Source organism: Marinospirillum alkalitolerans (assembly GCF_045055655.1).
Classification (GTDB): domain Bacteria; phylum Pseudomonadota; class Gammaproteobacteria; order Pseudomonadales; family Halomonadaceae; genus Marinospirillum; species Marinospirillum alkalitolerans.
In genome coordinates, this window is the sequence record NZ_JBANFI010000001.1 from 57,672 (window position 1) to 173,014 (window position 115,343).

Genomic DNA, 115,343 nt, shown 5'->3' on the forward strand with positions numbered 1-115,343 from the left:
GGATAAGAGACCATTGGCCAGAAAAAATAACCCTGGCTGCTGCTCAAGAGGCTGAGCCAATACCCAGCTAATAAAGGGTGTGAACAGGTTTTGGCTATGAATCACCGCCACAATGGTAAAAAAGACCACCAAAAGCGCGGTAAAGGGCAGGGCTTCTTCAAAAGCCTTACCGATCTGGTGCTCTTCATTAATGCCGTTTAGACTGGTGAGCAGGATAATCACCGCAAGGCCGATCAGGCCAACTTCGGCCCAGTGTAAGGCCAAAGCCACCACCAAAAAGACCGCCACTCCAGCCTGAATGCTGAGTTGAATGCGCTCACGCTGGGTGCGCTGTTCGCTTTGATCACGATCAAAATCTTCTAGGATGCTGCGCACGCGTTGCGGTAGGCGTCCGGCATAACCAAAAAAGCGGCCCAGCGGCCTGATCTTCTCCAGCGCCAAGCAAGTGAGCAACCCTGCTGCCAGTACCGGCAAGGTGACGGGTGCCATATGGAGGAAAAAGCCGACAAAATCCCATTCCGCTTCTTTGGCAATCAGCAGATTCTGAGGTTCACCGACCATCGTACACACACCGCCGAGGGCCGTACCTATGGCCGCATGCATCAGTAATGAGCGTAAAAAGCCACGAAACTGGATCAGATCCTCACGCTGGGATTCCTGAACATCGACATCATTGCCATGATCATGGCTGTATTGGTGGTAGGTCTTTCCAGAAGCCACACGGTGATAAACAGAGTAAAAGCCGACAGCAGTCGAGATGATCACTGCCGTGACGGTCAGGGCATCAAGAAAAGCAGACAGCAGCGCGGCGGCAGCGCAGAAAATCAGTGCCAGCAGTGATTTAGAGCGCACCCCAACCAGAATTTTGGTGAAGGCAAAAAGAAGCAGCTGCTTCATAAAATAGATGCCCGCCACCATAAACATCAGCAGCAGAATCACTTCTAGATTGTGGCGGACTTCATAGAGCACCATGTCGGGCGTGGTCATGCCCAGAAAAACGGCCTGAAGCGCGAGTAGGCCGCCGGGAAGCAGCGGGTAGCACTTGAGTGCCATCGCCAGCGTAAAGATAAATTGCGCCAGCAAAACCCATCCTGCAAAAGCTGTCCACGGGCCGGGCAGCCAATGCATGATGGGGTTGATCACCAGAAACAGGAGGATCAGGGATTTGTACCAGGATGGGGCGTTGCCGAGAAAGTTCTTGAGCAAAGCTTGAGGAAGCGCTGCCATAGGAGATCTCCTTGATAAAGAGAAGTGGAAAGAAAAAACGAACGTCAGCGGACATGCATGGCATAAGCAAGGTTTCCTTGGGTGTGTCTGCATTGAGGGCTGGCAGAAAAAAGCGGCCTTAGCGTGCGACAATTTGCTGCATTGCACAAGCCTGCTTAAGTCGGGTGGGCCATCCTTTGGACTTGCCTGCTTGAGGTGTGTATAATTCTGCGTTTTCGATCTTCTTATTGGCTGCTGAAAAGGAAGCGCTCCGGTGTAACTCCCCCCTCTTTTTTGATACTGCTTTTTAGCCATCTTGCGATCTTCAGACAGGCTAAAACCTGCGGTCATCTCCGTGTTTGCTTTCGTGTTCGCTTGAGTGCGTTCACGCTTCTGATGTTGTTCGTCATTTGCTGATGTGGATTTTTTTGGGCTGCTCATCGCCCAGGTAATCAGGCTTTCATCGCGGGTTGTTCACGTCTTTCGTTTAACCTGCTGGCGGCCCTCTCTTGGGCTGTAAAGGGTGTGAGCGGCAAATGTGTCTATTGCAATAAAAATGCTCAGAGAGAAATCATGATCCAAACGATCAAAGAAAACTGGTTCTCGAATGTCCGTGGTGATGTTTTGGCCGGTTTAGTGGTGGCCTTGGCCTTGGTGCCAGAGGCGATTGCCTTTTCGATTATTGCGGGTGTTGATCCCAAGGTCGGGCTCTACGCTTCTTTTTGTATTGCCGTGGTGATTGCCTTTACCGGCGGTCGTCCAGGTATGATCTCTGCCGCGACAGGTGCCATGGCGCTGTTGATGGTGACCTTGGTGAAAGAGCATGGCTTGGAATATTTGCTCGCGGCCACGGTGTTGACGGGCGTGCTGCAAATTATTGCGGGATACATCAAGCTTGGTAATTTGATGCGCTTTGTTTCACGCTCGGTGGTGACGGGCTTTGTGAATGCCCTAGCCATTTTGATTTTTATGGCTCAGCTGCCTGAACTAACCAATGTGACCTGGCATGTCTACGCCATGACTCTGGCGGGTTTGGGCATTATCTATCTCTTTCCCTATGTGCCCCTGTTGGGTCGCCTTTTGCCTTCTCCTCTGGTGTGTATTGTGTCGTTGACAGCCGTTGCGCTGATTTGGGGCATCGATATTCGTACCGTGGGGGATATGGGCGAGTTGCCGGATACACTGCCTATTTTTCTCTGGCCGGATGTTCCGCTGAATTTAGAAACGCTGCGGATTATTTTTCCCTATTCAGTGATGCTGATGCTTGTTGGTCTGCTGGAATCGATGATGACCGCGACGATTGTGGACGAGCTGACGGACACCCAAAGCGATAAAAATCGTGAGTGCAAAGGCCAGGGTGTGGCCAATATGGTATCAGGTGTTTTTGGCGGCATGGCGGGCTGCGCGATGATTGGTCAATCGATTATTAATGTGAAATCAGGTGGCCGCACGCGCCTGTCTACCTTAGTGGCCGGGGTCTTTTTATTGATTCTGGTGGTCTTTTTAGCCGATTGGCTGACTGCGATTCCGATGGCGGCGCTGGTGGCGGTGATGATTATGGTCTCGATCGGGACCTTTAACTGGGACTCTGTCTTGAATTTGAAAAAGCACCCGCTCTCCACCAGTATCGTGATGCTGTCCACCGTTGTGGTGGTGATTGCCACACACAATCTGGCTTATGGTGTGTTTGCCGGTGTCTCCTTGGCGGCGCTCTTTTTTGCCAATAAGTTGGGTCATTACCTGCGCGTGATCAAAACTCAAAATGAAGAAGGTGTGCGAGTCTATCAGGTGCAAGGTCAGGTTTTCTTCGCTTCTTCGACGCAGTTTATGGCCGCCTTTGACTATAAAGAAGTGGCTGAAAAGATCATTATTGATCTGACTGAAGCGCATTTTTGGGATATTACTGCTGTTGAATCGCTCGACCGAGTGATCATCAAGCTGCGCCGTGAAGGGGCCGATGTTGAATTGATTGGCTTGAACCAAGCCAGTGCAACGCTTGTTGATCGCTTTGGTGTGCATGATGATCCCAAAGGCGTTGAAAAGCTGATGGGAGGACACTAGTCATGGCTCAGGATGTAGAGATGAATAAAATTATCGCCTGTATAGATCACTCCGCTGCGGCTGCCGCCGTTTGTGATGCGGGTGCCTGGGTCAGTCGCAGAACCCGGCGCCCCCTCGTTTTACTGCATGTTTTAGATCAGCGTCTTTATCCCGCCAAAACCGATCTGAGTGGCAATATTGGCTTAGGTAGCCGCACCCAGCTGCTTGAGGAGTTGGCCGATTTAGATCGCCAGCGTAGCAAATTGGCGCTTGAGCAAGGTCAGCAGGATTTAGCCACCGCGCGTGAGCGTGTTGCCGAACAGGGTGTCGCCGACCCTGAATTGCTCCAGCGTCATGGTCACTTTGTTGAGGCCTTGCAGGATTTACAAGATGACACGCGTGTGCTGGTGCTTGGACGCCAAGGTGAAGAGCATCAAGGCGCAGCGCAGGAGATAGGTGGCAACCTTGAACGCGTGATTCGCACTTTGGCCTGCCGTATTCTGATCACGCCACCTGATTTTAAAGCGCCGCAAAAGGTGCTCTTCGCCTATGATGCCAGCCCAACGGCGAAGAAGGTCTTGTCGATTATTGCACGCAGCCCGCTTTTCAAAGGCATCCCGATTCATCTGCTGATGATTGGTGAAGCTGGAGAGAAGAATCTAGGCCTGCTCCATGCCGCACGCCAAGAACTCATAGCGCAAGGTCATACCGAGGTCGACACTCAGCTGATGCAAGGCCCAGTGGAGAAGACCCTATTGGCCTATCAGCAGCAGCAACAGCTCGAGATGATCATCATGGGGGCCTATGGCCACTCGCGCATTCGTGAGTTCTTTGTGGGGAGCACCACCACCAACCTGTTGCGTTTGAGTCCGGTGCCGATTCTGCTGATGCGTTAGTCCCTACCTGATCTGATCTGCACTAAGGACACTGATCCGAGGTGTCCTCTTGCCCTCAAAAAAGTCGCCCTTGCTGGCGACTTTTGACCTTGAGTAGCGCCAACCGCGCTTTAGGCGGTGTGAAGCTTTCTTTGCCAGCCTAGTCAGGCTATCCTTGTGCAGTGCATTAAAATACGAAGAGAGCTATGCAGCCTACACCACGTCGTCATCAAGTTCCCAATATCCAAAGCCGCTCTGAAAGGCGTCAGCAGCAGTTCTGGCTGCGCCCCTGGCTGGAATGGTTGGCCCCGATTGTTAAACTGCTCGGTCTGCTGCTGTTATTGCTGGGTGCCTTTAAAATTCTGCCGATGCTGCTGCTGATTGTTGAAGGCCAGGAGCAGGATACGCATATTTTCCTACTCAGCACGCTGATCACGCTGGGTACAGGCGGATTGATGGTGGTACTGGGCTCGCTGGTGCCCTTGCGTTTGCGTGGGCGGCAGATTTTTCTACTGACCTCCTTAAGCTGGATTGTGCTGAGTGGCTTTGCCGCCTTGCCATTGATTCTCGGTTCCACGGCATTGAGCCTGAGTGATGCGATGTTTGAGGCCGTTTCTGGCTTGACGACGACAGGCGCGACAATACTTTCTGATCTCGATCAGATGTCGCATGGCATTCTGCTCTGGCGCGCGATTCTGCAATGGCTCGGAGGGATAGGCATTATCGTACTCGGCATGGCGATTCTGCCCTTCCTGCAAGTCGGGGGGATGCGCCTCTTCCAATCTGAGTCCTCTGACTGGTCTGAGAAGGCGGTTCCGCGTTCAGGTACGCTCGCCAAGGCAATCGGTAAGGTCTATGTTGGCCTCACTGGCTTATGCATTCTGAGCTACTGGCTGGCGGGAATGAGTGGCTTTGATGCGTTGGTGCACGGTTTAACCACCTCAGCAACGGGCGGCTTTGCCAACTATGATGCCTCAATGGGGCAGTTTGCAGATACCCCCGTGATTCTTTGGATTGGCATCCTTTTTATGTTTTTAGGCGCGCTGCCTTTTGTGCTCTATGTGTTGATGATTCAGGGCAGCCCGATGCCTATGCTGCGCGATAGCCAGGTGCAGGCTTTGGCTAAGATTCTGCTGAGCGCGATTCTGGTGATGACGCTCTATCTGATCACTCAGCATGAATGGGATTGGTTTGAAGCCCTGACGCATGCTGCTTTTAATATTGTTTCCGTGGTGACGACCACCGGCTATGCCTCAACAGACTATAACGCCTGGGGGCATTTTGCGGTGATCTTCTTTCTGTATCTGATGTTTATTGGCGGCTGCTCGGGATCAACCAGTGGTGGCTTTAAGGTGTTCCGTCATCAGCTGTCTTTAATGCTGATGCGCAACCAGATGATGACGCTGCTGCACCCGCGCGGTGTCTTCTCGCAGCGTTATAACGGTAAACCCGTACCCGATGATGTTATACGCTCAATGGTGGCCTTTGCCTTCTTCTTCTTTGCGACGATTGCCGCCTTAGCGCTGGCGCTTTCTTTTATGGGGCTGGATTTTATTACCAGTTTTACCGCTGCCGTGACGGCGGTAGCAAACGTGGGTCCGGGGCTTGGCGATACCGTTGGCCCTGCTGGTAACTTTTCCAGCCTGCCCGATGCAGGGAAGTGGCTGATGGCGCTGGGGATGATTCTCGGACGCTTGGAAATCGTTACCTTTATGATTCTTTTCACGCGCGCCTTCTGGCGTGCTTAGGCGCGAGAGCGAACAGGTTGCAGTATGAAGATTATTATTCTTGGCGCAGGACAGGTAGGCGGCACACTCGCAGAAAATCTCGCCAGTGAAGAAAATGACATCACGATGATCGATAGCGATGCCAACCGCTTGCGTGATTTACAAAATAAGCTCGATATCCGCATCGTCCAAGGCAAGGCCTCCTATCCAGCCGTCTTGCGTGAGGCAGGTTGTGAGGATGCCGATATGTTGATTGCCGTCACCAACTCAGATGAAGTCAACATGGTCGCCTGTCAGGTCGCGCATGCCCTGTTTAATACCCCCAGCAAGATTGCGCGTGTGCGCTCGGCGGCCTATCTCTCGCGCAAAGGCTTGTTTCGTACTGAACGGGGTTTTGATATCGATGTGCTGATCAGCCCTGAGCAGGTGGTGACCAACCATATTCGCCGCTTGATTGAATATCCCGGTGCACTGCAGGTACTCGATTTTGCCGGTGGTTTAGTACAGCTGGTTGCCGTCAAGGCCTACTATGGCGGCCCCTTGATCGGGCAAAAACTGGCCACGCTGCGAGAGCATATCCCTGATGTGCCCACGCGTGTCGCGGCGATCTATCGTCAAAATCAGGCGCTGATTCCCACTGGAGACACAGTGGTCCAGGTGGATGATGAGGTGTTTTTTATCGCCGCCCGCAAGGATATTCGTACCGTGATGAGCGAAATGCGCAAGGTGGATCATAGCTACCGACGCATCGTTATCGCCGGCGGGGGCAATATTGGTGAGCGTTTGGCAGAAAGCCTCGAAAATGAATATCAAGTCAAGTTGATCGAGTATCATCCGCAGCGTTGTACTGAACTGGCGGATAAACTCTCACGCACCGTTGTTTTGCATGGTACCGCGACGGATAAAAATCTGCTTCAAGAAGAATCGATCGAAGAAGCCGATATCTTCTGCGCCGTTACCAATGATGACGAGGTCAACATCATGTCGTCCATGCTCGCTAAGCGCATGGGGGCGGGCAAGGTGATGACGCTGATTAACAACGCGGCCTATGTTGATCTTGTGCAGGGTGGCGAGGTGGATATCGCCTTTTCTCCCCAGTTGGCCACCATCGGCAGCCTGCTAACCCATGTGCGTCGTGGGCAGGTCAAGAATGTTCACTCCTTGCGCCGTGGTGCGGCAGAAGCCATCGAAGCCGTGGCGCTGGGAGATAAGAGCAGCTCAAAAATTGTCGGCCGACCGATAGGCATTATCCAACTGCCTGAGGGCGTGACCATTGGTGCGCTGGTGCGTGAAAAAGAAGTGATGATGGCCAGTGATGATCTGGTAATTGAATCAGGTGATCAGGTGATCTTGTTCTTGGTTGATAAGCGCAAGATCCGTGAAGTTGAGCAGCTTTTTGCTGTGGGCGTCACGTTTATATAATGTCTTTTTTTAAAGGAAAAGATTTTTATAAAGATCAATCTAGTTCACACATTCAAGAATTTTCTTGGTCTTCAGGCTAAAGTAGAGTGAAAAAGTAGCCTTTCTTGTCTTTGTTGATATTCTAATAGGTGACCGCACTTGTTATGATGAATCGGCTCCGCTGTTAGTTAAACGGCGAGTACACTTTGGGGTCGCCATTGAGGATAAAAACATGAAAAAAAAATTTAAGAAAACTGCCTGGGCTTTAGCTGCAGCGGCTAGCCTTGCTCTTGTCTCTACACAAGCTGCGGCTCAAGAGCCAAATTGGCGTGCAGTACCGACTTACACGACCGTTGACCTTCGTGCTGGCTTTATGCCTGATCCTTGGACGATCAGTATTCAGGCGGGTGGTGCAATGCAAACGCCTTCGCGCTTAGGACATGATTGCCGAGGTTATATTCATGGTCAGGCCCCTGATGTTGACCTGAACTACACAGCTGGAAGCCTCAATCTTTATATTCATGTTGAGTCACGTGCGGATACCACCTTGGTGATTAATGCGCCTGATGGTCGCTGGTATTGTAATGACGACACCATCGGTCTGAATCCCATGGTGATGTTCAGTAACCCACGCAGTGGCAATTACAATATTTGGGTCGGCACTTATAGCAGTGGCAGTTTAGAGCCAGCAACACTACTGATTACCGAGCTGGATCCACGTCGCTAGCTATTAAAATAAAGCTATAAAGAAGCCTTGATTCTGTGAGAATTAAGGCTTTTTTATGGTTTTTTATCGGTTTTCTATTTTTTGAGCGAGTAAGATAAAGAAGTGAGTCGCATTGTTTCGTCGGCGTTATAATGCTTGCGTGATCTGTGCTTTTTATTGAGAGGATACTTTATGTCGAGTTTATGTTTGCGGCAGCCGATAGGCTGGTTGTGTTTAGGTGTTTTGGCCTGTATACCGAGCTTGCCGTTGCTAGCCGATGATGCTGAGGCCTGGTGGGACCAAGCGCCGACCTATCAAAGCGTTGAAGCTGGATTGATGCGCCAGACTGCGCGTGTTCAGGCTGGAGGAGGGACTCGCGCCAATCAGTTGGGTTTGCCTAGCAGTTGTCGTGGCTTTATTAATCAGAACGCACCGGATCTGCATTTTGTTTATCCTGATGGTGCACCCCAGTTGCCGGTTTATATTCATGCTGAATCCAGTGCGGATACCACTTTGGTGGTGCGTACCCCTAGTGGCCAGTGGCTGTGTGATGATGACACCATCGGACTTGATCCAGTCGTCAACCTGCGCCGTCCTGAGGTTGGGACTTATCAGGTTTGGGTGGGCACTTATTTGAGTCGTGGCATGAGCTTTGCCGATGTGCATTTTTCTCTCAATGACCCAACGCGTCCTGCACCCGGGCAGAGAGCCAGCAATGAGCCTGATTGGACGCAAGCGCCGCGCACATCAGAGATTCAGCTCAATGCTGGCTTTGTGCCTGACCCCTATACCCGCCAGTTGACTGTGGGTGGTTCGGATGAAGTCGATTGGGAGCTAGGTGAAGGCAGCTGCCGGGGCCATATTGATGCAACAGCGCCTGATGCTGTCATCAATTACCAAGCGTCTTCCAGTTGGAGCACCCTGTATATTCGCGCGGCTTCTACTGCTGATACCACCTTGGTTGTGCGGACTCCAGAAGGCCGCTGGCTATGTAACGATGATGCGATAGGTCTCGACCCTGTCGTTGATGTGAACCAGCCAGATTCAGGAGCCTATGCGGTGTGGATCGGTACTTATGCAGCCCATCGTGCAGGTACAGAGGCAAGTCTTGAGATTTCAGAGCTGAACCCTCGCAATCGCACAAGCTCAAGATCCACATCTGAGCCTTCTGCGCGTGATCATTTGCAGGGTCTAAATTGGGACGCAAACCCTCTGTACCAGCACCTGAGCTTGCAGGGAGGTTTTTTGCCTGATCCGCGTGAAATTGAAATTCGCGCTGGTGGTTCAACTGGGCTTTTTGGTGCAGGTCAGGGTTGCACGGGTTATGTAAATGCGGATACGCCAGACATCACTCTTGACTACCAGGCTGGCTCTTTGCCCTTGCACATTCATGCCAGTTCAGAGCGCGACACGACCTTGGTAGTGCGTGCACCCAATGGCGACTTCTTCTGTAATGATGATGCGATCGGTCTCGATCCTGTTGTTGATATTCGCACTCCAGAGACAGGGCGTTATGCCATCTGGGTTGGCACTTTTAGCCAAAGCGCAATGGGGACGCCTGCTCGGGTCGCGATTTCTGAGATGGATCCACGTCGTCGCCAACAGGCCGCAGCGGCAGAGGCCTTGAACTGGGAGTCGAGCGCAACAGCAGAGACACTCAGCTTGCGTGCGGGTTTTACCCCTGATCCACGCCTGATTGAGTTGAATGCTGGCGGTCAGCACCGTGTGAGCTCGAGCATGGGCTATGGTTGTGTGGGTAACGTCAATGCTTCTGCACCTGATGTGACACTGAACTACACAGCGGGGGCGTCAGCACTGCATTTTCGTGCTGATTCGCGTGCAGACACGACTCTCGTGATTCGTGCACCAGATGGGACCTGGCACTGCAATGATGATGCGATCGGTCTCGATCCTGTAGTCGACTTCCATCGTCCGCAAACAGGTGCCTATCATGTTTGGGTGGGTGTTTATAGCGGCCAGCAGCAGCCTGCGGTGCTTAAAATCAGTGAAATCAACCCACGCAGCTATTAAGTCACTCTTGATGCTTCGGTAAAGTTCCTGCTGTGCGCAATAGCTTGTGCAGCAGGATACCTAAGTCACTGAGGGAAAGCATCCTGAAAGAGCGATAAAAAAAGGCCTCCAGATGGGAGGCCTTTTTGACAGCTGCGTGCTCGCTTAATCCTGATAAACAGGGAAGCGTGCGCAGAGTGCGCTGACCTTGGCCTTCACTTCTTCCTGTACTTGCGTGTTGTTGATATCGTCAAGGATATCGCAGATCCAACCCGCCAGCTCACGACACTCTACTTCTTTAAAGCCGCGTGTGGTCACCGCAGGGGTGCCGATACGCAAGCCAGAAGTCACGAAAGGACTCTGTGGATCCTTAGGCACCGCATTTTTATTGACGGTGATATGCGCAGCGCCCAGAGCCGCATCGGCATCTTTACCTGTCAGGCCTTTGCTGATCAGGCTCAGTAAGAAGAGGTGATCTTCAGTGCCATTAGAGACCACATCATAGCCACGATCCATCATCACGGTTGCCATGGCTTGGGCATTTTTGACTACCTGCTTCTGGTAAGCCTTGAACTCAGGTGACATGGCTTCTTTAAAGCAGATGGCTTTAGCGGCAATCACATGCATCAAAGGGCCGCCCTGACCACCGGGGAAAACGGCAGAGTTAAGCTTCTTATAGATGTCTTCATCACCGCACGCAGAAAGAATCAAACCGCCACGTGGGCCGCGCAGTGTTTTGTGCGTGGTGGTGGTGACCACGTGTGCATAGGGCAGTGGGTTGGGGTAGACACCCGCAGCAACCAGACCCGCAACGTGGGCCATATCAACAAACAGATAAGCGCCCACTTGATCAGCAATCTGACGGAACTTGGCCCAGTCGATCAGTTTAGAGTAGGCAGAGAAGCCAGCAATAATCATTTTTGGCTGGTGTTCAATGGCTAAACGCTCGACTTCGGCGTAATCAATCTCGCCTGTTTCAGCATTGAGGCCATATTGTACGGCGTTATACAGCTTGCCTGAGAAGTTGGGCTTGGCACCGTGAGTCAAGTGGCCACCTTCAGCCAAGCTCATGCCCAGCACTGTATCACCAGGTTTCACCAGCGCTAAAAAGACGGCTGAGTTGGCTTGTGAGCCAGAGTGGGGCTGGACGTTGGCATAGGTTGCACCAAAGAGTTCGCAAGCGCGATCAATGGCCATCTGCTCAGCAATATCAACAAACTCGCAGCCACCATAGTAGCGCTTGCCTGGATAGCCTTCGGCATACTTGTTGGTCAACTGGCTGCCCTGGGCTTCCATCACCAGCGGGCTGGTGTAGTTTTCAGAAGCAATCAGCTCAATATGGTCTTCTTGGCGCTGAACTTCTTGCTGCATCGCAGTCCAGAGTTCGGCATCAAATTCAGCAATGGATAATTTACGGCTAAACATGGCATCCCCAGCAATTAGGCTAAACGTTCACTTCTTGAGACTTCACGCCCCAAGCAGGAGAGAGCATGAAGGCCGCAAGCATCAGGGGGCTATTCTAACCTGAACTGCGCACGGCTTCACATGAAAAAGCAGGGGGTTCAAGCTGAATAAGATTAATGTATACAGCCGTTCAACATCTGCTGGCCTCCTTCTGCCTGCCTCTGTGCCTGGTGGGCGGCTGGCTTTCTGGCCCCTGAAGTCCTATGATGCGCGCTGAATCAAGGCTGAATACAGCACGAGATAAAGAAGAGATCAGTGCCTGCTGACAGGCGCCTTCAAGATGAACCAGAGGAGTTGGCAAGATGGCCCAGTATGTTTATTCCATGCACCGTGTTGGCAAGACAGTGCCACCCAAGCGTGAAATTCTCAAAGACATTTCTTTATCTTTTTTTCCTGGGGCGAAAATTGGTGTTCTGGGCTTGAATGGCTCGGGTAAATCCACACTGCTGCGCATTATGGCGGGTGTGGATCAAGAATTTAATGGTGAAGCTCGGCCGATGCCAGGGATTCAAGTCGGCTATCTGCCGCAAGAGCCTGAGCTGGACCCCAGCAAAACGGTGCGCGAGATCGTTGAAGAGGCAGTTTCTGTTGTGAAGGAGGCCCAGGCGAAGCTTGAAGAAGTCTATGCCGCCTATGCTGATCCTGATGCCGATTTTGATGCGCTCGCCGCAGAGCAAGCGCGCCTAGAAAATATTATCCAGGCTGCCGATGCGCATAACCTTGAGCGCAAACTCGAGGTGGCCGCCGATGCTTTGCGCTTGCCTGAGTGGGATGCGAAGGTTGAGCAGCTTTCGGGTGGTGAAAAGCGTCGTGTGGCCTTGTGCCGTCTGCTGTTATCTGGCCCTGATATGCTGCTGCTGGATGAGCCGACTAACCACTTGGATGCAGAATCAGTGGCTTGGCTTGAGCGCTTTTTGCATGACTATCCTGGCACCGTTGTGGCGATTACCCACGACCGTTACTTCCTTGATAACGTCGCAGGCTGGATTCTGGAGCTGGATCGCGGCATGGGGATTCCGTTTGAGGGTAACTATTCCAAGTGGCTGGAAGCCAAGCAAAATCGTCTTGAAGCCGAAGCCAAGCAAGAATCAGCCCACCGTAAAGCTGTTCAGCAAGAGCTCGAATGGGTGCGTCAAGGCGCCAAGGGGCGTCAATCCAAATCCAAAGCGCGTTTACGTCAGTTTGAAGAGCTGTCCAGTCAGGAATTCCAACAGCGCAACGAAACCAATGAAATCTATATTCCACCTGGAGCCCGTCTGGGTGATAAGGTCATTGAATTTCACGGTGTCAGCAAGCGCTTTGGCGACAAACTGCTCTTTGATCAGCTGGATTTCCACATTCCTAAAGGCGCGATTGTTGGCATCGTGGGTGGTAATGGTGCGGGTAAATCGACCCTCTTTAAACTGGTGACAGGTCAAGAGCAGCCAGATAGTGGTGAAGTGGTGATCGGTGAAACCGTCCAGCTGGCAACAGTGGATCAATCGCGCGATGGTTTAGAAGACCATCTCAGTGTCTGGGAAGCCGTTTCAGGTGGTGCTGATATTCTCAAGGTGGGCTCGGTTGAGATGCCGTCACGCGCTTATGTAGGCCGCTTTAACTTTAAGGGTAATGATCAGCAGAAACGCGTTGGTGACCTGTCTGGTGGTGAGCGGGGTCGCTTGCATCTGGCGCTGACGCTCAAGCAGGGCGCAAACGTTTTGCTGTTAGATGAACCCTCGAACGATCTGGATGTTGAAACCCTGCGCGCGCTGGAAGAGGCACTGCTGGCCTTCCCTGGTTGTGCGTTGGTGATTTCGCACGATCGCTGGTTCTTGGATCGTATCGCGACTCATATTCTGGCTTATGAAGGCGACTCCAAGGTGGTCTTCTTTGAAGGCAACTATGCTGAATATGAAGAAGATCATAAAAAACGCTGTGGGAGCGATACGCCTAAGCGCATGAAGTACAAGCGGATTGATGCTTAACCGCTGATCATGCATCAACAGAATGAGCGCACAAGGAAGTGCGCGATCTGTGTGCAACGCGCAGCAAGTATGCAACAAGATGTTACCGAACAAAGCTAGCCTCAAGTGATGAAAATTACCGATAATTCATTTGCCTCTGGTATCACTGAACCGATTCTTGAGGTGAAATCGGCCCAGATGGAAGCTTGCTTCCCGATGAAAAGCCACTTCGATTGATGAGATAAAGGAACCCTGCTGAGGATGGCCGTTTTTCGTGTTTATCAGCATAAAACCAAAAAAAACTACCAGGCTGTTCCAGTCGGCTTTAGTGTGGCTGCCTTTTTTGCCAGTTTTTTATGGGCGGCCGCCAATAACCTCTGGGGCAAGGCTTTTTTACTGTTTTTTGGCTTTATGGTGATGATCGGTGCCGCTGCTGCGGGAGCCTTGCTCAACTTTCCGTTACTGGCTTTAAGTGGCTTGGCAGGGATCGCGCTGCTGCCCCTGTGGGCGGGTGTACAGGGTCAATCTTGGGTGTGCGCACGCTTAGAAGCCCAGAATTATCAACTGGTCAAACGGATTAACAGCCAAAGCGCGACGCAAGCGATTCAAGCTGCGAAGCGAAGCCATCAAGCCGCCGAAGAGAGGGACGCCCCAGCAGGTCATAAACCTGCGGCCACCTTTGGGCGAGATTTTCGTGATATACGCGATCGCTCCGCCGCCAATGCCAATCAGCCCCCCCCGAAGGATTTTAATGCCCGTCCTTGGCGTAAGGGCTAGGCAGTTCAGGCCTCCTTGCTAATGTATTCAGCACCTATTCATCGCACTGAAGTTGCTCGCTCCTCTTGAACTTCCTTTTTTTGGCCCCACTAAATGGCCTAACGCTGTTCTTATGCCGCCCTCTTTCTGCCTTTTGCTTTGATAGGACACCCTTATGCATTCTTCCCCCTATATTGTTGATATTACCCCCGAAAACTTCCAGCAGGTGATTCTGGAAGGTTCGATGCGCCAACCAGTGTTGATCGATTTTTGGGCTGACTGGTGTGCGCCTTGTAAAGCCTTGCTCCCTGTTCTGACCAAGTTGACCGAGGAATACAACGGCCAGCTGATTTTGGCAAAGATCAATATTGAGGAGCAGCCAGAGATCGCTGCGCAATTTCAGGTGCGTAGCGTCCCTACGGTGATTTTGGTCAACCAAGGGCAGTTTATTGATCAGTTCACGGGCGCTAAGCCAGAGAGCGAGATTCGGGCTTTTTTGAAGCAGCATATTCGTAATCCTGTTGAAGACTTTAAAGCACAGATCAAACAACTGCTCAGCGAAGGCCAACTTGATACCGCCCAAACTCTGCTGGAGCAAGCCACCGCGCAGCTACCAGAAGATATGGATCTGAAAATAGATTTAGCGCGGGTTTATTTACAGCAAAATCAAAGTGATGCAGCCCAAGCTCTGCTGATGGCTCTACCTGATGCAGATCAGCAGCGGCCTGAAGTGAAAGGGTTGATCGCGGGTTTAAAGTTTGCTGAGCAGGCACCGAGTGCCGAGCAGCTGGCGCTGTTGGCAGACCGAGAAGATAGCGAAGCCCTGTATCTGAAAGCCTTGGCGGCTGTGGTGCAGGCCGACTATGAGCAGGCCATTGACCAGTTGCTCCAACTCTTGCGGACAGATCGCAGCTATCAAGAAGGTGTCGCCCACAAAACGCTGCTGGAGGTCTTTGCACTATTAGGCGAGGCGCATCCGCTGGTGATACGGAGTCGACGCCAGCTTTATACGCTGATGTACTAGAGGCGCCCGCCAGTCATTGAAGTGACATAAATCAATTCAGCTGTTATGATCTCTTGATTTAAATCAACCTAATGCAAGAGAGATGACGATGGCTGAATACGATCCTAATTTCCAAGATAGCGCGAGCCCCCTATGGATTCCCGTCGGTTTGGTTGTTTTACTGGCGATGCCAACCCTCCCGATGGTCATTGGCTGGGCTAAGGTGCTGTTTTAACAAACAAGCACCGATTGATGACGCGAGCTGCTCCCGTTGAACCCACCTGACTGGTGGGTTTTTTTGTTTTTTCTGTCACTTTATGTGGCTATACTCCTTTATATTCGGTGTACCTGATGATGACATAACCTTGCTTTGCAGAGGCATCACTGGGTGCGCTCTTATCAAGAGGGGGCGGCATGAAGAGTTTTTCTCTGCGCAATAAATTGATTGTGGGTGCTGGTCTGGCCCTATCCTTGTCTTTACTGGCAGTCGTGTTGACCGGCTGGCTGTCGATGCAAAAAAGTGGCGACCAGGCGATCCACCATTCCGCGCAAGCGCTCAATGCTCGTGTTGAGCAAAACCTGATGGATGCAGCACATCTGATGGCCGCCGATATGGCGCAGCTGATGAATCGCAGCTTTGATTTACCCCGTGTGCTGAGTCGAGTGGCCTCCAGTACCGCGCTGGGCAATCCTGATGGTCGCCTCCCTCTTGAACGCGAAGCCTTGATGGACTTGGTTGGAGACGCTTTGGCCGTGAGTCCAAATATAGGCTCTTCGTATATGCACTTTGAGCCGAATGGCTATGATGCCAGCGACATTCTCTTTCTTGGTGGGGCTCTGCCTCACTCTTCTGATACGGGTGGGCTGGAGATCTATTGGGTTCGGGAAGGTGATGATCTGGCTTTCTATCGTACCGAAGACTCAGATTTTAAAATGGATACCAGCCTCAATGATCAGGGGATCAGGGAGTCTGAATGGTACCTCTGTAGCCGTGATCACCTACGTCCTTGTCTGATGGACCCCTATCTCTATGAGATCGAAGAAGGCTATGAAGTGCTGCTGACCTCTCTGGTTTATCCCATCATCACCTCTGGCAGTTTTCGTGGTGTGGCCGGAGTCGATTTGAACCTTCCTGATATTCAACAGCAACTTGTGGCCTTGCAGCAGGATTTTTATCAAGGCGCAGCTGAGATCCATCTGCTCAGTGATCGCGGTACGCTGGTGGCCAGCAGCCAGTTTGCTGAATCATTAGGGCAGCCTCTACAAGCCGTCAACTCAGAGTTGGCGCGCATTTTTTCCAGTGCAGAGGTGGGCGTGATTCAGCATCAAGCTGAGCATGTATTGGTGGTGATGCCAATTGAATTTGATACTGTTCCCAATGCATGGCAGGTGGTGATCCGCCTGCCCAGTCATCTAGCCTATCAAGCCACCAGTGAGCTGCAGAGCTTGTTAGCAGTGGGTCAGCAGCAAACAGCCACCACCATGTTACTGACTGGCGGCGGCTTATTGTTGATCAGTGTGCTGGTCGTGGCCTTTTGGTTAAAGACCACCTTTCAACCGATGCGTGATATGCAAAGACGTTTTGCTGATTTGGCCGGTGCGGAGGGAGATCTGACGCATCAATTGCAGGTGAATAACCATGCCGAGTTGATCGGCATGGCAGCCGGTTTCAACCAGTTTACCGCCAAGCTGCGCACAATGATTTTAGCCTTGAAGCAGGCCAGCCAAGAGCTGACCCAGCAAACAGAAGTCATGGCAGAAACCTCAGAACATGTCTCGGCGGCGACCAGCGATCAGCAGAGCGAAATGCAGGGTGTGGCCTCGGCGATGAATCAAATGTCGGCTACCGCGCATGAAGTGGCCCGATTGGCGGCGGAAACGGCAAAAGAAGCCGAAGACTCAAATACCGAGCTGCAGCAGGTGCGTGATGTGCTCAGTCATACGGTGACTGAGGTGAAGGAGGTCGGCGAGGATATGCAGAAAATCCAACAGTCGATCAGCGATGTTGCGCAAAGTAGCGATAATATCAGTGGTATCACGCAGGTCATTCAAGGCATAGCCGAACAAACCAACCTGCTGGCGCTGAATGCCGCGATTGAGGCCGCACGCGCAGGCGAGCAGGGACGAGGTTTTGCAGTGGTCGCGGATGAAGTGCGTACCTTGGCGGCCCGAACTCAAAGCTCCACTTCAGAGATTAATGCCCTGATCGAGACCTTACAGCAGCAGGTACATCATGCAGTGAAGGGGATACAAGCCAGCTCAGAGCGCACCTTAGGCTTGGTAGCGGGTGCTGATCAAGCCTGGCGGCAGATGGAGCAGCTGGCCACACGGATGGCGGGGATTAACGATAACGTGATTCAAGTGGCGGCAGCAGCAGAAGAGCAGAACCAAGTGAATGACGAGATGAACCGTAATATTAATGGAATTGAAAGTGCGACCGAGGTCCTGGCGGCATTGGGTGATGATGTCAAACTCGTCAGTAGTACCATGCATGAAGTGGTCGAGCACCTTTCGCAAGAACTGAACAAGCTCAAGGTCGATTAGAGACAAGCCCCATCCCCCGCTTTGCCTCACCCGCCACCTGCTGATCTGAAGCGGTGGCGGGGTGAGTCAGTGAGCAGTCAGTCGATTGCTCATCAGCTGCTTTCAGGCTTGTTGAGCAGGTGCTGCATCGCCTGGTGCTGAGTCAGAAACAGTTGACCACTGAGCTGAGGCAAGAGCGGGCTGAGTTTCAATCGATCCAGCACTGGCCCCTTGATCTCCGATAAATGCAGCTGAATGGATTGTTCGCCTAAAAGCTGATTCAGCTGTTCCAACATTTCTACGCCACTGGCATCGATATGGTTAATGCCAGAGCCCATCAGAATCACGTGTTCGACTTCGGGTCGCTTGCTGATTTCATTGAGCACCCGCTGTTCGACTTCCTGCGCATTGGCAAACATCAGGCTTTCATCAATTCGCAAAGACAGGATCTGCGGATGGAGTTCAACCTGATAGCGCTCTGTATTACGGTAATGCTCTGTTTCAGGAACTCGCCCCACAATGGCCACATGGGGCTTGGTGTTTTTAGCCAGCCAAGCGCCTAAAGAGGCCAGAATACCCGCCAATAACCCCCACTCCAGACCCAAGAGCAGCACGCCGGCAAAGGTGATCAGCCAAGACCAGGCATCGCTACGGCTATAACGCCAGAACTGCACAAAGGGCCGCCACTGCACGAGAGAAGAAACCGCGATCAAGATCACGGCAGAGAGTAGAGCTTGAGGCAGGTAATAAAGCCATCCTGTTAAAAAGAGCAGCGCCAAAGCCATGCCGATTCCGGTCAACAGGCTGGCAACAGGCGTCACGGCTCCTGCATCATAGTTGACCACACTGCGTGATAAGCCACCAGTCACCGGAAAGCTGGCACTAAAGCCAGCAGCCAGATTCGCCAAGCCCAGCCCCATCAGCTCACGATTGCTATTCACCTGCTGACGGCGTTTGGCAGCAAAGGTGCGTGCAATGGCAACAGATTCAGCAAAGCCGATCAGGCTGATCATCAGGGCCAAGGGCAGTAAGAGCAGCAGTTGTTGCGGATCGAGCTGACTAGGCAGAGCCAGATCAGGAAATCCCAGTGGCAGCGCACCGACAATCTGGATGCCTTGTTGATCGAGTTGCAAGCTTGCCACGAGCAGTGTGGAGCCAATCAGCAAGAGCATAGGCGCCATACGCGCGATCAGCTGGGCGCGATCAGCGGCCAGCCCCAGAGCCATGAGCTGCGGCGTCAGAAAACGTCGGCCCCAATAAAGCAGCAGCATACAGCCTACGCCTAGCAGCAGGGTTGGGCCATGCCATAAGCTGAGGCCCTGATACAAGCTGGCGAGCATCTGCGGCAGTGTGCCGCTGGTGAGCGGGATGCCGGTCACCCCCTTGAGCTGGCTAATCACAATAATCAGCGCAGAAGCACTGATAAAGCCACTCATCACTGGGTGGCTCAGAAAATTGGCGAGAAAGCCCATGCGCAGCAGGCTCATCAGCATCAGACAGACGCCGGACATCAGCGCCAAAATAATCGCAAGACTCAGGTATTCACTGGAGCCGGGTGCGGCCAAGGGGCTGAGCGCACTGAAGGTGAGCAAGGAGGTGATGGCTACGGGGCCAACAGCCAGCACACCGCTTGAGCCGACAAGCGCATAGACGATCGCCGGTAGAATACTGGCATAGAGCCCAGTTTGCAGTGGTAAACCGGCCAGCAAGGCATAGGCCAGACTTTGCGGAATCAACAGCAGGCTGACCAGCAGCGCAGCTGTGCTGTCCTGACGTAAAAGCGCCCAAGAATAGCGCCTGTGTTTGATCAGCCCCCAGAGCCCTTGTTGCATGGCATTGCCCTGAAGCGGGCGCAGCCATGCCTGTTCTGTTTCCTTCATCAAGGCGCTCAGGCCTGATTGTGCGTGAGGCGTTGGAAGAGATCTGGCAGATCAAAACCTGCCTCTTTGAGCTGAGCGACCAGCTCATGCCCAGGACGCTGTTGCTGCTGGCTTAAGGCCCATAGGGTGCCACAACGCGCTCCGGTGCGGCAAAAGGCCAGCACTGGCTTGGGTGCAGCGGCATAGAGACGACCAAACTCTGCGCCCTGCTCATCCGTGACCTGACCAGAAACCACGGGTTGATGTATCCAAGTGGCCCCTAATGCCTCAGCAGTTTCTTGCAGGGCTTGGGTCTCTGGTTGATCAGCTTCTTCTTGATCGGGGCGATTAAAAATAAAAGTCTGAAAGCCCTGCGCGACCAGCTGGCGTAGGTCTTCGGGTGTCAATTGTCCAGTGGTCGCGAGATCCGCTTCAATATGGCGTAAGGCAGGCATAAAAAACTCCTTTCAGGTTTGGCATAACATAAAAAGGCTCGGCACAAAAAATCGGTGCCCATCAGGTGAGGCAACCATCGGCGGGTGGTGCTGTTGACGCGCCAAGGAGATTCAGTGGCAGCTTTAAATAGCGCACACCATTGGCCTCGGCAGGGGGGAGTTGCCCAGCACGCATATTGACCTGAACCGAAGGCAGAATCAAACGTGGCATCTTCAGGGTCGCATCCTTCGTTTGGCGCTGTTGCACAAACTCGGCCTCACTGACACCCAGATGGACATGTACATTCTGCTGTTTCTGTTCTGCAACGCTGGTTTCATGGCAAAAATAATCACGGCCTGGTGCCTGATAGTCATGGCAGAGCATCAGCCGCGTTGCATCAGGCAGAGCAAAGATCTTGTGAATCGATTGATAAAGCTGGCGTGCATCACCACCAGGAAAGTCGCAGCGGGCGGTGCCATAATCCGGCATAAAGAGCGTATCGCCCACAAAAGCAGCATCCCCAATCAGATAGGTGACGCAAGCGGGGGTATGGCCGGGGGTATGCAGCACCTGAATGCTCAGCTCACCCAAGGGCAGGCAGTCACCCTCTTCAACCAGCCGATCAAACTGGCTGCCATCGCGGGCGAATTCTGGCTCGGCATGAAAAACATCCGCAAAAACCCTCTGCACCTCCGTGATCTTCGCACCAATCACGATCTGTCCACCCAGCTGCTGCTGTAAATAAGGCGCAGCAGAGAGGTGATCCGCGTGCACATGGGTTTCCAGAATCCATTCGAGTGTCAGTCCTTGCGCTGTGACGGCGGCAATCAGCTGGTCTGCGCTCTGCGTCTGTGTCCGCCCTGATGCAGGATCAAAATCCAGTACGGAATCAATAATCGCGCAGGCAGAAGAGGCAGGATCACGCACGAGATAGCTGTAAGTGAAGGTGTCCTGATCAAAAAACGGTTGGATAAGCGGGGCAAGAGGTGCAGGGGTTGACATAGAAGCTCCTGATGATCAGCGTGAGGATCCAGTCTAACTCAGGTGTGCAGCAAGATAAATAACCGGATCAAAGGTTCTTATAACTGAGTTGAATTCTATTTTTCTTGACAGGCTGCGACAAGCTGCCGCCTTGCGATAAGTCAATCTTTTGCGATGATGACGGCGACATGAGCCGTTGCATTTTTTCTCTTTTCTGATCTTGCCTGACATCAAGAAACGAAAGGAGGCGTGTTTCTATGTTGATACTGATTATTATTTTTAATTGTTGAGCTTCTTTTTGTGGAGTGAAGCCATGGATCTTGTCGAGTTATCTCGTTTTCAATTCGCCTTTACGGCGATGATTCACTTTCTTTTTGTCCCGCTGACCATCGGGCTGGTGTTTATCCTTGCGATTATGGAATCTGTCTATGTGATGACAGGCAAAACCATCTACAAGGATATGACCAAGTTCTGGGGGAAGTTGTTTGGGATTAACTTTGCGCTGGGTGTCACCACTGGCCTGGCGATGGAATTTCAATTTGGCACCAACTGGTCCTACTACTCCCACTATGTGGGCGATATTTTTGGCGCGCCATTGGCGATTGAAGCCTTGATGGCCTTCTTTCTGGAATCCACCTTGGTGGGTTTGTTCTTTTTTGGCTGGGATCGGATGAGTCGGGTGAAGCACCTGGCCGTGACCTGGTTGATGGCACTGGGAACCAACCTGTCAGCCTTATGGATTTTGATTGCCAATGGCTGGATGCAGTATCCCATCGGCTCTGAGTTTAATGTCGAGACGATGCGGATGGAGCTGGTGAACTTTGCCGAGGTGGTGTTCAGCCCCGTTGCGCAGGTGAAGTTTGTGCATACAGTTTCTGCGGGTTATGTCACGGCGGCGGTGTTTGTACTGGGGATTTCAAGCTGGTATCTGCTCAAGGGGCGGGATGTGGCTTTTGCACGGCGCAGCTTTGCCATTGCCTCGGTTTTTGGTCTGGCGAGCGTGTTGTCAGTGATTATTCTTGGCGATGAGTCTGGCTATGAGCTGGGTGATGTGCAGCGGGTGAAGCTGGCTGCCATCGAAGCCGAGTGGCATACCGAGCCAGCTCCAGCGGCGTTTACGGTGTTTGGCTTGCCGAATCAGCAAGAAGAAAGAACCGATCTGGCGATCAAGATTCCGGCTTTAATGGGTTTGATTGCCACACGCTCTCTTGATACTGAAGTCACCGGCATCGTTGATTTGAAAGCCGAGCACCGCGAGCGGATGCTCAATGGACGCGAGGCCGTGGCTTTAATGCAGGCGATGCGTGCCGGAGATCGTGACCCTGCCACCCTGGCCGCCTTCCGTGAAGTCGAACGTGATCTGGGTTATGGCTTGCTGCTCTCGGCCTTTGCTGAAGATGTGATGCACCCCACCGAGGCCGAGTTGCATGCCGCCGTGGAAGCCTCGATTCCGCAGGTGTGGCCACTTTTTTGGAGTTTCCGCATTATGGTGGCTGCTGGCTTTACCATGCTGCTGCTGTTTGTGCTGGCCGCTTGGCATAGTGTACGGCGCACCGAGCATAAACCGCGCTGGCTGCTCAAATTTGCTGTTTTTGCGATTCCGCTGCCTTGGATTGCCAGCGAGATGGGCTGGTTTGTTGCTGAATATGGGCGTCAGCCTTGGGCTATTGGGGAGATTCTGCCGACCCAGCTTGCCGTATCCCAGCTGACAGTGAATGAGGTGATGTTCACTCTGGCGGCGATCGTGGCCTTGTACAGTGTTTTTGTGGCGATTGAAATCTGGCTGATGTTCCGTTTTGCGCGTCTTGGGCCATCAAGCCTGCATACCGGGCGCTATCACTTTGAACGTCAAGATCAATTAACACAACAGCCTCAGGAGGCTTAATCATGGATTACGCAACGCTCAAGCTGATTTGGTGGTTGTTGATCGGTGTGCTGATGATTGGTTTTGTGATCGCCGATGGCTTTGATATGGGGGTCGCGGCACTGCTGAAGGTGATTGGTAAGAATAACGAGCAACGCCGTGTGATGATTAATGCGATTGCGCCCCACTGGGATGGCAACCAAGTTTGGTTGATCACGGCTGCAGGCGCGCTCTTTGCAGCCTGGCCAACCGTCTATGCTGCAGCTTTCAGCGGCTTTTATCTTGCGATGATGCTGACTTTATTTGCGCTTTTTCTGCGTCCGATCGGTTTTGAATACCGAGCCAAGATCGATACTGACCAGTGGCGTGCCCGTTGGGATTGGGCGCTGACAATCGGTTCGACAGTGCCACCGCTGATTATTGGTGTTGCTTTTGGCAATCTGCTGCTTGGCGTCCCCTTTCATTTTGATGATCTGCTGCGCCTGCACTATACCGGCAGTTTTTTACAGCTGCTGAATCCGTTTGCCTTGCTGGTCGGGCTGTTTACTTTGGTGATGTTTGTCAACCATGGTGCGACCTACTTGCAGATGAAAACAGAAGGTGAGCTTTTAGTGCGCAGTCGCCAAGTCAGCCGCTTTTTGGCGATGGTGGCGGCCACACTCTTTGTGCTGGCTGGTGTCTGGCTCTGGATTGCCGTGCCCGGTTATCAGGTGCTGGGTGGTCTGGACCCACAAGGTGCCAGTGTGTTGGTCCAAAAGACGGTCGGTCATTTGGAGCAGGGTTGGTTTGCGAACTATGCGCGTTGGCCCTTCTTATGGTTGTTGCCGGCTTTAGGGGTTGCTGGGTTTATTGGTTGCGCCTTTGCCAGCCGAGCCAAGCAGCACTGGATGGCTTTTGTGTCTTCCTCGGTGGCTATTGCCTCAGTGATTCTGACCTTTGGTGCCAGCCTCTTTCCGTTCATCATGCCCTCCAGCAGCCAACCTAACCATAGTTTGACACTCTGGGATGCGACGGCCAGTGAAACCACGCTGATGATTATGTTTGTCGTGGCCTGTCTGTTTGTCCCTATCGTGCTCAGCTATACCGCATGGAGCTATTACGTGATGCGTGGACGCTTGAATGAGCAGTATATCCGCGATAAGAGCCATTCACTTTACTAAGGCAGAGGAGACGCATCAATGTGGTATTTCGCTTGGATTTTAGGTGTCTTGCTGGCCTGTGCTTTTGGCATCATCAATGCGATGTGGTTAGAGCTCAATGGCTATGCCGGTGAAGAGCAACAAGAGATGACGGAGGATCAACAGCATGCATCAGGTGGCCATTCAGAACACTGATACGCCACGTCAGCAACTGAATCTGTTGCGCAAGATGCAAGCAGGGCGGCTGAATGCCGCCTTTTTGCTGGCTGTTGCGCAGCTGGTGGTCTTGATTCTGCAATATGGGCTGCTGGCTTGGTTGCTTGGTACGTGGTTAGAAATGGGGGTGACCCAAGGTTGGCAGGCAGGGCAGCGCGAGCTGTTGGTGCAGCTGATGCCTTGGTTAGCCCTGTGTTTACTCATGCGTCCTGCACTGCAATGGGGACGAGAGCGCTTGAGCCAAGAAGCCAGCTTGCGTGTGCGCAGCGCCTTGCGGCAGCAGCTCTTGGCTCACTTAGCGCATCCGGCCCAGCTGGGCCAACAGGCCAGCAGTGAAGGCTATTTGGCCAGTCAGTTGTTGGATCAGGTAGAGGCATTGGATGCGTATCTGCGCCGTTATGTGGTGCAGGCTCCCTTGGCGGTGATCACGCCGCTGCTGATCCTGCTGGTCATTGCGCCCATCAGTGGTCTCGCGGCTTTATTGCTGGCGCTGACGGCTCCGCTTGTTCCTCTTTTTATGGTGCTGCTGGGCAAGGCCGCGGCGGCCAGCAGCCGACGTCAGTTGCAATCCTTGGCCAGATTAAGTGGCCGTTTTGCTGATTTTATCCGTGGACTCACCAGCCTCCAGCATCTGGGGGCCACAGCGACAGCAGAGCAGATGATTGCGCGCTCTGCTGAAGGCTATCGGCAGAAAACCATGAGTGTGCTGAAGCTAGCTTTTCTTTCCACCGGCGTGTTGGAGTTTTTTGCGGCCCTCTCGATTGCACTGGTGGCGGTTTATCTGGGGTTGGGCCTGCTGGGTATTCTGCCCTGGGCCAAGGAGGTGATTCCCGTTCCCTATGCGCAAGCCTTGTGGATTCTGCTGCTGGCCCCTGAGTTTTATGGAGCCTTGCGGCAATTGGGCAGTGATTATCATGCCAAGGCAGATGCAGAGGCCGCCATGACTGAGCTGATGCCTTTGTTGCGCCCGACTCAGTGGCAGCACCCAGGTTGTCAGCCCTATCCTCCTCAGCCTTTACAAGCCAACCCCCCTGCGCTGAGCTGGCAGCAGCTGCGTGTGGTGACAGAAGCTGGGCGGACGCGCTTGGCCTGTCCCGGGCCTTGTCATATTGAATCAGGCCAGAGCCTGCTCGTGACCGGACCGAGTGGAGTGGGTAAATCAACACTCTTGGAAGTCTGGCTGGGGGCCTTGGCCTATCAGGGACAGCTGCGTGTTGAAGGTGAGGATTTTCTGCACTGGCGTTTGGATGATTGGTTGCGTCAGCTGGATTATCTGGCCCAGGCACCACGCTTTATGGCGGCCAGTCTAGCGGATAACCTGCGTCTGGCCTGCCCAGATGCAGAGGATAGTCAGCTTCTGGATGCACTGGAGCAGGTTGGCCTCGGAGCTTGGATGGCCGATCGTACTGATCCACTGGCCGTGCGTCTTGGAGAGGGTGGGCGTGGGCTTTCAGGAGGGCAGTTGAGTCGACTGGCTTTAGCCCAGCTGCTGCTGCGTGGACGCCCCCTCTGGTTACTGGATGAACCGACGGCTCATCTGGATCCGCAGAGTCGTCGTGAAATCCATCAGCTCTTGCATCAGCTCAGTCGCGGAAGAACGCTGCTGCTGGTCAGCCACCATACTGAAGGGCTGCACTGGGTGGATCATCTTCTCGATCTGGGTCAACAGGAGGAAGCCGATGCGTCAATCCATGCCATTACGCTTGCGTGATCTTCTCTCAAGTCGTCGCCGTGCTTGGCTTTTGGCCTTGTTGCTGGCGACCTTGACGCTGTGTGCAGTGGTCAGCCTACTGGCCACTTCTGGCTGGTTTATCAGTGCTACGGCCACCGCGGGTTTGATCAGCCTCGGTGCTTACTGGTTTGATTATTTTCGTCCGGCGGCTTTGATTCGTCTGGCAGCGATCACCCGTACTGCTGGGCGCTATGCGGAGCGGCTCACCAGCCACTATGCAACCCTAGGGCTGTTGAAAGATCTGCGTGTTGATTTCTTTCAGCGGCTTGCTCAGCGTCGGTCTGCTGCAGACCGGCTCAGTAGTCGTGCGCAGCATCGTCTGGTGGCCGATATTGATCAGCTGAACCAGTTTCCGCTGGGCTTTATCTTGCCGTGGATCAGCGTGAGTCTGCTGATGCTGTTGCTGCTCGCCTTCTATGCTTTATTGGATGCCCAGCTGCTGTATGCCAGCCTGCCCGGCCTGCTTCTGGCATGGTGGGTCTTGCCTTGGATCGATGGCCGTTTCAGCAGTCGCTTGGCACGTCAGCAGAGTGAACAGGGCGAAACAAGGCGTGCGGCCTTGATGCAGCGTCTGCATTTGCGTGTTGCTCTGGTGCTCTGGGGGCACTGGTCAGCCCAGCAGGCCAGTTGGCAGCAGCTGGATCAGCGCTATCAACAGGGGCAACAACAGCAATGGCGACGCACCAGCCGTTTGGTGCTATGGCAACACTGGGCGCTAGGGGCCACCCTCTTGGCGCAGCTATGGGTGGGCCTGTCGCTGCTGGAAACAGGAGCGCTGAGCCTACCTTGGTTAGTGGCCGCCTTGCTGGCTTTACTGGCTTTTTTTGAGTTGTTAGCCCCCTTGGCAGCCAGTGCATTGGCGCTGGGTTTGAGCCAAGCTGCGCGAGATCGCCTTAATCAACTGGTGGAGCAGCCTTTGTGGCCTGTCGCCAGATCACCCCTGCCGCAGCGCTTGCGCCTGCAAGGTGTGAGTGCACGCCATCCTGGCAGCCAGGTCGGGCCAGATCAGGTCGATCTGCTGCTCGAAGCCGGTCAAACACTGTTGATCACTGGCCCTTCTGGTCAGGGCAAAAGTACCTTGCTGGCCGTGCTCGCTGGCGATCTTGCGCCAAGTGCTGGGCAGTATTGGATCAATGATCAGCCGGCACGGCCTCTTGGTACGCATCTGGGTTATCTGCCCCAAGATTTTCATCTGTTTAATCTGACGCTGGCTGAAAACCTGCGCCTTGGATGTGCTGAGGCAACCGAGGCGGATCTATGGCGGGTGCTGGAAGTGGTGGATTTAAAAGCCTGGGCTGCCGCGCAGCCCCGTCAGCTCAACACCGCCTTGGGTGAGCAGGGATTGGCGGTTTCAGGTGGTCAGGCAAGGCGAATCGCTTTGGCGCGCTTGCTACTACGCCCGCGTGCTGTGTTGCTGCTGGATGAGCCCTTTGCAGGGCTGGATCAGGCCACTGCGCAACGCGTTTTCAAACGCCTGCGCCAAGCGCAACCCCAAGCCATGCTGGTGTTGGTGACCCATGATGTGTTGCCGCTCACGGTTGATCAGCATCTTCATATGGGAGCCGCCTAAAAAAAATTAAAAAAGTGTTTGCAAAGCTAAATGAGATTGATTATATTTAACACATGGTTCGAAAGAGCCTAACCCAAAGCAGAAGTAGGACACAGGTTCCCTTTTTCCGTTTTAGGTTCTCCTCATCATCAAGCGAGTCTTTTAGCCCCTGAATTTCAGGGGCTTTTTTTTGATTTTTTGCAGGCTGAAATAAAAACACCCCAGTCAGATCGCTGGGGTGGTGGGGGCTTCAATCAAAGAATACCTAAGGAACCTCTGATCAACGTTAAGAGCGCAGGTCAGACAAGGCGAAATTGATCGAAAAAGCGGAGTTTACACGGAGTAAATGAGCATTTTGAGGCCAATTTCAACGCAGTATCACCAAGCGCAATAGTTAATCAGAGGCTTCCTAACGCGGCCGATTTCTGAGATAGCAGATGGGATGAAAGACCAGCCAGCTATAAACGCCGATGGCCAGAGAGGCACCAATTAGATTCAGCCAATCGACCCAAGTGTTGACATAGGCAATCGAAGAATCGGTATGCCAAGGCACAAAGAACAGGGCCAGTAGAAAGAAGAGTGGAGGCAAAAAGCGCGAGCCCATACCGCCTGTTTTCTTAAAGCCATAGCCTTGCATGCGGGCCACAATTTGTGGCACCAGCAAAATCACGGCCAAAATCGCCAGCAGCCAGAGCCAGGGTAAAACGGAATACCAAACAACGGTGAGTGTACCGATCAGTGTCATGATGCTTCTCCTCAAATTCAGCCTTAAATCCGGCCTTCAAGCATGGCGTAGTAAGCGGGACGAAGCATGCGATCCTTCATCACCCAGGCAGTCCAGGATTCGGCCATTGGGTCAATAAAAGAGAAGGAGGGCATCATCGCCATATTATCAGCCCAGCCAAATTCAACTAGCATGGCTTTGCCGATACCGGTAATCAGCGGGCAGGAGGTATAGCCGTTATGGCGCGCTGGTAGCGGGCGACCTTGCAGATGCGCGACAAAGTTCTGTTCTAGCACCCCAGCTTGCATTTTCACACTGGCGGCTGTTTTATTCAGCGCCATGCCCATCACATCACCTATGCCCCAGACGTTTGGATAGCGCTCGTTTTGCAGTGTTTCACGATTCACTTCCATCCAATCCACAAAAGGACCTTCTTGGAAGCGAAGTGGGCTGTTGAGCAGCGCATCCGGTGCGGTCATCGGTGGCACAACGTGAAGAAAATCATAGTCACGGGTCACATCTGCTTGGTCACGCACGCTGAATGTGGCGCGCTTGGCATCGGCATCAATGGCCTTCAGGGTATAGAAATCATTGCGTGTGACCTGCTGCTCTTCAAAGCGCTGGCGCACAAAAGCGTGGACTTGGGGCTGACTAAACAGGCCACCGGAGGGCGTCATAAACTCGACGTTATAAGCCGCACGTCGCCCTGTCGCTTCAAGTCGTGATAGGGTGGTGAAGGTCATCTTCAGTGGCGCACCGGCGCATTTGATGGCTGTGGGTGCCAGCGTAAACAGCCCCGTGCCGCCACCTTGACGTATCCAGCGATCGATCTCGGTATTGGTTGCGGCGGCGGCTTCAATGCTGGCATAGACGCTGCCGATCCCCTTCCCTTGGCCGATCAGGTTCACATCCATACCTTGAATCCGCTCGTAACGCAGCTGTAAGCCAGAGGCGACGATCAGATAGTCATATTCCAGCGTTTGCCCATCATCAAGCCGAATGCGGTTGGTGTCTGGATCATACTCCGAGACCATGCCCTTCACCCAGTTGACTGAGCGCGGGAGCCAATCCGCTGTTTGGGTGATGGCTTTGCTGGCACTCCAGACGCCTGAGGCGACGAGCGTCCAACCTGGCTGATAATGGTGCCGCTCACGGCGATCAATGATGGTGATCTGGGCACCGTTCAACGCCCGAGTCAGGCGATTGGCCATGGCTGTACCGCCAGCGCCGGCACCCACGATGATGATACGTGCATTGGTATTCACTGCCTGAGCCGGTGTGCTCGCGGCCAAAGCCAAGGGACCGAGTACACCCGCACCGGCACCAAGCTTCAATAGATCACGCCGACTGACGTGTTCAAAGGGAAGGGTAGATTGAGACATGCGTCTGGCTCCTGCTGAAATATTTTTTTATAAGCAGAATTGAATCTAGTCCTTTTTTGGCCTCTTTGCCTTCCAACTTTAGTGTATATGCTGATTCTTTTTGGTTATGAGAGGGTTGGCTCATACAGAAAAAAGGTCTGAGCGCTTACCTCGGTTCCCGAGAAGAAACGCCTTTGATCAAATGGGCCAGCGCGCGTTGGGCAGCAACAAAGCCAAAAGTGCCGGTCACAAAGGTTGCAGAGCCAAAGCCACTGCTGCAATCAAGCTTGAGCGCCTCACCTGCGGCGGGCTTGTGGCAGGCCACCTCGCCATTAGCCTGTGGATAGACCAGCTGTTCTGTGGAGTAGACACACTCGATATCAAAACGCCTTTTGGGATTGCGGCTAAAGCCATAATCACGGCGCAGCAGGTTACGCACTTTGGCCAGCAGCGGATCTTGTGTGGTACGCGCCAGGTCTGCGGTGTCGATTAAACGTGGATCGACTTGCCCCCCTGCACCACCGACGACGACCAGTTTTTGTTTGTTTCGCCGACACCAGGCTATGAGTCCGGCTTTGACTGGTACGGTATCGGTGGCATCAATCACCACATCGAACTGGGCTTGGCCATCTGGTTTGAGCTGCATGGCCAGTTTATCGAGAGTGACAAACTCGCAACGCGCATGGGCTTGAATCTCAGGATTAATCGCGCGTAAGCGCTCTGCCATCACCTCTGCTTTCGGTTGGCCGATGGTGGTGTCTAAGGCGTGGAGCTGGCGATTGATATTGCTGGTGCAAAGATCATCTAAATCAAACAGCGTGATCTGCCCGATGCCTGATCTGGCCAGTGCTTCGGCCGCCCAGGCCCCGACGCCGCCGATCCCGATGACCGCCACATGGCTGTGAGTGAAGCGGGTTAAACCACTGAGACCATAGAGGCGGGCAATCCCGCCAAAGCGAAACAGCTGATCGGCAGAGAGAGGGGCAGGTGAAGTAGAGGTATCTGACATGGTGGTGTCCGGGCTGATCGCTGAACTGGAAAAAAGAGGTCGCTAGTTTACCTCAACGGGTCACGCTGTCGCATCCTCTTGCCCTGCTGGATGACTCACCCTAGAATAGCCGTACACTTTAGGGTGATAACCATGCGCTTCAGCCGAACACTGAATACCGGATTACTCTTGCTGGCCCTGGCCGTGATGATGCAGCGCATCGTGACGCCCTTTATGGTGCCGGTTTTGGTGGTGCATGAAAACGGCTATATCGAGATCTGTTCCTGGCATGGCGGGAGCGAGAGAATCCTGCTCGATGCTGATGGTCAGCCCATCTCCTCTGAACAACCCTTTTCCTATTGTCCTGAGTGTGCCTCGCCAAGCGGTCTGCTGCTGGCGATCACCCCCGAACTGACTGAACCCCTCTGGTTGGCCCTAAGCTCTGTGTTGTTGCCGAGCGCAGCACACCCGCCAATGGCCTATCTGGCCTTACCGCCGCCTTCACGCGCCCCACCCATCTGGTCCTGATCTGACGACTGTACTTCATTCCTTGTGTCCCGCTCATGTCCATGAGGTAGGGAGTGCAGTGCCAAGCTCATAGAAGGTGAGCAGGAGCCCAATCGCTCATGTCAGCTGCTCACTTTCTGCATTTTTATAAGACGGCGACCCCATCACCCTATTGAGGTGCGTTTGGCGCGGTCGTTTTGCAATCAGGATCAATACCATGCATTTTTCTTTGAGACATACCTTGGCGCGACCGAGTGGTTGGCGCTTGTCTTCTTTGAGTGTGGCGGTGGCTGCTGCGCTCTCTCCTGGGCTGGCGGTGGCCGACACCAGCACCGAATTGACGCCTTTGGTCATCAGTGGTCAATCCCTCTCTACCCAGACACTGGAAACCTGGCCGCGTACTGCGGATCGTCCTGCGGCTGATGCTGGGGATTGGTTGCGCCAGCAGCCCGGTGTCGATGCTAATCGCATGGGTGGGCATGGATTGGACCCAGTGATACGTGGCCTGGGCCAGAATCGGCTCAATATTCTGCTCGATGGTGCCTATGTTTTTGGTGGCTGTCCGAACCGAATGGACCCACCCACGGCCTATGCGCCGCTGCACTCCTATGATCTGGTCACACTGAGCAAAGGTGTCACCACGCTGCGCCATGGTCCGGGAGGATCAGGTGGCACGGTGGTTTTTGAGCGCACTCGACCCGAGCTGCATGCGTCCATCACCGGTGATCTCGGTGCTTACTACGCCAGCCAAGGCGATGCTTGGTCGAGCTTTGCACGGGTTGATCTGGGTGGCGAGCAGGGCTATCTGCGCGTATTCGGCGAATACAGCCAAGCCGACAACTATGAAGACGGCGCCGGACGCGAAATCTGGAGTGGCTATGAGACCACCCAAGGCGGCGTGATTTTGGGCTGGACGCCGAATCAACAGACCTGGCTGGAGTTCACCTATGAAGAAACCCGTGAACGCGATGTGAAGTTTGCTGGTGCGGGTATGGATTCCCCTGAAAGTGACAACCGCACTCTGGGTCTGCGCGGTGAATACCTCTGGTCACCGCTGTTGACCCTGTCTGGTAACCTGCACTACAGCCAGGTGGAGCATGTGATGGATAGCTTCTCCTTGCGACCTGCTTCCACTGGAAACCGTGTGCCCACGACTTCGGACACCCTCACCGGGCGTTTGATGGCCGAATATCAGCTTGGACCTAATCGGTTTACAGGCGGCGTGAATGTTATTCAGAATGAGCGGGATGCCACCTTTTATAACCCTGCTGGGGCGGCCATGTTTTTGATGTGGCCTGAAGTCACTCAGCGCACGAGCGGTGTGTTTGCCGAGGTGGAACACCTGATTGGCTCGAATAAACGTGCTTTTGCTGGTCTTCGTTTGGATTATGCTGAAGCCTCGGTCGATCGCGCTCATCGCCTGCCAGACAATGCCGGTCCAATGCCGCCTGCAATGCCGCCTGCAATGCCGCCTGCAATGCGCCAGCCGGCGCAGATTTATCAAAATGCTTACGGTATTACTGGCAATCTGGATCGTGAAGAATGGCTGACCGGTGCTTTTGTACGTTTTGAGCAGGATATCGGTGATTGGCAACGTGCTTTTATCAGCGTCAGCCGTAGTCAGCGGATGGGCGATGCCACCGAGATGTATCTAGCAAGACCCAACTGGATCGGCAATCCTGATTTGAACCCCGAAACCAGCCATCAATTGGATCTGGGCTGGCTAGGCCAAAGCCAAAGCTTCAACTATTCAGCGGTCGTTTTTGCCAACTGGGTCAGTGATTATATCTATCGTGATCAGGGGGCGATAGGCACCTATGACAACGCCAGCCACTACCGCAATATTCGTGCTGCGCTCTATGGCATCGAGCTAGAAGCGGCGCTGCGTTATGCCGAGCAGTGGGAAACCCGTGCTCAGCTCCATGCCATGCGGGGGGATAATCGCAGTGATGGTGGGGCGCTGGCGCAGATTTCGCCTTATTCAGGTCAGGTTTCTCAACACTGGATCAGTCCGCAATGGGAAGCCAGTGCCACGCTGCGTTTTGCCGCCAGTCAAGACAGGTTAAATCTGGCCGCCAGTGAGCAACCAACCGCAGGTTATGGGGTGGTGGATCTGAGCCTGTTGTGGCGTCCGGTCGCGCGTATTGAAGTGGCCACTGGGGTCAGCAATCTGTTGGATAAAAACTATGCCAACTTCATTAATCGCAATCGTGCCGCCAGTGATCCTTTGAATGTCGGAGAAGACGCCTATACAGAGACACTCACCGAGCCAGGCCGCAGCCTCTGGTTGAGCGGGCGTTATCGCTTCTGAAATAAGAGCGACCCCCTCATGTAGAGGGGGTCGTGATCAGTGCTGCCGGAGGTCAAGCCTCATCCTAGACCTTCAAGTAGCTCAAAATTCCCTTCGCGGCTTCGCGCCCTTCCCAGATGGCGGTCACCACCAGATCAGAACCGCGCACCATATCACCACCGGCAAAGACCTTCTCATTGCTGGTTTGGAAGGGGTGCTTGGCTTTCTCCGGTGCCTCCACCAAGCCCCACTGGTTGGTGTTGATCTGGTGCTGCTCAAACCAGTTGGCGGGGCTGGCTTGGAAGCCAAAAGCAACCAGCACTGCATCAGCAGGCAGAATTTCTTCTGAGCCAGGGACAATCTCAGGACGGCGGCGGCCCTTTTCATCTGGTTCACCCATTTGGGTGCGGACCACCTTTACGCCCTCGACCTTGCCTTCACCAACGATGGCGATGGGCTGGCGATTAAAGAGAAACTTCACCCCTTCTTCGCGCGCGTTTTCCACTTCTTTACGTGAGCCGGGCATGTTTTCTTCATCGCGTCGATAAGCGCAGGTTACGCTTTTGGCATTCTGGCGAATCGAGGTGCGGTTACAATCCATCGCGGTATCGCCACCACCGAGGACCACCACCTTCTTGCCTTCCATGCTGATATAGTCGGCTGGGTCCTTCTCAAACCCGAGGCAGCGATTGACGTTAGAAATCAAGAAATCCAGTGCCGGATAGACGCCAGGCAGCTGCTCGCCGGGAAAGCCACCCTGCATCGAGGTATAGGTGCCCATGCCCATAAACACCGCATCATAATCTTCCAGCAGCTGCGCCATAGTGACATCCTGACCTATCTCGGTATTCAGCCGGAATTCGATGCCCATGCCTTCGAAGATTTCACGACGGCGGCTCATCACTTGCTTCTCAAGCTTGAATTCAGGAATACCAAAGGTCAGCAGGCCGCCAATTTCAGGGTATTTATCAAAGACAACAGGTTTGACACCGTTGCGCACCAGTACATCGGCGCAGCCTAGGCCAGCTGGCCCGGCACCAATCACAGCGACTTTTTTATCTGTCCAGGTCACTTGGCTCATATCGGGCCGCCAGCCTTGAGCAAAGGCAGTTTCGGTGATGTACTTCTCGACTGAGCCTATCGTGACCGCACCAAAGCCATCATTCAGGGTACAGGCACCTTCACACAAACGATCCTGCGGGCAAACGCGGCCACAAACCTCTGGTAGCGTGTTGGTGCTATGGCACAGCTCTGCGGCTTCAAAAATATGACCGTCGGTGGCCAGTTGCAGCCAGTTCGGGATGTAGTTGTGAACAGGGCACTTCCACTCACAGTAGGGATTGCCGCAATCCAGGCAGCGATGCGCTTGCTGGCTGGCTTCTTTTGGCTCAAAAACATCATAGATCTCAATAAAGGCCTTTTTGCGCAGGCCAACAGGCTTTTTATTCGGATCTTTGCGTCCGACGTCCACAAATTGGAAGTCATTACTCAGGTTCGGATTGACTTGACGTGTCGCCATGATTTTTTCCTCAGCATCAATTCTTTATTCATCTGTCTCTTTTTTATTGCGCACTTTGACGTGTTGTTTTCAGCAGATCCGCCAGTTGTGCTGCCTTGGGCTTCACGAGCCAGAAGTGACGAATAAAGTCGGAAAACTCTTGCAGTATCTTGCGGCCCCAAGCGGACTGGGTGTGATCCACAAATTCCTGAATCAAGCTGCGAAGATGATTGCGGTAAGCCTCCATCTGCTCAGTATTGATACGGTGTAGATCGACCAGCTCATGGTTGTACTTATCCATAAAGCTGCGATCCAGATCCAGCACATAGGCAAAGCCGCCGGTCATCCCCGCACCAAAGTTATAGCCAGTATCGCCCAGCACACACACCAGACCCCCAGTCATATATTCGCAGCAGTGATCCCCAGCGCCTTCGACGATGGCAGTGGCCCCTGAGTTACGCACCGCAAAGCGCTCACCAGCGCGACCTGCAGCATAGAGATGACCACCAGTGGCACCATACAAGCAGGTGTTGCCCATAATCGAGGTTTTGTGGCTGGCAAAAGAACTGCCCTGAGGGGGAACCAGCACCAGCTTGCCGCCATTCATGCCTTTACCGACATAGTCGTTGGCATCGCCTTCAAGATAGAGATTGAGTCCCTTGGCATTCCAGACGCCAAAGCTTTGTCCAGCCACACCTTTCAGGTGCAGATTGATCGGCGCATCCTCTAATCCGGCATCACCATAGCGCTGCGCGATTTCACCAGAAATACGGGCACCGATTGAGCGATCGCAGTTGGTGATGGTGAAGCTAAAATCACCGCCGGTCTTTTGATCTAATGCCTGGCGCAGTTCTACCACCATCCGCTCGGCTAATTCAGCCTGATCAAAAGGCTGGTTGCGGTTAATCTGGCAGAACTGAGGGGCATCCGCTGGCACAGCATCGTTAAACAGCAGACGGTTTAGATCTAACTGGCCCTGACGTGAGGTGCTGCCGTCAATCACATCCAGCAGATCCACGCGCCCAATCAAATCAGTTAGCTTGGCCACACCCAGCTCAGCGAGGATTTCGCGCACTTCTTCAGCAATAAAACGGAAGTAGTTTTTGACCATCTCGACCGTGCCACGGAAATGTTGTTCGCGCAGTTGATCATCCTGCGTGGCCACACCGGTGGCGCAGTTGTTGAGGTGGCAAATACGCAGGTATTTACAACCCAGTGCCACCATCGGCGCGGTACCAAAACCAAAGCTCTCTGCACCTAAAATCGCGGCCTTGATCACATCCAAACCGGTTTTCAAACCACCATCGGTCTGCAGGCGGATTTTATCGCGCAGCTTGTTGATACGCAGGGCCTGCTGGACTTCAGCCAAGCCGATCTCCCAAGGAGAACCCGCATATTTGATCGAAGTCAGCGGCGAGGCGGCGGTGCCACCATCATAGCCAGAGACAGTAATCAAATCGGCATAAGCCTTGGCCACGCCGGTGGCGATGGTGCCGATACCTGGCTCTGAAACCAGCTTCACTGAAACCTGCGCCTTGGGGTTAACCTGTTTCAGATCGAAAATCAGCTGGGCTAGATCTTCAATCGAGTAGATATCATGATGCGGTGGTGGCGAGATCAGTGTGACACCCGGTACCGCATGACGTAGGCGCGCAATCAGGGCATTCACCTTGCCGCCGGGCAGCTGGCCGCCCTCACCAGGCTTGGCACCTTGTGCCACCTTGATTTGCAGCACTTCTGCATTCACCAGATAAGCCGGAGTGACACCAAAGCGCCCTGAGGCAATCTGCTTGATCTTGGAGGATTTGAGCGTGCCATAGCGCGCTGGGTCTTCGCCGCCTTCACCTGAGTTAGAACGCGCGCCCAGCTCATTCATCGCTTGGGCAAGGGCCTCGTGCGCTTCAGGAGAGAGGGCACCGAGGGACATGCCTGCCGAATCAAAGCGTGGCAGCAGTTCTTCAACACTTTCGACCTGATCCAAAGACAGCGGCTGGTCGGCCTTTTTCAGTTGGAGTAGATCGCGCAGGGTCGCGACGGGGCGCTCGTTAACCAGCTTGGCAAAACGCTTCCACGCACTATAGCTGCCTGTTTGCACTGCCTCTTGCATCGCCTTAACGACATCTGGGTTATAGGCATGGTATTCGCCGCCATGCACATACTTGAGCAGGCCGCCTTGAGAGATTGGCACTGAGGCGCGTTCCGCTTGTTCGGCTAGCAGCTCTTGATCCAGCTGCAAGTCAGCAAAGCTGGCGCCCTGAATACGGCTGGCCACGCCCTTGAAGCACAGCTCAACGATCTCATCATTCAGACCTATGGCCTCAAATAGCTGCGAGCCACGGTAAGAGGGCAGTGTCGAGATGCCCATTTTGGACAGAATTTTCAGCAACCCTTTTTGGATGCCCTTGCGATAGGCGCGCCGAGTCTCGCCGGGCTCACCTTGCAGTTCACCGCTGCGATGTAGATCAGCGATGACCTGATAGCTCAACCAAGGATGGATCGCTGTCGCACCAAAGCCAAACAGCACTGCCATATGATGAGAATCGCGCGCCCAGCCGGTATCAACAATAATATTGGCATCACAGCGCAGCCCTTTGGCCATCAAACGATGATGCACCGCACCCGTGGCCATCAGTGCATTGATGGGCAGCCAGCCAGATTGCAGCTGACGATCAGAGAGCACCAAAAGCACCTTGCCTGCACGCACAGCATCTTCTGCTTGTTGGCAGAGGTGTTCGATGGCCTGCTTTAACCCCATCTGCTGCGGATCAAATTCCAGCGCCAAAATCTGCTCTTCAAAGCCAGGGCGAGGATCTTCGACCAAGGACTGGAATTTACGCGGTGACAGTACCGGAGTGGTCAGAATGATCCGGTTGGCATGCTCAGGGCGTTCATCAAAGACATTCATCTCGCGCCCGATACAGGTTTCAAGCGACATCACGATCGCTTCACGCAGTGGATCAATCGGCGGGTTGGTCACCTGCGCAAACTTCTGGCGGAAGAAATCGGCGACATGGCGCACCTTCTGCGAGAGTACCGCCATCGGGGTATCATCGCCCATTGAACCTACGGCTTCCTGGCCGCTTTCTGCCAGCGGGCGCAACACCTGATTGCGCTCTTCAAGGCTGATGTTGAACAGCTTCATCTGGCGAGTCAGCTCTTTCTTCTCCAGCACCTCAAAGCGGGGGCCAGTTTCAGTGAGGGTAGACTCTAAATAGGTGGACTGTTCACGCAGCCACTGTTTGTAAGGCTGTGAGACCTTCAGCTGATCATCGACATCCTTGGTATGCAGAATATCGCCAGTTAAGGTATCAATCGCCAGAATTTGTCCTGGCCCGACACGGCTTTTATAAATCACGTCTTCGGGCTGGTAATCCCAAACGCCCACTTCAGAAGCCAGAGTGACATAGCCATTTTTGGTCATCACAAAACGTGCAGGACGCAGACCGTTACGATCCAGCATACACAAGGCATAACGACCATCGGTCATCACCAGTCCGGCAGGGCCATCCCAGGGTTCCATGTGCATCGAGTTAAATTCGTAGAAGGCGCGCAGATCACCATCCATGGTTTGGACATTCTGCCAAGCTGGTGGAATCATTTTGCGCACGGCACGAAAGAGGGGCATATCGCCGGTCAGCAGCACTTCAAGCATATTGTCCATGCTGGAAGAATCTGAGCCTTCAGTGTTGACGACCTTATCGAGGGTTTCGATATCAGGGAGCCATTCGTTTTTGAAGTTCTTTTTACGCGCATTGGCCCAGTTGCGGTTGGCCTCAATGGTATTGATCTCACCATTGTGGGCCAGATAGCGAAAGGGTTGGGCCAGATGCCATTTGGGATCGGTATTGGTGGAGAAGCGCTGGTGGAAAACACAGATCGCGGTTTCCATGCGCTCATCGGCCAGATCCAGGTAGAAATGAGGCAGATCGACCGGCATGGTGAGGCCCTTGTAGGAGAGCACCTTGCTAGATAAAGAAGCGACATAAAAAGCCTCATCGCTTTTCATCACCATTTCAGCGCGACGTCGTGCCATAAAAAGCTTTACGCCGAGTTCTTTTTCTTCCATGCCCTCTGGGGCATTGACGAAGATCTGCTCAAAGCGCGGCATGCAGGCCAGCGCGATTTCGCCACAGACAGCAGGATTGGTTGGCACCTCACGCCAGCCCAGCACTTCCAAGCCCTGAGCATAGAGCTGCTGCTCTAAAGCCTGCTTGCCTTTTTGGTAGGTGGCATTGTCCTGCGAGAGAAAGACCATACCGACGGCATAGCGCTCACTCAGTTCGGCATGAAACAGCTTTTTGGCCTCTGCGCGTAAAAACCCGTCCGGCTTTTTGATCAACAGGCCACAGCCATCCCCTGTTTTACCATCGGAGGCAATGCCCCCACGGTGCGTCATGCAGGTCAGGGATTCAATGGCTTTTTTGAGCAGGTCGTGACTGGCTTCGCCGTGGACTTGTGCCATCAGGCCAAAACCACAGTTGTCTTTAAATTCTCCAGGACGATACAAGCCTGGCTGTTTTGGTGCATCTAGCTGTTTTGGTGCAGAGGAGGCAGAGTGAGGCGTGAAGGAGTTCATAAGCGGGTCTCTCTTGTGCATCTAGTTATGCAAAATCGGCATTACCTATGCCGTTTTTATCTTTCTTGGGCTCATCTTACACGCGCAGGTGGACGAAAAACAAACAAAAAAATCAATGAAAAGTAAAAAAATACGCCTTTTGCAAACCATTAGGAATTGATCCAAGCAGATTGATTCTTTTTGGTTATCTTTTTGGTGGTTTTGAACCCAAATGGTGCGCTTGACATAAATGCACTTTTTTTGTGCAAGAAAGGCTGAGGTATGAGAGAGGCCAAAAGGAGAGGGCACGAAACAAAAAAGCCGCTGCAAGACAGCGGCTCAGAGAAGGGGATGGAGCTTAGCGACTACGCAGATCGTTTTGTATGCTGGCAAAGCTTCGCGCCCAAGGGCGTTGATTTCTGAGTGCCTCGGGCAGGTTAGGTATGGCCGCGACAGCAGCGTCTCGGTTGGCATAGTCACCATACACCACCACAAACCAGGGATTGCCCTGATAGCGGCCTTCAAAGTAGACCAAGCCAGATTGATTGGCCTGCTGAATAAACTGGCGCACACTGGCTTCTTCCAAGCTGCCCATCATTTGCAAGGCAAAGTGATTCGGATTGCGCTCCATGAGCCAGGCCTCACGCTTCAGTCCTTGGTTCTGAAAGCCTGCTGGCTGTTCAGCGGCGCTGGGGGCGGGGCGGGTTTCTGTCCTGGCCGCTGGGGCAGGTGGCGTTGCAGCTTGGGTGACCTCGGCAGGGGCAACTGGCTGCAGTGGTTCAGGTGGGCGGCTGGAGCTGGGTGGCGCATCATCTGGTGAATCCATTGGCGCACTTGCCGTTGCAGGCTCGGGTTCTGGCTCTGTGGTCGCAGGGGCTGGCGCAGCGTCAGTCAGATCCACCTGTGCAGGTTCGGCCAAGGCAGGCAGATCGAGATTGTTGATCTCTGCCCAGTTTTGTTGGCGCACTTCCTGTGAGCGGCTGATCAGGCTGGTATCGGGTGTCGGGGTCGAGAAAAGACGATCCTGATACAAGAAAACCAGGGTGAGTAACGCCAAGCCCCCGACAGCGGCCCCTATGGGTATCCAAGGCAGTGGTTTGGCTGGTTTTTTGGGTGTGCTTTTTTTCTGCGCCACTGCTTTTTTAGCGGGTGGCTTTTCGGCCGCTAAGGCGATGTCCTGCGTGGGAGCTGCTGGCTGGTTTTGTGTTGCCTTGAGTTCTTCAACGATGCCTGTATTTAAAAAGCCGGGCAGGCCACGGGCTTTTTTATAGACACGCATAAACTGCTGATCATCCAGCGGCAGATGGTCGATACCGACGCTATGGCAGCGGTGTTCGAGATAGCCACGGGCTTCGACTTCAGACAAGGCATGCAGCGGCAGATGATGGCCTGCGGCTTCAAAGCGGCTCGCGTTGGGTTCACTACTGAGGCGTTGAAATAAATCATGGCGACCAAACAGCGCAATATGCGGACGGCGTTGATCTGGCGTGGTATTGGCCAGATCGAGCAGGATGTCGAGTGCATCTTGTTCAAGCAGTTCAGCATCATCAATGACGATCAGGCAGCTGCCGCCTTCTTCATTCAGCTGGGCGCTAAAATCACGGATCGCATTGCAATAGTCTTCGGCTTCGGCGCGTGGCGGAATAACCAGATCCAATTGGTGGGTTAACTGAGTCAGTAGTGAGTTGGCCTGAGCGACCTGTTCGCCACGCAGACTGGTGGCCACCACGCCTGAATCGATTTGATTCAGCAGGCGCTGTTTAAGATGGCTCTTACCGCTGCCTTCAGGGCCGGTGAGGAGTAAAAAGAGATTGCTGTAGCGGCTTAGGTGCAGCAGCAGATCCAGGTGCTTACCATGTTGGCGGCCCGGATAAAAGACCGCAGAATCCTGTACATGGCTCAGCAGTTGCGAAAAATCTGTTGGGGTTGAATCACCACCCAGTGATGGTTCCCAAGATTGCATACGGGTGACTCCCTCAGTCGATATAGCCTCAGATCCAAATACACTATACGAGGCGGGGCGCTAGAGTGAATGCGCCTTGGATAAAGCTTGGCTTTTTTCTAATGCAGAAGCAAGACAAGCGTGGAGATGATCATGTGCTGTCAGAGTGACCAGTTCGGCTTGCCCTAAGCGGCGCAATAATACCAGTCTCAGCTCACCATCAATATTCTTTTTATCCACAGCCATCGCGCGCAAGAAGGCATCGACTGTCATGGATGGCGGCGGCAGGATTGGAAGTTGGGCTGCCTGAAGCAACGCCTTGGTTCGCTCAAGATCTGCACTACTGATCCAGCCCAAACGCTGCGATAAATCAGCAGCCAAGGCCATACCACAACCCACGGCCTCACCGTGTAACCACTCACCGTAGCCCATTTCGGTTTCGATCGCATGGCCAAAGGTATGGCCAAGATTGAGGAGTGCGCGCACGCCACCTTCGCGTTCATCCTGGGCAACTATCTGCGCCTTACAGCGACAGGAGCGTACGATGGCTTCGGCGAGCAGACGTTGATCGCCTTGCATCAGCTTGGGCAATTGCACTTCTAACCATTCCAGAAAGTCTAGATCGCCCAGCAGACCATATTTGATGACTTCTGCCATACCGGCGGCCAGTTCACGCGGGGGCAGTGTTTGCAAAGTCAGCGTGTCTGCCAAGACCAGTTTGGGTTGCCAGAAGGCACCCAGCATATTCTTGCCCAATGGGTGATTGACGCCCGTTTTGCCACCCACAGAGGAGTCCACCTGTGACAGCAGCGTGGTGGGCAGCTGGATAAAGTTGACGCCACGTTGATAGCAGGCTGCTGCAAAGCCAGTCATATCGCCAATCACACCACCGCCGAGTGCAATCAAGGTGGCGCGCCGATTAAAACCAGCTTCGAGCAGGCGGTCCCAGATCAATTCAAGATGACGCAGATCTTTATAGGCTTCACCATCAGGCAGAATGCATTCCTCGATCTTGAGTTCAGGCTTGGCCTGCTGTAAAGCCGTTCGCACTGTGTTGAGATACAAAGGAGCAATGGTTGTGTTGGTGACGATCAGCACTTGCTGGCCATGGATGTGGGGCAGCAGCAGATCCGCGCGCTGCAGCAGCTCAGCGCCGATGTGAATAGAATAGCTGCGCTCACCTAAATCAAGATGTAAGGAAAGCAGGTCTTGCAGGTTAGGCATGATCATGATCCTGAAATAACTTATTGGGCGCCGAGGGTTGTCAGATCCAGTTCGAGCAGGCGTTGTTTGATATCCATCATCACTTGCCGTGGCGGCCGCTGGTCAGTATCAATAATGAGGTGGGCCGTGGCTTGATACAAGGGTTCGCGTTCTTCGCGTAGCTGTGCCAGTTTCGCTTTAGGGTCGGCTGTTTGTAAAAGTGGGCGATGGCGATCTTTGCGTGTGCGTGCAAGTTGTTGCGTGAGTGTGGTGCGAAGGAAAATCACGACGCCGCGTTCACGCAGGTGCTGACGGTTCTCAGGGCGCAAAATAGCCCCGCCACCTGTTGCCAGGACGATGCCTTCTTGTTGAGTGAGCTCATCGATCATCTGCGCCTCGCGTTCACGAAAACCAGCCTCACCTTCGAGATCAAAAATCCACGGGATGCTGGCGCCACAGCGTTCTTCAATGACCAGATCAGAGTCGTAGAAAGGGCGTTTAAGGTCCGCAGCCAGTAATCGGCCTAGAGTGCTTTTGCCAGCACCCATTGGGCCGATCAGGAAGATACTTTGGGTTGTCAGCCTAGGCTGCACATCGGGCATGGGCCACCTCTGATTAACGATGAAGCCAGCTTGGTCAGGCTCAAGGCACAGAAGATGCTCTGGCCTTGATGCTGGGTTCCAATCGACCCTGCCAAATCAGCGTTGATCAGTCACACAACGCCCCACTAGTTTCTGGCAAGAGAAGAATTGACAAGTCTTGGAGTAATAAAGATCAGCAATTCTACGTTTTCCTGTCGCTGAATGGAATGGCGAAACAGCCAGCCAATGATAGGCAGGTCGCCAAGGAAGGGAGTTTGTGATTTTTGAGTCAGGTTTTGCGTGGTGTAGATCCCCCCGATCGCCAGTGTGCTGCCGTTTTCAATCAAGACCTGGGTTTCAACGGCATTGGTGTTGATGACTGGCCCAGCATCCGTCGTATCCTGAGCACGGCTGTCATTATTGACGCGCAGGTTGAGTGCGATGCGCCCATCACCGACATTTTGTGGGGTCACTTCAAGGCGTAGTTCAGCTTGACGGAAGTTGGTGGTGACATTGCCGTCGCCATCGGTGACCTGATAAGGGATTTCTTCACCTGAACGAATCACGGCCATATGACGATCTGAGGTCATCACGCGGGGTTGAGAGATGACTTCACTGCGGTTTTCTGTTTCCAATGCAGCCAGTTCAAGATCAAGAATAAAGTTATTGCTGACAAAGCCAAAGGTGGCACCGGTGGAGGGATTGTAAGATCCACTCGATCCACGGCGGCCTGTCAGACTGGTATCCAGTTCGAGTGCGCGTCCCAGAGACGGGTTGCCGGTAATCTCTTGTGAGCCGCTACCACCGCTGACCCGCCCTCCACTCCAGTTGATGCCGAGCTCATCGCTGGCCCCACTGCGCGCGACCACAATACGCGCTTCGATCATGATCTGTTCCACAGGCACATCAAGGCGCTCAACGATGGCTTGAATACGATCGAGCTGCTCCTGAGTATCGCGGATATAGAGTGTATTGGTGCGTTCATCAACTAGCAGCTGCCCACGATCACTCATAAAACGTGGATTGCGATTGCTGCTCACTGGCGCTGGGGCTTCTCCGGGACGATAGCCCAGCGCAGCGGCAAACTGCTGGTTGTCCACACTGGGTGCCGCTTCATCAAGCAAAAAGCGTCTTAAGCCTGCTGCATCGGCGTAGCGAATACGGATAAAGCGTTCTTCAAGTGGCGCGAGTCCCTCGGCAGCTCGCGCGGCTGCGCTTTCCTGCTCGGCCAGTTGTGCCAGCTCATTGGCTGGAGCCACATAGAGCACATTCCCTGTCTGGCGACTGGCGAGGTTTTGGGTGGTGAGAATTAAATCCAGTGCTTGATCGGATGGGATGTCTTCTAAACGCAGGCTGATACTACCGCTCACGGCAGGGCCAGCGATCAGATTTAATTCGAGTTCTTCGGCAATTAAGGTCAGCAGTTGGCGGACAGGAATCTCTTGGAATTGAAAGCTCATCCGCTCGCCTGTGTAACGAAAGCGACGTTGTGTGCTGGTTGCTTCAGCGTCAGTGATGCGTGATAAATCCAGTATCCATTGTTGATTGAGTTGAGAAATCACATGATGCATGGGCTCTTGCAAGGTCAGACTGACCCGCCCTGCCTCTTGTCCTTGTGACAGCGCAATCTGGGTGACCGGTGTGGCAAAGTCTCGCGCATCAAATTGATTCAGCAAGGCTGATTCAATCTGGGTGTGTGCAAACTCCACTTGAAGCTCACCCTGATCTGTCTGGCTGAGCTGTGCCTGGGGTGGTGTGCCAGCAAAAGTCAGCAGTAACCTTGCCTGGCCTGTGCCAGTACGTTGGAAATCCATACTGGTGATTTGGTGCTGGGCCAGCAGTTGGCTGCTCAGCAGAAAACAAACCAGCAAGCAGGTGCCTTGGGCAAACTGACGAAGACGAGGCGCTATCAAATACGGCATAAGGTATCCTACCGAGCAATATGAAGGTGATTTTCTCTTTCCTGCCACTGGCCCTGAGCGTTCATATAAAGCTCAGTCAGTGTCAGCCCTTGGGCGTCAATTCTGGTGATGCGTCCGTGATTGCGTCCCATATAATCGCCTCGACCCACTGAGTGCAGTTGTCGGTCTGGGGCCAGAATCAGTGCAGTGAGTTGTCCACGACGTTCGATAATGCCGCTTAAGCGCAGCTGCTCTAGCGTCCAGTTTTCCAGCACTTCGGGTTTTCGTTCCAGATCTGGCATTAAGCCAGATGCGGCTTGGGCCAGATTGAGGCTGACAGGCTCTCGGCTGGATTGAAAGGGGTCGCGGGCACTGGCTTGATGATAATGGCGCACTTCAATCTGGGGGATCTCAGGCAGTGGATCGATCCGGCCTTGAGGGCGCGCACGCATGGCATCAAGCTCAGCCTGCAAGGCTTCTATTTGTGGTGATGGGCCACAGGCAGCCAGGCTGAATAGACTCAGTAGCAATAAGAATCTGGGCAGTGTTAGGCGAGAAGACTGAATGATGTGCCTGTTCATGGCGTGCCTCCTTGGTCCTCTGGCGCATCATAGCGATAGGTTTTGGCTTGCAAAGAGAGGGTGAGCTTTGGAGCTTGTGCCGTTGCGGGCTGCAACTGGAAATCATGCAAGGTAATGACACGATTCAGCTGGCTGATGCCTTCAATAAAGGTCGCCAGCTGGTGATAACCACCTCGCACACGGATCTCAAAGGGCAGCTCGGCATAGAAGTCGCCGCGAGTCTCGGGGCGCAGCTCCAAGGCCAAGACCTCTAAGGACTGTTGATCAGCCTGGCGCTGAATATCTTCCAGTAGGCGTGGCACTTCACTGGCTGCTGGTAGCTGGTCAAGCAGATGATCGAGTCGTTCTTCGATTTCAGCCATCTGTGCACGATAGGCCGGAAGGTGGGCCGCCTGAAAGGCTTTTGACTGATAAGCCTGTAAAAGGCGGGCTTGTTCGGCCTGCATCTGCTCTAGTTGTTCATTGTTCTGGCTGATCACCAGCCAATGAGCGGCAAAGGTGGTCAGGCCCAGTATCAGCAGCAGAGAAAAGATTTTGACTAGATCAGGCCACTGGCCTGCGCGCTGTAAATCAAGATCATCTGCATCCATGCGCTTAAGCGCGCGCAGCTGGCCAGCAAACCAATGGCGTAATTGGCTAAGATGCTGGTTCATCCGCTGCCTGAGGGTCGCAAGGTTCATAGGAGATCCGTTCATCAGAATGCAAGTGGAACCATCATGTTAAAACGGTGGCTGAGGGTGTTTTCTTCCGCATTGATGCTACGCAAAAGTGGAGCGCGGAAAGCCTCTTGGGACTCGAGTTGGCGCATCCAGGCTGATAAAGCGGGTGTTGGATAAACCCTGCCTTGGAGCTGTAGCTCACGCCCCTGACGACGAGCGGCTGTGAGCTGCACACCGTCATGGTTGCTGGCGGCCAGCTGATCAAAGATATCGAGTGTTTGAAAACGATGTGCCTGCAAGCCCTCAATCACCTGGATACGATGCAGCAGTGTGTCCTTCTTTTGTCGCAACTGGACGACTTCAGCAATTTCAAGATCCAGGATCCGTGTGTTTTGTTGAATCATCTGGTTTTCTTGGGTCAGCGCCGCCAGGGCTTGTTGACTTGAATAGTAGGCCAGGCCACTGATCAACAGCCCCAGCAGACAAGCCATCAGGCTGAGTTGGGTGAATTGTTTCTGGCGTTTTTCGCGTCGTTCTTCACGCCAGGGGCGCAGGTTAATACCTTGATTCATTAATTAGACCTCCATTCTCATCGCCAGCCCACAGGCCACCATCATTGCCGGAGCATCCTGTGCCAGCGCTTGCGCATTGACGTTTTCACCCAGCGTCATTGTGGCGAAAGGGTTGGCGAGACTGGTCGGGCTGCCCAAATAGTCTTGAGCCAGCTCGGGCAGGCCCTCAATAGCTGACGAACCACCGGCCATAATCAGGTGGTCAATATCATGGTAAGAGGTTGATGAATAAAAGAGTTGCAGCTGCCGCTCGATCTGTTGCACCGCAGCCTGCTTAAAGGGCAGCAGAATCTCACTGTCATAATCGGCGGGTAGCTGCCCTGTTTTCTTGGCGTATCCCGCTTCTTCACGTGAGAGGCCATAGTGGCGCTGAATTTCATCAGTGAGCTGCTTGCCCCCAAAGATCTGATCACGGCTGTAGATGATTTCGCCATCCTTCAAAATATTGAGGGTGGTGAGCGTGGCACCGATATCAGCAACGGCAATCAAAGAGCGCTCTGGTGCGGGTGGTAGCTGGCCGACCAGCAGTTGAATGGCCCGTTCAATCGCATAGTTCTCCACATCAATGACAGTGGATTCCAGTCCGGCGGCTTCGAGCACTTGGTCGATGGAGCTGGTGATCTCCTTACGACAGGCCACAACTAAAACCGGCTGTTGCTCATCATCTGGGTTAAGTGGAGGCAAGCGTTGAAAGTCGATCGCCACTTCATTCAGCGGGTAGGGAATATGCTGGTCCGCTTCAATCATGATTTGGGCTTCTATCTCATCATCATTGAGATGGCGGGGGAGGCTGAGTGTACGTGTAATCACCGCCGCCGTTGGCACAGCAACAGCCGTACGTAGCGTGCTGGGGTGGGTGCGATCGATGACCTTGCGAATGCTGCGCGCGACGGAGCGAGGATCCTTGATGCGTCGATCACTGACGGCGGCATTATCGAGCGGTGCGACGCCATAACTGGCCACCTTGTAGCGTGAGCCGGCAGGATGAATTTCAAGTAGCTTGACAGCAGAAGCCGAAATATCCAAGCCAATCAAAGGCTTGTTTTTTGGCTTCCAGAATAGAGGGGAGGGCATCCTGAACGGCATAGTCAAACTCTTTTGGGTCAGTAATCGAGTCACTTGATTTTCCATCCCTGGGTGGGGATGGCTTGCAAAGAGAGAGGAGCAAACATCACCACGAACACCCTCCTTGGTATCAAGCATCTGCTAAGTGGTTAGTGCAATCAGAGCATCAAGGCTTTTTTATAGGTTGATGTTGATTGGTTTGTATCAGATTGTAATGAGTGTTGCAATCCTTTGCACTGAGCCGTATCAAGACTTATTGCTGAACTGTTGCACAATCGCAGATGTCTTCATTGGGGCTTTCAGGCAAAATAGCCATCGACATGACAAGCTAAGGATGACTGAAACTTCACTGGAGTAGCCATGAGGCTAATCAAGAATTTATTTAAAACACTCTTTTGGTTGGGGCTGGCCGGTGCCAGTTTGGGTGCGGTGTGGGCATTTGCCATCGTGCTCTATTTTTGGCCGGGCTTGTCCGATGAGGTGGCGCAGTTGCAGGATGTGGAAACCATGCTGGCTGAGCAGTTGGAAATGCCTTTGCGTATTTATAGCGCAGAGGGCGAATTAATCGCCGAGTTTGGTGAGCATCGGCGGCGGCGTATTCACTATGATGCGATCCCGCGCACCTATGTTCAGGCCTTGCTGGCGGCAGAGGATGCCAACTTTTATGACCACCCAGGCGTGGACATTCGTGGGTTATTGCGTGCTTCTGTGCAGCTGGCGAATACAGGGCAGATTCAATCGGGTGGTTCGACCATTACTATGCAGGTGGCGCGGAACTATCTACTGACGCGAGATCGGACCTTTGCACGTAAGATTCGTGAAATTCTGTTGTCCTTGCGGATGGAGCAGCTGCTCAGTAAAGAGCAGATCCTTGAACTCTATGTGAACAAGATTTATCTGGGGAATCGTGCTTATGGGATCGTCGCGGCGGCCGAGGTTTACTATGGGCTGCCATTAGAAGAGCTCAGCTTGGCGCAGACAGCGATGATTGCCGGTCTGCCCAAAGCGCCTTCTGCCTACAACCCACTCGCCAATCCTCAGCGTGCGTTGATCCGCCGTAACTGGATTCTATCGCGCCTTTATGGCCTTGGGCAGTTAGATGATGCCAGCTATGAGCAGGCCCTGCGTGCGCCAATTACAGCGCGTTTTCATCCGCCTGAGCGAGATTTGGATGCGCCCTATGTTGCCGAGGCTGCTCGTTTAGAAGCGCTGGCTTTGTTTGGTGATCAAACCTATACCCGCGGTTTGCATGTCTACACTTCAATTCAAGCTGAGCAACAGCGCGCAGCCAACCGAGCGATTAACCAAGGCATCTTGGATTATGACCAGCGTCGCGGCTGGCGAGGTGTTGAACGCAGTGATATCCCGCTGGTTGAAGAAACCAGCCAGGATCTGGATGCGGATGCGCTGGCTGAGCTGGAAGCCACTGAATCCGGTATGGCCGATATTCGCCAAGCGTTGGTTGATCCACGTGCTGAGCGCTTGCGTGCTGAGCTGGGTGTGGATGTCAGCAGCTGGTTGCGCGTCTTGGATCGCACGCGCGTGGTTGGTGAGTTACAACCGGCTATCGTACTTGAATCCAGTGCAGAAGAAATTCGTGCACTGGCACGCGGAGGGCAGGTCGTGACACTGCCCAGCGCTGCTTTTAGCTGGGCGGGGCGTTACCACTCGCCCTTCTGGAAAGATCGCAATCCCTTGCCGGGCCATCGTTTAGCCAGTCGTGGTGATTTGATCCGCTTGCGTCCGAATGATGATCCTGATTTACCCTGGGTTTTGGCCCAGCTGCCTCGATTGGAAGCAGCGCTGATCGCGCATGACACCGCGACGGGGCAGATTACCGCGATGGTCGGTGGATTTGATTTTAATCAAAGCCGTTTTAATCGTGCCCAGCAGGCCGATCGTCAGGCAGGCTCGGTCTTTAAGCCTTTTATTTATCTTGCAGCCTTAGAGCGAGGTTATACCCCGGCGACGATTATCAATGATGCGCCGATCGTGTTTGAAGATGCTCAGTTAGAAGAAGCCTGGCGGCCCCGTAACTCCAGCGGCACCTTCTATGGACCCACGACGCTGAGAGAAGGCTTGTTCCGATCGCGCAATCTGGTCTCGATTCGTGTTTTAGAGTATGTCGGTATTCGCCCAGCTTTGCAGTATCTGGCTCGCTTCGGATTTGAGACAGAGAGCTTTGCACGTGATCTTTCGCTGGCCTTGGGCAGCGCAGTCGTGACACCAGAGCAGATGAATCAGGCCTATGCTGCCTTAGCCAATGGTGGCTATGCGGTGCATTCGCATCTGATCACTCGGATTGAAGACAGTGATGGCGAGATCCTTTTTCAGCCGATTCAACCGCGTGTGTGCCGTAATTGCAGCGCAGAGCAAACCACGCTGCGTCTACAAGGGCGCGAGTATCCGGTTGCTGAACGCATCGCCGATGAGCGCGCGGTCTTTACGATGCATTCGATCCTGCGTGATGTGATCGATGATGGCACAGGCCGGCGGGCACAGGTTTTAGAGCGGAGTGATCTGCGTGGCAAAACAGGCACCACCAATGATCTGCGTGATACCTGGTTTGCAGGTTTTAATCGTGATCTGGCGGTGACGGTGTGGGCTGGTTTTGATCAGCCTTCTTCAACCGGTGAATATGGCGCCAACCTCGCGCTGCCGATGTGGATTAACTTTATGCGTGTGGCGCTGGCAGGCGAGCCAGAGCGTGAGATGGAGCGTCCGCCTGGCATGGTGACCGTCAGGATTGATCCCACAACTGGTGAGCGTGCTCGCCCTGGTGCGGCCGGAAGTGTCTTTGAGGTTTTCTATCAAGAAAGAGCCCCTGCACCCTTAACCAGCGACCCGGTGCGTCCTACGGAGCCAGATGGCTCGCCAGCTGAAGCTATCTTCTCCGCACCGGAAGCCTTGTTTTAATTCAAGATCCAGCCCCTTGCTCTGGGGTTGCGTGCTGGTGCTGATGCCAGAGCAGGGATGTCTCAAGAAAAGGGCCGCTCAGGCATCAGCCAGCAATAAAAACCAGCAATAAAAAAAGAGACCCGAAGGTCTCTTTTTTTGTGGCTCAACGGCATGAAAACTTAGTTGCCGTAGACGTCCTGAATGCTCTTCAGTGGGTAGTGTGCTGGATAGGGGAGGCGTGCTACACCGCTATCTACCGCTGCCTTAGCAACAGCGCTTGACACCGCACCTAACAGACGCGCATCCATAGGCTTGGGAATAATATAGTCTGGGCCAAAGCTTAAGGATTCCAGCTCATAGGCATCCAGTACTTCCTGAGGCACAGGCTCTTTGGCCAGATCTTTCAACGCATTAACAGCAGCGACTTTCATCTCTTCATTGATGGCTGAAGCGCGGACATCTAAAGCGCCACGGAAGATGAAAGGGAAGCCCAGTACGTTGTTGACCTGGTTTGGATAGTCAGAGCGGCCAGTTGCCATCATCACGTCATCGCGCGTGGCGTGGGCCAGCTCAGGTGAGATTTCTGGATCAGGGTTGGAGCAAGCAAAGACGATGGGGTTGGCTGCCATCTTCTTGAGCTGCTCTGCGCTGAGCAGATCAGGGCCAGACAGACCAACAAAGACATCCGCGCCATCAATCGCATCATCAAGAGTGCGCTTGTCGGTGTCATTCGCGAACATGGCTTTGTATTGATTGAGATCATCACGGCCAGAGTGAATAACGCCCTTGCGATCCAGCATATAGATGTTTTCACGCTTCATACCGCAAGCGACCAGCAGCTTCATACAAGCAATAGCAGCCGCGCCCGCGCCTAGGCACACAATCTTGGCTTCTTCGATCTTTTTGTTGGCCAGTTCAAGCGCATTGATCATGCCCGCAGCGGTCACGATTGCCGTACCATGCTGGTCATCGTGGAAGACAGGAATGTTGCACTGCTCGATCAGGGTGCGTTCAATTTCAAAGCACTCAGGTGCCTTGATGTCTTCGAGGTTGATGCCGCCATAGGTATCAGCAATGCGTGCGACGGTATCAATAAAGGCTTGTGGGCTTTCAGCGTTGACTTCAACATCCACTGAGTTGATGCCAGCAAAGCATTTGAACAGCACGCCCTTGCCTTCCATAACGGGTTTTGACGCCAGTGGGCCAAGATTACCTAGGCCAAGAATGGCGGTGCCATCAGAGATCACAGCCACCAGGTTGCCCTTGCCAGTGTACTTATAAGCCAGTTCTGGATCTTTGGCGATTTCACGCACAGGCTCAGCAACACCTGGGCTATAAGCGAGAGCGAGGTCTTTGGCCGTGGCAGTGGGTTTGGTCAGTTCAACGCTGAGTTTGCCGGGGATGGGCAGAGCATGATAATCCAACGCTGCTTGTTTCTTATCTTGAGACATGAAGTTATTCACTATATAAAAAGTTTGAAAAAAAGAGAGGTTTGAACCTGCCATCCAGTGGGCTTGTGGCGATGCTGAACAGAGGTTTAACTAAGGTCTAATGAGCATATATAAAAATGCACTGGCCCACAAGCGGCGAAGTGTCGCCAGCGCGAGGCTTCTTTCTTCTCTGTTCTTTTTGGTTGAGTGAATAACCTTGAAGTCAGTCAAAAGACGAAAAAAAACCAGAAGCTGGGCTTCTGGTCTTGATCTCACCGGCGAAGGTGGATTACTTGGTGCTGCGGTTGCCGAAACGCTTAGAGAAGCGCTCAACACGACCACCAGTGGTAGCTTGCTTCTGCTTACCAGTGTAGAAAGGGTGGCAGTTAGAGCAAACGTCCAGCGCGATTGCGCTTTCGCCGAGTGTGGATTGAATTTCAAAAGTGTTGCCGCAAGTGCAGGTGGCTGCAACAGTTTTGTATTCTGGGTGAATGCCTTGTTTCATGTTAAGCCTCGCTAGCGCTGTGCCGCCACTTGATCTGATGTCAAGCACCGCACAGGGTGTCAATGGAATGAAAGGTGGCGTATTCTAGCAGAGCTTATTCTAACTACCAACCTCTAAATGCACTGCTCATGCCCCTGATTCAAGTCGCTTTGCCCACTCCCTTAAGACGCCTCTTTGACTACTGGCCCGCAGCTGGTCAGGGCTTACCTCAGCCAGGTGGGCGCGTACTGGTGCCCTTTGGGCGGCGTCAGCTGGTGGGTGTGGTGATGGGTTCGACTGACCAGAGCGATATTGAGCCTGCGAAGCTAAAGGCTGCGTTGAGCTATTTAGACACCGCGCCACTTTTTCAACCCGCGGATTTGCGTTTATTGCGCTGGGTGGCGCGTTATTATCATCATCCCGTGGGAGAGGTGATACAGCTGGCTTTGCCTGCTTTGTTACGCCAAGGGCAGGGTGTGCATCCAGCGCAAGATCCACGTTGGCAGCTGACACCCCACGGTCAGCAAGAAGAGCTGGCGGCTCTAGGACGTGCTCAGCTGCAAAAAGCCTTGATCGAGCAGCTTCGGGCCGCCCCCCATCCAATGACGCAAAAAGCCTTGCAAGCTGCTGGTTTTTCCACTGCGGTCATCAAGGCACTGGCTGACAAGGGTTGGATTGCGCCTTTCATCTTACCCAAGACGAGCCTGCCCCAATTGGCTCCAGCGCCAAGTCGCAGTGTGCTGGCTGATGTACCGCTGAATCTCACCGCAGAGCAAAAACAAGTGGTGCAAGCGATCTTGCCCCAGTTGCAGCGTTTTCATGTTCATTTGATACAAGGTGTGACTGGCAGTGGTAAAACCGAAGTTTACCTGCATCTGATTCAACAGGTGTTGGAGCAGGGGCGTCAGGCGCTGGTGTTAATTCCTGAAATTGGCCTCACCCCACAAACGCTGGCCCGCTTTCAAAAGCGTTTTAATCGCACTGTGGTGGCCTTGCACTCTGGGCTGAATGATCGTGAGCGGCTGGATGCCTGGCGACAGGCGATGGAGGGGCAGGCGGCCATTGTGCTCGGTACCCGCTCTGCTGTTTTTACGCCTCTGCCTAAGCTAGGGCTGATTTTGATTGATGAGGAGCATGATGCCTCGTTCAAACAGCAAGATAGCGTGCGCTACCATGCGCGTGATGTGGCGATAGTGCGTGCACAGCAGCAGAAAATCCCGATTATTTTAGGTTCTGCAACGCCTTCTTTAGAGAGTCTGGCCAAGGTGGAGGCAGGGCTTTATCAGGTGCATTACCTGCATCAGCGCCCCCAGCAGCAAGAACCGCCACAGCCCAAGCTGCTTGAGATCCGCAGTCGTCGCCTAGAGGGTGGCTTTTCTGAGCCTTTATTGAGCAATATTCAAAAGCACCTTGATGCAGGCCATCAGGCATTGGTCTTGCTCAATCGGCGTGGCTATGCGCCGGTGTTGATGTGTTCATCTTGTGGCTGGATTGCGGGCTGCCGACATTGTGATGCGCGGATGACATGGCACCGTGAACCGGCCCGCTTGCATTGTCATCACTGTGATCATCAGCAGCCGATTCCGAGTGCCTGCCCTGTCTGTAGCCATTCACCCTTATTGCCGCTGGGTTCAGGGACAGAGCGAGCAGAGGAAACCCTTCAAACGCGCTTTCCTGATGTGCCGATTATTCGTATGGATCGTGACAGTGTGCGTGGCAAAACGGCTCTGCAGTCTAAGTTGGATCAAATACATCATGCTGGCCCTGCGATCTTGCTTGGCACACAAATGCTGGCCAAGGGGCACCATTTTCCGCTGGTCACCTTGGCCACGCTGCTGGATGCCGATTATGGACTCTACTCGAGCGATCCGCGTGCAATAGAAAGAACCGCGCAGCTGATCACTCAAGTGGCTGGGCGAGCCGGTCGTGAACAAGAGGGTGAAGTAATCATCCAAACCTACCATAGCGATGATCCACGCTTGATCAAGCTTTGTGCGCAGGGTTATGCCGCCCTGGCGCAGGATTTATTGCAGGAAAGGCGTCAACTAGGCTGGGCGCCCTATACCTTTTTGGCCTTATGGCGCGCTGAATCTCCGCAAAAAGAAAGAGTGGAAGCCTTTATGCAGGCCCTGGCAGGCACGGCACAAGAGCTGGCCTGTGCTGATTTTTTGCAGTTACAACGCCTCGGCCCAGTGCCCGCGCCGATGGAAAGACGCCAAGGCCGCTATCATATGCAATTCTTGCTATTGGCCCAGCAGCGCTCGGTATTGCATCAACAGGTAGAGCTGTTGCTCGATTGGTGTGAGTTGCAGCCCTTGGCGCGTCAAGTGCGCTGGTCGGTGGATATTGATCCAGAGGATTTGTTTTAGATTTTGATGATCACAAGCACAAAGGAGTTTTTGATGTCTTTTATTCTGGATGCTCGGCTGGAGCAAGATTCTTTACACCTTGCTGATCTACCCTTGTGTCAGCTGCGCTTAAGTCATGATGCGCGTTATCCTTGGCTGCTTTTGGTGCCGCGATTGGCCAAGGTGAGTGAAGTTTTTGATTTGAGCGCCGAACAGCAAGCGCAGTTATGGCAAGAGGTCAGCAGCGTCAGTGCTCTATGGCAGTGTGTGACGGCTGCAGATAAGATCAATATTGCCACCTTGGGGAATGTTGTGGCGCAGTTGCATGTGCATGTGGTTGCCCGTTTTCAAACCGATGCGGCTTGGCCGGCACCTATCTGGGGGCGAGGTGAGGCAGAAGTCTATCCAGCAGAGATGCAGCAGAATTTGATCGCTCTTCTCAAGCAAGAAGTCTTGAAAAAGGAAACCACAGCGCAGCATTGGACCTGGTTGGTGTGACTGCTCCCCGCCCTCAGCACTCAAGCGCGAGGCTTCCAACTTCTCAGGCAGCGACTGGTGCGTGACCAGATTGACGCTTGCCTCCATTGGCAGAGACCGACAGTCCTGCGGCCTTTAATTTCAAAATACCTTGCGCCTTGATATTTAAGGCTGCATTGATATCTCGATCATGCTCTACCAAACAAGCTTGACACTGCCAATCGCGCACTTTCAGTGACAACGCCTCCAGCCTGTATCCACAGCAAGAACAGGTCTTGGAGCTGGCAAACCACTGGTCAATTTTAACCAGATGCTTGCCTTGCTCTTTGGCCTTGTATTCAAGCTTTTGGATCAAGCTTGACCAGCTGGCATCGGCAATGTGCTTCGACAGCTTCTTGTTCTTCAGCATATTTTTGACTTTCAGTGTCTCGACAATCACCGCTTGGTTTTCGTCAATAAGTTGTCGAGACAGCTTGTGCTGAAAATCAGCACGAGCATTCGCCAGACGCTGATGCGCCTTGGCCAGTTTGAGTCGCGCTTTTGCACGACCCTTACTGCCTTTTTTGCAGCGTGATAAGGCTTTCTGTTTACGGCGTAGATTCGCACTGGCTTTCTTCAAAAAGCGTGGATTTGGTTTTTTCTTGCCACTGGAGTCAATGATGAGGTGTGTTAAACCCATATCCAGTCCGAGCACTTGATCTTCATTCAGGCTTTGAATGGGTGCAGGGGCTTCTTGCCCATCGTCATGCAGCAGCGATGCGTAGTATTCGCCCGTCACGGTGCGGGATAAGGTGATGCTTTTCAGCTTGCCACTCAGCTCACGATGAATTTGCGCTTTGATCGGCTCTAGCTTGGGCACTTTGATCCAGTTTTCGCCTGTACTGACATTCATGCAGTGATAGCTGGATTGCTTGCCGTGTTTGCGCTTGAACTTGGGGTAACGGGCAGGCAGTTTGGGATCGAAAAAACGCTGAAAAGCTTGATCAAGATTGATGCAGGCCTGCTGCAAGGCAATCGAGTCAAAATCCTTGAGCCAGTGATATTTGCGTGACTTCTTCGCCACGGCCAACAACGGCTTAAGGTCTTTCTTGGCCTTCAATTTCAGGCCATGGCGCATATATTGTGAGCTGATGATATGCAACGCCTTGTTGTACGCAAAGCGCACAGCGCCGAACTGACGGTTGAGAAACTCCGCCTGCTCAGGTGTGGGATAAATGCGTACTTTCGTTGCTTTGATCATACTGTGGATAATGCCAGTCTTTTCTATGAGCAACAACCTGTGACTGCTTTGCAGTCTCCGCTTATATCACTGCCCGAATGGGCGATGGTTGACGCGGTCTTTGCTAATACTTCGCGTGGTTTCAATGCAGGTTCTTAAGCAGTGCAGCTAAGCACTGTTTTCTCTCAATAGAGGCGCTGCAAAGCCTTCCTTGGCGTCAATGAAGTAAAAGAAAACCTTCCTTGGTCTGGCGCTTACCAGCTCAGGCGTGCGCCGACAGTAAAGTTGGTCTGGTCACCAATTTTCGAGTTGTCTTCGTTACCTCTGGCGATTTCAGCATAGGCGCGGAAGTTGCTGGTGAACTTGTAGTTTGCGCCCAGGCCGAAATCAATACCACTTTCTTGGCCACTACTAGATACTTCAACGTCACCATCTTTCACAACAACCCAGCTATCATGCCATGTGGCAGCGGCATAAATATCACCTTGGCCATAATTGTAAGAGAGTCCTAAGCCTGCACTGCGTGATTCTCCAGAGGTTTCAAGCAGCACAGAAGCAGTCAGCGCATCAAGGCGATAGGTCGCACTCAAACCGATGACAGGATCATACTCGTTGCCATCATTGACCAGGCCAGCGCCTGTGTCTTCGTTGTTTTGGTCAACAGCGAGCGCCAACGTCAGGTTGTCTATGCCTGTGTATTGGACATAGGCTTGCAGGTTCCACTCTTCGTCATCATTGTTTGCGCCAACATTGGCATAATGACGTGCTGCCAAGCCTAAGCGTAGGCCGCCTAGGTCCGCTGTTTCAAAAGCGAGTGTATCGCCACGCGCACGATCACCGCCTTCAACAAGGGCGCGGTAGCCATCTTCTTCAAAAAGATCCAGCACGCTAGAAACGGCTGAGAAGTAGATGCCGTCAAAGTTACCAACAGTCACCTTACCCCAACCACCTTGTAAACCGATATAGGTGTTGCGTAGATCATTAAAGATGCGATCGTCACCAGTGTTGCGTCCACGGCGGCGCTCATCGGCTTCAAAACGGAATTCAGCACGGCCAAAAGCAGTCAAGTTGTCATTAATGGTGTGGGTAACGCGAAAACCGAAGCGCGAACCATTGTTTTGAATCTCGTTATCGCCATCATCATTTTTCAGCTGCAGTTGAATGCGGCCATAGTGATCAAAGCGCAGACTGTCATTCTGGAACAGAGTGACTGCTTGGGCTGAACCAGCAACAAGGCTGGTCGCGATAGCAGAAGCAAGCAGGGTTTTTTTCATCATGAGATCTCTTTCAAAGCGAATTGAAGGACAACTCTGGTCGAGTCAGAGTCAAGGTGAGCAGACGGGCCTGCTGCACTGAAGCGGATAGTAGAAAGTGATCGTGACGAATGAATGAATAGCTGATGACTAAGCAATGAACAGATGGTGAGAGGGATTTTGTGCCTTGCCTCAATCGAGGCTGATGAAGGCTAGGCTCCACTTACTGACCTTTGATATGAGACAAGTGACAGAGTATTTTTTATGTGACAATATGTATCAGAAGTCGTTTGAAACGCTTTTTCTGGAAAACGCCATGTCGAAAATGCGCCGGTTGCCTCTTGCTCAGTGCCAAGCAGGGGTAGGATTAATCGAGATACTCGTTGTATTGCTGATCTTGGGGATCACTTTCGGCGTGGCGGTGCCTGTCTATCAGCGCCAAGTTGAGCAGCTGCGCGTCAAATCTGCTGCGCAAGAGGTCCTGTTAAGTTTAAGGCTGGCGCGTTCCGAAGCCGTTCGCACTCGTCAGCAGGTGAGCCTTTGTGCCTTAGGTCAAGGTGTGTGTGCCCCAACGGCAACCTGGCAACAGGGGTGGCGTATGGAGCTGGCGACACCAGCGCACCCACGACGACGTGACTGGTCTCTGGCACCGGATGTGTCGATAGAAGCGGGCGCTGGGCGTGTGGTTTTTAATGCCCAAGGCGCTTTAGAGACAGGCAGCAGCCAGGCTTTGCGTGTTGTTGGCCCGCAGGCGGCACGTTGTGTTGTGATATCGCCGATGGGGCATAGTCGTTTGGTGGCATGTCAGCAGGGAGGCGCAGGCTAATGCGAGTAGAAGGCAGAAGTCCACAATGGAGTGAGCAAGGCGCCTCCTTAATTGAGGTGCTGGTAGCGCTGGTGATTCTGACTGTTGGCGTGTTGGGTGTGCTGGCGATGTTCAGTGCTTCTTTTGCGAGTCACTATGCCGCCTACCATCGCTCGCAGGCGGTTTTTTATGCTCAGGATTTAATTGATCGCGCACGCGCTTGGCAGCAAGATCTCAATCAGTATCAGTTCGCGCTTGGCGATGCTCAATGCGCTCCTCCAGTAGCCAGTATTCAAAATGCAAAGGCAGATCGAGATGCTTGGTTGGCTGCGCTCGGTTGTGCCTTACCTGGTGCACAGGCCAGAATCCAAGTTGGTGTTGAGCAGCAGCTTGAAGTTAAGATTAGTTGGCGCTCAGGGCCTTTGCAGCGTCCTACCTCAGTTCAACTGGTGACGCAGCTATGAAAAAAAATCGTCGCCCCTCCTTCTTTTCTACAGGTTTGACACTGGTCGAAATGTTAGTGGCGCTACTTATCGGCGTGATTTTAATGCTGGCCTTGGTCTCACTCTTTAATCAATCCACTCGACAAACTGCCCAGCTTGAAGCACGAGGCTATGTGGCTGAGGCTGGGCGCTATGCGTTGGATTTACTGGCACAGGATGTCCGTCAAGCAGGTAGCTGGGGATGCTTAGGTACTGACTTTGATATGACGGATGCTGCTCTGACTTTTCCAGAGCGTTATTGGAATCATGGTGTTAAGGTTTTTCATCCGAGTGTCGCTGCCTCATGGAATCATTTGCCAGAAATCGTGCGCCAAGTTGCCGTGGCGGATCAAAGCCTGCTGTTCATCAGTGGCGCTCGAGATACAGGTGTGCGTCTGACAGGGCGAAATCATGGTCGTCTGACTGGTCAGGCCCAGGTTTGGAAGGGCTTCTTAACCGGTTTGAATCCTGGAAACACCTTGCTGCTCGTCAATAGTCAGTGTGAAGACGGTATTGTATTGCATCTGGACCAGTTTACGAGTGGCGATGAAGATGAAGAAGACTCTTTGCAGGTCGATCTACCCGAAGATGAGTGGCCTGAGTGGTTAGGTCAGACAATTGGCCAAGATCAAATCAACCAAGATCGTGGTAGTCAGGTCTATCGCATCGAAAGTCGCCTGTATTTTATTGGTGAGCATGCTGGATCACGCTGGTTGATGCGTTGGCAGGCAGGTGCTGCGCAGGTTGAGCCTCTCGTTGAAGGGATTGAGCAGCTATTCTTTCTACTGGGACAAAAAAAATCGCAAAGACTCGCCAGCTATATTTATGAGCAGTATACCGAGGATTCACCGATCACCAGCTGGACTGAAGCTGATTGGCAGCAGGTTGGTGCACTACAAGTAAATCTGTTAGTTGCTGCACCTCAGGTGATTGCTGGCGTCAATCATAGTCCTATTGTTTTTCGCCCCAACAGCCCCGCTGTGTCTCTACCAGGGCGTGAAGCCTCTGTTTATCGCATGACTACAGCCCTCAGAGGGAGATTGGCACGATGAGCGTAAAAAAATCTCAGCAGGGTTATGCGTTGATTATGGTTTTATTTATCCTAGTTGCCGTGACGCTCTTTGGTTTAACGAGCGTCCAAGATGCGAGCCTGCAACTGCAGATGAGTCAAAACCAGCAGGACTATCAGCGTGCCTTTCAAGCTGCAGAGGCGGCCTTGCGCTATGGTGAGCGGCTAGTGGCTGAATCCCGCTCTTCTTATACCGCATCACCTGACTTGCCTGATGTCCACGCTTGGCCAGTCACTAATGCCTGGGCTATTAAGGTGGGATTAAAACTTAGCGACGTAAATAGTGACGATAATTGCGACGTAAATAGTGACGAAAAAAACGACTTTTTATTAAAGTGCGCACCCCGGGTGGTGATTAGTCAGCCCACGCTGCGTGTCCTTGGTAGTAATGCGACAGGCAGCTTTTGCGAGCGCTTATATCCCATTACCAGTTTTGCTGTGGGTGAGCAGATAGAAACGCGCGTGGTACTGCGTGCTTATTATGCCATTATTGATGATTGCTTTATTGAGTAGGAGCCGGACAGATGAATAGGATATTGCTGCCCCTTGTGTGCTGCCTCTTTGCACCCGCCTATGCGAATGTCGATGTCGCGCCAATTCCGTTGGATGCGATGAGAGATGTGCCGCCCAATATTCTGTTGATCGTTGATAATTCCAATACGATGGTGGAGGGGGTGGATGGCCTCGTTGCTGCTGACTGTGAACCTTGGCGGGGTGAAACCTGTCTTGTTGGTGCATCTAGCCCTTTGAGTAAGTCAGAAATTATTCGTGGTGTGGCACGCCAGCTGGTGCGCGATTATGTTGGGCAGGTGAATCTAGGATTGATGGCTTATCAGCAGAATCCGCCTTCAACCAGTACGACCGACTGGAACAATCGAGTAATACGCGCTTGGATCGTGAATCGCCTTTATGCAGTGAGTTATAATCCGAATAATTATAATGCCAGCGAAGATTGTAGCTTTGATCTGAGCGATTGGGATACAGCGCAGCGTTGTTCACGCTTTAGTAATCCCAGTGAGCCTGGTCGTTATATTTATTATAATATCGGTGTGCCTGGTTATGCTTCAGGAAGTGATGCGCCTCAGCTAGTGACTCATGCTTATACCTTGAATTATGCTTCTGGATATAAAGATTCCCCTTTTAATTTTAATTTATTTGCATCTAAAGTCGGTACTCAGGACGGTAGTGGTAATTACAACCTATCTGGGTGTCGATGGGTTTGGGCGCTGGGTGCTAGGTTTATGGATTGTAATAATATGCCACCTGGCTACTCCTTATATATAGGAAGTACCAGTGGCGTTTTAAATGATAGTGCCCGTGCTCGTGGTGTGACTCATTGGGGTCAGCGTATGGCTGCTTTGTCTTTTAATACCCAGGAGTGGACCTCGCTTAGGTCTCCCGGCCTAGGTTATCTGCATACCCCTATTCGCTTGTTGGATGAGACCCAAGCCCATGCACTCAACCTCAAGCTCGCGCCAGTGCCAACAGCCTACCGTCAGAATATTACGACTGACGCGAGTCAACCGCTGATTAATGCGGGTCTCACGCCGTTAGAAGGTACGCTCTATACAGCACATGATTATTTTCGTGGTCATACAGAGTACTTTGGTGCTGAGCAAGGGCAAGGAAATGCAGAAACCCGCTTGCCAGAATCCTGCGGGGTGAATGCCGCTATTTGGCTGACTGATGGGATGCCATCGGTGGATCGTCAAGGCAATGCTTTAGGTAATAATCCAGATCGCGCATTGAATGATGCTGTGGCTGCGGCTGAGCGCTTACATCTAGGAGATCCTGATGATGAGAACAACAAGGTCGATCTTTATGTTGTTGGTTTTGCGATGCCGCCAACGGTTGATCCAGATTCCTTGCATCGTTTGGCGCGGGCTGGAGGCACGTCTCGTGCCTTTATGACCACAAATACGGCTGGCTTAAATGAAGCAATTCGCGGTATTTTTGGGCGGGTGATTCAGGAAGGAAGGCAAACAGCGACTTCGGCTGCGGTGAACTCCGGCCGTTTGACCAGCGATACCCTCGCCTTTTTATCTGGCTATCGACCCAGCGATTCATCTGGTGAGCTGATTGCCCAAAATCTTCAGACTGGACAGAGGGTTTGGGATGCCGAGCAGCGTCTGCGTAGCTCATCTGCCCCGCTTTTAGTGCAGGATGCAGAGCAGAATAGGCTTGTTGATTTACGCAGTGCAATGGCTCCTGCAGCGCTGTTTGAGGCTTTGAATCGCAATCCCTTAAGTGATCGTATTGATGGCTTAGCTCATGCGCGCATTCAGTGGCTTTTGGGTACAGAGGATACACAGCTTCGCTCACGCACTGTCGATGGTCAGCTGCGTTTGTTGGGTGGGATTGTCCACACGACCCCCGTCTATTCTGGTGGAGTGCATTATCGTGGCCAAGATAGCTTGCCTGGCGCGGAAGGTCGCCGCTTTTGGAACTATGCGCGTCAAGCTGAGAATAAAAGGCCGCTGCTGATAGCCGGTGCAAACGATGGCCAGATCTATGGATTTCGTGCGGATACTGGCCATCACCAATTCTCGATAATCCCTTCAGCCTTTTTGCAGGCAGAAGCCGAGCAGGCAGCGCCGATTAATCATTTGATGGACCCTCAATATCAACCACGCTTTTTAATGAATGGCGGACTGACTCTTGGTGATGCCTATATCAATGATCAATGGCAACGTATCCTGCTGGCCTCTTTAGGTCAGGGTGGGCGCAGTGTCGTGGCCTTCAATGTCAGTCGCTTAGAGCAGTCATCGACCAGAGCCACGGCGCGTTTATGGGAGTTTGAACATCCAGAGCTGGGCTTGGCCGTCAAAGAAGCACATAGCGTCCGTCTGGCGAATGGTCGCTGGGTTGCTGTTTTTGGCAATGGCGTGAATAGTGCCAGTCAGCAGGCTGGCTTGTTTGTTGTTGATCTTGCTACAGGCGAGCTGGTGCGCTTTCTGAGTACCGCTTCAGGTGGTGGGCAAGATCCGAATGGTATCTTAGCGATCACGCCTTCGACACAGGCGGAAGGCTCTTTAGTGGTGGATCGCATCTATGCAGGTGATTTGTACGGCCAAGTGTGGCGTTTTGATCTCAGCGCAACCAGCCCAGAAGATTGGCAGGCGGAGCGCTTATTCACAGCGACTACGGCGACTGGAGGGCGTCAGCCCATCACTGCTGCGCCAGAGGTGACACGTGATCGGCGGCTACCAGGACAGCGAATTATTTTGGTCGGTACAGGTAGCTTTTTCCGTACAGGTGATCGCGCTGATCAAACAACACAAAGCTTCTATGGCTTGTATGATGATGGACAGCGCACTAATGGACAACGCAGTCAGCTATTGCAGCAGCAGATTTTGTGGGAGCAGAGCCTGTCCCATGCAGATCAGCAGTATATTTTACGGGGGACGTCACAAAACACACCTACAGCCCAGCATCGTGGCTGGGTATTGGATTTAACTCAAACAGCTGGTGAGCGAGTCGTTTCTCAAGCGCATATCTCTGCAGGGGGAACAGGCCAGCGTGTCAGGTTTAATAGCCTTATCGTGAATGAACCTGTCAATATTTGTCAGGCCCCCTCGCGTTCAGGTTTTTTGTTTGAACTGGATCTGCTGAGTGGGGCTGCTTTAAGTGATTCACGCTTTGTGGTCACCGATGGTACGAATCTCGCTGACTTGTTAGAAAGTGGACGCCTAGCCTCTGCTATTAGCCATAACCAAGGGCAGGGTGCGGCAACAGTGCTAGAAACTGGCGCAGACTCTGAGGTCTTAGTGACAGGTGATGGGCAGTTGATTACCGTGACTTCTGACCCTCAATCAACCGGAAGACGGAGTTGGGAGCAGTTAAGATGAGACTCTTATTGATCGGCTTAGCCTTAGGGCTTTTCAGCCCTTGGGTCATGGCGTTGAGTTGGGTCAGTCATGATTGTGGCCAGATACAACGTATTGAAGCGCGTGAGCTGCGTGTGATCATCGATCAGCAGGTTTATATCATTGACCCTGCGCGTGCAGAACAGACCTTGCGCCGCTTAATTGCCTATCAGGGACAGCGTGTTTGTTTTGATTTAGAGCCAGGTGAGCGAGGTTTAGTGATCCAGCCGGAGAGTCTCGTGCGTGCTGAGTAAGTGCGCAGCTTTATCAACCTAGATCAATTTTCTGACACGTATTTTTGGCTAAACTTGACTACTAAGTACGGCTATTTGCTGGCAAGGAGGTCAAGTTATGCGCCGAATATCGATTCCCCACTCAGCGGCAAGGCAACGCGGTGTCAATCTCGTTGAGATTCTTGCTGTTTTGTTGATTGTCAGCTTGCTGGCGGGTGTGGCGTGGCCAGCCGGTCAAGGTATGATCAATCAAGCTGAATTACGTTCAGCGACCAATACTGCCTTTAATGCCTTGCTCTACACCCGTCATGAAGCGGCCCGCCTGCGCCAAACGGCTTACCTGTGTTTTATTCCGAGCACCAGTCAACCCACCTGTCAGTCTCAGTCGACAGGAACCTTGGGTGTTTTTGTAGAAAAGTCAGGAGAGGCAGATCGGCTAGTACAGGCTTTTGATCTTTCGGCTCAGGCCCGCCTGCACTTTGTTGGTATTCAGCACCCTTATAAAATTCACTTTGGTGAATTAGGGCAAAGAGAGCGCCTGACAGAGCAAAATGGCACCGCCTATTTGAATGTTGAGCTGGCTTCTGCCCAGCGCCATGTTGAAGTCTGCTATAACGGACGCATTCGTATCCGTGAGCAGCTCACCCAGAGTGAGTGTCAGGGATGAAGCACGCTCAGCAAGCGATACAACAAGGTTTTTCATTGATTGAAGTGCTGGTTGCGCTGCTGGTGGTGACACTTGGGTTGATGGGGCTGATCCTGACTCAAGGTCATCTGCAGCAGCAGGCTTTTTCCGCGCATCAGCGTAGTCTGGCCGGTTTTGCGGCGCAGGATTTGCAAGAGCGTTTGCGAGTTCAGGTTTGCTTTTTGCCCCAGTTAACAACAGATACAGCTTGGCAGCAGTTTATCGAGCGTCAAACCCGAGAATGGCGTGCCGCCCATCCCCAGTTAGCCGATTGGCCAGCGACCTGGGCTCCTGAGCCGCTGACTGGCGGCTTTCCTCAAACCGATCAGGTGCTTGAAAAAGCGCAAGAGCAAGGTTTTTGGAGTTTCGAACTCAGCCTTCACCCACCTCGTACCGCGGCGCCTGTAATGCAACGTCTACTTGTTGAATATCGGGAAGTGTGCCATGTCAGCTAGACAAGATCAGCAGCTTGGATTGGGTCTGGTCGAGATGCTGGTGACGGCACTGATTGGCGGGATTCTGCTGGTTAGTATCGCCACGGCGATCAGTGCCATGACGCAAACACAAAACCGGATTGATGAGTATGAGCGCCTGCAAGAAAGCCTGCGCTTTGTCATCCATCTTGCTGGACGTAGTCTGCGCACTGCTGAGCAGCTGATTGAAGCACAAGACACCCATCTCACCATCCAACGCCGTGCAGAAAAAGATGGGGTGCTGGCTTGTACAGGAAAAGAAATGCCTAGGCGTGAAGAGTGGACAGAGCGTTTTGTGTTAGAGCAAGGGCAGCTGCGTTGTCGTGTTGAACAGACAGGTTATCCCGTCACAACTGAAACCCTTGCCTATGATCTAGCCGAGCTGGGCTGGCGCTATGCCGAGCATGATGCTGAGAACGAAGTACAGTGGGTCTCTGCGGATGAGATCACTGATCCTACAGCAGTCATTGGTGTGCAGATGATGATCCAATTCGCTGAGTCGGCTGTCCAACAGGCCAATAGACAGCATCAGCCAGCTCTGTTGCATCATCAGCGTGTCTTGGTGTTGCGCCATGCCCTCGCGCGTCAGCTGGATTCTAGCGATTAAATAGCACGGAGCGCCTCATGCAAGGAAAAGAAACCCAACAGGGCTATGTACTGGCCTTCTCACTGATCTTACTGGCTTTTGCGAGCATTATTTTGATCTCTGCTCTGGAGCGTACTGGTATCGAAAAGCGGATTGCTACCAGTGAGCTGCATCGTGCCACGCTAGAAGCAGCAGCTGAGGCGGGAATACATGATTTTATGATTGCCGTCAGAGAGTTTAGTGTCCGGAATAAGTATACAGATGGGGATGCATATTGCACTGAGCTTAAAAAAGGGATAGGTGATTTTGATACTGATGAGTTGACAGTCTTTTTTAATGAGTATTTGCCTAGTGGAATGCAGGAAACACGCATGGGATTAGGCTCAAAAGATGAGCCAGTTGTTTTTATGGAAGAGCCTCGTATATTTTGGTATTTGAGTAAGCCTAACTGCGAGGAAGAAGGTGTTTTTAGTATGTTGATTCATGCTGAGCAAAACGAAAGGCACATTGTTAGCTCACTGAATATTAAAGTAAGCATCGATTTTGCACGTGAGTATAGTGCGAGTTTCCCGCCTGAGCTAGAAGAAGCGCTGGGCCGCTTTGCAGATTATACGCTAGCGGCTGGGGGCGCTGGTTTTACTGCTAACGGCCAAAGAGAGTATCACGGTAAAGTAGGATCTGGCGGTCCCTTGATTCTGAATGGCTCTTCTTTAGTTAATGGTAGTACGAATCATGAGGAGCAAATTGAACAAATCAGTGATTGGGTAACAATGCCGCATCCTGGATCAAGTACTAGCCACACGCATTTTACGGGCTTCACAGACAGTATTCGGGTGTACGCAGCACAAGGTAAAAGGGGCGTTATTGAGCAGTGCCACTCAAGCGATATTCCACCGGGAACGCGTTATATTTATTGTCCTGGAAATTTTGGGGGTGATATCCATGATGGCCTCAATAACTTGGTCATCGTGGCTACTGGTAATGTCAATGTGCCTAAGATAGTCAATGAAGGTGTTAGCCTTTCTATTGTAACTAATGGGAATGTGACGCTTGACGTTGAGCCAGCACGCAGTTTGTCAGGGGGCGTTATTTGGGCCGCTGGCACCGTGACGCTGAATGGCGGGCCTCAATTTGAGACAGGGATAGTTGCGCTGGGTAGTATCACGATCAATGGTGGTGGCTTTAACAATCCGCGACCTGACCCTAGGTTTGTACCTGTTTTACACATTGACTTCGAATACTAAAAAGCAGGGCCCAAGCCCTGCTTTCCATCACTGCTGTTTCTACCCGTTGGCCTAGCGCGCTTTGCGACTGACGGGGCCTTTCTTCTTGCCCTTGCTTGTTGCCTGCTGACTTCTTGGCGGTAGTCCAGTGTGCTGCGTTAACACAGCTTGGCTGCGCTGACGTTGCTGGCCTTGTGCTGTGCCCTTGATTGGATCGGTGGGCGGAATCAAGTGCTTCTTGCCATAGCCAATCAGGTCGGCGCGCCCCATGTTTTTTAACGCATCGCGCAGTAAAGGCCAGTTTTTAGGATCATGGTAGCGTAAAAAGGCCTTGTGCAGGCGGCGCTGGCGCTCTCCCTTGACGATCCCCATCTTCTCGCTCTTATAGTTCACCTGGCGCAGCGGGTTGCGCTCAGAGTGATACATAGCAGTGGCAGTGGCCATCGGAGAAGGGTAAAAAGCTTGGACTTGATCAGCACGAAAGCCATTGCGTTTGAGCCACAGCGCCAGATTCATCATATCTTCATCGCTGGTGCCTGGGTGGGCCGCAATAAAGTAGGGAATCAAATACTGTTCTTTACCGGCTTCTTTCGAGAACTGATCAAAGAGTTGTTTAAAGCGGTCATAGCTCCCAATACCTGGTTTCATCATCTTCGAGAGAGGCGCTTCTTCGGTATGCTCTGGAGCAATTTTGAGGTAGCCACCCACATGATGGGTTACCAGCTCCTTGATATATTCTGGTGATTCCACGGCCAAGTCATAACGCAGTCCTGAAGCGATCAAGACTTTCTTAACGCCCGGAAGCTTGCGCGCAGCCCGATACAGCTCAATCAATGAGGAGTGGTCCGTATTGAGATTCTGGCAGATGGTTGGATAGACGCAGGCAGGTTTGCGGCAGGCCGCCTCGATTTCTGGGCTTTTGCAAGCTAGGCGGTACATATTCGCAGTGGGACCACCTAAGTCAGACACCACACCAGTAAAGCCCTTGACCTGATCACGCATCGCCTCGATTTCGCGGATAATCGAATCCTGCGAGCGGCTTTGAATAATCCGTCCTTCATGCTCGGTAATCGAGCAAAAAGTACAGCCACCAAAGCAGCCACGCATGATATTGACTGAAAAGCGGATCATTTCCCAAGCGGGTAAGCGCGCATCGCCATAGGCTGGATGCGGGGCACGGGCATAGGGTTGATCAAAAACAGCATCCATTTCTTCGGTTGTCAGCGGAATAGGCGGCGGGTTGATCCATAGATCCTGAACACCGTGTTTTTGTACTAAAGCACGCGCATTGCCTGGATTGGTCTCAAGGTGCAGGACACGGTTGGCATGGGCATAGAGAACAGGATCTCTGGCGACCTTCTCAAAGCTCGGCAGCCGAATCACACTCTGATCACGAAGTTCGCCACGGATCTGCTTTTCGAGCCGCTTGCGCTCAGCCGCCTGCTCAGGCGTTAACAGCTCCAAGGCCTGCTCGGTTTGTGGATCAAAACCAGGGTTCTGCTCTTGTACAGCGGCCAAGGTTTCTAAAGCCTCAGCAGTGGAGCCTTTTTGCTGCTCGACCGCACAGGCCTCTAGATCCTGAGTATTCACGTAGGGATTGATGATTTTATCCACACGGCCAGGGCGATCCACACGGGTCGAATCAATCTCAAGCCAGCCTGTTGGGGTATCTTGACGAATAAAAGCCGTACCACGTACATCAGTGATCTGCTCGATCAGCTCGCCCTGCGCAAGGCGGTGGCTGACTTCAACCAGCGCGCGTTCAGCATTGCCAAAGAGCAGCAAATCCGCCTTGGCATCCAATAAAATGGAGCGCCGTACTTTATCCTGCCAATAGTCATAGTGGGCAATGCGGCGCAGAGAGGCCTCAATGCCGCCGAGAACCACCGGCACATCCTTCCAGGCTTCTTTGCAGCGCTGGGTATAGACTATGCTGGCGCGATCAGGCCGCTTACCGCCCTCGCCACCCGGGGTGTAGGCATCATCGGAACGGATTTTACGCTCAGCGGTATAGCGATTGATCATCGAATCCATATTGCCAGCGGTGACACCAAAATAAAGCTCTGGCTTACCGAGGCGCATAAAGTCTTCTTTGCTGTGCCAATCGGGTTGGGCGATAATGCCGACCCGAAACCCTTGGGCTTCTAACGTTCGTCCGATGACGGCCATGCCGAAGGAAGGGTGATCGACATAGGCATCTCCTGTGACCAGAATAATGTCGCAGCGATCCCAGCCGAGCAGATCCATCTCTTCACGGCTCATTGGCAAAAAAGGTGCCGTGCCAAAGCACTCGGCCCAGTATTTGGGATAGTCAAAAATCAGGCGCTTGGGCCGTGGGGGCAGAATACGAGAAGAAGTCACAGAGCGATGTCCAGCAAAGAAGGGAGAAAAGAAGTTGATCTGGATCATTTTAGCTTAAAAGCAGGCATAAAGCAGTAAAAGTCGGTGGGCGCTGTATAGGTCACCGTGAGGTTGAAGATCACTGGAGTCAAATATGAACAGGTTGTGGTGGCGTATCGTCGGCGTCTTGGTGTTGCTCGGTTTGGGCCAGTCAGTTCAGGCCGCGCCGCAGCCCATGATGGGTGTACGCTGGTCGATGCAAGAAGCGCAGGTTGATGGCCTGCAAGACCAAACCAGTGGCAGTGCGGCCTTTATTTTGGGTGTCGCCGCAGAGCGTTATCGTATTTATGCCGATTTATCGCTACAAAGCTGGGATGATTTTAGCAGCGTGATGATGCTAGCGAACGCGGAAAAGCGCTGGCCTGTGCATCCTCGTCTTGCCCTGGTGGCTGGTGTGCATGGTGGTATTGTCGATTTTGAGCTGGATGGCCGTTTTGGGGCCAAAAAGTTTCAATCTGGCCCTGCTGCAGGTGTGCAGTTGGGCGGCCTTTGGCAGCTTGATACGGCTTGGCAGCTTGAGGTGGGATTACGTTGGACGCAGGTTTGGGTTGAGCAGACAGGCCGTATGGATGAGCAGGCCACCACCTATCGCTGGGAGGCGGCCTATGGTAGCTATATTCAGCTTGGTTATCTGTTTTAAGACACCTTTGATTCATGGCTGGGCTAGTGATGAACGCCTGCGCCAGGTGGTGTTGCAGATTAAAACAGCAGCTCGATTTGCAGCCCCATCCAGCTTTCATCAGCAAAATGCGGGCCTTGCTCTTGGGTCATGCCCAGCGGTGTGGATTGAATCACCCAGTAGGAGTTGGCCTCTTGAATCCAGCGGTGAGAGTCAAAATAGCGATTCATGCCTTCAGATAAGCGCCCAGCCGGATTGAGCAAAAACAACACCGCCTGCCCCAGTGCAGGCGAGCCTGCCACTTCTTTGTTGTTGGCCAGAATGCGCTGTTCCCAGATATAAAAGGCTTCACCGATCACTGAGCCGATCAGTGGGGTGATAATCAGATCCTGCTTGGAGGGAATTTCTGCCAGCGCCTCGATGCCCATTTCCCACCACAGGGCCGACATTAAAAAGGAATAGCCAAAGGATTCAAGCTGATTCAATCCTTGGTTACGCGCGACCATGTAATAAACGGCCCCAAAATAAGGGTGGCCGATATAGTTGATCACCCAGTCATCTTCATCCCAGACGGGGCCAGCCTGATTGTTTTCAATCCACTTATCGCCAAGCATGCCCGGCTTCATTTCACTGCGTTCCCAGTTTGAAATATCCTCTGGCAAGGCAAAAATCACCAGCATGATCCCGACAGACAAGATCGCGATATTGCGTGTTTCTTGTCCTAGGCCAGCAAAGCGTGGATCGCCTTCCCAGTGGATTGGGGTGAGATACTGATAGCAGCCTTCAACAGGAGCCTGCTCTCTGGCCTCGCGGCTGCGATGACAGCCGATCTGATCGATCCAGATCGGTCGTGTGGGCAAAAAAGGATTGGCGAGATCTTCTGTCAGCCAGCGGCAAGCGGGGGTATGGCAAGTCAGATCTGGTGTGGAGGTATCGCGAAAAAAAGGGGTAGATCTGCTCAGCTGATCTACAGGAGCAAAAAGGGCGTTGCTGGCAGGTGGCTGAGTGTGAAAGCGCACATCATGGGCCTGAACCGATGGGGCTATCCAGCTCACAAGGAAGACGAGCAGCGCCAAACGGAAGATCCAGGGGTGGCGTAAGAATAAAAACTGAGCGTAAAAGAAAATAGGCATGGGATGAGTGTACAGGCTTGATCAGGCTATCTTGATAAGACCATCTTGATAGGCAACAAGGTGCTTGTGAGCATCAGGCTTATACACTAGAAACTCAGTGCTGCACCAACAGGAGCGCATCATAGCACAGTGGGTGGGTTCAGCGTCAGGCGGGGTGTTGTTTTGGGATCTGGAGACACAAAAAATAAGGGCGACCTCGTGGGTCGCCCGTTATCTTCCTTGATCGCCGCTCCTTGCTTGTCTGATATCCTGATCAGAACTCTATGGCACTGTCCTCGCTTCCTTGCACCTGGCCTCCCTCGACTCTTCCTGAGCTGACTCCTTCCTGAGTCCTTGGCGGTTTCACTCCTTGGAAACCTGCGCATCCACTGCTCCTTGTCATCTTGTGCGTCCCTCGTCCTTGCTCCCTGATGACGTATGTAGAATAGAAGCCCTGAGCGCAAAATAAAAGAGGGGGGTAATGTGGCCTACAAAGAAGCGCAAAAAATAAATCTTTTATTAAACAGTGGGTTGCATCCTAAAATTGATATTGGTCAGGTCAGATACAGTATATTGCTGCTTTTATAGCGCAAGCATGTATGCAAATGCGTACAAAGCGTAGGTCGATTGATGACAGAGTAGGTCGCTTCTGGTCAGATGATCTTCAGTCTGTCTTGCGTTGACCCTCCCTTCAAGCATGGAAAACAGCTATAATCGCTCCTTTATGTCACCCTTGACGGCCTTGCCTGATCGCTTTTTTTGTTGCTGATCTGCGCCGCCCGTTGGGTGTTGCCAAGCGCTATGGCGACCTCTCTTTATTTCGCGATTAACGGATACACTGATGACCAGCAAACCTGAGCCTTCACTGGATAAGACCTACCAACCTGCCGATATAGAACAACGCTGGGCCAAAGAATGGGAAGAGCAGGGCTATTTCCGTCCTCGTGGTGAGGGCGAGGCCTACAGCATCATGATTCCGCCGCCAAACGTGACTGGCAGTTTGCATATGGGGCATGCGTTTCAGGACTCGATTATGGATACCCTGACACGTTGGCAGCGCATGCAGCAGAAAAATACCCTCTGGCAGGTCGGCACGGACCATGCTGGTATTGCGACGCAGATGGTGGTGGAGCGCAAGCTGGCGGCAGAAGAGGGCAAAACTCGTCATGATCTCGGGCGTGATCAGTTTCTTGAGAAGGTCTGGGAGTGGAAGGAAGAATCTGGCGGCACCATCACTCGCCAACTCCGTCGTTTAGGCGCTTCGGTTGATTGGGAGCGCGAGCGCTTCACTATGGATGAAGGCTTTTATCAGGCGGTGCAGGAGGTCTTTATCCGCCTGTATGACGAAGGCTTGATTTATCGTGGTAAGCGACTGGTGAACTGGGACCCTAAATTGCATACCGCGATTTCGGATCTGGAAGTCGAGAATAAAGAACAGCAAGGCCAGTTCTGGCACTTCCGTTACCCGCTGGCTGATGGTGTGAAAACCGCCGATGGCAAGGATTATCTGGTGGTGGCCACTACCCGTCCAGAAACCTTGCTCGGTGATACTTGTGTGGCGGTCAATCCTAAAGATGAGCGCTATGCCTCGGTGATTGGCAAGGAGATTATCCTGCCGCTGGTTGGGCGACGTATCCCCATCGTGGCCGATGAGCATGCCGAGATGGAAAAGGGCTCTGGCTGCGTTAAGATCACCCCTGCGCATGATTTTAATGACTATCAGGTTGGCAAGCGCCATCAGATGCCACTGATCAATGTGATGACCATCGATGCTGCGATTCGTGAACAGGCCGAAGTGTTTAATCTAGATGGCACGCCGAACGAAGAAGTGGATCCCACACTCCCCGCCCTCTTCCAGGGTTTAGATCGTTTTGCCGCACGCAAGAAGCTGGTTGCCGAAATGGACACGCTGGGCCTGTTGGAGCAGGTGGAAAGCATTCACAACACCCTGCCCTATGGTGACCGTTCTGGCGTCGTCATTGAGCCGCTGCTGACCGATCAGTGGTTTGTCAAAATTGCGCCCTTGGCGGAGCCAGCGATCAAAGCAGTTGAAGAAGGCCAGATCGAGTTTGTGCCCAAGCAGTATGAAAATATGTACTTTGCTTGGATGCGTGATATTCAAGACTGGTGTATCTCTCGCCAGTTGTGGTGGGGCCACCGTGTTCCAGCTTGGTACGATGAAAGCGGCAATATCTATGTGGCGCAGAGCGAAGAAGCCGTACGCCGCAAGTATAACCTTGGTGATGACGTCAGCCTCGAACAGGATAGCGATGTACTGGATACCTGGTTTAGCTCCGGCCTGTGGACTTTTGGCACGCTAGGCTGGCCAGAGAAGACGCCTGAGCTGGAGACCTTCCACCCCACGAATGTGCTGGTCACTGGCTTTGATATCATCTTCTTCTGGGTCGCTAGGATGATCATGCTGACGCTGAAGTTTACGGATCAGGTGCCCTTCAAAACGGTTTATGTGACGGGTTTGATCCGTGACGAGAATGGGCAGAAGATGTCCAAATCCAAAGGCAATGTGATCGACCCCTTGGATATGATTGACGGTATTGATCTGCCGAGCCTGCTGGAAAAACGCACCAGTGGCCTGATGCAGCCGCAGCTGGCAGAAAAAATTGCCAAGCAAACCGAAAAAACCTTCCCCGAAGGCATCGGTGCACATGGCACTGACGCGCTGCGCTTTACTCTGTTGGCAATGGCCTCGACAGGACGGGATATCAACTGGGATATGAAGCGTCTAGAGGGTTACCGTAATTTCTGTAACAAGATCTGGAATGCGGCGCGCTATGTGCTCAGTAATACCGAGGGAGAAGACTGTGGTCAGCAGCAAGGTGAAGTCGAGCTGACGCTGGCTGATCGCTGGATTTTGGCACGCTTGCAAGAAACCCAAGCCACCCTCACGCGCCATCTAGAAAACTACCGTTTTGATCTTGCCGCACAAACCTACTATGAGTTTGTCTGGAACGAATATTGCGACTGGTACTTAGAGCTGTCTAAGCCAGTGTTGTGGGATAAGCAGGCCAGTGCTGAGCGCTTACGCGGAACGCGCCGCACGCTGGTGCAGGTGCTGGAATCCATCCTGCGCTTGGGTCATCCGATGATGCCTTTTATCACCGAAGAAATCTGGCAGCGGGTTAAAGATCTGGCCGGTGTTAAAGGGGCCACGCTGATGCAAGCACCCTGGCCGCAATCTGATAACACGGCCAGCGATCAGGCCGCTGTGGCGGATATTGAATGGATGAAGCAGGTGATCCTGGCTGTGCGTGAGCTGCGTGCGATCAACAATATCCCGCCTGGACAGGCTCTGCCGGTGCTGATCCACAATGCCAGTGATGAGGATCAGCGTCGTTTAGAGGATCAGCGTGCTTCGTTACAAAAGCTGGCCAAGCTGGAATCGATTGCCTTGGCAGAAGAAGACCTACCCTTGAGCGCGATGCAGCTGGTTGGACAGATGGAAATCCACCTGCCTCTTGCGGGCTTTATCGATCAGGATGCGGAAATCGCGCGCCTGCAAAAAGAAATCGATAAGCTGGAGCAAGAAGTACAGCGTATCGAGGCCAAGCTCAGCAATGAGGCTTTTGTCAGTAAAGCCCCAGCGGCGGTGGTCGATAAGGAACGGGCGCGCAAGGTAGAAGCGGCCGCAGCCAGTGTGAAGCTGAAAGAACAGCAAGAGCAGCTACGTCAGCTCTAAATTTCTTTGCAGTATCTGCAACACGGCTCTCGTGACGACGAGGGCCGTGTTTGTGTCTGGCCCTTTTTTATGTGCCCATTTTTACGCTGCCATCGTTTTTGGCCTTTCCTTTGATCTCAACAAGAGACGCTTGATGAACACTGATCTTCTCATCACCCTTGGCTTGCTACTGACCTGTATCGTCATGTTCAGTCTCAATAAGCCCCGTATGGATATGGTTGGCCTGCTGGCGCTAATTGCCTTGCCACTGAGTGGCGTACTGACGCTAGAAGAAGCGTTGGGCGGCTTTAGCGAAGCCAGTGTGTTGATGATTGCTGGTCTTTTTGTGATCGGTGAAGGGCTAGTGCGTACTGGCGTGGCGTATCATCTGGGTGATTGGCTAGTCAAAGCGGCGGGGGCCAGTGAAATACGCCTACTGGTGCTGCTGATGCTGGCCGTTAATCTGCTTGGCTCGGTGATGAGTTCAACCGGTATTGTGGCGATTTTTATTCCTGTCGTGCTGGGTATCGCGCAGCGTTTACAGTTGCCAACCAGTCGCTTAATGATGCCGCTGGCTTTTGCGGCTTTGATCAGCGGCATGATGACTCTGGTGGCCACACCGCCGAATTTGATTGTGCATGCTGAATTGATGCGTCAGGGTTTTGAGGGCTTTCACTTTTTTGCCTTCGCTCCTGTGGGTGTGCTGGTGTTGCTGATGGCGATTCTCTATATGCTGGTGGCACGCCGCTGGTTACAGCCCCATGAGAGTGTGCAACCCAGTGGTGTTGAAGTCAGTCTGGATGATCTCGCCAAGCGTTATCAGTTGAGTCATCGAGAGCGCCGTCTGCGCGTATTGCCTGGCTCCCCCTTGGCTAATAAGCCGCTGAATCTTCTGTCTTTACGTCAAGAACACGGCATCAATATTATAGCGATCGAGCGCCGTCATCATTTACGCCAGCAATTGCTGATGGCCTCACCCAGCACCCTGCTGCATGAGAATGACCTGCTGCTGGTTGATCTGGCTGATCCCCAGCTGAGTAACCCGAGCCAGTTTGAGCAACTGGGATTGCTGCCTCTGCATCTGAATAACTCCTACTATGCCGAGCATCAGCACGAGCTGGGTCTGGCGGAAGTCGCGTTGCTGCCTGAATCCTCCTTACCGGGGCGCAGCATCTTGGAACTGGGTTTTCGCAGTCGCCATCGCTTGAATGTGGTGGGTCTAAGACGTCATGGCGAGCCTCTGCCCGGCATTTTTGTAGAAGAAAAACTCAAGCCCTCAGATACCTTGCTGGTAGCGGGTAGCTGGAAGGCGATTCAGCAACTCAGCCGCAGTCGTGACTATATTGTGCTGGGCCTGCCACGTGAGGCGGCATCAGAAGTGCCCAATGCCAGTAAAGCGCCTCTTGCGCTGTTGGCTTTAGCGGTGATGGTGGTGTTGATGGTCACTGGCTGGGTGCCGAATCTCTTGGCGGTGCTGATTGCCTGTGTCTTGATGGGGGCCTTTGGTTGCCTGAGTATGAACCGCGCTTATCAATCTATTCATTGGCCAAGTTTGGTGTTGATCGTGGGGATGCTGCCTTTTGCCACGGCCTTGCAAAAAACAGGTGGTATTCCGATGGCGGCTGAGGCTTTGGTGCAGCTGGCCGACCAACTGGGGCCACGAGGTTTGATGGCCGCGCTGTTTGTGCTGACCTCGGTAACCAGCCTTTTTATTTCCAATACCGCAACGGCGATTTTGCTCGCACCGATTGCGGTCAGCAGCGCCTTAACGCTGGATCTATCGCCCTATCCTTTTGCCATGACCGTAGCGATTGCTGCCTCGGCTGCCTTTATGACGCCTGTTTCTTCGCCGGTGAACACCTTGGTATTGAGTCCGGGTGGCTATCGCTTTACTGATTTTGTGAAGATCGGTGTGCCGCTGAGCTTGGCGGTGCTGGGCTTATCCGTGGTGGTGATACCCTGGCTTTTTCCCTTCTATCTCTCTGTTAGTCCTTAACCTGTCAGTCAGCCCCTAATCTGTCAGTTCATGCCTAGATCAATGTGCACAAAAAAGGCCAGCATCAAGCTGGCCAAAGAGCTGTGAACCTGAAGATGCAAACAGTGATGTGATTAGGCGGCGACAGAGACCAGTGCCTGCTGCGCACGATAGATGTGATAAGCCTCTGGCCCAAAATCATCTATCGCCGAGGCGAGATAATCAAACGATTTTGGGATTGCCTCGCCGGTACGAAACACGCGCAAAGCAATATTCTGCTCGGGCAGAGACAGATCCAGCGGCACTTCAATCCAGACAAAAACAGCTTTTTCAGTGACGAGATAGGCACTGTGAAGGACACGGTAGCCCTCACGCAGTTTAAGCTGATGCTGGGTATTGTCATGCTCTAAGCGATACTTGTGGACGGTTTTCATCTCGACCTCCTCTCAACTGAGCTGGTGTAGTCAGACTCTAGTCAATCCATAAACAGAAATAAACAGGTTTAATCTGCTCGATCATCTGGTTTTTTCGATGTATTGACCTGAAGGATTGCCTGAACACCCAAATGCTGAGTGCTGGCACGGCGTGACAGGGCATAGATCACATCCTTCACGCCATCCAAGCGAGCCAGCTCTTTGACTTGATACTGGCGACAGACTTCAGCGCGAATTGCCGCAGGCGCAGCAAAGAGCCCTTGTCCATGATGACCAAAAACCTTAATCAAGGCGCTGTCATCAATTTCAGCCACAAAGCCGGGTGTGATTTGATGCTGTTGAAACCAGAGCATTAGCTGCTGAAAGTAAGGCGTGGTATAGGAAGTGGCCAGTAAAGGCTGCTGGTGCAAACTAGCTGGAAAATCAGCCTTCAGGCGTGATGCAAGCGGCTCTGCGGCAAAAAGGCTGATAGGGCTGCGTAACAGCTCGGTGATCACCCAGTCGGTTTCTGTGATTGCTTGTGGGAGTTGATCCGTGAGCAGCACATCCAGGCGCTGCTTTTTGAGTGCCAGAATAAAATCACTGGTCTGCCCCGTATGGCAGCGTAAATGGATGGGGCGATCCAGCGACAAGGCAGGCTGAATCAGCTGGTAGGCAATCAGTTTATGGATAGAAGCCGCCACGCCGACTGTTAATTGAATCGGTGCTTGAGGCTCACGCTGCGTCCAGCCGGTTTCCATTTCTTCAGCCAGCGCAAAAATTTGTTCAGCATAGCGATAGAGCCATTGGCCTGAATCGGTCATCTGCAAGCGTCGATGCGCCCGCCGAAAAAGTGTCTGCCCAAGATGGGTTTCCAGAGAGGCCAGCTGGGCACTGAGTGTTTGCGGTGCCAAATCCAGCCGCTCGGCTGCCTGAGCGATCGAGCCCTCACGGGCGATCAACCAGAAGTAATGCAAGTGCTTAAGATTGATATTCATTACTATCTCTTGTGGGCACAATAAATAAACACAACTTATCATTTAGTTGACAAACAGTGTAAACAAAGAGACATCTTGTGTAGTGATCTCTAAAATAGCTGTCGAAAATAATCATGATAAGGGATCGCTATGTTTCGCAATATGAGCCTGAAAAAGAAGCTTCTTTTGAGTACGTTCTTATCTGGTTTGTTCTTTCTGACACTGGGTTTGAGCTATGTGATGGTGATCAAAGGGCAGCTGGAAAAAACCGCCATGCACCAGCGTGGCAGTGAGCTGGAGTTGATTTTAAACGAACGCTTGCGCGCAAAAGAAGAATTTGGCTTGGGTTTGGCCGTGATGCTGGCAGATAACCCAAGGCTTAAAAATGCTTTTTTCTCTGGTTTACGTGGCCCTGCTTTACATGAGTTAGAGCGTATCATCGAGACCTTTCGTGAAACGACCAATTATCGTGGCTTGCGTGTGCAACTACACACAGATGATGGGCGCTCGTGGTTAAGAAGCTGGAATCCAGATAACTATGCGGATGACCTACGTTTTCGGCCCAGTATTCAGCTTATGTTGGCTGAACAGCGCCCTTTTGGTACATCAGATGAGGCAGGCCGTGCTGGATTTGCAGTACGTGGTCTCGCTCCTATTGTTGATGCCGGTGATTATCTTGGTAGCCTAGAAGTTTTACAGGGGGTGGGGAGCATCAGCCGCGATTTTGAACAGGACGGCGGTGTTTATCTGCTGCTGTTAGCTGGAGATTTGGTTGAGCAATCCCCAGCCTTGGCCAGCAATCAAAGAATGCAGAATTATATTCTCGCCAATAATCGTTGGTTTAATGAGCGTGCTATCCAATTTGCACAAGGATTAGATCTTGCTGCTTTAGATCAACAAGGCCAGCAACTGACAGCCGATTGGTTTGTCACTCGCGTTGCTGTCAAAGATGAAGCAGGACAAGTCATCGGCATGCATATTATTGGTGAACCTGCGAGTCTCATCCATGCTCAAGTGAAGCAGGCAACACAGATCGCTTGGCTGTTTATCGCTCTGTTGTGTGCATTAGTGCTGGGAATGATCTTGACGATTCTCTGGACAATTCAGCGTAGTGTGGTGCGTCCGATTTCTCGTAGTGTGGCTAAGTTGCGCACGATGGGCAAAGACTTAACTGTGCGTCTCAAACCCGGTGCTGATGATGAGTTAGGCGAGCTACTAACTGCTTTTAATCACCACACAGCGACGTTAAGTGGTGTGATTGGTGAGGTATCGGCAACGGCACAAGATTTGGCTGTTTCTGCTGAGCAGATGATGGAAAAAAGTCAGCAAGGTCGAGAGATGGCACAACAGCAGCGTCAAGAAACAGACCTTGTTGCTTCGGCCAGTAACCAAATGGCGGCTTCTGCATCTGGAATGACCGAGCATGCACAAGCCACTTTGGAGGCGGCAGAAGAAGCCAGATTGAAAACGCAACAAGGGCAAGAGGTGATTGGTTCGACCATTGATGCTATTCAGCAGTTGGCTAACAAGATGAACCAGATGTTGGCCGTTATTGCACGCCTTGATGAAGGGAGTCGTAATATCGGTCAGGTCATTGAAACCATTGCAGCCGTTGCGGAACAAACCAACTTACTCGCTTTAAATGCGGCGATTGAGGCGGCACGCGCTGGTGAGCATGGGCGAGGTTTTGCGGTGGTTGCCGATGAAGTGCGTCAGCTAGCCAGTCGCACGCAAGCAGCAACACATGAAATACAAGCTATCATTCAGCAGGTGCAAACGGCTGCGAGTGATGTTTCACAGGCGATCCATTCTGGAACAGAAGAGGCGCAGCAGTGTGCACAATGGGCCTCTGACGCTGGGCGCTCACTGGATGATATTGCTGAACGTGTCTGCCGCGTGAACACCCGTGGCGAGCAGATTACATTGGCGGCAGCAGAGCAAAGTCAGGTGGCTGAAGAGATCAATGCCAGTATTCAGCGTGTACGTGATCAAGCAGAAACCACTAGCCACAACATGGAAGAGGCGCAGAATCTCAACGATCAATTAGCCCAGCGCGCCCATCAGCTTGAAAAGCTGGTACAGGGTTTTCGCATTGGTTAAGTGCTGGTATGACATTACTGACCTAATAAGAAAGGAGGCACTATGTCACTCGATGCATTAGCTTGGAAGGTGCATACGCAGATTCGGTTATACGATGCGCAGATGAGCCTAGAAAGCGCCTTAGCTCAGTGGCATGCAGTGTCGGCTGTTCCCACTTGCTGCTGCCAAGAGCAGCAGTATTATGTTATAGACCGCTTGCAACTAGAGGCCCTAGCCGCGGAGCAGCCAAGGGCTGCGTTGGGTGATGCTGAATGGCCCGCTTTGCCCTGCTTGGATCAGCAAGAGCCAGTGGCGCGAATACGAGAGTCCTTGCAACGCACTGCACTGCTGGGGTTAACCGACGCATCAGGCCAGTTAGCAAAACCCGCGTAAACCATCGCCCATTCGGGCGGTGATATAAGCGGAGACTGCGTAGCAGTCATGGGTTGTTGCTCATAGAAAAGACTGGCATTATATACAGCATGATCAAAGCTACAAAAGTACGCATTTATCCCACACCTGAGCAGGCGGAATTTTTAAACCGCCAGTTTGGTGCTGTGCGTTTTGCGTACAATAAGGCTTTGCATATCATCAGCTCACAATACAAACGTCATGGCCTGAAATTGAAAGCCAAAAAGGACCTCAAGCCCCTACTGGCCGTGGCGAAAAAGTCCCGCAAGTATCACTGGCTCAAAGATTTTGATTCGATTGCCTTGCAGCAGGCCTGTATCAATCTGGACAAAGCCTTTCAACGCTTCTTTGATCCCAATCTGCCTGCTCGTTATCCGAAATTCAAAAGAAAGCACGGCAAGCAATCCAGCTATCATTGCATGAGCGTTGATTGTGGCAATGACTGGATCAAAGTGCCTAAGCTGAAGCAACCGATCAAAGCGCGGATGCATCGCAAGGTTGAGGGCAAGCTGAAAAGCATCACCTTATCCCGCACTGTGACAGGTGAATACTATGCCTCACTGCTGCACGACGATGGGCAAGAAGCTCCTGTACCCATTCAAAGCCTGAATGAGGATCAAGTGCTGGCTCTGGATATGGGTTTAACGCAGCTCATCATTGACTCCAGTGGCAAGAAAGAACCAAATCCACGCTTTTTGAAGAAAGCCAGTGCTAATCTGCGCCGTAAGCAAAAAGCCTTATCACGCTGCAAAAAAGGCAGCAAAGGCCGGGCAAAAGCGCGACTCAAACTGGCTAAGGCGCATCAGCGTTTGGCAAATGCTCGTGCTGATTTTCAGCACAAGCTGTCTCGAACGATTGTTGACGAAAACCAAGCGGTGATTGTCGAGACACTAAAAGTCAAAAACATGCTGAAGAACAAGAAGCTGTCGAAGCACATTGCCGATGCCAGTTGGTCAGGCTTGATCCAAAAGCTTGAATACAAGGCCAAAGAGCAAGGCAAGCATCTGGTTAAAATTGATCAGTGGTTTGCCAGCTCTAAAACCTGCTCCTGCTGTGGACACAAGCTAGAAGAGCTGTCACTGAACGTGCGCGACTGGCAGTGTCCAGCTTGTTCAGTGAGGCATGATCGAGACATCAATGCAGCCTTAAATATCAAGGCGCAAGGTATTTTGAAATTAAAGGCCGCAGGACTGTCGGTCTCTGCCAATGGAGGCAAGCGTCAATCTGGTCACGCACCAGTTGCTGCCTGAGAAGTTGGAAGCCTCGCCCGTGGCGCTTGAGCGCTAGGGCGGGGAGCGTCACGTTTAAGTCAGGTTCCCCGCGCTGTGCAAGATGTTGGTCTTTTGCATGATCGACTACAAAAAATTCATCATTCAGGTCGTCTGCTGCTGGGTATTCTTAATGATATTCTCGACTTTTCTAAAATAGAAGCCGGCAAGCTGGCGATTCATCCGCAGCCCTTCTTACTGCAAACCTTGTTCGATCAGTTACTGGATTTACTGCATCAGCTGGCAGCACAAAAAGGGCTGGCCTTGCATCTCGATCTCGCGCCGGATCTGGCGCAGGCTTATCGGGGTGATCTCTCTCGTTTGCGCCAAGTGCTGACCAATCTGCTGGGCAATGCCATCAAATTTACTGATCAGGGCGAAGTGCATCTGGCGGTTCATTTGGCACGGTGTGTCAAGAACCAGGCTTGGCTCACCTTTGCTGTACGTGATACAGGTTTGGGCATGACACCTGAACAACAGGAACGTCTCTTTCAGGCTTTTACTCAGGCGGATACCAGCATCAGTCGTCAATATGGTGGTACAGGTTTGGGCCTGGCCATCAGTCAGCGTTTAGTGCAGGCCATGGGTGGAGAGGCCATTCAAGTTCAGAGTGCGCTCGGAGAGGGGGCTTGTTTTTATTTTACGCTGCCTCTCACTCAGTGCTCAGCTGAGGAGGAGCAGGCGTTGTTGCAGAGTCAGGAGCCAGGGCCTGAACAGCTTCCTCGGCTGTGTGGCCATATTTTGCTGGTTGAAGATAACCTGATTAACCAAGAGGTCGCCTGTCATCAATTGCAACAGCTGGGCTTGGATGTCACGCTGGCCGAAAATGGAGCCGAAGCTCTAAAGGCCTTGCACGAAGCTGAATTTGATCTGGTGCTGATGGATATCCAGATGCCGGTGATGGATGGCTATCAGGCCACCCAGGCCATTCGAGCGCAGGGGCGAACCCTGCCCATTATTGCTTTGACTGCGGCGGCGATGATTGAGGATCGTCAGCAGGCCTTGGATGCTGGAATGGATGGTCATCTGAGCAAGCCTCTGGCGATTGAGGAGTTACAGCCACTTTTGGCTCGTTGGTTGCCCTGCTCAGAATCTATGCCTAGCCAAGGGATCTCTCCCGTCGCCTTGCCAGAGGAGGCGGCTCAGACTGCCTTGCCTGATCCTGTTTATGTGGATCATCAGGCAGGCTTGCGCCAGCTACAAGGAGATTTCGCCCTTTATCACCGATTATTGAGCCGTTTTTTAGTGCAGCTTGAGCAGGATACGGCTGATCTCCCTCAGAATTTGGCTCAGTTGGCGACTCCCTTGGATTTTGAGCAGGCACAACAGCGACTTCATGCGCTAAAAGGTGTTGCTGGTAATCTCGCGTTGAAACATCTGGCCGAGCAGGCTGGAGTCTTGGATCAAGAGTTAAGAGCCCGCCAAGCCCCTTCTGCGCAGGCGATTCAAGCCTTTCATGCCAGCTGCGAGAAGACGCGTGCTCAGCTGGCATCCTGGCTAGCACAGAGTGATACGCAGGTCGCTGAACTGCCTGTTGTGCAACCGACCTTGCAGCAGGCTTTGGTGCAACTAGAGCAGGCGATCACACACAATGAGTTTATTGATCTAGCCCCCTTGCAAGCCCTCGCTCGTCAGCTATCGGGCCAGTCGCTTGCTGAATGGGAAGCCGTCTGTGACGCGTTGGATCATTTTGAGTTTGAGCAGGCCGCAGTTCACTTTGCACTCTTGCGCCAGTTTTTAGCCGCGTCTCAGCATGCTCCCCCTCGACGCTAGCCTACTGTCATTTATGTCATGGCTTGATGTCAAATTAGGCGGGTTCTTGAAGGTTGGAAAAGCCCGTCTCTTTAAAAGTCGTTTATTTTCAGTTGTTTACATGTGGGTGTTGGCTGGCATGGGGCTTGCTATAGACAGGTTACACCCCATTAAAGGAGTAAGATGATGTCAATGCCAACTGAATTTGAAACCCTCAATCCTGTGCTCGCGCTGGTGCTGATGTTGGTGAGCCTAGTGATGGGCATCTTCCCTGCCTTGATGCAACTGGGATTGTTGTTGAGTTAGTCAGCAAAAGCCAGTAGATGATCAGCCTGCATCTTGCAGGCTTTTTTTTCGCCACTCGATCGGCTTTAATGACATTTTTGACAGCAGGATGTCCCGATGAGTTTGACTGCCCACCTTCCCGCGCTGCTAGAGGCTTTGAATGCCCCTGCGGCGATTCTTTCCAGCGACTATCGTTTACTGGCCACCAATCAGGCCTATCAGCGGCTGTATGGTGATGGCAAGCCATTGAGCGGTCGTCATTGTTATGAAGTATCTCACGGCTATCAACAGCCTTGTGATCAGGCCGGAGAAGCCTGTCCACTGAAGCTGTGCCGAGAAACGGGTCGCCAACAGCGCTTGTTGCATCAGCATCAAACGGCCACGGGTGAAGAGCATGTCGATATCGAGATGAGCCCACTGTATGATGGAAATGGTCAGCTCATTGGTTATCTAGAGCGCCTTCATCAAGTGCGTGAGGCTCATCCGCAAGCTCAAGCTCAGGGGCTTATTGGTCAGTCTCCAGCTTTTAATCAGATGCTGAGTTGGGTGAGGCGCGCGGCACCTAGTGAGATCAGTGTGCTGTTGCTGGGTGAGACGGGGACGGGTAAAGAGCTGGTCGCGCGGGCTTTGCATCAAGGCAGTCCACGCGCCAGTCAGCCCTTTGTGACCGTTGAATGTTCTGGCCTGCCGGAAACCCTGTTTGAAAGTGAGCTGTTTGGCCATGAAAAGGGAGCTTTTACCGGAGCGCTAGGGCGTAAAGAGGGGTTAGTGGCCGCCGCGCACGGTGGTACGCTGTTTCTGGATGAGATAGGCGAGATCCCTCTATCGCAACAGGTGAAATTGCTCCGCCTGATTGAAACCAAAACCTACCGTAGTCTGGGTGGTATCACAGCGCAATATGCTGATTTTCGTTTGATTTGTGCAACGCATCGAGATTTGGCGGCGCAGGTGCGCGCCGGAGCCTTTCGAGCTGATCTTTACTATCGCATTGCCGCCTTCCCGATTGAGCTGCCCAGCTTGGCCGAACGGCGCGAAGATCTGCCGCTACTGATCCAAGCCTTGCTACAGCGCCTACCCAACGGCAAGCAGGCACAATTGAGCGCGGCGGCTTTGGCGGCTCTGGCTGACTATGCGTTTCCTGGCAATATTCGCGAACTGCGCAATCTGCTTGAAAGAGCGCTTTTGCTCGCCGATGGTGGTGAGATCGATCTTCCGCATCTGCCCTTGGACCTCCAGCGAGGCTGCACAGATAAAGCGCAGCCCCTTTTACCTCACCAGCCTGTGCCTTTAAAAGAACTCGAGGCCCATTACCTGGCACGTCTTGTCAAGCAGACGTCCTTGGATCGCGCGGCATTAGCGCAAGCGCTCGGCATCAGTGAACGCACCTTGTACCGTAAGCTCAAGGGATTGAAGCTTTAGCCACTTTTTATCCCTTTTTCTCAAGCGGCTTAGATCGAGCGGTTTATCTTGCCTTTGTTCGGCTTCTTCCATAGTATTTAGCTAGAATGTAATTCTATATCACTTAAGGAGAGTGGAATGAACCTGAAAAAAGCCCTATTGCCCCTCGTACTTGCTGCGGCCGTGGCCCTGCCTTTGCAAGCCTCTGCAATGACCCACAGTATCAGTACGGATTTGGTGCGTCTGGTTGATAACAATATGGACAACGGCATGTTTAACCTCTATTGGCAGGGGTCATTAAGTCGTAATACGGCGATACGTGCAGGCTATTCTACTGGAGACGACCTGAGCATTGTCGATGTGACCTTTAAGGGCTATATCGATCGTTATCATCAAGGCGCTTTTTATGAGGCTGGCTTGACTTGGTGGGATGGTGATCGAGATGATGATATTGGCTTTATGGCTGCACTCGGTTACGAACGCACTCTCGCACCTCACTTTGTACTCGGCGGATCGGTACAAGTGGTCGCAGGGATCAGTGAGGAAGTTGCACAAAGAGCCGAAACACCCTTCTTTCTGCCTAGCCTCTACATCCTGTTTGCTTTCTAAGAAGTTGGCGCCACTCTCTCTGGTGACTGGCGCTTTTGATAAGCCTTCAAGATTGCGCTTTTTAACTGCAAGCCAGTAAAGGGCTTGAGCAGATAGCCATCGGCTCCAGTTCTAATGGCTTGCTGAACTTCGCTGGCCTGGCTCACTGCGGTCACCATAATCACGATGGTGCTGGCGCGGATGGTTTTAATGCTGGCCAGCGCATCTAATCCGCTGACTTCGGGCATATTAATGTCCAGGCAGACAATATCAGGCTGATACTGTTTGACCTTTTCAATGGCTGATCTCCCGTGGCTAGCTTGCCCGATGACCTGATAGCCTTGATCCTTGAGCAGTTCACTCAATAGCTCGCAGACCATAGGCTCATCATCAACAACCAGAACACGTAAGTCTTCCGTTTTCACACACAGGCTCCATTAAAAAGAAGAGGATGGGGGCGATTCAGCTTCAGCAAAGAGTTGGGCTAAAGGCACAGGGCGACCGATGCCAAACCCCTGGGCATGTTGGACCCCTAGCTTTCTGAGCCATGCCAGCGTTTCTTCGCCTTCGACAAATTCCGCAATGGTTTGCAGCCCCAAGGCCTGAGCCACAGCGCAGGTTCCCTTCACCATTGCCTGATCAACCTCACTTTGAGCAAGATGGCGAATAAAAGTGCCATCGATTTTCAAATAGTCAAATTGAAAGGACTTGAGATAGTCGAAGGTTGCTAATCCAGTCCCAAAATCATCCAAAGCCACACTGGCACCCAAGGCGCGCAGGGCCTGAATCTGCTGAGCGGCATCTTCAGTACGATGAATACGTTCACTCTCGGTGACTTCAAAGCTGATTTTAGAGGCTGGCACTTGAGTGCGCGCCAAGAGCGTGCGGATAAAGGGTACCAGCTCTAGATCAGAGAGCGAAGCACCGGAGAGATTAATAGAGCATTTATGCGTTCTGGCCAGCCAATCAGGATGCTCAGCCAGATGTTCTAGGCTATGGCTAATCACCCAGCGATCGATTTCCTGCATATAACCAAAGCGCTCGGCAGCAGGTAAGAACTCGATCGGTGACAGCAGCTCGCCAGCAGGAGAAACCATGCGCAGCAGGATTTCATAGCTGAGCCCCCTGCTCTGTCCGCTGAGATCCTGAATGGGCTGTGCAAAGAGACGGAGTCGATTTTCAGGCAGTGCCTGTTTAAGTGCTTCAAACCGACGGTTCAATATCTGGCGCTCTTGCATCAGCTCTTGGCTGGATAAGGCGATCAGTAGGCGTCGGTTGCGCTGGCGTGCTTCTAATGTGGCTTGATGACAGGCTGCCAAGTAGCCAGCGGGTGTCTCGATCTGTCCATCCAAAGGCAGGGCCCCGAGTGCAATACGAATGCGTGTGGAATGCTGCTCGCTGATATAGGTCTGATCATTCAGTTGATCATACAGAGGATCGAGTGCTGCCTTGAGCGACACGCTCTCCTCAGCTTGGACTAACAGTAGATAGCGCCCTTGTGCCAAGCGAAACTGCTGCATATCGGCGCGTCGCCATTGGCGCAGTTGGCTGGCGAGTTGGCGTTCGAGTTCATGGGCTCCCTCAAAGCCCATCTGATCGGCCAGCTCTTCAAAATCGAGGAGATCGATATCCACCAGCCATGTCGAGTGAGGTTGAGAGAGGATCAAGCGATTCAGTGCCTGGATGAGTTCGCGCTCGTTACCGAGGCCGGTCAGATAATCCTCACGCGCTTGACGGCGAAAGGAACGTAGCAGCTGATTACGCTCAATGTTGACGGCTGCAATCAGCTGAGCCATGACAACCATACCCGCCACTTGGGTCAGCATTCTGATCAAGCCTTGAATATTCTCGATCTGAGTCACCCCGCCCCAGCCACGCAGTGCAAAAGCAACAAAAAGTGCCACAAAAACAGGCAGCACGAGAGCAAGGGTCTCGCTGCGTGCCACCATGACGAGCCAGCAGAGCAGTGGGAAAAAACTATAGGCGAGGGCGGTGGCATAAAGCCGCTGTCCTTGACTTTCCAGTAAAAGGGTCGTCACCGCTGCCAAGAGGGACACTGCGAGCCAGGTTAACAGTTGAGGCTGGCGAAGATCGGCCATGACTCGCCCAATAAAGCGCCTTTGGCTCATCAGGATGAGCAAAGCAAGTGGGGTGAAAAGAATCAGACCAAGGGCTTCAAAGCCCCAATAAAGCAGCCAAATATCATACCAGGCAAAGTGTTGAGCTGTGGGCTGCGTGAGCCAGAAGCCAAGAGCACCACCGGCTGAGACTAGTCCACTGCCGAGCAGAGCGCCCCGAAAATACAGCCTGAGTACCAGTCGACGTGTGAAGTGCCGCAGTTCTTGGGCATCGATATCACGGATCCAGTAGGCAGCAAGCCAGGAGCCCAGTGCCATGCTGCCACTGAAGAGCAGTGCAAACAGCCACGGCGCCTGCTGCCAGAATAACGACCAGATGAGTAAGGCGGGCAAGCAGGTATAGAGCACGCGTGAGCCGTAGACCAGTAGCGCTCCCAAAAGCAGGCCAGCAGGCGGCCAGATGACAGAAAAAGCCTGTTCTGGCAGCGTAAAAAAGCGCGAGACTTCGGCACTGAAGACCAGTAAAGCGGCCAGCACAACCAGCTTGAAGGGTGTTGCCTCGCGCAGAGGTGCGAGTGCCATCTGAGCAGGGCGATGTGTCAGCGTCTTCAGCATAGGGCAGGTTTCCTCTCCGTGGAGGTCGATTGACAGGGGATGTCAGGCTTCAGCTGAATTTCAACATAAAAAGCAGCGCATCTCACGTTTTATCCGCGCGAGATAGGCTGCTTGTTGGAGAGATGTCGCCAGCGCTAGACTTTAAAACGCTTCACTAGATTCTGGAGCTGCTGTGCAACTTGATTCAGTTCAGCGCCGCTGCTGGCAACATCAGATGCGGCTAAGCCAGTCGCGCCACTGAGTTCGACGATACGCTCTAAATTACGGTTCAGCTCATCCACTGTCGCGCTTTGTTGTTCGGTTGCTGAGGCGATCTGAATATTCATACCTTCAATATTGTTGATCGCGTCAGTGATCGACGCGAGCGCATCGCCAGCAGCCTGTGCATCATCTGCTGTCTTTGCTGAGCGCTCGTTGCTGGAGCGCATAGCATTCACGGCGACTGTAATTCGGTTGCGTAGCTGATCTACCGTAGCCTGGATCTGCTCTGTGGATTCATGTGTGCGTGCCGCGAGGGTGCGTACTTCATCAGCTACCACGGCAAAACCTCGGCCCGCTTCCCCAGCGCGTGCGGCTTCAATCGCGGCATTCAGTGCCAGTAGATTGGTTTGCTCAGCAATCGCTCGAATCACGTCCATGACTTGGCCTATCTGCTCCCCCGACTCTTGGAGTTTTTCAACTTCAGCCGCTGTTTCGGTGATGATGGCGGCTTGTTGCTGAATAGAGCTCACCACAGTTTGAACACGAGTGGATCCTGTTGTTGTTTCTTCGCCACCTTGCTGTGCGGCTAAAGAGGCATCCTGAGCATGACGGGCGACCTCTTCAACCGTGGCGACCAGTTCATTCATGGCCGCGGCAATCTGATCGACCTCACCTTGTTGATGCTGCATGTCATGGCCCATGCTCTGACTGGCGGCCTCTACCTTTTCTGCATTCAGCGTCAATTCGTGTGCGGTATGGGTGATATCACTGACTAGTTGACGAATACTGGCGATAAACTGGTTAAAGGCATCGGCCAGCTGACCTAACTCATCACGACTGGTGACAGGCAGTTGTTGTGTTAAATCAGCATCACCTTCGGCAATATCCTTCATCCGCGCAACCATGCGTTGGATAGGTTTCACCTGCTGCTGAGCCACCAGAGCAATGACCAGCATCAGGATGAGTAGTACGGCCAGAATCACCAACACGATTTTGGTCAGTAAGGCTCGTGTGGTCGCGGTAAAGGTGTCACTGGGTACTGAGACACCAATGCTCCAGTTGGGTGTTTGTGGAATGGGGTGCCAGATCATGGTCATCGGCTCGCCTTGCAGATTCAGGATACTGCCCATGCCAGATTCACCGCGAATCATACGTCGGCCATGCGCATCCAGTCCTTGATAACCTTGACGGTCTGCATCGGTGACATTGATTTGCATCCGCGCGGCCGGTGTTGGATGGGCCACCAACATGCCGCTGCCATCAACGACCCAGCCGTAGCTGCCTTGGCCCATCGCTAGGCTGCCAACAATATTGGAGAGCTCCTCCATCGAAAGAGAAATCCCCATCATGCCGATGCGCTCACCTTGAGCATTGCGCACCACTTCGGCAATCACCGCCACCGGCTGCTGTGTGGCGAGAGAAATAATCGGGTTGGTGAGCACGCGATCATAACGGCCACGAACCACGATATCTTGAAAATATTCGCGGCTCGCGATGCTGGCATAGTGGCCATTATGAATCACCGCATCACCTTGGCGATTCGCAAAAAACAGGGATTCAACTGCGGCATCACCAGCCTGTTGATGAGCGAGCCAGGATTCGATTTCGTTTAGGCTAGAAGCCTGCTGTAGCTCCTGAGCTGAGGCCAGTGCTCTGAGCCACATACGATAACCCTCAACCCAACGTCCTACCTCGGCCCCTCGTGCTTCAACTTGGCGGCGACTGCCATCTTCAATCATCTGTGGCACGCTGCTATTGAGTTGCTGCGTCACTAATGTACCCAGCAATAAAAATCCGATAAGAAGCGGAAGTAAAATTGTGAGCAAGAGGCGTTGTTTCATGGAGAGCTGTGCAAGCATGGGGCGGGCTCCTAAATAAAAGGGGATCATCATTATTGCGCCTTTATATTAGCATGCTGCAAATACGAAAATCGATGGATTCTTACCTCTAGGTCTAGTTAGTCAGACTTTAGTCGTGAGCAGGGGAAAAGTCTCTGTGTTCTCTTTTGTGACTGGCATAATAACCCTTGTCATAAAAAGGTCATTTTATTCGAGGGTGATCTTTAAACGTTCGTAAGCTTCGATGATTGGAAAAGGATGACAGGAATGTGGATCGCTAGCTTGAGTGTCAGTCGTAAATTAATGCTGATTTTCTTTGTTTTGCTTTTTGCTGTGAGCGCCTCCTTAGGTGCGCTTGCGATTTGGCAATCAACGAAAGCCGTTCATGAGCAGGTCGAGCAGGGGCTGGTGAATATTGCCCACAATGCCGCTGAGGTAGTGCAAAGTCGCATGCAGATGCATCTGGCCAGTGTCAGTGAGTTAGCACGCCACCCAGATCTGCTCACCTTGTCTGATGCCAGTTTGCACGAGTTAACTCAGGCTACACAGCGCTTGGGGTATCTGGGTATGGGATGGGTGACGCCACAGGGTGTAGCGCATTATCCAGAAGGCAATACGGCGGATTTAGCCAGCCGTGACTATATTCAGCGCGCGCTGGCAGGTGAGGCCAATGTCTCGGATGTGATCATCAGTCGCGTCATTAATAAGCCGGTCATTATGCTGGCTGCCCCGATTCGTGATGCGTCCACACAGCGTGTGCAGGGGGTGTTGATCGCGCGTCTGGATGCCACTTTTCTCAGCCAGCTCACAGAAGATCTGGGCTTTGGTACGCAAGGCAGTGCGGTGATGGTGAATGCCCGTGGTCAGGTGATTGCCAGCCCAAGGCCTCAAGAAGTGCTGGAGCAAATGAATTTAATGGATGATCCAAACCCTGCGCGTGCGGCAGCGCTGGATACTTTATTTCGTACGCCAGATCAGCTTGTCGAAGTGCCTTCCACTGCTGGTTTGAGTCTGGCCAGCAGCCTCACGATTCCCGGAACCAGTTGGAAACTGGCGATCACGGCACAAGCAGATGAGGCTTTTGAGCGCCTCCATGGGCTGAAAACGCTCTTTATTCTGGTCTCGATGGCTGCCTGGGCGCTGAGTTTGCTGCTCGCCTGGTGGTTTAGCCGTGCTTGGGTCATCCGGCCTTTGCAGCATATTCAGGCGATTGCACATCAGATCGAAACCAGCGGTAATCTCACTTTACGGACGCAGGTGCAAGGTCAAGATGAGCTGGCCGCAACAGGCACAGCACTCAATGATATGGTGGCCCGTTTTCAACAGCTGATTTCACGCCAAAGCCAGTCCACTCATGAGCTGCTGGCTGCTGCCGAGCACTTGGATCAAACCAGCAGCCTGTTATTAACAGCGAGTGATCAGCAGGCTGAACATACTAATCAGGTGGCGGTGGCTCTAGAGCAAATGAGTACAGCCATTCGCGAGGTGGCGCAAAATACCTTGCGTGCTTCGGACAAAGCCGGTGCCGCAGCAGAAGAGGCCCAGTTTGGGCAGCAACAAATGCAACAAAGTCAGCAGGTGGTCTTTGGGCTGGATGATCATATTCAACAGGCGGCGCAATTGGTTGAGCAGCTCAATAGCAATACCACAGAGGTCGATCAGATCCTCACGATGATTAGTGAGATTGCAGAGCAAACCAATTTGCTGGCCTTGAATGCCGCAATTGAGGCCGCGCGTGCTGGAGATCATGGTCGAGGTTTTGCTGTGGTCGCTGATGAGGTGCGAACGCTCGCCAGTCGCTCGCACACGGCCGCAGCGAGTATTCATGACAAGATGCAGGCTTTTCGGACCGAAGCTGAGCAAGCCTTGCTTTCAATGCGCTCCTGCACCGATTTTGCGCAGCAAAATAGCCAAGGGGCAGAGCAGATGGGGCAGCTTCTAGCACAATCTGCTGCGCATACCGGAGAAATTTTGAGTCTGAATCAACAGATCGCGAGTGCAACAGAGCAGCAAACGCTGGTTGTTGATCAGCTAGGTTACACGGTCCAGGATTTGAGCTTGGGGATAGATCAAGTCACCCATAAGGCGCGAGAAACAGCACAGGCCTCAGATGCTTTGAAAAAGCTGGCTGCAAGCCTGCGTCAAGACAGCCAAAGGTTTCATGTCTAAACATCCCCATGAGTAGACTCAGGGGCTTCTTGTGCCATTCAGGTGAGGCAGGCGAAGAGTGTTCGGCTTGGCAACAGACCGCTCAATAGGGTGGCCCGCAGTGACTTAATGCAGGTCAACAACGCTGTACGCTAAAGGCTTGGGTGGCATCTAAAGAAGCAGTGTTGCAAGCAAGCATCACCAAGCGATCAAAGCCCAAGGCAATACCGCTGCATTCAGGCAGACCGGCCTCAAGTGCGGCGAGCAGATGTTGATCCACTGGTACGGCGGGTAAGCCGAGCAGAGCGCGTTGCTGTTGATCGGCGTGAAAGCGCGCCGCTTGCTCTTGTGCTGAGGTCAGTTCCTGATAGGCGTTGGCGATTTCGATCCCATTGATATACAGCTCAAAACGCGCTGCCACGGCATCGCCTTGCGCATCTTGATGAATCTGTGCCAGTGCAGCCTGGCTGGCAGGAAAGTCATACAGCACCACCCTCTGGCCTTGAAAGCTAGGCTCTATCTGATGGCTGATGAGCAAATCGAGGCAGCCATCGCGATCCAGTTGCTGGGCATCAATGTCTGAGCAATGATGTGCAGCATCGCGCAGCGCTTTAAGACTGGCTTGAAAAGGATCAAGCCCCAGTGTGGCCACAAAAGCTTCACGATAAGTCAGACGACGATAAGGGGCGGCCCCCAGTAGTTGATCCACCAGCGCGCAGCATTCAGCTTCTAGTTCTGCCAAAGTCCAGCCTGGGCGATACCATTCCAGCATCCAGAACTCAGGATTGTGCCGCCAGCTGATTTCACCATCACGAAAGCAAGGCCCCAGCTGATAGATCGGACCACTTCCACTCGCCAACAGGCGCTTCATGAAAAATTCAGGGGAGGTTTGCAGGTAGAGGGTGACAGGTTCAGCAAGGCCGCTGAGCTGGGTACTTAAACTGGCAAGATGCGCATCTGTGCTGCCGCCACGTCCTAAAATCGGCGTATGGACTTCGAGCACCTGGCGCTGAGCAAAGAAATCACGGACCGCCGTAGTCAGCTGAGCGCGTTGCTGCAAAACCGCCAGAGTTGCCCCTGGCGGCCAAGCAAGGACAGACTTAGGCACGGCTGACGTATTCGCCGGTACGCGTGTCGATCTTCAGCAAATCGCCTTCGTTAACAAACAGAGGAACACGCACAACGGCACCTGTTGGGAGCTTGGCTGGCTTGGAGCCACCTTGTGCTGTGTCGCCTTTCAGGCCGGGATCCGTTTCTTCCACTGGCAGAATAATAAAGTTGGGTGGGGTGACGTTAATCGGCGCACCGTTGTACAGGGTGACAGTGTAAACTTCCTGCTCTTTGAGCCATTTGGTGCTCTCGCCCATAGCTTTGGCATCGGCACCCAGCTGTTCAAAAGAGCCGTCAGTTTTCATAAAATGCCAGAACTCACCATCGCTATAGAGAAACTCCATATCGACTTCCATGACATCCGCACCTTCTACGCTGTCACCGGATTTAAAGGTTTTTTCGCCGACGCGGCCAGACATCAGGTTACGATACTTCACCCGCGTAAAGGCTTGACCCTTGCCTGGCTTGATGTGTTCGATATCGATCATCGAGCAAGGATCGCCATCCAGCATCACCTTCAGGCCGCCTTTAAATTCGTTGGTTGCAAAGTTCGCCATAGTTTCTTCTCTTTCAATAGATAGGCCACAATCTCGCGGGCAGCTAAGGTGAGCGCACCAGAAGCCCTGCTAAGACCACAATAGGAATACAGCCGCTTATGATACTCAAAAGCCACGCTTCGCTCCACTGGCGTGAACAGCTTAAACAGGCCATTACCCAAGTCGACCAACTGGCTGAGCGCCTTACGCTGGACCCCCAGGCTTTAGCGGCGCAGATCCATCCACAGGCACAAGCAGGGCATTTTGCACTCAAGGTGCCGCAGGCCTTTGTGGAGCGTATGCAGCCTGGGCGCTTGGATGACCCCTTGCTCTTGCAAGTCTTGCCACTGAGTGCCGAGCTGGAAACGCCAGAAGGCTATGTGCCAGACCCGCTACAGGAGCAGGCTTTTAATCCTCTGCCAGGTTTGATTCATAAGTATCGCAGTCGGGTGTTGTTGACGATTACCGGGGCCTGTGCACTCCACTGCCGTTACTGCTTTCGGCGTCACTTTCCTTATAGTGATAATCAGCCGGGGGGGCAGCAGCGCGAGGCGATTGTGGATTATTTGCAGGCTCATCCTGAAATCAATGAGGTGATTTTATCTGGCGGTGATCCGTTGAGCAGTCCTGATGCGCACTTGGCGCGTTGGATGGCCACATTGGATGCGGTGCCCCACATCAAGCGTCTGCGTTTGCATACCCGTTTTCCGGTGGCGATTCCAGAGCGAATCGATGATGATCTGCTGGCTTGGGTGAAGAGCACGCGCAGTCAGCTGGTCTTTGTACTGCACATTAATCACCCGCAAGAGCTCGATGCGCGTTTGATCGAGCGTCTTCAGGCGTTGCGCGCAGCGGGCGTCACGCTACTCAATCAAAGCGTGCTCTTAAAAGACATTAATGATTCTGCGCTGGTGCTGGCTGAATTATCGGAAAGACTTTTTGATGCAGGTGTTCTACCCTATTATCTACACTTGTTAGACAGAGTTCAGGGTGCGGCACATTTTGCCTTATCGCCCACTGAGATCGAAACCCTTTATCAACAACTGCTCAGTTGCCTGCCGGGTTTCCTGGTCCCCAAATTGGTGCGTGAGCAGCCAGAGCAGCCGAGTAAAACGCCTCTCGGTTGGCCCTTTTCAACGAGATAAAGCATGACATTGATTCCTGTTGCCCTGCCACCTCTGGTGCTGACCCAGTTGAGTGATCTTGAGTCGAATTTTGCGGCGCTGCAAACCTGGCTTGCAGAGCAACCCTTGGCTTATCCGCAAGGGGTCGCCCCAGCCTTAGCGGGGCTATTGACAGAGCTCAATCAGCTGCAGCTTGCTGCACCAGAGCGAGTGCGCTGGCTGGATGCATTGCGCCATACCAGTCAACAGCTTTTGCCTTTGCTGACAAGAGCCAAGGATGCGGCTGTTGCGCAACGCCTTGAGCAAGGTCTGCTGACAGGGTATCAGCGTGCAGTGAATGATCTGCTGGCGATGCGTCATCAACTGGCTGCGCGTGAGCTCGCCCAGTTGCTCTTGCCAAGCCTTTATCGTTGTTTGGAGCTGCCCAAATCCTTGTTGGTGCGCAGCTGTTTACATGCCCTGCCGTTAAGTGATGCTTTTTGGCAAGAATTGCAGGTCTTTTATCAGTTGGCTTGTCAGAGTCGCTTACAAAATCATAGTGTGCAGACGAGTGCCCCTGCTTCTTGTGAGGCAGCTTATATTCATCTGCTGGTACTGGGTTTGATTCAGCCTGAAAATCTGCGTGCAGATGAGCTGCTCGTGGCTGTTGACTGGTTGGGGCGTGCCACGCCGCTGATCAAAATGACCCAACCGGTTCAGGCTGAAGCTGTTTTTGTGGCCTTGGCACAAGAAGGATATCGTCCTCAGCGGCGCGTTATGGTACAGCCAGAAAAAGGCTATCAGCTGCAGACAGAGGCGCTTGCGGCTCTGCTAGCGCGTCATCTGAGTCAAGAGGCGCATGAGGGGCGTCTTCCAGCGCGCGTTCAGCAGCATTTATGTGCTTGCTTAAGTCCGCCAACAGAGCGCGGAGCTCCCCGTTTGAGTGTGACAGGCGTACTGGAAATCAGCCTGGGCTGGCGGGCGACGCATCTTTGCTGGCAGGATCAAGCGCCCTCAGCTCCAGCGCTCAGCCCAAAAAAAACTAATCCCTTTTTGGCATTAGCTCTCGATGATGACGATCCTTGGGGTGCTGCTGCTGACGTGGCTGAAGCCGGATTCGCAACGGGTACAAGCACATTAAACTGGGTTAAAGAAGGGCAGCCGGAGGCACCATCTGCACAAGCCGCTCAGTTGCATTTGGTCCATAAGAGCAACACCAGTGCGACGGGATATGGCCTCATCTGGCCCAGCGGTGACTCACCTGCTTTACTACGCAGCGGCGAGCTGGTGGGGGTCAAAGAAGCAGAGGGTTGGCAGCTGGGTGTGATTCGCTGGGTCAAACCGCGCACCCAGCACCAAGAGTTTGGTGTTGAGCTATTAACCAGTCGTGCTGTGGCTTGCGAAATCAAGCCCGCGCGCTCTTTTGATCAGGCCGTGAGCTGGCAGCCAGGTTTTCTGATACCTGCGTTGCCTGTGCTGGGGATTGCTGCCAGTGTGCTGGCGCCGCGCCTGAGTTTTCATGAGGGGATGCGGATTCAGCTGCAGCAGCCCCAAGGCCAGCAAAAAGCCCAGTTGGTGGAGCTGCTGCGCGCTTATGGCGAGTTTAATCAGTTTCGCCTCGACCACCTGAGTCAGCCGATGCGTATTGGTCTTGTCTGATGCTGAGTATAAGTTGAGCTGATGCTCCCTTGGCAGCTTGGGTCAGCGGGATGAAGGTCGATCTAATCCAGAGGTTGGATAAAAATACGCCCTTCTTCTTCTTTGACGCTGTAGGTTTCCAAGTCGGTATAGGCAGGTGGCGTGAGCGCTTTTCCGGTGCGTAGACAAAAGCGTGCACCATGACGGGGACAGACCAAAAGGCCATCGCCTTCAATGCAGCCGCCTTCAAAACTGCGCCCATCGTGGGAGCAGGCATTTTCAACGGCATGAACAGCCCCTTGCAGACGCGTCAGTAAGACTTCATCTCCCGCGCTGGTGGTGCAAATCAGTAGCTGGCCTTCTGCTAACTCAGTGGTAGTGGCTAGGGATTCCCAGTTCATTATCTTCCTCATCGAGTAAAAGTGTATTCTGGCATGTTTTATGCTGGATGGCTGCATTAAGCTAAAAACCTGCCTTTAGTCAGGTTGTTGGCTGCTGAAAAGTCAGTGCTTTTGAAGTCCTGGTCGATATTCTTATTTCTTTACTGAGCTATAGCAATAATGGTGATGAAAATTGAAGAGGCCTTGTAGAGAAAGCATTGCAATTTTGAAAAGCCTTGGTTAAGGTTTGGGGGCGAAAGAATTCTGACTCGGTTAACCCCTTGGAAAATAACCGTCAGATGTATCCTTAGGATTCATCCACTCAAATAGGAAGTTAAGTCAATGAAAAAAACGCTGATTGCTGCCTCTATCGCTGCACTGGCTGCTGGTTCTGCTCAAGCTGTGACTCTGTATGAGTCTGAAACTGGTTCTTTCTCGACCTATGGTAAAATTCAGCTCGAGCTGATGAACTATGACGGTGAAAACAACATCCAGAACAACGGTTCACGCTTTGGTTTTTCTGCTGATCGTCAACTCAACCACGGTTTAGAAGGTTTTGCGAACGTTGAGTTCCGTTTCAATCCAGGTGTTCGTCACGATTCAAATGTTGCTGTAGCTATCGGTGAAGAGCACATGGCTGTTCGCAACTCTTACCTGGGTGTGCGCGGTGGTTTCGGTAGCGTGATGGCAGGTAACTTTGATTCATTAACTTATTCTTTTGTGACTAGCCAAGCGGATATCATGGAAAACCTGGGTTTTACCAGTGTTGACGGTGGCGGTCGCAACGGTCAGGGCCATACTATCGCTTACTTGAGCCCAGAGTTCAGCGGTTTCACTTTTGGTCTGGCGGCTAAGCATTACTCTTCAGACGAGTCGCAAAACAATGATGCGCTGAATTCTGCTTCTGGCGATGAAGTATTCAACTTCCAAGTGGCTGCTGCCTATCAAGCAACCCCTGAACTGCGTTTTGCTGTTGCTTATGACATGAATGATGGTGACGGTGGTTACGCTGCATTTGGTGCTAACAATGATGAAGCTGTGATGGCTATCTCTGCCAACTACGCAACTGATTTGTTCAACGTTGGCTTGGTCTTCGAAAGCCACGATAAAGCAGCTCTGGAGCAAGTTATTAACCTGACTGCAGGTTATAACTATGGCGCAGGCAGCATCTATGGCGTGGTTGCCTTCTTAGATGACGGTGATGATACTGGTGTTGACTTTGCTCTGGGTGCGAATTACAACCTCGGCGAGGGCTTCCTTGTTTACGGTGAGTTCGCTCTGGGTAATGATGATGTCTCTGCTATTAAAGATGCAGATGGTGACGGCACTGCTGCTGTGACTGTCGGTGCTGCTTACCGTTGGTAAGCCCCAAACCTTTTCTCTCGCTTGATGCTTGAACATTCAGCGAGAGACAAAGTATGAAACCCCAGCCTAGTGCTGGGGTTTTGTTTTTTTAAGGGCTTCTGTTAGACTAGTCTCCCATCTTAAGCGCTTTCCCCCCTGACTTTATTTTCTGGTGTTTCATCAGAGCAGATCTATTTGCGGACGGTTTTCATGACACGTTACATTTTCGTGACTGGCGGTGTGGTTTCTTCTTTGGGCAAGGGTATTGCCTCAGCTTCTTTGGCAGCCATTTTGGAAGCGCGTGGCTTAAAAGTCACCATTATGAAGCTCGACCCTTATATCAATGTTGATCCGGGCACCATGAGTCCTTTCCAGCATGGTGAGGTGTTTGTCACAGAAGATGGCGCAGAAACCGATCTGGATCTGGGGCATTATGAGCGCTTTATCCGCTCACGGATGACACAAAAAAACAACTTCACCACTGGCCGTGTCTACGAGCATGTGCTGCGCAAAGAGCGCCGTGGTGATTATCTTGGCGGTACAGTCCAGGTGGTGCCGCATATTACCGATGAGATTCAGCGCCGCGTGGAAGAAGGCGCAGCCGGTTATGATATCGCCTTGGTTGAAGTTGGCGGCACCGTGGGAGATATCGAGTCTTTGCCCTTCCTCGAATCGATTCGTCAGCTGCGGGTCAAGGTTGGATCGCAGCGCGCCCTGTTTATGCACTTAACTCTGGTGCCCTATATCAAAACAGCGGGTGAGACCAAAACCAAACCCACCCAGCACTCAGTGAAAGAGCTACGTTCGATAGGCATCCAGCCAGATATTCTGATCTGCCGTTCTGATGTCGAGATCGAAGCTAACGAGCGACGCAAGATCGCGCTGTTTACCAACGTTGATGAAAATGCGGTGATTTCGCTACCTGATGCCGATACCATTTATCGTATTCCGAGCATGCTGCATGAGCAAAACTTGGATGATATCGTGGTGCAAAAGTTTGGCCTCGATTGCCCCGCCGCTGATCTGAGCGAATGGGTGCAGGTGGTCGATGGCAAGCTGAACCCGCAAAAAACGGTCAAGATCGCGATGGTCGGCAAGTATATGGAGCTGCTAGATGCCTATAAATCGCTGATTGAGGCGATGAGTCATGCGGGCATCAAGACACGTACGCGGGTTGAAATCGACTATATCGATTCAGAAGAGATCGAGCGTAAGGGGACAGATCGACTGGCTGATAAAGATGCCATTTTGATCCCCGGCGGCTTTGGCGAGCGCGGCGTAGAAGGCAAGATTCTGGCCGCCCGCTATGCGCGTGAAAACAAGATTCCTTATTTGGGTATCTGCCTGGGTATGCAGGTCGCGGTGATTGAGTTTGCACGTCATGTGGCAGGTTGGGCCGATGCCAACTCAACCGAGTTTACTCTGGACACTCAGCATCCCGTCGTTGGTCTGATTACCGAATGGCTGACACCTGAGGGCAAGATTGAAACCCGCGATACCAATTCCGACCTAGGCGGTACCATGCGTTTGGGCGGTCAGGTGTGCCATCTGCAACCAGGCACCCAAGCGCGTGCCGTGTATGGCGCAGAGCATATTGTTGAGCGGCATCGTCATCGCTATGAAGTGAACAATCAGTTTATTGGCGATCTTGAAAAAGCGGGCCTGATTGTCTCTGGCCGCAGTGAAGACCTGGCACTGGTCGAGATGGTTGAGCTGCCTGATCACCCTTGGTTTGTGGCGTGTCAGTTCCACCCTGAGTTTACCTCGACGCCGCGTGATGGACATCCGCTGTTTACTGGTTTTGTCCAAGCCGCTTTAGATCATAAGGCTCAGCGCAAGCAAGCAGGTTCAGCATGAGCCTGATGCAGCAGATCAACCTTGGCCAGCTGAGTCTGGCTAATGATCGACCTTTTGTGCTGCTCGGTGGTATGAATGTGCTGGAATCGCGTGATCTGGCTTTGCAGGTTGCCGAGCAGTATGTCACGGTGACACAAAAGCTGGGCATTCCCTACGTTTTTAAAGCCAGCTACGACAAGGCGAACCGTTCTTCCATCCATTCCTTTCGTGGACCTGGCCTAGAGGCTGGGCTGCGCCTGCTTGAAGAAATCAAAACCACCTTTGGTGTGCCAGTGATCAGCGATGTGCATGAAATTGATCAGGTGGCCGCAGCGGCCGAAGTGCTCGACTGCTTACAACTTCCCGCTTTTCTCGCGCGCCAAACAGATCTGGTTCAGGCCTTGGCGCGTACTGGCCTGCCGATTCATGTTAAAAAACCGCAGTTTATGTCGCCAGGTCAGGTTGCACATCTGAGGACTAAATTCGTTGAATCAGGCAATGAGCAGGTCTTGATCTGCGAGCGCGGCAGCTGCTTTGGTTACGACAATCTGGTGGTGGATCTGCTCGGCTTTGGTGTCATGAAGCAAGTGACGCACAATGCGCCGCTGACTTTTGATGTGACTCATGCATTGCAAATGCGTGATCCCAGTGGTGCTGCCAGTGGTGGTCGTCGCCATCAAGTGGCTGAGCTTGGCCGCGCTGGTATGAGTCAAGGCTTGGCTGGCTTGTTTTTAGAAGCCCATCCAGATCCTGATCAGGCCAAGTGTGATGGTCCGTCAGCTTTGCCCTTGCATCAACTTGAACCCTTTTTAGTACAGATGAAGGCCGTCGATGATCTGGTGAAATCTCTGCCTGCGTTAGAGATTCGCTAAGCTCGACATCAGTCTGCGTTTTTAACCTGCTAAGACACAACCTCTTGTGTTTGGCTGACTTTAAAACTTGTGGAGATTTCTTCTCATGGCAAAAATCATCGACATCAAAGCACGTGAAGTGCTCGACTCACGCGGCAATCCGACCGTGATGGCAGATGTGACTTTAGAAGGTGGCTTTAAAGCCAGTGCGTGTGCCCCTTCTGGTGCCTCAACAGGTTCGCGTGAAGCGCTCGAGCTGCGTGATGGCGATGCCAAGCGCTATTTGGGTAAGGGTGTGCTACAAGCCGTTGCCAATGTGAACGGTGCGATTCGTGATGCTTTGCTCGGCCAGGATGCGACACAGCAGCGTCAGATCGATCAGATCATGCTGGATTTGGATGGCACAGAAAACAAGGCCAAGCTGGGCGCGAATGCGATTCTGGCGGTGTCTCTGGCGACCGCTAAAGCCGCAGCTGCCGCTAAAGGCCAAGAGCTGTTTGAGCATATCGCGGAGATCAATGGGACTGCGGGCGTTTACTCTATGCCTGTACCGATGATGAATATCCTCAACGGTGGTGAGCACGCTGATAATAACGTCGATATTCAAGAGTTTATGGTTCAGCCTGTTGCCGCACCAACCTTTGCCGAAGCTCTGCGTGCTGGTGCAGAGATTTTCCATGCGTTGAAAAAAGTACTGAAAGACAAGGGGCTGAGCACTTCAGTTGGTGATGAGGGTGGCTTTGCGCCTAACCTGGCCTCGAATGCGGATGCCTTGGCGGTGATCAAGCAGGCGGTGGCGGATGCTGGCTATCAGCTAGGCGATGAAATTACGCTAGCACTGGATTGCGCTTCTTCCGAGTTTTACAAAAACGGCCAGTATGATCTCGCCGGTGAAGGTCAGGTGTTTAGCGCCGAAGGCTTTAGCGATTATCTGGCCAAGCTGTGTGAAGATTACCCAATTGTCTCGATTGAAGACGGTCAGGATGAGTCAGACTGGGCGGGCTGGAAGATCCAAACAGAGAAGCTGGGTGCCAAGGTTCAGCTGGTCGGTGACGATCTGTTTGTGACCAACACCAAAATTCTGCAGCAGGGTATCGATCAAGGTATCGCCAACTCGATTCTGATCAAGTTCAACCAGATCGGCTCTTTGACTGAGACGCTGGATGCGATCAAGATGGCCAAGGACGCTGGTTATACAGCAGTGATTTCGCACCGCTCTGGTGAAACCGAAGACGCGACCATTGCAGATTTGGCAGTGGGTACGGCTGCGGGTCAGATCAAAACTGGCTCTTTGTGCCGTTCTGATCGTGTCGCCAAGTACAACCGTCTGCTGGTGATTGAAGAAATCCTCGGTAGCCGCGCACCCTATGCTGGTCGTCAGGCGATCAAGGGCCAGTAACTCTGGCTGCACCTGAATATCCAAAGCGCTGTTGTCAGATCAAGCCACCTTTCGAGGTGGCTTTTTTGATCGAAGGCTGCGCCGCCATGCTGCTAGAGAAGAGCTGTATTAAAACGTATAATCAGGGCTTTAAGCTCACCAGCCCAACAGGCCAGTATGACCCGACCTCTGATTTATCTTCTTAGCCTACTTTTACTGATCACTCAGCTGCGTTTGTGGCTGGGCGAGAATGGTCTGGTGGAGTATTACCAGCTCTCGCATCGTGTTCAGAGTCAAGAAGCGGATAACCAGCAGCTGCGACTGCGTAATGAGCGCCTGCATGCCGAAGTGCTGGATTTGAAAGATGGTCTGGATGCGCTGGAAGAACGTGCACGCACTGAGCTGGGCATGCTTGGCTCAGGAGAGACCTTCTACTGGCTGATAGGTCAACCTGAGCGTCAATTGATCTGGTCACCGGAGCCGCAAGAATGAACTATTGGTGGGTCGTCCCTGCTGCCGGGATAGGTCAGCGTATGCAAGCGGATCGCCCTAAGCAGTATCTTGAGTTGGCAGGGCGTACCTTATTGGCGACGACCTTGCTGCGTTGTCATCAGTTGCTCCCTCAGGCGCGCTTGGTTCTGGCGCTGCATCCAGATGATCGTTGGTGGCCAGCCTGTCGTGCTGAGCTAGAGCAGGCGGCACCTGAGCTGGATTTGATGACAACGCAGGGTGGCGCTGAGCGCGCGGATTCGGTGTTGGCCGCTTTAGATTATCTCCAGCCCCATGCTGCAGCCGAGGATTGGGTACTGGTGCATGATGCCGCGCGCCCTTGTCTGGATGCTGCTGATCTCAAGCGTTTGCTACAACAGGCCTCGCCAATCGGTGGTCTACTGGCTTGTCCGCTTGCCGATACGCTCAAACAAGCCACGGCACAACAGACGGTGGCGCGCACACTGGATCGCCGCCACCTCTGGCAGGCGTTAACGCCACAGATGTTTCCTTATCAAGCACTGAGGTGCGCCTTACAGCGCGCGCTGGCAGCGGGAGCGACACTCACTGATGAAGCTTCTGCGCTTGAATGGAGTGGCCTCGAGCCTCAGCTGGTGATCGGGCGGCGCGATAATATCAAAATTACCCATCCTGAAGATTTGGCCTTGGCCGAATTTTTACTGGCTCAACAGAAGGACAGATCATGCGAATAGGTCAGGGTTTTGATGTGCATGCATTTGGAGAGGGCAGCTTTTTAACTCTTGGTGGTGTTCAGTTACCTTTTGATCGTGGTTTTGTGGCTCACTCTGATGGTGATGTGCTGATTCATGCTCTATGCGATGCCTTGCTGGGCGCGCTAGGTTTAGGGGATATCGGTCAGCATTTTCCTGATACCGATCCTGCTTTTGCGGGCATCGACAGCCGCCGTCTGTTGCGACAAGTTGTGCAGCAGATGCATCAGCAGGGGTATCAGTTGCTGAATGCCGATATGACGATTATTGCTCAGGCACCCAAAATGGCACCGCACCTCCCCGCCATGCAGGCGTGTCTGAGTGATGACCTGCAAGTGGCATGCAATCAAGTGAATATCAAGGCCACAACAACGGAGTGCCTTGGCTTTACCGGTCGAGGAGAGGGCATCGCAGCGCAGGCGGTGGTGTTGCTGACAGAACGGCCAGCCACAGATGTTTGAACTGCCAGCACGCTGGCCAAGTGCCTTTGCCGCCTTGCCCTATACCGCCTTGTATCGTCAGCAGCCAGCCGATTTTGTGGTGGAAGAAGAGCTGGGATTCGAGCCAGAGGGGCAGGGGGAGCAGGTTTTTGTCTGGGTAGAAAAAAACAACCTGAGCACGGCCTATGTCGCAGAGCAGCTGGCACGCTTGGCACAGATCCATCCTAAGCAGGTCAGCTATTCTGGGATTAAAGATCGCACTGCCATCACGCGCCAATGGTTTTCCTTGCACCTGGCTGGTCAGCCTACGCCTGAAGCGGCAGCCTTATCTGGATCGGGTTGGCAGGTTTTGGCTTGTCAGCGCCATCCACGCAAGCTCAAACGCGGCACCCATCGCCAGAATCGCTTTGTGCTGCGTCTGACTTTAGCGCCCCTATCCAACGAGGTGGAGCAGCAGCAACGCGCCATCTGGTTAGCCGAGCGCTGGCAGCAGCTCTGTGCTCAAGGTGTGCCGAATTACTTTGGGCCACAGCGCTTTGGTGTCGCTGGCCGTAACCTGCATCTGGCGCAGCAGCTGATGGAAGGTCGCCCCCTCAAGCGGCAACAAAAAAGCTTTGCCCTCTCCGCTTTGCGCAGTGCTTTGTTTAATGATTTTTTAGCACAAGAGCTGCGTGCTGGGCGTTGGAATCAGGCCTACTCTGGCGATATTTTTTGTTTGCGCGCCAGCCGCAGCTTTTTTACTAGCCAGTTGGATGAAGACGCTGCTGCCTTACAAGCCCGTCTTGATCAAGGCGATCTTGATCGTGCTGGGCCTTTAGTTGGGGCTGGGCGCTATCCTGTACAGGGGCAGATGGCTGAGCAGTATGATCAGTGGCAGGCGCGCTATCCGGCTGAGTGTGCTTTTCTTGCTGCACAGGGATTAAGAACTGAACCGCGCCCCTTGCGTGTTGGCTTGATCGATCCTCACTGGAGCCTGACTGATGATCAACTCCAACTGAGCTTTGCCTTACCCGCTGGCAGCTTTGCTACAGCGGTACTGGCAGAACTTCTCCATGCTGAAGATGCCCAGTTGCGGCCTTCGGCTGACCTGCATCAGGAGTAAACATGCATCTACTGCTTTCCAATGATGATGGTATTCATGCCACTGGCCTGGCGACGCTGGCCACGGCTTTGCAAGGCGTGGCTGATTTCACCGTGGTGGCACCGGATCGCAATCATAGTGGCGCGAGTAATTCGTTGACCCTGAGTCGTCCTTTGTTGCCGCGTGAGGTCGAACCTGGTTACTGGTCAGTGGATGGTACACCGACAGATTGTGTGCATCTGGCCTTGCATGGTTTGATGCAGGTGCAGCCAGATCTGGTGATCTCAGGTATTAATCATGGTGCTAATCTCGGGGATGATGTGCTCTATTCTGGGACGGTCGCGGCTGCCACAGAAGGCCGCTTTTTAGGGCGTCCAGCGCTGGCGATTTCATTAGCCGGTGAAACTCACTGGGCCACGGCGGCTGCAGTTGTGCATCAGCTGGTGAGCCAATATCTGGCCCACCCTGAGCTGTTGAATCTGCCAGCACGCAGCCTATTGAATATCAATATTCCAGATGTGCCTTTGTTTGCCTTGAAGGGCTATCGCACCACGCGCTTAGGCCATCGTAATCCAAGCATTCCACCGATAGCCACCCAAGATCCGCGCGGCCAAACGCGCTATTGGATTGCACCACAAGGTGAAGCGGCAGAAGGTGGGCCAGGGACAGATTTTCATGCCATCGCAGAAGGCTATGTCTCAGTCACACCGCTTCAGTTTGATATGACCCGTCACACCCATCTTGATCAGGTTGAACAATGGCTGGATTTTTGCAATTCAACCCCCAGCTAAGGGGGATAGGTTTTACCTCTCAGCGTACACGAAACCGGATGGTGCAGCGGTTGCGCGAAGCGGGGATTCGTGACTATCGTGTGCTGGAAGCACTCAGCCATTTGCCACGCCACCTTTTTTTAGATGAGGCCTTGGCGCATCGTGCCTATGAAGATACAGCCCTGCCGATAGGTTTAGGGCAGACACTCAGCCAACCCTATATCGTGGCGCGGATGACGGAACTGCTGCTGGAAGTCAAACCGCGCAAGGTGCTGGAGATTGGTACTGGCTCAGGTTTTCAGTGTGCGTTGCTGGCTTGCCTGGTTGAAAAGGTATGGAGTCTTGAAAGAATTGAACCGCTACTCTTGAAAGCCCGCCAGCGTTTAGCAGATCTAGAGCTGCATAACGCGACGGTCGCTTTTGCTGATGGCTCGATCGGTTTGCCCCAACATGCTCCCTATGATGCCATTCTGGTGACCGCCGCAGCGGCTGATCTGCCCTTTTTGCTGGCAGAGCAGCTGGCAGAAGGAGGGCGCTTGATTCTGCCTTTAGGCCGAGAACAGCAAAAACTCTGTGTGTTAGATAAGAAACAAGGGCGCTTGATCGAGCGACAACTTGAAGACGTTCACTTTGTCCCTCTTCTTTCAGGCTCGCGTCCTGTACAGGCGACCTCTTGATGAGCAGAATACAGATCTTTCTTCGTGGTATGTTGATGGGCGCAGCGGATTTAGTGCCCGGTATTTCTGGCGGAACAGTCGCCTTTATCAGCGGGATCTATCTGCGTTTGATCCACGCTTTGCAAGCTATTCATCCGCGCCTGCTGCCGCTCTGGCATCAGCAAGGCATCAAAAAGGTGCTTGAGGCCTGTGATGCCCTCTTTTTGTTCACGCTGCTGGCGGGCATTCTGACCAGTGTGGCTCTGTTTGCGCATTTATTTTCTTGGTTGCTAGCCCACTATCCTTATCCGTTACAGGGTTTCTTTTTTGGCTTGGTCAGTGCTTCCGCACTGGTGCTGGCCCGTGAAGTCCCCCAGTGGAAGCTGCACTATTTACTGCTGCTCTTTTTGGGAGGCCTGCTCTCCTTGAGTTTAGCCTGGTTGCTGCCAGCGCTAGGCGACTTATCACCGCTGACTTTTTTTGTGGCAGGTATGATTGCCATCTGCGCCATGATCCTGCCCGGCATATCGGGTAGCTTTTTGTTGTTGATCATGGGCTTATATGCACCTTTGTTGCAGGCCGTGCGTGATGTCAACTGGATGTTGCTTGGCGCTTTTGCGCTAGGGGGCATTGCAGGCTTATTGGCTTTTGCGCAGATTTTGGGCTGGCTCTTTGCTCGTTTTCGTTATGCAACCTTTGCGTTTTTATTTGGTTTTGTGGTGGCATCACTGAAGCACCTCTGGCCGTGGCAGCTGCTGAGCCGTTACCGCTTGACGGATGAGGGCCAGATGATTCCTTTGGAAACACATCTGTTACTGCCCTGGCATTACAGTCAAGTGACAGCTGGTCCAAATTTTCTTTTTTCTGTCATCTTGATGATGATAATGGGGTGGGGACTGGTGATTTGGCTTGCACGCCAAGCGCCCAGATCGTTAACTTAGGTAACGGCACGTTTCTTGCTGTTTCTTGCGTACTGTTACCAAGTGAGAGGAAGAAGACGATGCCAAGAACAAAAACGCAGCGCCCATCTCCATATCAAGAGCATGAAGTAGCCGATCTTTCCTCATCTGCATTGGAGACAGAAGACATCTCATTAGAAGAGCTGGATGAAACAGAAACCACCGCTCTGCTTGATGAGGATGAAATCAGCGATGATCAGGCCTTTGAACAAGCGCTTGAGAAAACAGCACTAGCACAAAGCAGTGCGCCAGATGCCACCCAGCTTTATTTGAACGAAATCGGCATTGCACCGCTGCTGACCGCTGATGAAGAAGTCTATTATGGACGTCTCGCGCGGCAGGGTGATCCAGCTGGGCGCAATAAAATGATAGAAAGTAATTTGCGTCTGGTGGTCAAACTGGCGCGGCGTTATAACCACCGTGGCCTCTCTCTGCTGGATTTAATCGAAGAAGGCAATCTCGGTTTGATTCGTGCTGTGGAGAAGTTTGATCCTGAGCGGGGTTTTCGCTTCTCGACCTACGCGACCTGGTGGATCAGGCAAACCATTGAGCGCGCCTTGATGAACCAAACGCGTACCGTGCGTCTTCCCATTCATGTTGTGAAGGAGCTGCATACCCATCAGCGTGCCGCAAGAGAATTGGCTCAGAAGCTGGATCATGAAGCCACGCCTGAAGAAATCGCTGCCCATCTTGATATTAAGGTCGATCAAGTGAAGAAGCTCAGTGGTTTAAATGAGCGCAGCACTTCTTTTGATCATCCTGCAGGACAAAGCGCAGATCGCCCTTTGCTCGAAACCCTCTCCTGTGAAGAAGGCTCCAGTAATCCCTTCTATCAGGTTCAAAACGATCATATCTGCAATAATGTTGAGAAATGGTTAGATGAGCTGACCGAGAAGCAGCGTGAAGTGGTGTGTCGCCGCTTTGGCTTGCGTGGTTATGAAGCCACGACCTTGGAAGAAGTAGGTGTGGAAATTGGCTTAACGCGTGAGCGAGTGCGTCAGATTCAGGTTGAGGCTCTCAAGCGCTTGCGGCGCTATATCGAAGCTCAGGGGGTCGAATTTAATGCGCTGACGCAAGAGGAAGTCTAAGCAACGCTTCAAGAGTTTGATCTCATGCGCTCACTCTGCTGTAACTTGGCGGGGTGGGCGTTTTTTATCGATTTCTTTTTTCGCGTCGGCCTCTTCTGCCCTGTATGATAGCGGGATGCAAGGCAGACCTGATCCATTGAGCAAGGAAAGCCGGTTACCTGTTGTGCCTTGTGAATAATCAGGATTCAGAAGAGGGATAAGGATTCACGATGAAGTCAGATGCTATTGTTGAGCTGAGTTTGCATCCACCCTATGTTCAGCGTGGGGCGCTGAGCCTTGAGCTACATCCAATGATGGCGGCTTTTTTGTTGGCCTTGTGCCGTTTGCCTGTGGGTGGCAAGCTGACACTTGCACAGACCGTCGCTACCCTTGAAAAAGCCGGTTGGGAGTATCCTGGTGATCTGGCGATGAAGCAGCAAATTCAACAGCTGCGCCAAGCGATGCGGAAACTGGAAGTCGATAATCCGGTGTTGTTCGTTCAGGGTGGCTGGATGCTGAACTCGCATCTGCGCTGGGAGGCGGCCGATGAAGATGACGAGCAGGATCTGCTCGATGTGATCTATACCGAGCTCCAGCCTGCTTCGCGTTCGTAAGGGTTGGGTAGCCCACCTCTGAAGATGGGCTTAGTGGCGCATATCATGGCTACGAATCAGGTAGCCCCTTTCCTTATAAAAGCGCCAGGCTGCGCGCTTTGGCTGCATGATCTGCTCATCTTGGTCAATAATCTCCGCCACGCGCTCAAAGCGTGAAAAATGCGTTGGCGTTTTAAGGTCGAGATTGAGCAGTACGTCGTGGTGATCGCCAGGTTCAGCCTGCCAGCCCAGCTCGACAGGAGAAGGGGGATGCTGACCGAGCAGGCCATGAGGGATAAAAGCCTCAGGTTTGAATTGCCACAGGATATCGCTAAAAGCCTCTGCACTGGGTTGATCCGCCAAGTGCACATAGACGCGGTGTCCCTTCTTCCAGATGGTTTCGATCAAACGGCAGGCAAAATGCTGGCGGCTGCCAGGGGTATCCCCCGGCAGCAGATAGAAATCAATTTGGGTCATAGTGCGGCATCAAGATCCAATAGATATTGAGCCAGCAAGGCGACGGGACGCCCTGTTGCCCCCTTTTGCTTGCCTGAGTGCCAGGCGGTGCCAGCGATATCCAGATGCGCCCAGCGGAACTTCTCGGCAAAACGCGAGAGGAAGCAGGCCGCTGTGATCGTACCCGCAGGCCGTCCACCAATATTTTGCAAGTCGGCAAAGTTGGAGTCCAGCTGTTCCTGGTAGGCATCCCACAGTGGAAGCTGCCAAGCGCGATCTTCGGCATCGATCCCCGCTTCTAAAAGCGCGGCAGCCAGCTGGTCATCATTGCTGAGCAGGCCTGTGGCGTGATGGCCAAGAGCAATGATGCACGCACCGGTCAGGGTGGCGATATCCACTACCGTGGCAGGGTTGAAGCGCTCTGCATAGGTCAGCGCGTCACAGAGCACCAGGCGGCCTTCGGCATCGGTATTCAACACTTCAACGGTTTTGCCGGATAAGGTAGTGTAAATATCACCCGGTTTGCTGGCACGACCTGAAGGCATATTCTCTGCAGCGGCAATCATAAAGACCAGATTCAGCCGTGGACGCAGTTGACGCACGACTTCGAGTGCTCCAAGAACACTGGCAGCACCGCACATATCAAACTTCATCTCATCCATGCCTTCGCCCGGCTTCAGGCTGATGCCACCTGTATCAAAGGTGATGCCCTTGCCGAGTAGCACATGCGGTGCGGCTTCTTTATCTTCTGCGCCTTGGTACTCCACCACAATCAATCGCGGTGGTTGATCACTGCCCTTGCCGACCGACAGCAGGCTGTTCATGCCCAGCTCAGCCATCTGGACTTCATCCAGAATCTTGCTGCTAAACGCAGGGTCCTTACCGATTAGCTCCAGTGCTGTTTCGGCCAGATGAATCGGGGTGCACACATTGCCGGGGCGGTTGCCCAGTGTGCGGGCCAGATTCTTGCCCTGGCCTATGGCGCGCCCTTGCTTGAGTGCGGTCTCGCCTTCATTGGCTTCTTGATTATCTGGCCAGTAGAAGGCCAGCTCAGCAGGCAGCTGCTCTGGGGTCGGCTGGCTTTTGAATTCATTAAAGCGATAAAAGCTGGTCTCGGCTTCTTCGGCCATCAGGCGCAGCTTCCAAGCCGTATCGCGATTTTTCAGTGGGGTATCGGCCAGGGTCAGCAGAGCATCATGGACGCTGAGCTGAGCCAGTTGCTGATAGGCAGCATGGCAGGCTTGACGAAACTTTTGCCCAGTCAGTTTTTCTGCTTCACCCATACCCACAAGCAGAATACGCTGGGCTTCGGCACCAGGAGCAAAGGGCAGTAAAAAAGTGCGCCCCAGTTTGGGCTGAAAATCACCGCGTTCAATCATTTGGCTGATCAGTGATTCGGTGGCCTTATTGAGGGCTTCACCGCTTTGGGTCAGGCTCCCATCTTGCAGAACAGGCAGCACCACGCAGGCGGTCTCTGTCAGTGCGGGAGAATGGGTCACCAGTTTAAAATTCATAACTGCTCCATCTAAGGTGTGAACAAGGACGAGAAAAAACCATCAATTGCTGGCATTTTGGCCTTGTCTAAAGACAAGCTTAAGGCTCCTGTAGGATAATGGCTTTATTCAAGAAATGCATCGTCTGTTTGCAGGAGAGCTGTTTGATTCTTTATCGCTATATTGGACGCGAGATACTGCTGACCACCGCTGCCGTGACCAGTATTCTGCTGTTAGTGATTGTTGGCAGCCGTTTTGCGCGTTTTCTGGGTCGTGCCGCTTCGGGGCGGATTTCTCTGGATGCTCTGGGGCATCTCACCTTGCTCTATATGCCTTATGCGGCGCAGCTCATCCTTCCTCTCAGTTTTATTCTGGCTTTGATGCTGACTTTTGGCCGCTTGTATATGCAAAGTGAAATGGCGGTGATTCAGGCCAGCGGTGTCAGCCAGCGTCAGCTATTGAAGTTTGCTTTTGTGCTGGCGCTGTTACTGGCAGGGCTGACGAGTGTCGGCAGCTTTTACTTAACACCTTGGACACAAGAAGCCAGCGCTCGCTTGCTTGAAGAGCAGCGTAGTCGCACTGGGTTTGAATCCATCAGCCCAGGTCAATTTACGGCGATTGGCTCACAAGCAGTTTATATTGATCGCTTAAGTGATGATCAACAGCTATTGCATCAAGTGCTGCTGGCGGAAACACGGGATCAGCAAGAAACACTGGTGGTCGCTCAGCGGGGTTTTCAACAGTTGGAGCCTGAAACGCGTAGCCGGTTTTTGGTCTTGCAAGAGGGGGTGCGTTATACCTTGCCCTCTACTGATCTCTCGCTGATGCAGCTGGATTTTGCCCAGTATGCACAAAGAGTCAGCCAGTATGTGCCACCGCATATTCAGCAGCAGGTGAGTATGCTGCCCTTCCATGCTCTGCTGGGCCAGGATTCAATCGAGGCTCAGGTGGAGTGGCAATGGCGTTTGGCCCTGCCCATCATGCTGCTGGTGATGGTCTTTGTGGCCTTGCCAATGACCAAGGTGAATCCGCGTCAGGGGCGTTTTATGGCCCTGCTGCCAGTTTTGTTATGTCAGATGCTCTATTTGGGTGGTCTGATGTCCTTGCAAGATATGATGATGAAAGAAAGCTGGCCCATCTGGCCCGGTTTATGGAGCCTGCATCTGACCTTTCTGGCACTGGGACTCTTCCTCTGCTGGCGTCGTGAGGTGCTCAAACCATGAGGCTCTTAGGTGGATATATTGGCCGTTCGGTTTTGTTCGCCAGTCTGGCCGTGTTGTTGGTGATCGTGACGCTGGATCTGGTCTTCTCCTTATTGGATGAGCTGGGCGGCTTACGCGGTGATTATGGGCTCTTCGAGGCGATCATCTATATGTTGATGCGTCTTCCTGAGCGCTTCTATCTCTTTTTACCTATTGCGGCCTTGGTTGGTGTGCTGGTCGGGCTGGGCGGCCTAGCCTCGACCAGTGAACTCACCGTGATGCGAGCTGCGGGTGTCTCGATTCCGCGCCTGATCTGGCAAGCGGCCAAACCGATAGCCGTGTTGTTGCTGGTGGCGATGTTGGCCAGTGAATTTGTGCTCCTCCAGTGGGTGCAGGCTGCAGAAAGCTATCGCTGGGAAAAAAGAACCGGCCAGCAGCGGGCCAGTGTCAGCAGTGCGCAGGATCTGTGGCTGAAAGAAGAGCATCAGTTTTATCGCATTCAGGTGGCGCGCGATGATGGTCAGCTGCTTGGCGTCACCATCTATCAGCTGGATGCCAACTGGCAGCTCAGCGAGCGTATCACTGCTGCGCGTGCTGATTGGCAGGAGCAGGAAGGCCACTGGGTGTTGCGCGATGTGCAGCGGCTGCGGCTAGATCCAGAGCAGCTTCAGCAAGAGCGCCTGTCGAGTCTGGTGTGGCCGGTGCCGATAGCACCTGAATTTGTTGCCCTGCAGGCTTTTGACCCGCGAGATCTGCCCCCAACTCGCCTGTGGCACTATGCACACTATTTAGAGGCGCGGGGACAGCCAAGTGGTTTCTATTGGCTCGCCTTATGGCAAAAGCTCCTGTTACCGATCACTGTGTTTGCCGTGGTTCTGCTGGGTGCTTCTTTTACCTTTGGGCCTTTGCGCTCTGTTCCGGCGGGTACACGCGTTTTTCATGGTATTTTAATTGGATTATCGGTGAAGTTTGCTCAGGACCTGCTTGGACCTGCCGCGCTCCTGTGGGGCTTTCCACCGATCTTGGCGGTGTTGATCCCCGCTGGATTTTGCGCTGCTTGGGGTGGCTGGCAGATTTATCGTACCGGTTAAGAAACCTCTGATTCACTACTGCGCTGGGTGATGCTGCGTTGAAATTGGTCTCAAAATGCTCATTTACTCCATGTAAACTCCGCTTTTTCGTCCAATTTCCCTTGCGACCTACATGGATGTAGGAAGTGCAGCAATTCGTATGGAGCGAATGCTGCCCTGACCTGCGCTCATGACGTTAATCAGAGGCTCCTTAAGCAGAGGTTTCTTAAGACCTACAGACAACTGGCATCACCGACCCATGCATTGCAGACCATCGATTATTGATAAAGAGAGTGGATAAACCCTATGGCAAGATACTTTGATCATCTGAATGAGACCTATCCAGCGGGCCTGTTTCGTCGCTTGGCGGCCATGGTCTATGACCTCTTCTTGCTCGCGGCTTTGTTTGTGTTGGCGGGATTTATCGGGGTGGCTTTAACAGGCGGTGAGGCGAATGAGCATCCGCTGTTTAAAATCCTCGTCTGGATGGTGCCCTTCTTGTTTTATGGTTTTTTCTGGCATAAGACAGGCCAAACGCTGGGTATGCTGGCGTGGCGTATTCGGGTGCAGACGCTGGATGGGCAGCCTGTGAATCCGCGTCAGACCTTCTTGCGCTTGATTGGTGGGCTGCTGTCATGGAGCTGTCTGGGCTTGGGCTATCTCTGGTTGAAGTTTGATACTGAGCAGCGTACCTGGCCAGATTTGCTCTCGCGGACGCAGGTGGTTGTGGTGCCGCAACGCAAGGATTAATCTTCTTGGAAACGAGAATGGGCGTAACAAGAAGGATCGTAACAAGAAGGATCGTAACAAGAAGGGGCGTAATAAGAAGGGCAGCAGCAAAAAGGAGCAGACAGGCTGCTCCTTGAAGGTAAAAAAAGTGATCCGCTAGCTGGCAGCAGGATCAGCCGCTTTAAGCTGCTCACGGATTAACTTCTTGTTG

95 protein-coding genes (2 of these 95 cut by a window edge) are annotated in these 115,343 nt (G+C 52.9%); 60 read left to right on the plus strand and 35 right to left on the minus strand.

The genetic code is table 11. The annotated features are described in order from the left end of the window. On the minus strand, positions 1-1,227 hold the 5' portion of the coding sequence (gene nhaB / locus V6U78_RS00265) for a sodium/proton antiporter NhaB (protein ID WP_405335836.1). 294 nt of this gene lie to the left of the window's left edge; only the first 1,227 of its 1,521 coding nucleotides appear in the window; its start codon is at positions 1,225-1,227; its stop codon lies beyond the left edge, outside the window. 552 nt (positions 1,228-1,779) lie between these two features. Between nhaB and V6U78_RS00270 the strand changes: the two genes are divergently transcribed. The 6 genes from V6U78_RS00270 to V6U78_RS00295 all read left to right on the plus strand — a co-directional run bounded on the left by V6U78_RS00270 (position 1,780) and on the right by V6U78_RS00295 (position 9,986). Next, entirely contained in the window at positions 1,780-3,267 is a 1,488-nt protein-coding gene (locus tag V6U78_RS00270; RefSeq protein WP_405335838.1) for a SulP family inorganic anion transporter, read from the plus strand. Positions 3,268-3,287: 20 nt separating this feature from the next. Continuing rightward, positions 3,288-4,142, plus strand: a complete 855-nt coding sequence (locus V6U78_RS00275; protein WP_405335841.1) for a universal stress protein — start codon at positions 3,288-3,290, stop codon at positions 4,140-4,142. Positions 4,143-4,327: 185 nt separating this feature from the next. Then, positions 4,328-5,869 carry a TrkH family potassium uptake protein gene (locus V6U78_RS00280; RefSeq protein WP_405335844.1) on the plus strand — a complete coding sequence of 514 codons (1,542 nt, stop codon included), beginning with the start codon at positions 4,328-4,330 and terminating at the stop codon, positions 5,867-5,869. 24 nt (positions 5,870-5,893) lie between these two features. Next, on the plus strand, positions 5,894-7,270 hold the full coding sequence (gene trkA, locus V6U78_RS00285) for a Trk system potassium transporter TrkA (protein WP_405335847.1): 1,377 nt from the start codon (positions 5,894-5,896) through the stop codon (positions 7,268-7,270). Positions 7,271-7,481: 211 nt separating this feature from the next. Then, positions 7,482-7,976: a hypothetical protein gene (locus V6U78_RS00290; RefSeq protein ID WP_405335850.1), complete on the plus strand. Its 495-nt coding sequence runs from the start codon at positions 7,482-7,484 to the stop codon at positions 7,974-7,976. A gap of 171 nt (positions 7,977-8,147) precedes the next feature. Further along, positions 8,148-9,986, plus strand: coding sequence for a hypothetical protein (locus V6U78_RS00295; protein WP_405335853.1), 1,839 nt, complete (start codon positions 8,148-8,150; stop codon positions 9,984-9,986). Between the two features lie 144 nt (positions 9,987-10,130). Here V6U78_RS00295 and glyA read toward each other — a convergent pair whose 3' ends face one another. Beyond that, a complete protein-coding gene (gene glyA, locus V6U78_RS00300; protein WP_405335856.1) occupies positions 10,131-11,390 on the minus strand; it encodes a serine hydroxymethyltransferase in 1,260 nt (419 codons plus the stop codon). Between the two features lie 341 nt (positions 11,391-11,731). Between glyA and ettA the strand changes: the two genes are divergently transcribed. The 5 genes from ettA (at position 11,732) to V6U78_RS00325 (ending at position 17,675) form a co-directional block, all read left to right on the plus strand. Further along, positions 11,732-13,393 (plus strand): energy-dependent translational throttle protein EttA, encoded by a 1,662-nt coding sequence (gene ettA / locus V6U78_RS00305; RefSeq protein ID WP_405335859.1) that lies wholly within the window; start codon positions 11,732-11,734, stop codon positions 13,391-13,393. 240 nt (positions 13,394-13,633) lie between these two features. Then, positions 13,634-14,149: a hypothetical protein gene (locus V6U78_RS00310; protein WP_405335862.1), complete on the plus strand. Its 516-nt coding sequence runs from the start codon at positions 13,634-13,636 to the stop codon at positions 14,147-14,149. Between the two features lie 154 nt (positions 14,150-14,303). Then, a complete protein-coding gene (gene trxA, locus V6U78_RS00315) occupies positions 14,304-15,152 on the plus strand; it encodes a thioredoxin (protein WP_405335865.1) in 849 nt (282 codons plus the stop codon). Positions 15,153-15,240: 88 nt separating this feature from the next. Continuing rightward, positions 15,241-15,366, plus strand: a complete 126-nt coding sequence (locus V6U78_RS00320; RefSeq protein ID WP_405335868.1) for a hypothetical protein — start codon at positions 15,241-15,243, stop codon at positions 15,364-15,366. Between the two features lie 179 nt (positions 15,367-15,545). Further along, the gene (locus V6U78_RS00325; protein ID WP_405335871.1) at positions 15,546-17,675 is read left to right on the plus strand and encodes a methyl-accepting chemotaxis protein; all 2,130 of its coding nucleotides are present in this window, start codon (positions 15,546-15,548) and stop codon (positions 17,673-17,675) included. A 92-nt stretch (positions 17,676-17,767) separates the two neighbouring features. On the opposite strand, the gene V6U78_RS00330 is transcribed toward V6U78_RS00325, so the two are convergent. The 3 genes from V6U78_RS00330 to V6U78_RS00340 all read right to left on the minus strand — a co-directional run bounded on the left by V6U78_RS00330 (position 17,768) and on the right by V6U78_RS00340 (position 20,950). After that, positions 17,768-19,534, minus strand: coding sequence for a SulP family inorganic anion transporter (locus tag V6U78_RS00330; RefSeq protein WP_405335874.1), 1,767 nt, complete (start codon positions 19,532-19,534; stop codon positions 17,768-17,770). A gap of 8 nt (positions 19,535-19,542) precedes the next feature. Continuing rightward, positions 19,543-19,968: a TIGR01244 family sulfur transferase gene (locus tag V6U78_RS00335; protein ID WP_405335877.1), complete on the minus strand. Its 426-nt coding sequence runs from the start codon at positions 19,966-19,968 to the stop codon at positions 19,543-19,545. A gap of 61 nt (positions 19,969-20,029) precedes the next feature. Then, positions 20,030-20,950: an MBL fold metallo-hydrolase gene (locus V6U78_RS00340; protein WP_405335880.1), complete on the minus strand. Its 921-nt coding sequence runs from the start codon at positions 20,948-20,950 to the stop codon at positions 20,030-20,032. 292 nt (positions 20,951-21,242) lie between these two features. Here V6U78_RS00340 and V6U78_RS00345 point away from each other — a divergent pair, with 292 nt between their 5' ends. Genes V6U78_RS00345 through cydC form a run of 5 tightly spaced genes read left to right on the plus strand, consistent with a single transcriptional unit; the run spans position 21,243 to position 27,450 of the window. Next, a complete protein-coding gene (locus tag V6U78_RS00345) occupies positions 21,243-22,814 on the plus strand; it encodes a cytochrome ubiquinol oxidase subunit I (RefSeq protein ID WP_405335883.1) in 1,572 nt (523 codons plus the stop codon). Between the two features lie 2 nt (positions 22,815-22,816). Beyond that, positions 22,817-23,953, plus strand: a complete 1,137-nt coding sequence (gene cydB, locus V6U78_RS00350) for a cytochrome d ubiquinol oxidase subunit II (RefSeq protein ID WP_452312082.1) — start codon at positions 22,817-22,819, stop codon at positions 23,951-23,953. A gap of 18 nt (positions 23,954-23,971) precedes the next feature. After that, positions 23,972-24,127, plus strand: coding sequence for a cytochrome bd-I oxidase subunit CydX (gene cydX / locus V6U78_RS00355; protein WP_405335886.1), 156 nt, complete (start codon positions 23,972-23,974; stop codon positions 24,125-24,127). Then, the gene (gene cydD, locus V6U78_RS00360; RefSeq protein WP_405335889.1) at positions 24,099-25,859 is read left to right on the plus strand and encodes a thiol reductant ABC exporter subunit CydD; all 1,761 of its coding nucleotides are present in this window, start codon (positions 24,099-24,101) and stop codon (positions 25,857-25,859) included. Before cydX ends, cydD begins: the two co-directional genes overlap by 29 nt. Beyond that, positions 25,828-27,450, plus strand: a complete 1,623-nt coding sequence (cydC, locus tag V6U78_RS00365) for a thiol reductant ABC exporter subunit CydC (protein ID WP_405335892.1) — start codon at positions 25,828-25,830, stop codon at positions 27,448-27,450. The genes cydD and cydC overlap by 32 nt, the downstream gene beginning before the upstream one ends. A 388-nt stretch (positions 27,451-27,838) precedes the next feature. Here the strand turns inward: cydC and V6U78_RS00370 are convergent, their stop codons facing one another. From V6U78_RS00370 to tcdA, 3 genes are all read right to left on the minus strand, one after another. After that, the gene (locus tag V6U78_RS00370; protein ID WP_405335895.1) at positions 27,839-28,174 is read right to left on the minus strand and encodes a hypothetical protein; all 336 of its coding nucleotides are present in this window, start codon (positions 28,172-28,174) and stop codon (positions 27,839-27,841) included. Between the two features lie 23 nt (positions 28,175-28,197). Continuing rightward, entirely contained in the window at positions 28,198-29,535 is a 1,338-nt protein-coding gene (locus V6U78_RS00375; RefSeq protein WP_405335898.1) for an NAD(P)/FAD-dependent oxidoreductase, read from the minus strand. A gap of 145 nt (positions 29,536-29,680) precedes the next feature. Further along, on the minus strand, positions 29,681-30,523 hold the full coding sequence (tcdA, locus tag V6U78_RS00380; protein WP_405335901.1) for a tRNA cyclic N6-threonylcarbamoyladenosine(37) synthase TcdA: 843 nt from the start codon (positions 30,521-30,523) through the stop codon (positions 29,681-29,683). A gap of 132 nt (positions 30,524-30,655) precedes the next feature. Here tcdA and V6U78_RS00385 point away from each other — a divergent pair, with 132 nt between their 5' ends. Next, entirely contained in the window at positions 30,656-31,030 is a 375-nt protein-coding gene (locus tag V6U78_RS00385) for a hypothetical protein (protein WP_405335904.1), read from the plus strand. A 196-nt stretch (positions 31,031-31,226) separates the two neighbouring features. Beyond that, complete coding sequence (locus V6U78_RS00390) at positions 31,227-33,320, plus strand: TonB-dependent receptor domain-containing protein (protein WP_405335907.1); 2,094 nt, start codon at positions 31,227-31,229, stop codon at positions 33,318-33,320. Positions 33,321-33,384: 64 nt separating this feature from the next. Here the strand turns inward: V6U78_RS00390 and V6U78_RS00395 are convergent, their stop codons facing one another. The 10 genes from V6U78_RS00395 to pilM form a co-directional block, all read right to left on the minus strand. After that, a complete protein-coding gene (locus V6U78_RS00395) occupies positions 33,385-34,818 on the minus strand; it encodes an FAD-dependent oxidoreductase (protein ID WP_405335910.1) in 1,434 nt (477 codons plus the stop codon). Between the two features lie 43 nt (positions 34,819-34,861). Next, positions 34,862-39,373 (minus strand): glutamate synthase large subunit, encoded by a 4,512-nt coding sequence (gene gltB, locus V6U78_RS00400; RefSeq protein ID WP_405335913.1) that lies wholly within the window; start codon positions 39,371-39,373, stop codon positions 34,862-34,864. Positions 39,374-39,710: 337 nt separating this feature from the next. Further along, entirely contained in the window at positions 39,711-41,315 is a 1,605-nt protein-coding gene (locus tag V6U78_RS00405) for an SPOR domain-containing protein (protein WP_405335916.1), read from the minus strand. 60 nt (positions 41,316-41,375) lie between these two features. After that, positions 41,376-42,518, minus strand: a complete 1,143-nt coding sequence (gene aroB, locus V6U78_RS00410; RefSeq protein ID WP_405335919.1) for a 3-dehydroquinate synthase — start codon at positions 42,516-42,518, stop codon at positions 41,376-41,378. A gap of 20 nt (positions 42,519-42,538) precedes the next feature. Next, positions 42,539-43,099, minus strand: coding sequence for a shikimate kinase AroK (aroK, locus tag V6U78_RS00415; protein ID WP_405335922.1), 561 nt, complete (start codon positions 43,097-43,099; stop codon positions 42,539-42,541). 125 nt (positions 43,100-43,224) lie between these two features. Beyond that, entirely contained in the window at positions 43,225-45,000 is a 1,776-nt protein-coding gene (locus tag V6U78_RS00420) for a type IV pilus secretin PilQ (protein ID WP_405335925.1), read from the minus strand. Positions 45,001-45,008: 8 nt separating this feature from the next. Continuing rightward, a complete protein-coding gene (locus V6U78_RS00425; RefSeq protein ID WP_405335928.1) occupies positions 45,009-45,560 on the minus strand; it encodes a pilus assembly protein PilP in 552 nt (183 codons plus the stop codon). Beyond that, positions 45,557-46,240 (minus strand): type IV pilus inner membrane component PilO, encoded by a 684-nt coding sequence (gene pilO, locus V6U78_RS00430; RefSeq protein ID WP_405335931.1) that lies wholly within the window; start codon positions 46,238-46,240, stop codon positions 45,557-45,559. The genes V6U78_RS00425 and pilO overlap by 4 nt, the downstream gene beginning before the upstream one ends. Before the next feature lie 14 nt (positions 46,241-46,254). Beyond that, on the minus strand, positions 46,255-46,791 hold the full coding sequence (locus V6U78_RS00435) for a PilN domain-containing protein (RefSeq protein ID WP_405335934.1): 537 nt from the start codon (positions 46,789-46,791) through the stop codon (positions 46,255-46,257). 3 nt (positions 46,792-46,794) lie between these two features. Further along, positions 46,795-47,877, minus strand: coding sequence for a type IV pilus assembly protein PilM (gene pilM / locus V6U78_RS00440; RefSeq protein ID WP_405335937.1), 1,083 nt, complete (start codon positions 47,875-47,877; stop codon positions 46,795-46,797). 339 nt (positions 47,878-48,216) lie between these two features. Here pilM and V6U78_RS00445 point away from each other — a divergent pair, with 339 nt between their 5' ends. Continuing rightward, entirely contained in the window at positions 48,217-50,772 is a 2,556-nt protein-coding gene (locus tag V6U78_RS00445) for a penicillin-binding protein 1A (RefSeq protein WP_405335940.1), read from the plus strand. A 161-nt stretch (positions 50,773-50,933) separates the two neighbouring features. On the opposite strand, the gene V6U78_RS00450 is transcribed toward V6U78_RS00445, so the two are convergent. Further along, a complete protein-coding gene (locus V6U78_RS00450; protein WP_405335943.1) occupies positions 50,934-52,205 on the minus strand; it encodes a malic enzyme-like NAD(P)-binding protein in 1,272 nt (423 codons plus the stop codon). Positions 52,206-52,473: 268 nt separating this feature from the next. Then, the gene (rpmE, locus tag V6U78_RS00455) at positions 52,474-52,689 is read right to left on the minus strand and encodes a 50S ribosomal protein L31 (protein ID WP_405335946.1); all 216 of its coding nucleotides are present in this window, start codon (positions 52,687-52,689) and stop codon (positions 52,474-52,476) included. Between the two features lie 128 nt (positions 52,690-52,817). Between rpmE and V6U78_RS00460 the strand changes: the two genes are divergently transcribed. Both V6U78_RS00460 and V6U78_RS00465 read left to right on the plus strand, forming a co-directional pair. Further along, the gene (locus V6U78_RS00460; RefSeq protein WP_405335949.1) at positions 52,818-55,037 is read left to right on the plus strand and encodes a primosomal protein N'; all 2,220 of its coding nucleotides are present in this window, start codon (positions 52,818-52,820) and stop codon (positions 55,035-55,037) included. Between the two features lie 33 nt (positions 55,038-55,070). Continuing rightward, positions 55,071-55,514, plus strand: coding sequence for an HIT domain-containing protein (locus V6U78_RS00465; RefSeq protein WP_405335952.1), 444 nt, complete (start codon positions 55,071-55,073; stop codon positions 55,512-55,514). A gap of 43 nt (positions 55,515-55,557) precedes the next feature. Here the strand turns inward: V6U78_RS00465 and V6U78_RS00470 are convergent, their stop codons facing one another. Together V6U78_RS00470 and V6U78_RS00475 are read right to left on the minus strand one after the other, a co-directional pair. Continuing rightward, positions 55,558-56,733, minus strand: a complete 1,176-nt coding sequence (locus tag V6U78_RS00470; protein WP_405335955.1) for an RNA-guided endonuclease InsQ/TnpB family protein — start codon at positions 56,731-56,733, stop codon at positions 55,558-55,560. A gap of 233 nt (positions 56,734-56,966) precedes the next feature. Continuing rightward, a complete protein-coding gene (locus tag V6U78_RS00475; RefSeq protein ID WP_405335958.1) occupies positions 56,967-57,989 on the minus strand; it encodes a porin in 1,023 nt (340 codons plus the stop codon). 292 nt (positions 57,990-58,281) lie between these two features. On the opposite strand from V6U78_RS00475, the gene V6U78_RS00480 reads away from it, so the two are divergent. From V6U78_RS00480 to V6U78_RS00525, 10 genes are all read left to right on the plus strand, one after another. Continuing rightward, complete coding sequence (locus V6U78_RS00480) at positions 58,282-58,791, plus strand: GspH/FimT family pseudopilin (RefSeq protein ID WP_405335960.1); 510 nt, start codon at positions 58,282-58,284, stop codon at positions 58,789-58,791. Then, entirely contained in the window at positions 58,791-59,234 is a 444-nt protein-coding gene (gene pilV / locus V6U78_RS00485; RefSeq protein WP_405335963.1) for a type IV pilus modification protein PilV, read from the plus strand. Before V6U78_RS00480 ends, pilV (V6U78_RS00485) begins: the two co-directional genes overlap by 1 nt. Further along, positions 59,231-60,304: a PilW family protein gene (locus V6U78_RS00490; protein ID WP_405335966.1), complete on the plus strand. Its 1,074-nt coding sequence runs from the start codon at positions 59,231-59,233 to the stop codon at positions 60,302-60,304. The genes pilV (V6U78_RS00485) and V6U78_RS00490 overlap by 4 nt, the downstream gene beginning before the upstream one ends. Then, positions 60,301-60,834 (plus strand): pilus assembly PilX family protein, encoded by a 534-nt coding sequence (locus V6U78_RS00495; RefSeq protein ID WP_405335969.1) that lies wholly within the window; start codon positions 60,301-60,303, stop codon positions 60,832-60,834. The genes V6U78_RS00490 and V6U78_RS00495 overlap by 4 nt, the downstream gene beginning before the upstream one ends. Before the next feature lie 11 nt (positions 60,835-60,845). Further along, on the plus strand, positions 60,846-64,169 hold the full coding sequence (locus V6U78_RS00500; RefSeq protein WP_405335972.1) for a pilus assembly protein: 3,324 nt from the start codon (positions 60,846-60,848) through the stop codon (positions 64,167-64,169). Then, positions 64,166-64,441 carry a hypothetical protein gene (locus tag V6U78_RS00505; RefSeq protein WP_405335975.1) on the plus strand — a complete coding sequence of 92 codons (276 nt, stop codon included), beginning with the start codon at positions 64,166-64,168 and terminating at the stop codon, positions 64,439-64,441. The genes V6U78_RS00500 and V6U78_RS00505 overlap by 4 nt, the downstream gene beginning before the upstream one ends. Positions 64,442-64,538: 97 nt before the next feature. Then, positions 64,539-65,087, plus strand: a complete 549-nt coding sequence (locus V6U78_RS00510; RefSeq protein ID WP_405335978.1) for a pilus assembly FimT family protein — start codon at positions 64,539-64,541, stop codon at positions 65,085-65,087. Next, complete coding sequence (gene pilV, locus V6U78_RS00515) at positions 65,084-65,560, plus strand: type IV pilus modification protein PilV (RefSeq protein WP_405335981.1); 477 nt, start codon at positions 65,084-65,086, stop codon at positions 65,558-65,560. Before V6U78_RS00510 ends, pilV (V6U78_RS00515) begins: the two co-directional genes overlap by 4 nt. Then, entirely contained in the window at positions 65,550-66,185 is a 636-nt protein-coding gene (locus V6U78_RS00520; protein ID WP_405335984.1) for a PilW family protein, read from the plus strand. The genes pilV (V6U78_RS00515) and V6U78_RS00520 overlap by 11 nt, the downstream gene beginning before the upstream one ends. A 17-nt stretch (positions 66,186-66,202) precedes the next feature. Further along, positions 66,203-67,408, plus strand: a complete 1,206-nt coding sequence (locus tag V6U78_RS00525; RefSeq protein WP_405335987.1) for a hypothetical protein — start codon at positions 66,203-66,205, stop codon at positions 67,406-67,408. 51 nt (positions 67,409-67,459) lie between these two features. Here V6U78_RS00525 and V6U78_RS00530 read toward each other — a convergent pair whose 3' ends face one another. Beyond that, a complete protein-coding gene (locus V6U78_RS00530) occupies positions 67,460-69,649 on the minus strand; it encodes a YgiQ family radical SAM protein (RefSeq protein ID WP_405337066.1) in 2,190 nt (729 codons plus the stop codon). A gap of 232 nt (positions 69,650-69,881) precedes the next feature. Here V6U78_RS00530 and V6U78_RS00535 point away from each other — a divergent pair, with 232 nt between their 5' ends. After that, positions 69,882-70,427, plus strand: coding sequence for a hypothetical protein (locus V6U78_RS00535; RefSeq protein ID WP_405335990.1), 546 nt, complete (start codon positions 69,882-69,884; stop codon positions 70,425-70,427). A 59-nt stretch (positions 70,428-70,486) separates the two neighbouring features. Here the strand turns inward: V6U78_RS00535 and V6U78_RS00540 are convergent, their stop codons facing one another. Beyond that, positions 70,487-71,539 (minus strand): DUF3943 domain-containing protein, encoded by a 1,053-nt coding sequence (locus tag V6U78_RS00540; protein WP_405335993.1) that lies wholly within the window; start codon positions 71,537-71,539, stop codon positions 70,487-70,489. Positions 71,540-72,383: 844 nt separating this feature from the next. Between V6U78_RS00540 and V6U78_RS00545 the strand changes: the two genes are divergently transcribed. Together V6U78_RS00545 and V6U78_RS00550 are read left to right on the plus strand one after the other, a co-directional pair. Continuing rightward, entirely contained in the window at positions 72,384-75,215 is a 2,832-nt protein-coding gene (locus V6U78_RS00545; RefSeq protein ID WP_405337068.1) for a valine--tRNA ligase, read from the plus strand. Between the two features lie 133 nt (positions 75,216-75,348). Next, complete coding sequence (locus V6U78_RS00550; RefSeq protein WP_405335995.1) at positions 75,349-77,190, plus strand: SLC13 family permease; 1,842 nt, start codon at positions 75,349-75,351, stop codon at positions 77,188-77,190. 113 nt (positions 77,191-77,303) lie between these two features. Here V6U78_RS00550 and V6U78_RS00555 read toward each other — a convergent pair whose 3' ends face one another. Together V6U78_RS00555 and V6U78_RS00560 are read right to left on the minus strand one after the other, a co-directional pair. After that, positions 77,304-77,603 carry a DUF7352 domain-containing protein gene (locus V6U78_RS00555; protein ID WP_405335998.1) on the minus strand — a complete coding sequence of 100 codons (300 nt, stop codon included), beginning with the start codon at positions 77,601-77,603 and terminating at the stop codon, positions 77,304-77,306. 68 nt (positions 77,604-77,671) lie between these two features. Further along, entirely contained in the window at positions 77,672-78,580 is a 909-nt protein-coding gene (locus V6U78_RS00560; protein WP_405336001.1) for a LysR family transcriptional regulator, read from the minus strand. 165 nt (positions 78,581-78,745) lie between these two features. On the opposite strand from V6U78_RS00560, the gene V6U78_RS00565 reads away from it, so the two are divergent. The 7 genes from V6U78_RS00565 (at position 78,746) to V6U78_RS00595 (ending at position 86,361) form a co-directional block, all read left to right on the plus strand. After that, complete coding sequence (locus V6U78_RS00565) at positions 78,746-80,659, plus strand: methyl-accepting chemotaxis protein (protein WP_405336004.1); 1,914 nt, start codon at positions 78,746-78,748, stop codon at positions 80,657-80,659. A 42-nt stretch (positions 80,660-80,701) separates the two neighbouring features. Then, positions 80,702-81,031: a hypothetical protein gene (locus V6U78_RS00570; protein WP_405336007.1), complete on the plus strand. Its 330-nt coding sequence runs from the start codon at positions 80,702-80,704 to the stop codon at positions 81,029-81,031. A gap of 89 nt (positions 81,032-81,120) precedes the next feature. Then, a complete protein-coding gene (locus tag V6U78_RS00575; RefSeq protein WP_405336010.1) occupies positions 81,121-82,299 on the plus strand; it encodes an RNA-guided endonuclease InsQ/TnpB family protein in 1,179 nt (392 codons plus the stop codon). A 75-nt stretch (positions 82,300-82,374) separates the two neighbouring features. Further along, positions 82,375-84,090, plus strand: a complete 1,716-nt coding sequence (locus tag V6U78_RS00580; protein WP_405336013.1) for a response regulator — start codon at positions 82,375-82,377, stop codon at positions 84,088-84,090. Positions 84,091-84,252: 162 nt separating this feature from the next. Further along, positions 84,253-84,375 (plus strand): hypothetical protein, encoded by a 123-nt coding sequence (locus V6U78_RS00585; RefSeq protein ID WP_405336016.1) that lies wholly within the window; start codon positions 84,253-84,255, stop codon positions 84,373-84,375. A gap of 96 nt (positions 84,376-84,471) precedes the next feature. After that, positions 84,472-85,773: a sigma-54 interaction domain-containing protein gene (locus V6U78_RS00590; protein ID WP_405336019.1), complete on the plus strand. Its 1,302-nt coding sequence runs from the start codon at positions 84,472-84,474 to the stop codon at positions 85,771-85,773. 117 nt (positions 85,774-85,890) lie between these two features. Next, on the plus strand, positions 85,891-86,361 hold the full coding sequence (locus V6U78_RS00595) for a hypothetical protein (RefSeq protein ID WP_405336022.1): 471 nt from the start codon (positions 85,891-85,893) through the stop codon (positions 86,359-86,361). On the opposite strand, the gene V6U78_RS00600 is transcribed toward V6U78_RS00595, so the two are convergent. From V6U78_RS00600 to V6U78_RS00610, 3 genes are all read right to left on the minus strand, one after another. Next, positions 86,358-86,765: a response regulator transcription factor gene (locus tag V6U78_RS00600; RefSeq protein ID WP_405336025.1), complete on the minus strand. Its 408-nt coding sequence runs from the start codon at positions 86,763-86,765 to the stop codon at positions 86,358-86,360. The two genes, V6U78_RS00595 and V6U78_RS00600, sit on opposite strands and share 4 nt — an antisense overlap. Before the next feature lie 12 nt (positions 86,766-86,777). After that, the gene (locus tag V6U78_RS00605) at positions 86,778-89,033 is read right to left on the minus strand and encodes an EAL domain-containing protein (RefSeq protein ID WP_405336028.1); all 2,256 of its coding nucleotides are present in this window, start codon (positions 89,031-89,033) and stop codon (positions 86,778-86,780) included. A 134-nt stretch (positions 89,034-89,167) separates the two neighbouring features. Continuing rightward, a complete protein-coding gene (locus V6U78_RS00610; protein ID WP_405336031.1) occupies positions 89,168-91,093 on the minus strand; it encodes a methyl-accepting chemotaxis protein in 1,926 nt (641 codons plus the stop codon). Between the two features lie 246 nt (positions 91,094-91,339). Here V6U78_RS00610 and V6U78_RS00615 point away from each other — a divergent pair, with 246 nt between their 5' ends. Further along, positions 91,340-93,241, plus strand: a complete 1,902-nt coding sequence (locus V6U78_RS00615; RefSeq protein WP_405336034.1) for a methyl-accepting chemotaxis protein — start codon at positions 91,340-91,342, stop codon at positions 93,239-93,241. A gap of 115 nt (positions 93,242-93,356) precedes the next feature. On the opposite strand, the gene epmA is transcribed toward V6U78_RS00615, so the two are convergent. Together epmA and efp are read right to left on the minus strand one after the other, a co-directional pair. Beyond that, positions 93,357-94,328, minus strand: coding sequence for an EF-P lysine aminoacylase EpmA (gene epmA / locus V6U78_RS00620; RefSeq protein WP_405336037.1), 972 nt, complete (start codon positions 94,326-94,328; stop codon positions 93,357-93,359). Then, positions 94,321-94,887: an elongation factor P gene (gene efp, locus V6U78_RS00625; protein WP_405336040.1), complete on the minus strand. Its 567-nt coding sequence runs from the start codon at positions 94,885-94,887 to the stop codon at positions 94,321-94,323. Before efp ends, epmA begins: the two co-directional genes overlap by 8 nt. 98 nt (positions 94,888-94,985) lie before the next feature. On the opposite strand from efp, the gene epmB reads away from it, so the two are divergent. Beyond that, positions 94,986-96,011 (plus strand): EF-P beta-lysylation protein EpmB, encoded by a 1,026-nt coding sequence (gene epmB / locus V6U78_RS00630; protein WP_405336043.1) that lies wholly within the window; start codon positions 94,986-94,988, stop codon positions 96,009-96,011. 3 nt (positions 96,012-96,014) lie between these two features. After that, positions 96,015-97,628 carry a hypothetical protein gene (locus V6U78_RS00635; RefSeq protein ID WP_405336046.1) on the plus strand — a complete coding sequence of 538 codons (1,614 nt, stop codon included), beginning with the start codon at positions 96,015-96,017 and terminating at the stop codon, positions 97,626-97,628. A gap of 62 nt (positions 97,629-97,690) precedes the next feature. Here V6U78_RS00635 and V6U78_RS00640 read toward each other — a convergent pair whose 3' ends face one another. Continuing rightward, the gene (locus tag V6U78_RS00640; RefSeq protein WP_405336049.1) at positions 97,691-98,008 is read right to left on the minus strand and encodes a Rieske (2Fe-2S) protein; all 318 of its coding nucleotides are present in this window, start codon (positions 98,006-98,008) and stop codon (positions 97,691-97,693) included. 321 nt (positions 98,009-98,329) lie between these two features. Here V6U78_RS00640 and V6U78_RS00645 point away from each other — a divergent pair, with 321 nt between their 5' ends. The 13 genes from V6U78_RS00645 (at position 98,330) to V6U78_RS00705 (ending at position 110,203) form a co-directional block, all read left to right on the plus strand. Continuing rightward, positions 98,330-99,352: a porin gene (locus V6U78_RS00645; protein WP_405336052.1), complete on the plus strand. Its 1,023-nt coding sequence runs from the start codon at positions 98,330-98,332 to the stop codon at positions 99,350-99,352. Positions 99,353-99,541: 189 nt separating this feature from the next. Continuing rightward, positions 99,542-101,188, plus strand: coding sequence for a CTP synthase (locus tag V6U78_RS00650; RefSeq protein ID WP_405336055.1), 1,647 nt, complete (start codon positions 99,542-99,544; stop codon positions 101,186-101,188). 5 nt (positions 101,189-101,193) lie between these two features. Continuing rightward, positions 101,194-102,039 (plus strand): 3-deoxy-8-phosphooctulonate synthase, encoded by an 846-nt coding sequence (gene kdsA / locus V6U78_RS00655; protein WP_452312083.1) that lies wholly within the window; start codon positions 101,194-101,196, stop codon positions 102,037-102,039. An 85-nt stretch (positions 102,040-102,124) separates the two neighbouring features. Beyond that, the gene (gene eno / locus V6U78_RS00660) at positions 102,125-103,417 is read left to right on the plus strand and encodes a phosphopyruvate hydratase (RefSeq protein WP_405336062.1); all 1,293 of its coding nucleotides are present in this window, start codon (positions 102,125-102,127) and stop codon (positions 103,415-103,417) included. 156 nt (positions 103,418-103,573) lie between these two features. Continuing rightward, complete coding sequence (gene ftsB / locus V6U78_RS00665; RefSeq protein ID WP_405336065.1) at positions 103,574-103,888, plus strand: cell division protein FtsB; 315 nt, start codon at positions 103,574-103,576, stop codon at positions 103,886-103,888. Then, positions 103,885-104,598: a 2-C-methyl-D-erythritol 4-phosphate cytidylyltransferase gene (gene ispD / locus V6U78_RS00670; protein WP_405336068.1), complete on the plus strand. Its 714-nt coding sequence runs from the start codon at positions 103,885-103,887 to the stop codon at positions 104,596-104,598. The genes ftsB and ispD overlap by 4 nt, the downstream gene beginning before the upstream one ends. Beyond that, positions 104,589-105,077 carry a 2-C-methyl-D-erythritol 2,4-cyclodiphosphate synthase gene (ispF, locus tag V6U78_RS00675; protein ID WP_405336071.1) on the plus strand — a complete coding sequence of 163 codons (489 nt, stop codon included), beginning with the start codon at positions 104,589-104,591 and terminating at the stop codon, positions 105,075-105,077. Before ispD ends, ispF begins: the two co-directional genes overlap by 10 nt. Beyond that, positions 105,070-106,158 (plus strand): tRNA pseudouridine(13) synthase TruD, encoded by a 1,089-nt coding sequence (gene truD / locus V6U78_RS00680; RefSeq protein WP_405336074.1) that lies wholly within the window; start codon positions 105,070-105,072, stop codon positions 106,156-106,158. Before ispF ends, truD begins: the two co-directional genes overlap by 8 nt. A 2-nt stretch (positions 106,159-106,160) precedes the next feature. Continuing rightward, the gene (gene surE / locus V6U78_RS00685; RefSeq protein ID WP_405336077.1) at positions 106,161-106,928 is read left to right on the plus strand and encodes a 5'/3'-nucleotidase SurE; all 768 of its coding nucleotides are present in this window, start codon (positions 106,161-106,163) and stop codon (positions 106,926-106,928) included. Continuing rightward, positions 106,895-107,584 (plus strand): protein-L-isoaspartate(D-aspartate) O-methyltransferase, encoded by a 690-nt coding sequence (locus V6U78_RS00690; protein WP_405336080.1) that lies wholly within the window; start codon positions 106,895-106,897, stop codon positions 107,582-107,584. Before surE ends, V6U78_RS00690 begins: the two co-directional genes overlap by 34 nt. Then, positions 107,584-108,504, plus strand: coding sequence for a DUF368 domain-containing protein (locus V6U78_RS00695; RefSeq protein ID WP_405336083.1), 921 nt, complete (start codon positions 107,584-107,586; stop codon positions 108,502-108,504). The genes V6U78_RS00690 and V6U78_RS00695 overlap by 1 nt, the downstream gene beginning before the upstream one ends. Positions 108,505-108,563: 59 nt before the next feature. Continuing rightward, a complete protein-coding gene (gene rpoS / locus V6U78_RS00700) occupies positions 108,564-109,610 on the plus strand; it encodes an RNA polymerase sigma factor RpoS (protein WP_405336085.1) in 1,047 nt (348 codons plus the stop codon). A 209-nt stretch (positions 109,611-109,819) separates the two neighbouring features. Continuing rightward, the gene (locus tag V6U78_RS00705) at positions 109,820-110,203 is read left to right on the plus strand and encodes a hypothetical protein (protein WP_405336088.1); all 384 of its coding nucleotides are present in this window, start codon (positions 109,820-109,822) and stop codon (positions 110,201-110,203) included. Positions 110,204-110,233: 30 nt separating this feature from the next. On the opposite strand, the gene V6U78_RS00710 is transcribed toward V6U78_RS00705, so the two are convergent. Both V6U78_RS00710 and V6U78_RS00715 read right to left on the minus strand, forming a co-directional pair. Then, positions 110,234-110,659 (minus strand): DNA polymerase III subunit chi, encoded by a 426-nt coding sequence (locus V6U78_RS00710; RefSeq protein ID WP_405336090.1) that lies wholly within the window; start codon positions 110,657-110,659, stop codon positions 110,234-110,236. Further along, positions 110,656-112,152: a leucyl aminopeptidase gene (locus V6U78_RS00715; protein ID WP_405336093.1), complete on the minus strand. Its 1,497-nt coding sequence runs from the start codon at positions 112,150-112,152 to the stop codon at positions 110,656-110,658. Before V6U78_RS00715 ends, V6U78_RS00710 begins: the two co-directional genes overlap by 4 nt. Before the next feature lie 143 nt (positions 112,153-112,295). Between V6U78_RS00715 and lptF the strand changes: the two genes are divergently transcribed. From lptF to V6U78_RS00730, 3 genes are all read left to right on the plus strand, one after another. Next, positions 112,296-113,354 carry an LPS export ABC transporter permease LptF gene (lptF, locus tag V6U78_RS00720; protein WP_405336096.1) on the plus strand — a complete coding sequence of 353 codons (1,059 nt, stop codon included), beginning with the start codon at positions 112,296-112,298 and terminating at the stop codon, positions 113,352-113,354. After that, positions 113,351-114,424 (plus strand): LPS export ABC transporter permease LptG, encoded by a 1,074-nt coding sequence (lptG, locus tag V6U78_RS00725; protein WP_405336099.1) that lies wholly within the window; start codon positions 113,351-113,353, stop codon positions 114,422-114,424. Before lptF ends, lptG begins: the two co-directional genes overlap by 4 nt. A gap of 285 nt (positions 114,425-114,709) precedes the next feature. Next, positions 114,710-115,153, plus strand: a complete 444-nt coding sequence (locus tag V6U78_RS00730) for an RDD family protein (RefSeq protein WP_405336102.1) — start codon at positions 114,710-114,712, stop codon at positions 115,151-115,153. 135 nt (positions 115,154-115,288) lie between these two features. On the opposite strand, the gene V6U78_RS00735 is transcribed toward V6U78_RS00730, so the two are convergent. Continuing rightward, a protein-coding gene (locus tag V6U78_RS00735; RefSeq protein ID WP_405336105.1) for a fatty acid--CoA ligase crosses the window boundary here: on the minus strand, positions 115,289-115,343 show its final stretch. 1,628 nt of this gene lie beyond the right edge of the window; the window shows 55 of its 1,683 coding nt (coding positions 1,629-1,683); the start codon falls outside the window, past its right edge — the gene reads right to left on this strand; it ends in the stop codon at positions 115,289-115,291.

Coding starts and splice junctions, on each gene's coding strand:
- V6U78_RS00555 (WP_405335998.1), bottom strand. CDS start 77,603: ATGAAAACCGTCCACAAGTATCGCTTAGAGCATGACAATACCCAGCAT.
- V6U78_RS00695 (WP_405336083.1), top strand. CDS start 107,584: ATGAGCAGAATACAGATCTTTCTTCGTGGTATGTTGATGGGCGCAGCG.
- ftsB (WP_405336065.1), top strand. CDS start 103,574: ATGACCCGACCTCTGATTTATCTTCTTAGCCTACTTTTACTGATCACT.
- tcdA (WP_405335901.1), bottom strand. CDS start 30,523: ATGTCAGATACCTCTACTTCACCTGCCCCTCTCTCTGCCGATCAGCTG.
- V6U78_RS00275 (WP_405335841.1), top strand. CDS start 3,288: ATGAATAAAATTATCGCCTGTATAGATCACTCCGCTGCGGCTGCCGCC.
- V6U78_RS00570 (WP_405336007.1), top strand. CDS start 80,702: ATGTCACTCGATGCATTAGCTTGGAAGGTGCATACGCAGATTCGGTTA.
- trkA (WP_405335847.1), top strand. CDS start 5,894: ATGAAGATTATTATTCTTGGCGCAGGACAGGTAGGCGGCACACTCGCA.
- cydB (WP_452312082.1), top strand. CDS start 22,817: ATGGATTACGCAACGCTCAAGCTGATTTGGTGGTTGTTGATCGGTGTG.
- V6U78_RS00425 (WP_405335928.1), bottom strand. CDS start 45,560: ATGAACAGGCACATCATTCAGTCTTCTCGCCTAACACTGCCCAGATTC.
- V6U78_RS00585 (WP_405336016.1), top strand. CDS start 84,253: ATGATGTCAATGCCAACTGAATTTGAAACCCTCAATCCTGTGCTCGCG.
- V6U78_RS00705 (WP_405336088.1), top strand. CDS start 109,820: ATGAAGTCAGATGCTATTGTTGAGCTGAGTTTGCATCCACCCTATGTT.
- pilO (WP_405335931.1), bottom strand. CDS start 46,240: ATGAACCTTGCGACCCTCAGGCAGCGGATGAACCAGCATCTTAGCCAA.
- V6U78_RS00535 (WP_405335990.1), top strand. CDS start 69,882: ATGAACAGGTTGTGGTGGCGTATCGTCGGCGTCTTGGTGTTGCTCGGT.
- V6U78_RS00460 (WP_405335949.1), top strand. CDS start 52,818: ATGCCCCTGATTCAAGTCGCTTTGCCCACTCCCTTAAGACGCCTCTTT.
- V6U78_RS00310 (WP_405335862.1), top strand. CDS start 13,634: ATGGCCGTTTTTCGTGTTTATCAGCATAAAACCAAAAAAAACTACCAG.
- V6U78_RS00480 (WP_405335960.1), top strand. CDS start 58,282: ATGTCGAAAATGCGCCGGTTGCCTCTTGCTCAGTGCCAAGCAGGGGTA.
- pilV (WP_405335981.1), top strand. CDS start 65,084: ATGAAGCACGCTCAGCAAGCGATACAACAAGGTTTTTCATTGATTGAA.
- V6U78_RS00510 (WP_405335978.1), top strand. CDS start 64,539: ATGCGCCGAATATCGATTCCCCACTCAGCGGCAAGGCAACGCGGTGTC.
- truD (WP_405336074.1), top strand. CDS start 105,070: ATGTTTGAACTGCCAGCACGCTGGCCAAGTGCCTTTGCCGCCTTGCCC.
- V6U78_RS00330 (WP_405335874.1), bottom strand. CDS start 19,534: ATGAAGGAAACAGAACAGGCATGGCTGCGCCCGCTTCAGGGCAATGCC.
- rpoS (WP_405336085.1), top strand. CDS start 108,564: ATGCCAAGAACAAAAACGCAGCGCCCATCTCCATATCAAGAGCATGAA.
- V6U78_RS00690 (WP_405336080.1), top strand. CDS start 106,895: ATGGCTGGATTTTTGCAATTCAACCCCCAGCTAAGGGGGATAGGTTTT.
- V6U78_RS00475 (WP_405335958.1), bottom strand. CDS start 57,989: ATGATGAAAAAAACCCTGCTTGCTTCTGCTATCGCGACCAGCCTTGTT.
- V6U78_RS00395 (WP_405335910.1), bottom strand. CDS start 34,818: ATGGCGACACGTCAAGTCAATCCGAACCTGAGTAATGACTTCCAATTT.
- V6U78_RS00405 (WP_405335916.1), bottom strand. CDS start 41,315: ATGCAATCTTGGGAACCATCACTGGGTGGTGATTCAACCCCAACAGAT.
- gltB (WP_405335913.1), bottom strand. CDS start 39,373: ATGAACTCCTTCACGCCTCACTCTGCCTCCTCTGCACCAAAACAGCTA.
- V6U78_RS00615 (WP_405336034.1), top strand. CDS start 91,340: ATGTGGATCGCTAGCTTGAGTGTCAGTCGTAAATTAATGCTGATTTTC.
- cydX (WP_405335886.1), top strand. CDS start 23,972: ATGTGGTATTTCGCTTGGATTTTAGGTGTCTTGCTGGCCTGTGCTTTT.
- lptG (WP_405336099.1), top strand. CDS start 113,351: ATGAGGCTCTTAGGTGGATATATTGGCCGTTCGGTTTTGTTCGCCAGT.
- V6U78_RS00345 (WP_405335883.1), top strand. CDS start 21,243: ATGGATCTTGTCGAGTTATCTCGTTTTCAATTCGCCTTTACGGCGATG.
- V6U78_RS00560 (WP_405336001.1), bottom strand. CDS start 78,580: ATGAATATCAATCTTAAGCACTTGCATTACTTCTGGTTGATCGCCCGT.
- pilM (WP_405335937.1), bottom strand. CDS start 47,877: ATGCCGTTCAGGATGCCCTCCCCTCTATTCTGGAAGCCAAAAAACAAG.
- ettA (WP_405335859.1), top strand. CDS start 11,732: ATGGCCCAGTATGTTTATTCCATGCACCGTGTTGGCAAGACAGTGCCA.
- V6U78_RS00590 (WP_405336019.1), top strand. CDS start 84,472: ATGAGTTTGACTGCCCACCTTCCCGCGCTGCTAGAGGCTTTGAATGCC.
- ispD (WP_405336068.1), top strand. CDS start 103,885: ATGAACTATTGGTGGGTCGTCCCTGCTGCCGGGATAGGTCAGCGTATG.
- V6U78_RS00470 (WP_405335955.1), bottom strand. CDS start 56,733: ATGATCAAAGCAACGAAAGTACGCATTTATCCCACACCTGAGCAGGCG.
- V6U78_RS00575 (WP_405336010.1), top strand. CDS start 81,121: ATGATCAAAGCTACAAAAGTACGCATTTATCCCACACCTGAGCAGGCG.
- V6U78_RS00640 (WP_405336049.1), bottom strand. CDS start 98,008: ATGAACTGGGAATCCCTAGCCACTACCACTGAGTTAGCAGAAGGCCAG.
- V6U78_RS00450 (WP_405335943.1), bottom strand. CDS start 52,205: ATGTCTCAAGATAAGAAACAAGCAGCGTTGGATTATCATGCTCTGCCC.
- V6U78_RS00495 (WP_405335969.1), top strand. CDS start 60,301: ATGAGCGTAAAAAAATCTCAGCAGGGTTATGCGTTGATTATGGTTTTA.
- V6U78_RS00270 (WP_405335838.1), top strand. CDS start 1,780: ATGATCCAAACGATCAAAGAAAACTGGTTCTCGAATGTCCGTGGTGAT.
- cydC (WP_405335892.1), top strand. CDS start 25,828: ATGCGTCAATCCATGCCATTACGCTTGCGTGATCTTCTCTCAAGTCGT.
- epmB (WP_405336043.1), top strand. CDS start 94,986: ATGATACTCAAAAGCCACGCTTCGCTCCACTGGCGTGAACAGCTTAAA.
- V6U78_RS00385 (WP_405335904.1), top strand. CDS start 30,656: ATGCGCTTCAGCCGAACACTGAATACCGGATTACTCTTGCTGGCCCTG.
- V6U78_RS00730 (WP_405336102.1), top strand. CDS start 114,710: ATGGCAAGATACTTTGATCATCTGAATGAGACCTATCCAGCGGGCCTG.
- kdsA (WP_452312083.1), top strand. CDS start 101,194: ATGCAGCAGATCAACCTTGGCCAGCTGAGTCTGGCTAATGATCGACCT.
- V6U78_RS00530 (WP_405337066.1), bottom strand. CDS start 69,649: ATGAGCCGTGAAGAGATGGATCTGCTCGGCTGGGATCGCTGCGACATT.
- V6U78_RS00500 (WP_405335972.1), top strand. CDS start 60,846: ATGAATAGGATATTGCTGCCCCTTGTGTGCTGCCTCTTTGCACCCGCC.
- V6U78_RS00295 (WP_405335853.1), top strand. CDS start 8,148: ATGTCGAGTTTATGTTTGCGGCAGCCGATAGGCTGGTTGTGTTTAGGT.
- V6U78_RS00525 (WP_405335987.1), top strand. CDS start 66,203: ATGCAAGGAAAAGAAACCCAACAGGGCTATGTACTGGCCTTCTCACTG.
- V6U78_RS00435 (WP_405335934.1), bottom strand. CDS start 46,791: ATGAATCAAGGTATTAACCTGCGCCCCTGGCGTGAAGAACGACGCGAA.
- V6U78_RS00375 (WP_405335898.1), bottom strand. CDS start 29,535: ATGTCTCAATCTACCCTTCCCTTTGAACACGTCAGTCGGCGTGATCTA.
- cydD (WP_405335889.1), top strand. CDS start 24,099: ATGCATCAGGTGGCCATTCAGAACACTGATACGCCACGTCAGCAACTG.
- V6U78_RS00420 (WP_405335925.1), bottom strand. CDS start 45,000: ATGCCGTATTTGATAGCGCCTCGTCTTCGTCAGTTTGCCCAAGGCACC.
- V6U78_RS00540 (WP_405335993.1), bottom strand. CDS start 71,539: ATGCCTATTTTCTTTTACGCTCAGTTTTTATTCTTACGCCACCCCTGG.
- pilV (WP_405335963.1), top strand. CDS start 58,791: ATGCGAGTAGAAGGCAGAAGTCCACAATGGAGTGAGCAAGGCGCCTCC.
- aroB (WP_405335919.1), bottom strand. CDS start 42,518: ATGCCTAACCTGCAAGACCTGCTTTCCTTACATCTTGATTTAGGTGAG.
- V6U78_RS00335 (WP_405335877.1), bottom strand. CDS start 19,968: ATGCCTGCCTTACGCCATATTGAAGCGGATCTCGCGACCACTGGACAA.
- V6U78_RS00715 (WP_405336093.1), bottom strand. CDS start 112,152: ATGAATTTTAAACTGGTGACCCATTCTCCCGCACTGACAGAGACCGCC.
- aroK (WP_405335922.1), bottom strand. CDS start 43,099: ATGCCCGATGTGCAGCCTAGGCTGACAACCCAAAGTATCTTCCTGATC.
- V6U78_RS00550 (WP_405335995.1), top strand. CDS start 75,349: ATGAACACTGATCTTCTCATCACCCTTGGCTTGCTACTGACCTGTATC.
- V6U78_RS00325 (WP_405335871.1), top strand. CDS start 15,546: ATGAAGAGTTTTTCTCTGCGCAATAAATTGATTGTGGGTGCTGGTCTG.
- V6U78_RS00280 (WP_405335844.1), top strand. CDS start 4,328: ATGCAGCCTACACCACGTCGTCATCAAGTTCCCAATATCCAAAGCCGC.
- glyA (WP_405335856.1), bottom strand. CDS start 11,390: ATGTTTAGCCGTAAATTATCCATTGCTGAATTTGATGCCGAACTCTGG.
- eno (WP_405336062.1), top strand. CDS start 102,125: ATGGCAAAAATCATCGACATCAAAGCACGTGAAGTGCTCGACTCACGC.
- surE (WP_405336077.1), top strand. CDS start 106,161: ATGCATCTACTGCTTTCCAATGATGATGGTATTCATGCCACTGGCCTG.
- V6U78_RS00370 (WP_405335895.1), bottom strand. CDS start 28,174: ATGACACTGATCGGTACACTCACCGTTGTTTGGTATTCCGTTTTACCC.
- V6U78_RS00635 (WP_405336046.1), top strand. CDS start 96,015: ATGACATTGATTCCTGTTGCCCTGCCACCTCTGGTGCTGACCCAGTTG.
- V6U78_RS00505 (WP_405335975.1), top strand. CDS start 64,166: ATGAGACTCTTATTGATCGGCTTAGCCTTAGGGCTTTTCAGCCCTTGG.
- V6U78_RS00445 (WP_405335940.1), top strand. CDS start 48,217: ATGAGGCTAATCAAGAATTTATTTAAAACACTCTTTTGGTTGGGGCTG.
- V6U78_RS00320 (WP_405335868.1), top strand. CDS start 15,241: ATGGCTGAATACGATCCTAATTTCCAAGATAGCGCGAGCCCCCTATGG.
- V6U78_RS00290 (WP_405335850.1), top strand. CDS start 7,482: ATGAAAAAAAAATTTAAGAAAACTGCCTGGGCTTTAGCTGCAGCGGCT.
- V6U78_RS00520 (WP_405335984.1), top strand. CDS start 65,550: ATGTCAGCTAGACAAGATCAGCAGCTTGGATTGGGTCTGGTCGAGATG.
- trxA (WP_405335865.1), top strand. CDS start 14,304: ATGCATTCTTCCCCCTATATTGTTGATATTACCCCCGAAAACTTCCAG.
- V6U78_RS00645 (WP_405336052.1), top strand. CDS start 98,330: ATGAAAAAAACGCTGATTGCTGCCTCTATCGCTGCACTGGCTGCTGGT.
- V6U78_RS00710 (WP_405336090.1), bottom strand. CDS start 110,659: ATGACCCAAATTGATTTCTATCTGCTGCCGGGGGATACCCCTGGCAGC.
- V6U78_RS00610 (WP_405336031.1), bottom strand. CDS start 91,093: ATGCTTGCACAGCTCTCCATGAAACAACGCCTCTTGCTCACAATTTTA.
- V6U78_RS00340 (WP_405335880.1), bottom strand. CDS start 20,950: ATGTCAACCCCTGCACCTCTTGCCCCGCTTATCCAACCGTTTTTTGAT.
- V6U78_RS00490 (WP_405335966.1), top strand. CDS start 59,231: ATGAAAAAAAATCGTCGCCCCTCCTTCTTTTCTACAGGTTTGACACTG.
- efp (WP_405336040.1), bottom strand. CDS start 94,887: ATGGCGAACTTTGCAACCAACGAATTTAAAGGCGGCCTGAAGGTGATG.
- V6U78_RS00595 (WP_405336022.1), top strand. CDS start 85,891: ATGAACCTGAAAAAAGCCCTATTGCCCCTCGTACTTGCTGCGGCCGTG.
- ispF (WP_405336071.1), top strand. CDS start 104,589: ATGCGAATAGGTCAGGGTTTTGATGTGCATGCATTTGGAGAGGGCAGC.
- V6U78_RS00390 (WP_405335907.1), top strand. CDS start 31,227: ATGCATTTTTCTTTGAGACATACCTTGGCGCGACCGAGTGGTTGGCGC.
- V6U78_RS00605 (WP_405336028.1), bottom strand. CDS start 89,033: ATGCTGAAGACGCTGACACATCGCCCTGCTCAGATGGCACTCGCACCT.
- V6U78_RS00465 (WP_405335952.1), top strand. CDS start 55,071: ATGTCTTTTATTCTGGATGCTCGGCTGGAGCAAGATTCTTTACACCTT.
- V6U78_RS00650 (WP_405336055.1), top strand. CDS start 99,542: ATGACACGTTACATTTTCGTGACTGGCGGTGTGGTTTCTTCTTTGGGC.
- rpmE (WP_405335946.1), bottom strand. CDS start 52,689: ATGAAACAAGGCATTCACCCAGAATACAAAACTGTTGCAGCCACCTGC.